The sequence below is a fragment of the Streptomyces sp. NPDC104581 genome, from assembly GCF_055583685.1.
On sequence record NZ_JBVJNN010000029.1, the window covers coordinates 1 to 92,150 of the forward strand.

Consider the following 92,150-nt stretch of genomic DNA (forward strand, 5'->3'; position numbering starts at 1 on the left):
CCGCCTCTCGCCCCACCCCCCCCTCCCCCTCCCCTCCCCCCCCCCCCCCCCCCCTCCCCCCCCCCCCCCCCCCCCCCCCCCCCCCCCCACACCCGGCACGCCAACGATCCGACGGGGGAGCCCCGCATGCCCGCAGCGCCCGGTACGTCCAGCGCACTCGATCTGCTGTCCGACGCCCGGCTCTACCTCTGCACGGACGCCCGGAAGCGGCAGGGGGACCTCCCCGAGTTCCTGGACGCCGTCCTCACCTCCGGTGTGGACATCGTGCAGCTTCGTGACAAGGGCATGGAGGCGGCCGAGGAGCTGGACCACCTCCAGGTCTTCGCCGACGCCTGCCGGCGCCACGGCAAGCTCCTGGCCGTGAACGACCGGGCGGACGTGGCGCACGCGATCGGGTCCGACGTGCTGCACCTGGGCCAGGGGGACCTGCCCGTCTCCGCCGCCCGCGCCATCCTCGGTACGGAGCTGCTCATCGGCCGCTCCACCCACTCCGAGGCCGAGGCGATGGCGGCGGCCGGCGAGCCCGGCGTGGACTACTTCTGCGCGGGGCCGTGCTGGCCCACGCCCACCAAGCCCGGCCGGCCCGCCCCCGGGCTCGACCTCGTGCGGTACGCGGCGTCGCTGGCCACCCGGCGCCCGTGGTTCGCGATCGGCGGGATCGACTCGGGCAACCTCGAAGAGGTGCTGGACGCCGGCGCCCGCCGGGTCGTGGTCGTACGGGCCCTCACCGAGGCGGACGACCCGGCCATGGCAGCCGCGGGCATCGCCAAGCGCGTCCGGGACAGGGTCGCCTGAGACCGGCCGCCGTGCCCCGCGCGTCCGCCCGACGGCGACGGACCCCCGGCTTCCGGCGCGGGGTCGCTGTCCGAGGGGTGGACAGGCATGGTGTGAAATGGACAAAAGGGCCTGCTCTGGTTGGGTGATCGCCGCGCCCTCGATAACCTTCCGGTATGGCCCTTGGTACAGCTTCGACCAGGACGGATCACGCTCGTACGGTGCGTGACCTACTTGCGACGGGCAAGTTGTCGTACTCGTTCGAATTCTGGGCGCCCAAGACGGAGAAGGGCGAACGGAACCTCTGGAACGCGCTGCGCCGGGTCGAGGCCGTCGCCCCGAACTTCGTCTCGGTCACCTACGGCGCCGGCGGTTCCACCCGCGCGGGCACGGTCAAGGCGACCCAGCAGATCGCCTCCGACACCACCCTCACCCCGGTCGCCCACCTCACCGCGGTGAACCACTCGGTCGCCGAGCTGCGGAACATGATCGGCCAGTACGCCGACGCCGGTATCAGGAACATCCTCGCCGTGCGCGGAGACCCGCCCGGCGACCCGATGGGCGAATGGGTCAAGCACCCCGAGGGCGTGACGTACGCGGCCGACCTGGTCCGTCTGATCAAGGAGTCCGGCGACTTCTGCGTGGGCGTCGCCGCCTTCCCCGAGATGCATCCGCGCTCGCCCGACTGGGAGAGCGACATCCGGCATTTCGTGGCCAAGTGCCGCGCGGGCGCCGACTACGCGATCACCCAGATGTTCTTCGACCCCGAGGACTATCTGCGGCTGCGGGACAAAGTGGCGGCGGCCGGCTGCGACACCCCGATCATCCCGGAGATCATGCCGGTCACCAACGTCCGGCAGATCGAGCGCTTCTCGCAGCTCAGCAACGCGTCGCTGCCCCCGGCACTGAAAGAGCGGATCCTCTCCGCCGCGGAGGATCCCGCCGCTGTACGCTCCATCGGTATCGAGTACGCGACCGAGTTCTGCGCGACGCTGCGTGCGGAGGGTGTCCCCGGACTCCACTTCATTACACTCAACAACTCCACGGCGACGCTCGAAATCTACGAGAATCTCGGACTGCACGAGCAGTCGTGACCGGTCGTACCCGTCCCGACCCGGGGCGGTGACCGCAGGAGAGGGGCGGGCATGGGCTGGACGGTCCTCTACATCGCGTTCGGCATCGTCGCGCTGTGGCTGCTGGGCGAGGTACTGCTCCAGTACAAGGCGCGGCTCCGTTGGCGACTTCTCGCCTTCACGGGTTTCGTCGGAGTGGTGCTGGGCGTCCTGCTCGCCTCCGTCCCGGTCATCGCCGTCGGCGCGATCGCGTTCGCGGTCGGCCAGACCTATGTGACGCTGTCGTTCCGCCGCGGCTTCTCCACCGGCTGGGCGATCGGCGGCAGCCCCGGCGCGAGCCGGCGCCGCAGGGCCGGCGGCGGTGAGGCCGGGACACGCGAACCGAGCCTGGAAGTCTCGGACTTGGAGTACCAGCCCGTCGCGGCCGACACCATGGGCGCCGGCCCCGCACCCAGCGAGCCCCCGGCCGCCGCGTCCGTCTACGAGCCGGAGCCGATGCCCGACGAGACCGGGCAGTACGGCGTCTACAGCGACGCCGCCTACCAGGCCACCCAGTACGGCAACTACGACCCGTACAGCGGCTACGACGCGCCCACCGGCCAGGACACCTACGCCGGACACGACACCTACGCCGGACACGACACCTATGCCGGACACGACGCCTACGCGGGCCAGGACGCCTACTCCGGCCGCGCCCACGACCCGTACGGCGCGACCGACACCTACGGCGCCGGTGACCCCTACGCGAGCCAGGGCCATGACGTGTACGGCGGTCAGCAGGACCCGTACGCGGGGCACAACGGGCAGAGCGGTCAGTACGACTACGACACGGGGCAGCAGCAGTACGCCGCCCACACCGACCCGTACGGCGCCACGAACAGCGGCGGCGACTCCTACGGCGCGTACGACAGTTACGGCGGCCAGCAGCAGTACGCGGCCCCCTACGGAGACCGGAACGGGCAGGGCGGCCAAGGCGCTTCGCCCGAGTACGGCACGGACACACCGCCCGGCGGGGTCTGGGTCCCGCAGCAGCGCGAGGGCGACGAGGTCCCCCCGATGCCGCGGCAGGCGCCCGACCAGTACGGCTACGACCCCCACCACGAAGAGCAGCGCTACCGCTACTGACACGCCCCCAACTCCCGCGACGTGTTCGCGAGTTGGGTCCGTGTCAGCCGTCCCCGTACGGCCGGTGCGGGGAGTTCAGCGCGATCCCCGGAAGTCCGCGCCCTCGACGATCAGCCCGGCGACCAGCGTCCCGGACATGCCCGCGTGCGCCAGCCCGCCACCGGGGTGCGCCTCGCCGCCCACGAGATACAGACCGGGCAGCCGCGTGCTGTTCGACGGACGCAGCAGCCGGCCGTCCGCGCCCGCCAGCGAGGGCGCGGGCACCGAACCGCCCCGTGCCCCGGTCCCGGCCGCCGTGTCCGCGGGCGTACGGATCTCCCGCCAGCACAGCCGCTCCCGCAGTCCGGGTACGGCGGCCCCGGCCGCCTCCACCAGCAGATCGGCGTACCGCTCGCGCAGCGCGGCGTCGTGCCAGTCCACCGGTCCCTGCGGTGCGACGGTGGCCGTGAGGGTGAGTGCCTCGTGCGCGTCGTCCGGACGCGTCGTCGGATCGTCGGGCCGCAGCACCGTGACCGTCGGCCGCTCCGCCGTCCGGCCGGAGAACACCGCGCCGGCCTCGGCCCCGCCGTCGGGGGAGTGCACCACCGTCCGGTGCGCCGTGCCGTCCGGTCTGCCGCCGCGCAGGGCCAGCAGCACCGTGAACCTGCCCGGGACCACCGGCGCACCGCCCCCGCCGTCGCCACGGGGCCGTACGTCGCCGTCCCGCCACAACTCCCGTTCCACGAGGGCCGCGGGGGCCGTCCCCGCCACCACGTGGTCCGCCTCCACGACCGTGGGGGCGGACGCCGCAGGCCCCGGAGCCAGCTCCACCCCGGCCGCGCGGCCGTCCTTCTCCACGATCCGGATCACGTCGGCCTGGAAGACGAACTCCACCCTGCGCTCCAGGCAGCGTTCGTACACCGCGTGCGCCAGCGCCCGCATGCCGCCCCGCACGTACCAGGTGCCGAACGTCTGCTCCATGTACGGCAGCACGGCGGCGCTCGCGGGCGTGCGCCGCGGATCGAGCCCGTACGACAGGACGTACCCCTCGAACAGCGCGGCGAGCCGGGGATCGGCCAGCTCACCCGTCCCCACCTCGGCGACGGTGCCCGCCAGCCGGGGCCCCCGCAGCAGCCTGCGCTGCCGGACGGCCGGGTACGGGTCGCGCCCCAGCACCTGCCAGTCGCCGCGCAACGGCTCCTCCAACAGAGGCCGCCGCGAACGGTCCCAGGCGTCCCGCGCCCGGCCGAGGAAGTCCCCCCACCGTGTCCCCGCTCCCGCGCCGAGCGCGGAGTCCAGGGCCGAGACGACCCCGGCGCGCGACGAGTCCGGCAGGGAGACGTCGGAGCCGTCCGGGAAGAGATGTCTGCTCGCCGGGTCGACCTGGGTCATCCGTACGCACTCTTCGAGCGGCTTCCTGCCGGTCTTGAGGAACAGATCCCGGTAGACGGCGGGCAGATGAAGCAGCGTGGGTCCCGTGTCGTACGCGAACCCGTCGCGTTCGAACCGGCCCAGGGCGCCGCCGTACGTCGCCGAGCGCTCGTACACCGTCACCCGGTGCCCCGCCACTGCCAGCCGGGCAGCCGCCGCCATCGCGCCCATCCCGGCGCCGATCACCGCAATCCGTGCCATGGAAGTGGACCTTAGCGGCCTGTTTTCCCGGCGCCGAAGCCGGGATGCCGGGCCGGGGAGCACGGGGTGGGGGCGGACGGGACGAGGAAGCACGCGAGGGCGCGCGGGGTCAGGGCGGCCATGACGCGGCGAGGCGCCGTTCCTCGCGTCTCTGGGCCCTGCGCTGCCGGAACCGGCGGATCCTCGACGCCAGGAAGAGGATGGTCACGATGCCGAGCAGCAGGAGGCCGCCCGCGACGACCGCCGCGGCGACCGGATTGAAGATCGCGAACGTGATGATCCCGGCGACGCCGAGATCCTCCAGGGTGCTGACGGCGATGTTGCTGAAGGGTTCCGGCGAGGTGTTCACGGCCATCCTCGCGCCGGCCTTCACCAGATGACTCACCAGGGCCGTCGATCCGCCGACGGCGCCCGCCGCGATCTCCGGGAGCGAACCGCTCTCCCCGGCGAGCAGCGCCGCGACCACCGCCCCCGACAGCGGCCTGACCACGGTGTGCACGGAGTCCCAGACCGAGTCGACGTACGGGATCTTGTCCGCCACCGCCTCACAGACGAAGAGCACACCCACGACGACCAGCACATCGGTGCGCTGGAGCGACTCGGGGACCTCGTCGGTCAGCCCGGTCGCGCCGAAGATCCCGAGCAGCAGAACCACCGCGTACGCGTTGATACCGCTGGCCCAGCCGCTGGTGAAGACAAGAGGGAGTACGGACACGCACGAGATCGTAGCCAGCGTGTGGGCCGGACGGGTGAGGATTCGAACGGGGTGGTGAGTATCCGTACCTAGTAGGCGAGATGAGTAGAGACGCGGATAGGCCCCCACCTGCGAAGACGGAAGAGTGGAGGCCACGGGAGGGGCGCGATGCCGAGACCGCCGGCACGGGGCGGCGGAGCGGTGTGGCACCCCGACCGCCACGGGGTGAGGCGACGCGCCGTTCCGGCCGGGAGTGAGGTCCCGATCGGAGCGGCGCGTTTCCGCGTTCGTCCGGCTCTCAGTGAGGCGAGGGTTCGCCCGCGCCGATCCTCCCGTGCAGGAGCAGCGAGAGCGCCGAGTGCACGTCCTCCACCGACCGCTCGGGCTGGAACGCCTGCCAGTCCAGGGCCGTCACCAGCACCATCCCCACCAGCGCGGCGGCCGTCAGCGGGACATCGACGTCCCGGCTCAGCTCACCGCCGTCGACCCCCTCCTGGAGCACCTTCTCCACGACGCCCATGGCCTGCTGACGCACCACCAGAAGCGTGGACTGCCACGCCCGGTTGGTGCGCCAGAGCTCGGCGACATAGAGGCGGGTGAACGCCGGATGGCGGTCTATGAAGGCGAGCCCCGCCCTGATCATGGCGTCCAGCGCCTCCACGCTGGTGCCGTCGCGCTCCGCCGTCTCGTCGGCGGCGGTCCGTAAGGAGGCGGTGAGCCGGCCGACGCCGTCCCGCAGAAGCTCCTCGAAAAGCTCGGTCTTCCCATTGAAGTTGTAGTAGACGGTGCCCTTGGCGACTCCGGCCCGGTCGGCGATCTCGTCAACGGTCGTCGCGGAGAAGCCCTGTTCGGCGATGAGCGTCACCGCGGCTTCGTGAAGTTTCTGTCGGGTGGCCCGTCGGCGGGTGCTGCTGCTGTCCATGCGCCCGATTCTCACAGGCGTCACGCACGTGTCCGACGGGCAGCCGCGATGCGGGACGGGGGTGGACGGGGAGCGCCGGCGAATCCGCGCCGACCGGCCGGCGCGGAAACCGCCCTGAGCCTCACGACGGGGCAAAAGTGCAGGTCAGGGCGGATTGTCAGTGGTGTGCTCCAAGATGGACACATACGGCCACAGAGCCGTCACAGAGACGACCAGGAGGTTCGTCATGGCCAGTTCCTACGCCGCAGCCGCACGCCGGCGAAGCACAGGCGGCCCTGCCCCCTCGCTGACCGGCCCCGCGACCGACGTCCACCCCGTGCAGAGGCGCGCGACCGCGCCGCCCGCCGCCCTCGACCTGCTCGCCCAGGCCCGTACGGGGCTGGACGAGGCCGCCACTCTCGACACCCCCAACGAACGCTATGCGACGGCCCATCTGGCCGCCCTGCGCACCGCCGCGGCGGTCCTCGCCGCCCGTGGCCGGCCCGAGCCCGCGGCGGGGCCGCGCCGCAGGCGCATAAGGAGCGCCTGGGAGGTGCTGCCCGAGATCGCGCCCGAGCTGACCGAATGGAGCGCCCTGTTCGCGTCCGGAGCCACCCGCCGGGCGCGGGCCGAGGCCGGGATACGGGGCGCGGCGAGCAACCGCGACGCCGACGACCTGCTCCGCGACGTGGCGATGTTCCTGCGCCTCGTGGAGCGGCTGCTCGTGCTCGAACCGGTGCTGCCCCAGCCCCGGGCCGAACAGCCGGAGAAGGGCGGCGCCGCCGGGTGACGGGGACGGCCGACCGAGGCAATAGGCTGTGCGGTGCCTGCACCTTTCCTGCCCCGCGACCTGGGGCGGTACCGCGCCGAGGAGTCAACTGCCGTGTCGGACCCTTCCCCTGCCTTCGGTGGAGAGACGCCGTCGCGCCCTCGTAGCTCCCTGCGTACCGCCGTCGTGTGGGAGGTGCTCGAACGCGCCCTGCGCCGCCGCGCCGCAGCGGTGGGGGACGGGGCGGTCCTGGACGTCCTCGACACGGGAGGCGGCACGGGCAACTTCGCCGTGCCCGTCGCCCGCCTCGGGCACCGGGTGACCGTCGTCGACCCGAGCCCCAACGCGCTGTTCGCGCTGGAGCGCCGGGCGGCCGAGGCGGGGGTCGCCGACCGCGTCAACGGCGTCCAGGGCGACATCCTGGGCCTGTTCGACGTCGTGGAGCGGGGCGGGTACGACGCGGTGCTCTGCCACGGCGTCCTGGAGTACGCCGACGACCCGGCCGAGGGCCTGCGCAACGCGGTGGAGGCGCTGCGGCCGGGCGGTGCGCTGAGTCTGCTCGCCGCGGGCGTCGGCGGCGCCGTACTGGCCAGGGCGCTCGCCGGGCACTTCACCGAGGCCCGGCAGGCACTCGCGGATCCCGCGGGCCGCTGGGGCGAGGGCGATCCGGTGCCCCGGCGCTTCACCGTCGAGCTGCTGACCGAACTGGTCGAGAAGGCCGGTGCCGAGGTGGGCGCCGTACACGGTGTCCGGGTCTTCTCCGACCTGGTCCCGGGCGTTCTGGTGGACACTCAGCCGGGCGCTCTGGAGGCCCTTCTGAAGCTGGAGGCGGCGGCCGCCGAGCAGCCCTCGTTCCACTCCGTCGCGGGCCAGCTCCACGTGCTGGGCGAGAAGCGGGCCTGACGGAGAACGCCCGCGAGCACTGATCGCCGGGCTGATCAGCAACGAAGCTGCGCATGGAGTGCGCCACAGGCCCCCCGGCAGAGCGTTCGGCGCCGTATGATCGGGGTACGCCTTCCGGCATGACGGGTCGACGGTTGGGGAATCAACGCCTCAACGGCCGAGTCGGCATGGCGGCCCGGATTGGCGAAATGGCGTAGAGGGCGGGTTTCACGGGGGCGAATCCCTGCCTATCCTGAAGGGGCCGCATACCGGTCGCCCCCCGCGACCGACGACTAGGAGGACTCCGTGCCGCTCTCGGAGCACGAGCAGCGAATGCTCGAGCAAATGGAGCGAGCGCTGTACGCCGAAGATCCCAAGTTCGCGACAGCGCTTGAGGGAAGCGGGCTGCGTACGTACACCCGGCGACGGGTCTACCAGGCGATCGCTGGCTTTCTGGTGGGTATCGCGCTCCTCATGACCGGTATGGTCGCCAAGCAGATCTGGATCGGCGTGGTGGGTTTCCTCGTCATGCTGGGCTGCGCGGTTCTCGCGGTCACCGGCTGGCGCAAGGCCCCGAAACCGGGTGAGCAACAGCCGTCCGGCGAGGCCACCGCCGACCGCAGGCAGCAGCCTCGGCAGCGCCGTTCGTTCATGAACCGGATCGAGCAGCGGTGGCAGCGTCGCCGTGACGAGCAGGGTCAGTAGAACGACTCCGGGATTCCCGGGCTTGCAGTAGTGGTGCGACTGCCGTGAGAAACGGCGGATACGGGTGAGGGGGGGGGGGGGGGGGGGAGGGGGGGGCGCCCCCCCCCCCCCCCCCCCCCCCCCCCCCCCCCCCCCCCCCCCCCCCCCCCCCCCCGGGCCCCTGCCCCGGCCCGCGACCCCGGCGTGCGGCGCGGCACACGCCGCCTCGGCCCGGAGGAGCACCGGGGCCCGGAGAGACGGCAGGGGCGGGGTCACGGGGCCCGTAAGCCGCCCCGTGACCCCGCCCCATCGCCGTTCCCCGGCCCCCGGTGCCCCGCTTCCGCTCAGCCCCGCTGACGGGACGGCCTGCGGAACAGCGCCGCCCACCGGCGGCCCAGCTCCGCACGGCGCGCTCCCCAGCGATCGGTGACGGCCGACCAGCGCTCGGCGAGCCCCCACATCACCCGAACGGACGAGCGCGGCAGGAAAAGCGCCCGCTGTCTGGTCCAGCGGCCCGCCGCCCGGCCCAGTCCCGCGCGGACCCGCTGGGCGTCCTCGGCCAGACCCGTCACGGGCCGCGGTTCCGGTGCGTACAGGACCATCTCCACCGCACGCGCGACCCGGTGCACGGCGTCGGCCGCGTCACCCTCCAACTGCCCCAGGCTCACGATCCGGGCCGCCGTCTTCCGCGGTGTCCGCGATTCGTCGGGACGGATGCCGTGGTCCCAGGCGGTGTCGATGATCTCCCGCCAGGCGCCCAGCACGCGGGCCGTGGCATCGGCGGGCGTACGGCCCCCGGAACCGAGCCGCCGGGCCCGGATCCGGGTGCGCCACAGCAGTGGCAGCAGTGGCAGCAGCAGGACCGCGAGAACGCCCAGCGTGATGGCGGCCACCGTCCCCGCCGGTGTCCCCGAGTCGGTCGGTGGCAGCGCCCCGGCCGGCGCGGTCGTACCGCACTCGCCGATCCTGGCGTCCTGGGGCGGGCAGCTGTCCGAGGCGGACGGCCGGGAGGCCGGCGCGGACGTCTCGCTGGTCTCGGGCTCGGCCGGGTCGCTCGCGTCGCCCGAGGGGGCCTCGGGGATCGTGTAGTCCGGGGCGCTGCCCCGGCTCGGCGTCGGCTCGAAGCGGGTCCAGCCGACACCTTCGAAGTACAGCTCGGGCCAGGCGTGCGCGTCACGGAGCCCGACGGACATCGTGCCGTCCGACTGCGGTGTGCCCGGTGTGAAGCCCACCGCCACCCGGGCGGGGATGCCCAGCGTGCGGGCCATCGCCGCCATCGAGAAGGAGAAGTGGACGCAGAAGCCCTCCTTCTCCCTCAGGAAGCGGGTGATCGCCGAGACGCCCGTGCCGGAGGCGACCTGTGTGTCGTAGGTGAAGCCGCCGTCCACGGCGAACCAGTCCTGGAGCCTGACGGCCCTCTCGTAGTCGTTCGCCGCGCCCTCGGTCACCTGGCGCGCGGTGGCCTCCACCTCCTCCGGGAGGACCTCCGGCACCTTGGTGTACTCCCGCACCAGGGAGGCCGGGGGCCGCGGAGCCGCCGCGAGCTGCTCCCGGGTGGGCTCCACCAGCAGACTGGTGACCTGGTACTGGGCGCCGCGTGTGGTCTCGCCCCGGTCGCCGACCAGGGTCCGGCCGGTCGGTTCGAAGCGCCAGCGCCCCTCGATGTCCACCTCCGAGGCCGGATAGGGCATCGGAAGGTAGTTCTGCCGGTACCAGCCGGCGGCGGAGATGCTCGTCTTGATCTCGGTGGTGCGTACGTCCCCGCTCAGACCGGGCGGTCCGGGGAGCCTGCTCGGCACGTCCTCGACACTGCGCTGGGAGAACCGCCAGGACGTGCCGTCGAAGTCGTCCAGCGCCATGATCCGCAGATACAGGTTCTGGGTGTTCTCCGCGTTCGTCCGGTACCGCAACGCCTCCCGGTCCTCGGGCTGGTTGAGGTTGTCCTGGAGCGACACCAGAGGGTTGACGGCGGAGATCGTGCCGCCGCCCAGGCCCGAACCCGACCCGGCCCCCGTACCGTTGAGCAGTCCGCCGTTCAGCGACGGCAGCGCGGCGGGCACCACGAGCGCGATGCCCAGGGCCATCACACCGATCCGGCGGCCCGTGCGGACCGGGGCCGCGGCCCCGCCCCCGCCGTCCATCCCGCCGGCCGTACGGCCCGGGGCGCGCGGAGCGCCGCCGAAGACCCGGCCCCACTGGGAGAGCCGGTCCCGGCCCTCGGCCAGCAGCAACAGCAGATAGCCACTGGCCGCCAGCAGGAACCACAGCCAGGAGGCGTCACCGCCGGAGAGACCGGCGGCGACCGAGTACAGCGCGAGCAGCGGCAGTCCGGCGGGCGCGGCGCTGCGGAACGTCACGGCGAGCGCGTCCACGGCGAGACCGATGACCAGCACGCCACCGACCAGCATCAGCCTGATGCCGTCGGTCGACGGCGCCGGGACCGAGTACCGGGCGACCTCCTGACCACCCTGGTTCAGCAGGTCGCCGAAGCGCAGGAAGACGTCCGGGCCGGGCAGCAGACCGAACAGGGCCTGCTCCGAGGCGAAGACCACCGTGAGCATCAGCAGCCCGGCTGCCGCCTGGAGCGCCACGGTCAGCGTTCTGGCCAGCGGCACCCGCCGGCCGAGCGCGCCCACCCCCGCCACGACCGCCACCATGAAGGCCGCCTGGAGGAACCAGGTGACCGGATCGACCAGCGGCAGCAGAGCGCCCGCCGCCATCATCGTGGCGGCGAAGGCGCACAGCGCCAGCCTCGCGCGACCGCTCATGACCATCCTCCGGAGAAGCCTGCCGAGCCCTGTGCCGCGCTCGACTCGGTGCGCTGGTGTGCCGCCTGCTGCCACAGATCGGGGAGCGAGGCCCCGGCCGGCACCGCGAGGCCGTTCCAGCCGGACTCGCGCAACTGCCGGAGGCGGTCCTGCACCCGCGCGGGCGGTTCACCCTCGTCCGGGACCCAGCCGGAGCTGTCCAGGACGAAGGCCAATGCGGCGCCGCTGCGGTGGCGCATCCGGCAGGCCACCGCGGTCTGCTCCTCGTCGAGATCACCGAGGAAGGCGATCAGCAGTCCCTCGGTCCCGCCGCGCAGCACGTCGTACGCGCGGGAGAGCCCGGCCCCGTCGGAGTGGTCGACGACGGCGAGCGTGTCCATCATCAGTCCGGCCGCGTCGGCTGACTCCTGGGACGAACCGGCGAACCCCTCGGCGCCCTGGTTGGGCACCGAACTCCCCGTGTCCGTCAACAGCCGCACGGACAGGCCCCGTTCCAGCATGTGCACCAGCGCGGACGCGGCGCCCGACACCGCCCATTCGAAGGCCGAGTCGGGGCCCGCGCCCTGGTAGGCGAGCCTGCGGGTGTCGAGCAGCACCGTGCACCTGGCACGCTGCGGCTGCTCCTCGCGACGCACCATCAGCTCGCCGTAGCGCGCCGTGGAGCGCCAGTGCACCCGGCGCAGGTCGTCGCCGTGCCGGTAGCCGCGCGGGATGACGTCGTCCTCGCCGGCCAGCGACAGCGAGCGCTGCCGCCCGTCGCCGTACCCCGCCGTCGCGCCCGCCAGCCGGACCGGTGGCAGCGGCTCGGTCCGCGGTATGACGGTCAGGGTGTCGTGGGCGCTGAAGGAGCGCGTCAGCTCGCACATCCCGAACGGGTCGCTCAGCCGCAGTTGCAGCGGCCCGAGCGGGTAGCGCCCGCGCAGGTCGGAACGGACCCGGTAGGACACCTCGCGGCGCCCGCCCGCCTCCACCCGGTCCAGGACGAACCGGGGGCGCGGGCCCAGCACGTACGGCACATGGTCCTGGAGCATCAGCAGACCGGTGGGCAGCCGCGACACGTTGTCCATCCGCAGATGGACACGGGCCTCGGACCCCGCAGGCACACGCGACGGCGAGAGCCGCCTGCTGCCCGCGACCCGGTAGCGCGTGCGGTACAGCACGCCCACGCAGACCAGCGGCAGGACGGCCAGGAGCATCCCCACCCGGAGCAGATCCGCCTGGCCGAGGACATACGCGCAGACCGCCGCCGCGATACCCGCGGCGAAGAACGACCGGCCGCGGGTGGTGAGACCGCCCAGCGCCGCCCGCAGCCCGCCTCTGTCCTCGCTGCCCGAGGCGGTGGCGCCGGGCTCCATCACAGCCGCCGGACGCCCGGCTGCTGCCGGTCGTAGAGCGGCGCGGCGCCCACGGGGGCCTGCCGGCCGCCGTCGGCCGTCGGCACCGGAACGCGCTGGAGGATCTCCAGCACGACCTGCTCGGCGGTCCGGCGGTTGAGCTGTGCCTGCGCGGTCGGCAGCAGCCGGTGCGCCAGCACCGCCGCCGCCAGCGCCTGCACGTCGTCCGGCAGCGCGTACTCCCGGCCGCTCAGCGCGGCGGACGCCTTCGCCGCGCGCAGCAGATGCAGCGTCGCGCGCGGTGAGGCGCCCAGTCTGAGATCCGGGTGGTTACGGGTCGCCGCGACCAGCTCCACCGCGTACCGCCGTACGGAGTCGGCCACATGGACCTTCCGCACGGCGTCGATGAGCTTCACGATGTCGTGCGCGTGGGCCACCGGCTGGAGATCGTCCAGCGGCGAGATCCCGCCGTGCACGTCCAGCATCTCCAACTCGGCCTCCGCGCTCGGATAACCGATGGAGACCCTGGCCATGAAGCGGTCGCGCTGCGCCTCGGGCAGCGGATAGGTGCCCTCCATCTCGACCGGGTTCTGCGTCGCCACCACCATGAAGGGGCTGGGCAGTTCGTAGGTCTGTCCGTCGATGGTGACCTGGCGCTCCTCCATCGACTCCAGCAGCGCCGACTGCGTCTTGGGCGAGGCGCGGTTGATCTCGTCGCCGATCACGATCTGCGCGAAGATCGCACCGGGCTTGAACTCGAAGTCCCGGCGCTGCTGGTCGTAGATGGAGACCCCGGTGATGTCCGAGGGCAGCAGGTCGGGCGTGAACTGGATACGCCGGACCGAACAGTCGATGGAACGCGCCAGCGCCTTGGCCAGCATTGTCTTGCCGACGCCGGGGACATCCTCGATGAGCAGATGTCCCTCGGCGAGCAGCACTGTCAGCGAAAGCCGTACGACCTCAGGCTTGCCCTCGATCACACCCTCCACCGATGCGCGGACACGCTCCGCTGTGGTGGTCAGATCTGTGAGGCTCGCTCGATCGTCATAGGTCGTCACCCGGCCCTCCTCGGCCCGTTCATACGGGCCGGGGCTCTTCTCACGGCCCGGCCCACCCCGAAATACGGACGCCGCGCCCGGAAGGTTCCGGAGCACCGCTGTCACTCACGCATTCTTCTAGCCGTTACCGCTTCGTGTCACTCGCCTGTGGATAAGTGGGTGTGAATTGCCGGAGTTGCCGTGATTCTGGCGCGGGCGACGCGGTCAGCCCGCCGAGTCGATCTCCCGCAGGAGGCCGGTCGACACGTCGAAGACGAAACCGCGCACGTCGTCGGTGTGCGGGAGGAACGGTGAGGTCCGCACCCGCTGCATCGACTGCCTCACGTCCTGGTCCACGTCCCTGAACGACTCCACGGCCCAGGCCGGACGCTGTCCGACCTCCATTTCCAGTTCGTGCCTGAAGTCCTCGGTGAGGGCCTCCAGACCGCAGCCCGTGTGATGGATCAGTACGACGCTGCGGGTCTTGAGCGCCCGCTGGCTGATGGTCAGTGAGCGGATGACGTCGTCGGTGACGACGCCGCCCGCGTTGCGGATCGTATGACAGTCGCCGAGCTCCAGGCCCAGGGCGGCGTGCAGGTCGAGGCGGGCGTCCATGCAGGCGACCACGGCGACGCGGAGCACGGGACGGGCGTCCATGCCCGGGTCGCCGAACTCCTTCGCGTAGTGGCGGTTGGCGTCCACGAGCCGATCGGTGACCGTACCGTCGGCTCGGGCCGAACCGGCGGACGCGCGGTCGGACTCGGCAGGGAGGTGCGCGGATGTCGACATACCTGTAGACGGTAATGCTCAGCCGCGTCCTGAGCCCGCTGTGCGACCGGACAAACATCGTCAACGAGGCCCGGTGTGAGGTAAGCCACACAGGTGAATTCCGGTGGGGCGCGCGGGTGGCCGGTGCTGATTTTTCTTGCGCGCGGTCATGTCGCCACCCCGTCGGAACCCCACTCGATCTTCACTCGATCTTCGCCCGATCGGCGCCGCCGGTCCCCGTGCGGCGGGCCGGGCGACGCGCTGACCGGTTGATTGACCGAGGGGGCCTGTGGACTAAAGTGGCGCGAAGTTCACGGACATCCCGAACACTCCCCGAATTCCCCCGCGTGTGCGGCGTACGTGCGGCTCGGCCTCCTCACGCTCGGCGGTACGTCCGTCCACGCCGGACCTGAGAGGGCGCATGAGCGAGCGCAGCCAGCGAACCAGGCCCCGCGAGGCCCGCGAATGACCGGCACCCGGCACGTCCCGGTGATGCTCGACCGGTGCCTCGACCTGCTCGCCCCCGCCCTCACCGAACCGGGCGCCGTCGTCGTCGACTGCACCCTCGGCCTCGGCGGCCACAGCGAGGCACTGCTCACCACCTTCCCCGCCGCGCGGCTCGTCGCGCTCGACCGGGACAAGGAGGCGCTGCGGCTCTCCGGCGAGCGCCTCGCCCCGTACGGCGACCGCGCCACCCTCGTGCACGCCGTCTACGACGAACTGCCCGACGTGCTCGACCGGCTGGGCATCCCCCGGGTCCAGGGCGTGCTCTTCGACCTGGGCGTCTCGTCCATGCAACTCGACGAGGCGGAGCGGGGGTTCGCCTACGCCCAGGACGCCCCCCTCGACATGCGCATGGACCAGTCGGCCGGAATGAGCGCGGCCGAGGTCCTCAACACCTACCCGCCGGGCGAACTGGTGCGGATCCTGCGCGCGTACGGCGAGGAGAAGCAGGCCAGGCGCATCGTCTCCGCGATCGTCAGGGAACGCGCCGTCGAGCCCTTCACCGGCAGCGCCCGCCTGGTCGAACTCATCCGGGACGCCCTGCCGCAGGCCGCCAAACGCACCGGCGGCAACCCCGCCAAGCGCACCTTCCAGGCCCTGCGCATCGAGGTCAACGCCGAGCTGTCCGCCGTGGAGGCCGCCGTCCCGGCCGCCGTCGCGTCCCTCGCGGTCGGTGGCCGTATCGCCGTACTCGCCTACCACTCCCTCGAAGACCGGCTGGTCAAGCAGGTCTTCGCGGCCGGCGCCGCCAACACGGCGCCCCCCGGCCTGCCCGTCGTGCCCGAGCGCTACCAGCCGAGGCTCAGACTCCTGACGCGCGGCGCCGAACTGCCCACGGAGGAAGAGGTCGCCGAGAACCGCAGGGCCGCCCCCGCCCGGCTGCGCGGCGCCGAGCGGATCCGGGAGGACGTGCGGTGAGGGGACCGGCCAGGCAGCTCAGGGGACGTGCCGCGCGGCTCGCCCGGCTGATGCCGACGACCGGGCCGAGCACCGCGGCGCGCACACCCTTCGTCCTGCTGGTCGTTCTCCTCCTCGGCGGCGGGCTGATCACCCTGCTCCTGCTGAACTCCTCGCTCAACGTCGGGTCGTTCCAGCTCAGCGAGCTCAAGAAGCGGACCACCGACCTGACCGACGAGCAGCAGGCGCTCCAGCGGGACGTGGACGACCTCTCCGCGCCCGACGCGCTGGAGCGCCGGGCGCGCGAGCTCGGCATGGTGCCCGGCGGCAGCCCCGCCTTCCTCGGCCCGGACGGCAAGGTCAGCGGAGTCCCCTCCGAGGCCGGCGCGATCCCGTACGCCGCGCCCTCCGCCATGGACGCCGTCCCGCCCGCCGCGCCGAGCCTGCCCGCCTCGCTCGCCCCCTCCGTGACCCCGTCGCCGTCGCCCACGGGCAGCCCGGCGTCCCCCTCCCCGGGGGAGTCCACCGACCCGGCCGCCACCCCCGCCACCCCCTCCACCGGCCCGCCCGCCCCCTCCGCCTCGACGGGCTCCCGCGGCGCGCCCGCCACCCCTCCCACGCCCGGACCCACGTCCGGCACCCCCACCCCGACGACCTCCGGCAGGTGATCCAGTGCCCCCCGAGCAACCACCGCGCCGCCGGGTCCCCGGCCCCGCGCGCCCCGGGAGCGGCGGTCGCCCCCGGCCCGAATCACGCGCGTCGCGGCGGCCCGCCCGCCAGGCCGGGCGCCCGGCGCGCCCCGCGAAGGGCCGTGCGAGGCCCGGTGCCCGCGCCCCGCGCCGTATCCGGCTCGGCAGCCACCGCCCCCGGCTGCGGCTGGTCAGCCTCGGACTGACCGTCGTCATGCTGGTCTTCGTCGTCCGGCTGCTCCAGGTCCAGGCGGTCGACGCCAGCGCGTACACGGCCAAGGCCGAGAAGAACCGCTTCACGAGCATCACCCTGGCCGCCGAGCGCGGCGAGATCACCGACCGCGCCGGTGTCGCCCTGGCCAGCAGCGTCGACGCGCACGACATCACGGCAGACCCCAAGATGTTCACCCCCGAGGACAGCAAGGTCGACAACGCCCCCGCGCAGGCCGCCGCGCTCCTCGCGCCGATCCTCGACAAGGAGCCCGAGACGCTGGAGAAGCAGCTCTCGGTCCCCAAGTCCCGCTTCACGGTGCTCGCCCACCGCCAGACCCCCCAGGTCTGGAACCAGATCAGCGACCTCAAGTCCGTCCTCGCGGAGAAGGCCGAGAAGGCCCGCACCGCCAAGGGCGCCGACGCACCGGCCAGCGTCCTCGCCGGAGTCTTCCAGGAGCCCAGCAGCAAGCGCGTGTACCCCAACGGGGAACTCGCCGCCGGGATACTGGGATACGTCAAGTCCGACGGCCACGGAGGCGGCGGCGTGGAGTCCATGCTCGACAAGCAGCTCTCCGGCCGGGACGGCGAGATCACCTACGCCCACTCCGGCGGCCGGCGCGTCCCCACGGCGGACTCACGGGAGAACCCCGCGGTGCCGGGCACGGACATCGAGCTGACCATCGACCGGGACATCCAGTGGGCCGCCCAGCGGGCCATCTCCGAACAGGTCACGAAGTCCAAGGCCGACCGCGGCTACGTGATAGTGCAGAACACCCGGACCGGCGAGGTGCTGGCCATGGCCAACGCCCCCGGCTTCGACCCCAACGACCTGTCACAGGCCGACGGCGCCGCCATGGGCAACGCCGCGCTCCAGGACGCCTTCGAACCCGGCTCCACCAGCAAGGTCATGTCCATGGCCGCCGTCCTGGAGGAGAAGGCCGCCGTCCCCGGCACCCACGTCACCGTGCCCAACCGGCTCCACCGCGGCGACCGCCTCTTCAAGGACGACATCGACCACCCCACGTGGTACCTCACGCTCAACGGGGTCCTCGCCAAGTCCAGCAACATCGGCACCATCCTGGCGACCGGCCAGCTCGGCAAGACCCAGTCCGAGGCCAACCAGGTGCTCCACTCCTACCTGCGCAAATTCGGCATCGGCAGCCCCACCGGCCTCGGCTACCCCGGCGAGACCCCGGGCATCCTCGCGGAACCGAAGGACTGGTCGACCTCCCAGCAGTTCACGATCCCCTTCGGCCAGGGACTGTCGATCAACGCCATGCAGGCGGCGTCGGTCTACTCGACCATCGCCAACGGAGGCGTACGGATCGAGCCCACCCTGGTCCGCGGCACACAGGGCCCCGACGGCCGCTTCACCCCCGCGACCGCTCCCGGGAAGACCCGCGTCGTCAGCGAGAAGACCGCCAGGACGCTGGCCACCATGCTCGAATCCGTCGTCGGCGACGAGGCGGGCACCGGCACCAAGGCCCGGATCCCCGGCTACCGCGTCGCAGGCAAGACGGGCACGGCCAACCGCGTCGATCCCGTGTCCGGGCGCTACAAGGGCTACACCGCGTCCTTCGCGGGCTTCGCCCCCGCCGACGACCCGCAGATCACCGTCTACTGCGCCATCCAGAACCCCACCGAGGGCAGTTACTTCGGCGGCCAGATCTGCGGCCCCATCTACAAGGAGGTCATGGAGTTCGCTCTCAAGAGCCTCCAGGTCCCACCGACCGGCAAGAAGGCAGCCCCCCTGCCGGTCGAGTTCAAACCCGGCGAGTGACCCAGGGAACCACCCAGTGACAACGATCACCCCCGACTCGGGGAACCACGACGACTCGTCCGTCCCCCCGTCGGACGGCCCCGGCACCCGGCGCCCCTCACGTGGCCCGCGGCCCGGTGGGCCCGGTACGCTCACCGCCGTGCCCCACGCAGATCAGTACCGAACCACCACAAAGGACGCGCCCGTGAACCACCCCGGAGCGCCCCGCCCCGCTCATGTCCGGCCGATCCCGCTCGTGGACCTGGCCGCCCGGCTGGGAGCCGAGCCCCCGGCGGACGGAGCGGCGACCGGCATCACCCACGACTCGCGAGCGGTACGCGACGGGGACGTGTACGCGGCCCTGCCCGGCGCCCGCTTCCACGGCGCCGACTTCGCCGCCCAGGCGGCCGACCTCGGCGCGGCGGTGATCCTCACCGACCCGGCGGGCGCCGAGCGCGCCGCCGCCACCGGACTGCCGCTGCTGGTCACACCCGACCCCCGGGGCAGCATGGGTGAACTGGCCGCCGAGATCTACGGCCACCCCGGCGCCGACCTCCTCCAGATCGGCATCACCGGCACCTCCGGCAAGACCACCACCGCCTATCTCGTCGAGGGCGGACTGCGCGGCGCCGGACACCACACCGGACTCATCGGCACCGTCGAGATGCGCATCGGCGACGAGCGCGTCAAATCCGAGCGCACCACCCCCGAGGCCACCGACCTCCAGGCGCTGCTCGCGGTCATGCGCGAGCGCGGCGCGGACTCCGTCGCGATGGAGGTCTCCAGCCACGCGCTGGTCCTCGGCCGGGTCGACGGCTGTGTCTTCGACATCGCCGTCTTCAACAACCTCAGCCCGGAACACATGGAGTTCCACTCCGGCATGGAGGACTACTTCCAGGCCAAGGCGCGGCTGTTCACCCCCGAGCGCAGCCGTCTCGGCGTCGTGAACTTCGACGACGAGTACGGCCGCCGGCTCGTCCACGAGGCGGGCGTCCCCATCACGACGTTCTCCGCCGAGGGCCACCCCGACGCCGACTGGCGCGCCGAGGACGTCGAGGTCGGCCGGCTCGGCAGCGCCTTCACCGTCGTCAGCCCCAAGGGCGAGCGGATCCGCGCCGAGGCCCCGCTGCCCGGCCCGTTCAACGTCGCCAACACCCTCGCCGCCGTCGTCACCCTCGCCGTGGCCGGAATCGACCCCCAGATCGCCGCCGACGGCATCGCGGCCGTCCCCGGCGTCCCCGGCCGGCTGGAGCGGGTCGACGCGGGCCAGCCGTATCTCGCCGTCGTCGACTACGCCCACAAGACGGACGCCGTCGAATCGGTGCTGCGCTCCCTGCGCAAGGTCACCAAGGGCAAGGTGCACATCGTCCTGGGCTGCGGCGGCGACCGCGACCGGTCCAAGCGCCCCTCGATGGGCGCGGCGGCGGCGCGGCTCGCCGACACCGCCGTACTGACCTCGGACAACCCGCGCTCCGAGGACCCGCTCGCGATCCTCGCCGCGATGCTCGCGGGCGCGGCCGAGGTGCCGATCCACGAGCGCGGCGACGTCCTGGTCGACGCCGACCGCGCGGCGGCCATCGCGTCCGTGGTGTCGAGGGCCGGCGAGGGCGACACCGTCCTCATCGCCGGCAAGGGCCACGAACAGGGCCAGGACATCGCCGGGGTGGTACGCGCCTTCGACGACCGTCAGGTGCTGCGCGAGGCCATCGAACGCTCCCGGCGCCTCCCGGCCGAGAGCACCGGCCGGGAATGAGGGGACCGTCCGGCGGCCGGACGACGGCGCCGGGCACCCGGCGCCGTCGTCCGCTCGCCGCGGTGACGGCCTCCCCGCGGACCGTCGTCCCGTCGTGCCCCCTCACCCCGCCGTCCGCCGCCCGCGCCCCACGCGGACCGGCCGGCCGCCCGTCCCCTCCCCGACCGCCCGCGCGCACCCCCACCGCGTACGCGTCCCCATCCCTCACCCGCCCTCCATTCGCCGGACGGTCCACGTGATCACCCTCTCCCTCGCCGAGATCGCCACCATCGTCGGCGGGCAGCCGCACGACATACCGGATCCGGACGCCCGGGTCACCGGCCCCGTCGTCATCGACTCCCGCCAGGTCGCGGACGGCAGCCTCTTCGCCGCCTTCGCCGGCGAGAACGTCGACGGCCACGACTACGCCCGCCGCGCCGTCGAGGCGGGCGCCACCGCCGTGCTGGCCGTCCGGCCCGTCGGGGTCCCCGCCATCGTCGTCGAGGACGTCGTACAGGCCCTCGGCGCCCTCGCACGCGCCGTCGTGGAGCGCACCGGCGCCACGACCGTCGCGCTCACCGGATCATCGGGCAAGACCAGCACCAAGGACCTCATCGCCCAACTCCTGCGGCGCGCGGCCCCCACCGTCTGGCCGGAAGGAAACCTCAACAACGAGATCGGACTGCCGCTCACCGCCCTGCGCGCCGCCGAGGACACCCGCTTCCTCGTCCTGGAGATGGGGGCGCGGTACATCGGTGACATCCGCTACCTCACCGGCCTCGTCCCGCCGCGGATCGGCCTCGTGCTGAACGTCGGCACCGCCCACATCGGCGAGTTCGGCGGACGCGAGCAGATCGCCCAGGCCAAGGGCGAGATGGTCGAGTCCCTGCCGTCCGCCGAGGACGGCGGCGTCGCCGTCCTCAACGCCGACGACCCCCTCGTACGCGCCATGGCGGCACGCACCAAGGCCCGCGTCGTGCTGTTCGGAGAGTCCGACGAAGCAGACGTACGGGCAGAGAACGTGCACATCGACGGACTCGGCAGACCCTCCTTCCGCCTTCGAACACCCACCGGGTGCAGCGACCTGACGCTGCGGCTGTACGGTGAGCACCACGTGTCGAACGCGCTCGCCGCGACCGCCGTCGCCCATGAGTTGGGCATGTCCGCCGATGAGATCGCCCTGGCGCTCTCCGAGGCGGAGACCCTCTCCCGCTGGCGTATGGAGGTCACCGAGCGCGCGGACGGCGTGACGATCGTCAACGACGCCTACAACGCGAACCCCGACTCCATGAGGGCAGCGCTCCGCGCGCTGGTCGCCATGGGCGGTGCCGCCAGGGAAACCGGCGGACGCACGTGGGCGGTGCTCGGCCCGATGGCCGAACTCGGTGACGACGCGCTCGCCGAGCACGACGCGGTCGGACGGCTCGCCGTCCGGCTCAACGTCAGCAAGCTCGTCGCGGTCGGGGGCAGGGAAGCGTCCTGGCTGCAACTGGGCGCCTACAACGAGGGTTCGTGGGGTGAGGAGTCGGTGCACGTGTCCGACGCGCAGTCGGCGGTCGATCTGTTGCGCAGTGAACTGCGCCCGGGAGACGTCGTGCTGGTGAAGGCTTCGAGGTCGGCCGGACTCGAGCGGGTCGCCCAGGCACTGCTCGAGAACGCAGTCGAGGGCGAGGTCTCCGGCCGATGAGGCAGATCCTCTTCGCGGGAGCCATCGGGCTCTTCCTGACCCTGATCGGCACGCCGCTGCTGATCAAGCTGCTGGCCCGCAAGGGTTACGGCCAGTTCATCAGGGACGACGGCCCGCGCAGTCACGGCAGCAAAAAGGGCACGCCCACCATGGGTGGCATCGCCTTCATCCTCGCCACGCTGATCGCCTACGCCCTGGCGAAGGTGATCACCGGCGAGGACCCGACGTTCTCCGGTGTGCTGGTCCTCTTCCTGATGGCGGGAATGGGCCTGGTCGGCTTCCTGGACGACTACATCAAGATCGTCAAGCAGCGCTCGCTGGGCCTGCGGGCCAAGGCGAAGATGGCCGGGCAGCTGATCGTCGGCATCGCCTTCGCGGTGCTCTCGCTCCAGTTCGCCGACATCCGCGGCAACACCCCCGCCTCCACCAAGCTGTCGTTCGTCACGGACTTCGGCTGGTCCATCGGACCGGTGCTGTTCGTGGTCTGGGCGCTGTTCATGATTCTCGCGATGTCCAACGGCGTGAATCTGACGGACGGTCTGGACGGCCTGGCCACCGGCGCGTCGGTCATGGTCTTCGGCGCCTACACCTTCATCGGTCTCTGGCAGTTCCAGGAGTCCTGCGCCAACGCGCTGACCCTCACCAACCCCGAGGCGTGCTTCGAGGTACGAGATCCGCTCGACCTCGCCGTCGTCGCCTCCGCGCTCATGGGCTCCTGCTTCGGCTTCCTGTGGTGGAACACCTCACCCGCCAAGATCTTCATGGGCGACACCGGTTCACTCGCGCTCGGCGGCGCGCTCGCGGGTCTCGCCATCTGCTCCCGTACCGAACTCCTGATCGCCCTGCTCGGCGGCCTCTTCGCCCTCATCACCATGTCCGTGGTGATCCAGGTCGGTTCGTTCCGGCTCACCGGCAAGCGCGTCTTCAGGATGGCCCCGCTCCAGCACCACTTCGAACTCAAGGGGTGGTCCGAAGTCCTTGTCGTGGTCCGCTTCTGGATCATCCAGGGCATGTGCGTGATCGTCGGACTCGGACTCTTCTACGCGGGCTGGGCGGCCGACAAGTGACCGGCCGTCAGCCGGCCGACGCGGCGGCCGGGCTCCGCGCCCGGTGGCAGGGCAAGCGTGTCACCGTCGCCGGTCTCGGGGTCTCCGGGATCCCGGCGGCCCGCACCCTGCGGGACCTCGGCGCCGACGTCACGGTCGTCAACGACGGCGACGACGAGCGCGCCCGCGCCCAGGCCGCGGAGCTGGCCGGGACGGGCGTCACCGTACGGCTCGGCGACGGCGCCACCCTCCCCGAGGGGACCGAACTCGTCGTCACCGCGCCCGGCTGGCAGCCCGGCAAACCCCTCTTCCGGGCGGCCGCCGAAGCCGGCGTACCGATCTGGGGGGACGTCGAACTCGCCTGGCAGCTCAGGGGCCCCGGCGCCGCGCCCTGGCTCGCCGTCACCGGCACCAACGGCAAGACCACGACCGTCCGCATGCTCGCCGCCATCCTCCGGGCGGCGGGCCTGCGCACCGAGGCCGTCGGCAACATCGGCGTCTCGCTGCTCGACGCCGTCCTGCCCGACGCCGACGGCCGTGAGAAGTACGACGTCCTCGCCGTCGAACTCTCCAGCTACCAGCTGCACTGGGCACCGAGCCTGCGCGCCCACTCCGGCGCCGTCCTCAACATCGCGCCCGACCACCTCGACTGGCACGGCTCCATGGAGGAGTACACCGCCGCCAAGGGCCGGATCTACGAGGGCAACACCGTCGCCTGCGTCTACAACGCCGCCGACAAGGTGGCCGAGGACCTCGTGCGCGAGGCCGACGTGGAAGAGGGCTGCCGGGCGATCGGCTTCACCCTCGGCACGCCGGGCCCCTCCCAACTCGGCGTCGTGGACGGCCTCCTGGTCGACCGCGCCTTCGTCGAGAACCGGAGCGAGCAGGCGCAGGAACTCGCCGAGGTCACGGACGTCCATCCGCCGGCCCCGCACAACATCGCCAACGCCCTCGCCGCGGCGGCCCTCGCCCGCGCGTACGGTGTCGCACCCGCCGCCGTACGCGACGGACTGCGCGCCTTCCGGCCCGACCCGCACCGCATCGAGCACGTCGCGGACGTCGCGGGCGTCAGCTACATCGACGACTCCAAGGCCACCAACACCCATGCCGCGGAGGCGTCCCTGGCCGCCTACGACCCGATCATCTGGATCGCCGGCGGTCTCGCCAAGGGCGCCTCCTTCGACGAACTGGTCGAGAAGTCCGCGAAGCGGCTGCGCGGCGTGGTCCTCATCGGCCGCGACCGGGCGCTGATCCGCGAAGCCCTCGCGCGACACGCCCCCGAAGTCCCGGTCGTGGACCTCGAACAGACGGACACTGGTGCGATGTCCGCGGCGGTCCGTGCGGCGGCGCGCCTGGCGGAGTCCGGGGACACCGTCCTGATGGCCCCGGCCTGTGCCTCGATGGACATGTTCGTCAACTACAACAAGCGGGGCGAGGCGTTCGCGGACGCCGTCCGCGCACTCGCCGCAGAGCACGCCTGACCGATCGGCCGACAGCCCCGCGAGCGCGGGCCGCGACAGCCCCACCGGCCGGTCGCGCGCGCACGACTGGAGGGGAGAGCGAAGATGCCGGCCGACGACACCGCGGGCAGTGCCCCGCGCCCGGCGCGTCCTTCGGCGGGCGGACGGCCGCGCGCCGCCGCTCCGTCGTTCACCGCACCGTCCTTCGCCCCGCCGCGCCTCGCCCTGCCGGGAGGGGCGGCGGGCGCCGCCACGGGCCCCGCGCGGTCGCCGTGGCCGCCCGGTCTCGCCCTGCGCGGCCGGGCCCCCGGAGCGGCCGTACGGCGCCCTCCCGCCGCCCGCGGCGGCTCCGGCGCCGGGCTGCCCCGCCCACCGCGCGGCAACCGGGTACGGCGGATGTACGAGCGGGCCCGCCGTGCCTGGGACCGCCCCCTCACCGCGTACTACCTGATCTTCGGCGCCGGACTGCTGCTCACCGCGCTCGGTCTGGTGATGGTCTACAGCGCCTCGATGATCAAGGCGCTGGAGCTCTCGCTGCCCGGCTCGTATTTCTTCCGCAAACAGTTCCTGGCCGCGCTCATCGGTGCCGGACTCATGCTCATCGCCTCCCGGATGCCCGGCAAACTGCACCGCGCGCTCTCCTACCCGCTGCTCGTCGGCGCCGTCTTCCTGATGGTCCTCGTGCAGGTCCCGGGGATAGGGCACTCGGTCAACGGCAATCAGAACTGGATCTACCTCGGCGGCCCCTTCCAGCTCCAGCCCAGCGAGTTCGGCAAGCTGGCGCTCATCCTGTGGGGCGCCGATCTGCTCGCCCGCAAACAGGACAAGCGGCTGCTGACCCAGTGGAAACACCTGCTGGTGCCGCTCGTCCCGGTCGCCTTCATGCTGCTCGGACTGATCATGCTCGGCGGCGACATGGGCACCGCGATCATCCTCGCCGCGATCCTCTTCGGACTGCTGTGGCTGGCGGGGGCGCCCACCCGCCTCTTCGGCGGTGTGCTCGCCGTCACCCTCGCCCTCGGCTTCGTCCTCATCAGGACCAGCCCCAACCGGATGTCCCGGCTCGCCTGCATCGGCGCCACGGACCCCGGCCCCGGCGACCAGTGCTGGCAGGCCGTGCACGGCATCTACGCGCTGGCCTCCGGCGGATGGTTCGGTTCCGGACTCGGCGCGAGTGTGGAAAAATGGGGCCAACTCCCGGAACCGCACACCGACTTCATCTTCGCCATCACCGGGGAGGAACTGGGGCTGGCGGGGACGCTGTCGGTACTCGCCCTGTTCGCGGCTCTAGGCTATGCGGGTATCCGCGTGGCCGGACGCACGGAGGACCCCTTCGTGAGGTACGCGGCGGGAGGCGTGACCACGTGGATCACGGCGCAGGCCGTGGTCAACGTCGGCGCGGTGCTCGGTCTGCTGCCGATCGCCGGAGTCCCGCTCCCGCTGTTCTCCTACGGAGGCTCAGCCCTGCTGCCGACCATGTTCGCCGTCGGGCTGCTGATCGCGTTCGCGCGAGAGGATCCCGCCGCGAAAGCGGCCCTGGCCATGCGAAGGCCCGGCGTGAGATGGAAGACGATGAGACGGCGCGTCAAGAAGCGTCCGTCCGGAGAGCGGTGAATTTCGGTGCATGTCGTACTCGCCGGTGGGGGGACCGCCGGCCACATCGAGCCCGCGCTCGCCCTCGCGGACGCCCTGCGGAGGCAGGACCCCACCGTGGGGATCACGGCCCTGGGCACGGAGCGCGGACTCGAGACCAGGCTGGTGCCCGAGCGGGGGTACGAGCTGGCGCTCATCCCCGCCGTGCCCCTGCCGCGCAAACCCACCCCTGAACTGATCACCGTCCCCGGCCGGCTGCGCGGCACCATCAAGGCCGCCGAGCAGATCCTGGAGCGTACGAAGGCGGACTGCGTCGTCGGCTTCGGCGGCTACGTCGCGCTGCCCGGCTATCTCGCCGCCAAGCGGCTCGGCGTGCCGATCGTCGTCCACGAGGCCAACGCCCGCCCCGGTCTGGCCAACAAGATCGGTTCGCGGTACGCGGCCGCCGTCGCCGTCTCCACCCCGGACAGCAAGCTGCGCGGCGCCCGCTACATCGGCATCCCGCTGCGCCGCACCATCGCCACCCTCGACCGCGCACGGGTGCGCCCCGAGGCGCGCGCCGCCTTCGGGCTCGACCCCAACCTGCCGACCCTGCTGGTCTCCGGCGGCTCACAGGGCGCCCGCAGGCTCAACGAGGTGGTCCAGCAGGCCGCACCGCTGCTCCAGCGCTCCGGTATCCAGATCCTGCACGCGGTCGGACCGAAGAACGAAATGCCGCGTGTGGACAACATGCCGGGAATGCCGCCCTATATCCCGGTACCGTATGTGGACCGGATGGATTTCGCCTACGCCGCGGCGGACATGATGCTCTGCCGCGCGGGCGCGATGACCGTCGCCGAACTCTCCGCCGTCGGGCTCCCGGCCGCCTACGTACCGCTGCCGATCGGCAACGGTGAACAGCGGCTCAACGCCCAGCCGGTGGTCAAGGCCGGCGGCGGACTGCTGGTCGACGACGCCGAACTGACGCCCGAATGGGTCCAGGGTCATGTGCTGCCGGTGCTGTCCGATCCGCACCGGCTGTACGAGATGTCCCGCGCGGCCACCGAGTTCGGCCGCAGGGACGCGGACGAGCTGCTCGTCGGCATGGTGTACGAGGCGGTCGCAGCGCGCCGTCAGGCATAGGAAGGCAGGGGTCAGTGGCCGGACCGACGACCGCCGAGCGGGGCGCGGCAAGTGCCGAGTCGGAATCCGGCCGCGCCCGTCCGGGCCGGCCCCCGGCCCGCCGCTTCCGCCTTCCCGGACGCCGTTTTCTGCTTCTTCTCACTTCGTCGATCGCGCTCGGAGCCGGCGGAATCTGGCTGCTTTACGGCTCTCCCTGGCTGCGGGTCGAGCAGGTGCGGACTTCGGGCACTCGGGTGCTGAAGCCCGCCGAGGTGGAAGCCGTGGCCGAAGTCCCGATCTCCGGTCCGCTGATTTCCGTCGACACGGATGCGATTGAGCGCCGACTTCGACAGAAGCTGCCGCGTATCGACTCGGTGGATGTCGAACGGTCATGGCCGAACGGCATCGGTCTGAAAGTGACGGAGCGAAAGCCCGCGCTGCTAATCGAAAAGGGCGCAAACTTCATCGAAGTGGACGCGAAGGGCGTGCGTTTCGCCACCGTCGAGAAGGCCCCGAAGGGCGTACCCCTGCTGGAATTGACGGCGGATCAGTCCCCGAGTGTGCGACGCTTCACAGCCGCCCGTCTGATGTCCGAAGCGGTACGCGTCCGGGACGAACTCCCGGCCGAAGTCGCCGAGGACACCAAGGTCGTGAAGGTCCGTTCGTACGACTCCGTCGTGCTGGAGCTGAACGGCGGACGCACGGTGATGTGGGGGAGCGGCGAGGACGGCGCCGCGAAGGCGCGGGCTCTCACCGCTCTCATGAAAGCAGTTCCGAAGGCGGCGCACTTCGATGTGAGTGCGCCCACCGCCCCTTCGGTATCAGGGAGTTGACGCGTATATGTGCTGACCAGGACCCTGGTTGGTCAGTCCCGTGCGTGATCACATAGGGTGAAAAGAAAAACGGGAGGTTCGGCGTGTTCGTTGAACGTGCGCCACGTGTCGACTTAGTGTCCTGTTCGGAAGAGTCCAAGAAGCAGACACTCTGGTAACCCTAAACTTCAAGGTTAGGGTTCGGGTCGGCGTCCGGACCGTCCCATCGGCATCAGTCGTCGCCTCGCGACAACAGCGAAGCGGCGACACGTAACTCGAGGCGAGAGGCCTTCGACGTGGCAGCACCGCAGAACTACCTCGCAGTCATCAAGGTCATCGGTGTCGGCGGCGGTGGTGTCAATGCCATCAACCGAATGATCGAGGTCGGCCTCAAGGGCGTCGAGTTCATCGCGATCAACACCGACGCACAAGCCCTGTTGATGAGCGACGCCGACGTCAAACTCGACGTCGGCCGTGAACTCACCCGCGGCCTCGGCGCCGGGGCGAACCCGGCAGTCGGCCGCAAGGCGGCGGAGGACCACCGCGAGGAGATCGAGGAGGTCCTCAAGGGGGCCGACATGGTCTTCGTCACCGCCGGCGAAGGCGGTGGGACCGGCACCGGCGGCGCACCCGTCGTCGCCAACATCGCCCGCTCGCTCGGCGCCCTCACCATCGGCGTCGTCACCCGCCCCTTCACCTTCGAGGGCCGCCGGCGCGCGAACCAGGCGGAGGACGGCATCGCCGAACTCCGCGAAGAGGTCGACACCCTCATCGTCATCCCCAACGACCGCCTGCTCTCCATCTCGGACCGTCAGGTCAGCGTCCTGGACGCGTTCAAGTCCGCGGACCAGGTCCTGCTCTCGGGCGTCCAGGGCATCACCGACCTCATCACCACGCCGGGCCTGATCAACCTCGACTTCGCCGACGTCAAGTCCGTGATGTCCGAGGCCGGATCGGCCCTCATGGGAATCGGCTCGGCGCGCGGCGACGACCGCGCGGTGGCCGCCGCGGAGATGGCGATCTCCTCGCCGCTCCTCGAAGCGTCCATCGACGGCGCGCGCGGCGTACTGCTCTCCATCTCCGGCGGCTCCGACCTCGGCCTCTTCGAGATCAACGAGGCCGCGCAACTGGTGAGCGAGGCCGCGCACCCCGAGGCCAACATCATCTTCGGTGCCGTCATCGACGACGCCCTCGGCGACGAGGTCCGGGTCACCGTGATCGCGGCCGGCTTCGACGGCGGACAGCCGCCGACCCGCCGTGAGACCGGACTGACCTCGGCCAAGCGGGACGACCAGCCGTCGTACCGCGCCTCGGCACCCGAGTCCGACTCGGGCCGTCCCTCCGGCGGACTCGGTACGGTCCCCTCGCGCGAGGAGACGCCCGCCCCCGAGCCGGCGCCCGTGGCCAACGAGGCACACGTGCAGCCGGTTTCGCCGCCGCACGTCCCGCCGGCCCGTCCCTACCAGGACCCCCAGGCCGAAGAGCTGGACGTTCCGGACTTCTTGAAGTGATAGGACAGCACGACGCGTTGACCTCCGCGAGCGGCGCCCATTTCGCCTTCACCGACAGGTGGGGCGGAGTGAGCGCCGCTCCGTACGAGCAGCTCAACCTCGGCGGCGCGGTCGGCGACGACCCCGCCGCCGTACGCGCGAACCGGGCCGCCGCCGCCGCGTCCCTCGGGCTCGACGCGGCGCGGGTGGTCTGGATGAACCAGGTGCACGGCCGTGACGTCGCGGTCGTCGAAGGACCCTGGGCGTCGGGCGGTTCGGACGAGATCCCGGCGGTCGACGCCGTGGTCACCACCCGCCGCGGACTCGCGCTCGCCGTGCTCACCGCCGACTGCGTCCCGGTCCTGCTGGCCGATCCGGTCGCGGGAGTCGTCGCCGCCGCGCACGCCGGGCGCCCCGGACTGGTCGCCGGAGTCGTCCCGGCCGTCGTCGGGGCGATGGCCGAACGGGGCGCCGAGCCCGCGCGGATCACCGCCAGGACCGGACCCGCCGTCTGCGGACGCTGCTACGAGGTCCCCGAGGCCATGCGGGCCGAAGTCGCCGGAGCCGTACCGGAGTCCTGGGCCGAGACGAGTTGGGGCACCCCCTCCGTCGACGTCGCCGCCGGGGTGCACGCGCAGCTCGCCGCACTCGGGGTCGGCGACCGGCACCGCTCGGGGATCTGCACCGTCGAGTCCGCCGACCACTTCTCGTACCGCCGCGACCGCACCACCGGTCGACTCGCCGGATATGTCTGGCTGGGAGCGTCATGACGGACCGCGCGAGTGAACTCGCCGAGAATCTTCACAAGGTGGAGTCCCGTATCGCGTCCGCCTGCGCGTCCGCCGGCCGGGACCGCGACGAGGTCACCCTGATCGTGGTCACCAAGACCTACCCCGCGAGCGACGTCCGCCTGCTGAGTGAACTCGGGGTGCGGCACGTCGCGGAGAACCGCGACCAGGACGCGGCGCCCAAGGCCGCCGCGTGCGCGGATCTGTCGCTGACGTGGCACTTCGTGGGTCAGTTGCAGACCAACAAAGTCCGTTCCGTGGTCGGTTACGCCGATGTCGTGCAGTCCGTCGACCGCCACCGGCTGGTATCGGCACTGTCCTCGGCGGCGGTGCGCGCCGAGCGCGAGGTCGGCGCCCTGATCCAGGTCGCGCTCGACGCGGATTCGGGCGCGCGCGGTGAGCGCGGCGGCATCTCCCCCGACGGAGTCGAGGAGTTGGCGAACGCGGTGGCCGGGGCGCCGGGGCTGCGGCTGGACGGTCTGATGACCGTCGCTCCTCTCGCCGGGCCGTACGCGAATCGCGAACAGGCCGCGTTCGAGCGGCTGCTGGAATTGTCATCCCTGCTGCGCGCGGACCATCCGGCTGCGAACATGGTGTCAGCAGGGATGAGTGCGGACCTCGAAGCCGCCGTGGCGGCCGGAGCGACACATGTGCGCGTCGGTACGGCGGTACTCGGAGTCCGCCCCCGGCTCGGGTAACGTCGCGAAGCAAGTCGGACCACAGCAGAAAATATGGTCATTTCCACCGAAAAGTGGATGGACCGAGTGGATCGAGGGCACTTGGTGACGAGGCCGATCCACCACAGAGCGGAGGACTCAGAGCATGGCCGGCGCGATGCGCAAGATGGCGGTCTACCTCGGCCTCGTGGAGGACGATGGCTACGACGGCCGGGGCTTCGACCCCGATGACGACTTCGAACCCGAGCCCGAACCCGAGCGTGAACACCGGCGCCACCAGCCGGTGCACCAGGCAGAACGGGACGAACCGGTGCGAGCGGTGCAGCCGCCCCCGCAGCGTGAACGCGAACGTCAACCGGTGCCGGTAGCGGCCGAAAGTGGACGTCCCGCCCGAATCGCCCCCGTGGCATCCATCACACCTGAACGCCCCAGCCTGGAGAAGAACGCACCAGTGATCATGCCCAAGGTCGTGTCCGAGCGGGAGCCCTACCGCATCACCACATTGCACCCGCGGACCTACAACGAGGCCCGTACCATCGGGGAACACTTCCGTGAGGGCACCCCGGTGATCATGAATCTGACGGAGATGGACGACACCGATGCGAAGCGACTTGTCGACTTTGCCGCGGGACTTGTCTTCGGTCTCCATGGCAGCATTGAGCGAGTGACGCAGAAGGTGTTCCTGTTGTCGCCTGCTAACGTCGACGTCACGGCGGAGGACAAGGCCCGTATCGCAGAGGGCGGGTTCTTCAACCAGAGCTGAGACACGACACCGGGAACGACCCGGCCGAGAGGCCGGAACCAGAGAAACCAGGGGAGAGGGAAGCGCGGGATGAGCGTTGCGCTGCAGGTCGTCTACATCGCGCTGGTGTGCTTCCTCATCGTGCTGATCTTCCGGCTGGTCATGGATTATGTCTTCCAATTCGCCCGCTCATGGCAGCCCGGCAAGGCGATGGTGGTCATTCTGGAGGCCACCTACACTGTCACCGATCCACCGCTCAAGCTTCTGCGGCGGTTCATTCCGCCGCTGCGTCTCGGGGGCGTGGCACTCGACCTGTCCTTCTTCGTTCTGATGATCATCGTGTACATCCTCATCTCGGTCGTCAGTGGCCTAGCGAGGGCAATGTGAACGATACGGTCCTGCCGACTGCCGACGACTACGTAGAGGTGAAGAAGAGATGCCGTTGACCCCCGAGGACGTGCGGAACAAGCAGTTCACGACCGTCCGCCTCCGAGAAGGCTACGACGAGGACGAGGTCGATGCCTTCCTAGACGAGGTCGAGGCCGAACTGACGCGCCTCCTTCGTGAGAACGAGGACCTGCGCGCCAAGCTGGCCGCCGCGACGCGTGCCGCCGCGCAGAACCAGCAGCAGCAACAGCAGCAAGGGATGCGGAAGCCTCCCGAGCAGCAGGAGCGGCCGGGTGCCCCTGTCCCCGCCGCCATATCAGGACCTCCGGTCCAGCAGCAGCCCCCGCAGATGGGCCAGCCCCAGCTGCCCGGTGGGCCTCCGCAGCTTCCCGCCGGCCCCGGCGGACACGGCCCCGGCCCGGGTGGACACCCCGGTCACGGCCCCGGCCCGCAGGGCCAGCACGGTCCCGGCCCCATGCAGGGCGGCCCCATGCAGGGGCAGATGCAGGGTGGTCCGATGCAGGGCCAGATGCAGGGACAGATGCAGGGCGGCCCCATGGGCGGACCGATGGGCGGTCCCATGGGACACGGCCCGCAGCCCGGTCAGGGCGGACCCGGCGGCGACAGCGCCGCGCGTGTGCTCTCGCTCGCCCAGCAGACCGCCGACCAGGCGATCGCGGAGGCCCGTTCCGAGGCCAACAAGATCGTCGGCGAGGCGCGCAGCCGCGCCGAGGGTCTGGAGCGTGACGCCCGTGCGAAGGCGGACGCCCTGGAGCGGGACGCGCAGGAGAAGCACCGCGTCGCGATGGGCTCCCTGGAGTCCGCTCGCGCGACGCTGGAGCGCAAGGTCGAGGACCTGCGCGGCTTCGAGCGCGAGTACCGGACGCGGCTGAAGTCCTACCTGGAGAGCCAGCTGCGCCAGCTGGAGACCCAGGCCGACGACTCGCTGGCCCCGCCGCGTACGCCGGCCGCGGCCTCACTGCCGCCGTCGCCGTCCATGGCGCCGGCCGGCGCGGGCGCGATGGGGCACAGCATGGGCGGCAACCCGTCCATGGCGCCGGCCGGCGCGGGCGCGATGGGGCACAGCATGGGCGGCAACCCGTCCATGGGCGGCGGGCACGGTCCGTCGTCGGGCGGACCGTCGTACGGGAACCAGCAGCAGATGTCCCCGGCGATGACCCAGCCGATGGCACCGGTCCGGCCGCAGGCGCCGCAGCCCATGCAGCCGATGCAGCAGGCTCCGTCGCCGATGCGGGGGTTCCTGATCGACGAGGACGACAACTGACGGGTGCTGGGCGCGGGAGTCGCGCGCAGCCGTCGGCAGGCTGAAAGGGCCGGGCCCGGGGAAATCCCCGGGCCCGGCCCTTTTTTGCCCCTCCCCGCCCCCCGCCGTCAGACCTTGCGCAGGTGGAACGTCAGCGACAGCGACTCGTCCTGGAACGCCGGGCCGAACGTCGCGTCCGGGGTGCCCGGTTCGAAGGTCTGGGCCAGGACCTCGTCCGAGATCAGCGGCGTGTGGGTCGTCAGCGCCGCGTGCGTCTCGTCCGCCGTGGCCGTCCAGCGGACGGCGATACGGTCCGCGACGTCCAGGCCGCTGTTCTTGCGGGCCTCCTGGATCAGGCGGATCGCGTCACGTGCCAGCCCCGCCAGCCGCAGCTCCGGAGTGATCTCCAGGTCCAGCGCCACCGTCGCGCCCGAGTCCGACGCGACCGACCAGCCCTCGCGGGGCGTCTCCGTGATGATCACCTCGTCCGGTGCCAGCGAGACCGGTTCGCCGTCGACCGTGACCGACGCCGTCCCCTCCCGCAGCGCCGCCGACAGCGCCGCCGCGTCCGCGTCGGCGACCGCCTTCGCCACCGCCTGGACGCCCTTGCCGAACCGCTTGCCCAGCGCCCGGAAGTTCGCCTTGGCCGTCGTGTCGACGAGCGATCCGCCGACCTCCGAGAGCGACGCCAGTGACGAGACGTTCAACTCCTCCGTGATCTGCGCCCGCAGCTCCGGCGACAGCGTCTCGAAGCCCGACGCCGCGACCAGCGCCCGCGACAGCGGCTGGCGCGTCTTCACACCCGACTCGGCCCGTGTGGCGCGGCCCAGCTCCACCAGCCGCCGTACCAGCGTCATCTGCCGGGACAGCGTCGGGTCGATCGCCGACAGGTCCGCCTCGGGCCACGTCGAGAGGTGCACCGACTCCGGCGCCTCCGGGGTGACCGGGACGATCATGTCCTGCCAGACCCGCTCCGTGATGAACGGGGTGAGGGGCGCCATCAGACGGGTCACCGTCTCGACGACCTCGTGCAGCGTACGGAGGGCCGCCTTGTCGCCCTGCCAGAAGCGGCGGCGCGAGCGGCGTACGTACCAGTTCGACAGGTCGTCGACGAACGCCGACAGCAGCTTGCCGACGCGCTGGGTGTCGTACGCCTCCATCGCGCGCGTGCTCTGGTCGACCAGCGCGTGCAGCTCGCTCAGCAGCCAGCGGTCGAGCACGGGCCGCTCGGCCGGCGCCGGATCGGCCGCGGACGGGGCCCAGCCGGACGTGCGCGCGTACAGGGCCTGGAAGGCGACCGTGTTCCAGTACGTCAGCAGCGTCTTGCGGACGACCTCCTGGATCGTCGTGTCACCGACCCGCCGCGCCGCCCAGGGGGAGCCGCCCGCCGCCATGAACCAGCGCACCGCGTCCGCGCCGTGCTTGTCCATCAGCGGGATCGGCTGAAGGATGTTGCCCAGGTGCTTGGACATCTTCCGGCCGTCCTCGGCGAGGATGTGCCCGAGGCAGACCACGTTCTCGTAGCTCGACCTGTCGAAGACGAGCGTGCCGACGGCCATCAGCGTGTAGAACCAGCCGCGCGTCTGGTCGATGGCCTCCGAGATGAACTGCGCGGGGTAGCGCTTCTCGAAGAGGTCCTTGTTCTTGTACGGGTATCCCCACTGCGCGAACGGCATCGAACCGGAGTCGTACCAGGCGTCGATGACCTCGGGGACGCGCGTCGCCGTCTCACCGCAGGTCGGGCAGGGGAAGGTGACCGCGTCGATGAACGGGCGGTGCGGGTCGAGCGACGACTGGTCCTCGCCGCTCAGCTCGGTCAGTTCGGCGCGCGAGCCCACGCAGGTGAGGTGACCGTCCTCGCAGTGCCAGACGGGCAGCGGCGTGCCCCAGTAGCGGTTGCGGGACAGGGACCAGTCGACGTTGTTGTTCAGCCAGTCCCCGTACCGGCCGTGCTTGACCGAGTCGGGGAACCAGTTGGTCTTCTCGTTCTCCTGGAGGAGGCGGTCCTTGACGGCGGTCGTGCGGATGTACCAGGACGGCTGCGCGTAGTACAGCAGCGCCGTGTGGCACCGCCAGCAGTGCGGATAGCTGTGCTCGTACGGCACGTGCCGGAACAGCAGCCCGCGGGCGTCCAGATCGGCGGTGAGCGCCTCGTCGGCCTTCTTGAAGAAGACGCCGCCGACGAGCGGCACGTCCTGTTCGAACGTGCCGTCGGGACGGACCGGGTTCACCACCGGGAGGCCGTACGCCCGGCAGACCACGAGGTCGTCCGCGCCGAACGCGGGGGACTGGTGGACCAGACCCGTACCGTCCTCCGTCGTCACGTACTCGGCGTTGACGACGTAGTGCGCCGGTGAGTCCTCGGGGAACGGGATGAGGGAGAACGGCCGGTCGTAGGTCCAGCGCTCCATCTCGCGGCCGGTGAACCGCTCACCCGTCAGCTCCCAGCCGTCCTCGCCGAGCGCCTTCTCCACCAGCGGCTCGGCGACGACGAGCTTCTCCGTGCCGTTCGTCGCGACGACGTACGCGACGTCGGGGTGGGCGGCGACCGCGGTGTTGGACACCAGGGTCCAGGGTGTCGTCGTCCAGACGAGGAGGGCGGCGTCGCCCGCCAGCGGGCCGGAGGTCAGCGGGAAGCGGACGAAGACCGACGGGTCGACGATCGTCTCGTAGCCCTGCGCCAGCTCGTGGTCCGACAGGCTCGTCTGGTCACGCGGGCACCACGGGGCGACCCGGTGGTCCTGGACGAGCAGGCCCTTGTTGAAGATCTCCTTCAGCGACCACCAGACGGATTCGATGTACTCGGGGTTCATCGTCTGGTACGCGTCGTCCAGATCGACCCAGTAACCCATGCGGGTCGTCAGCTCGGAGAAGGCGCCGGTGTGCCGGGTCACCGACTCGCGGCACTTCTCGTTGAACTCCGCGATGCCGTACTTCTCGATGTCCTGCTTGCCGGTGAAGCCCAGCTCCTTCTCGACGGCGATCTCCACCGGCAGGCCGTGACAGTCCCAGCCGGCCTTGCGGGCGACGTGGTAGCCGCGCATCGTACGGAAGCGCGGGAAGACGTCCTTGAAGACGCGGGCCTCGATGTGGTGGGCGCCGGGCATGCCGTTGGCGGTGGGCGGGCCCTCGTAGAAGACCCACTCCGGGCGGCCCTCGGACTGCGCCAGTGTCTTGTCGAAGACCTTGTTCTCACGCCAGAAGTCGAGCACGGCGTGCTCCAGGGCGGGCAGGTCTACCTGGGCGGGCACCTGGCTGTACAGCGGTGTCGTCATGGACGAAACTCCTCCAACGGATCTGCGGTGTCTCCGTCGGAGGGACGAGAGCCTCCGGCTCCCGCGGTACCACCCTCCTTGGCCCCGGGCGTCGCCGCCCTCGGCCCCCTCATTGGGGTCGCGCTGCCGGGTCTACGGCCCCGCCTACGGCCAGGGCTTTCTTCCGGCGGCTCCGGGGTGATGCTTCACTCCGCGCCGTGCCCCCGGGCTCGCACCGTCCCCGGGTCGCTCATGGCCGCTCTCGGAGCTACTCGTCCCCATCCACGCCTCTCGCTGGGGCCAGTGTACGGGGCCGTGACAGGGGCGGCCGACCGCTTTTCCGGGGCCCGCGAGGGGTCCGGAAACGTCTCACGGGGCGGGAGGGCGGCCGGCCCCGCCGCTGACCCGAATGGGCCCGGCGGGGCCCGCGGACTTCCCGGAGCCGCCCGTGGGGCGGATTACCCGGCGGGGAGCTGGGCACAACGGATGGAGGCTCGCCTTGTCACCGGCGGAGGCGGGTCCCAACGGCGGCGTGCCCCGTTGCCGCGTGGCTGGTGTCGATTTATCGTCCCAGCACGACTCGCGTGCAAGATCACAAAATGTGAAGGGGCCGCGGCATGGTGGCGAAGAAGACCGCCGCGAAGAAGACAGCGGCCAGGAAAACGGCTGTGAAGAAGGCGACGGCCAAGAAGACATCGGCGAAGAAGACAGCCGCCGGGGAGCCGGCTGCGAAGAAGGCGTCGGCGACGAAGGCACCGGAGCGACAGACACCGGCCACGCACGCACCGGCCGCGGAGGAGATCGCCGCGGCCGAGCCGGAGCATCAGGCACCTGCCAGGAAGACCGCGGCCAGGAAGACGGCGCCTCCCAAGAAGGCCGCCGCCAAGAAGGCCGCGAAAAGGGCCGCGTCCGCGGCCGAGGGGGCGGCCGAGGCCGCGGAACAGACGGGAGCCAAGACGGTGGCAGCGAAGAAGACAGCGAGCAAGGGGCCGGCGGCGGCCACGGGCGGCACGGCGACCGCGGTGCCCCCGGCGCGTGGCACCACACCCCCCGGAGAGCTCGCGGTGAGGCCCGGCGAGGATCCCTGGACGGAGGAGGAGGTCGCCGAGGCGCGGGCCGGCCTGGAGAGCGAGGCGGCCCGGCTGAACGCCGAGATCTCGTCATCGGAGCAGGCGCTCGCCGGGCTGATGCGGGACTCCGGCGACGGCGCGGGCGACGACGACGCCGACACCGGCACCAAGAACATCACGCGGGAGCACGAGATGTCCCTCGCGGCGAACGCGCGCGAGATGGTCGAGCAGACGGAACGGGCGCTGCTGCGCCTGGACGCCGGTACGTACGGCCTCTGCGAGGTCTGCGGCAAGCCCATCGGCAAGGCCAGAATGCAGGCGTTCCCGCGGGCCACGCTGTGTGTCGAGGACAAGCAGAAGCAGGAAAGGCGAGGCTGAGACCGTACGCGTGTGCCGTACCCTCGACGCTAGTCGGGATCTAACTTGAGGGACTCACGTGGCAGAGGCGGAGCGCGTCATCGGAGCGCCGGATGTGGACGACGAGGGCGCGGCTCCCGCCGAGCCGGTCCGGGGAAGGCGCAAGATCGTCGCGCTCTTCTCCGTGGCACTGGTGGCCTACCTGCTCGACCTCGGCAGCAAGATGCTCGTGGTGGCGAAGCTGGAGCACCACGAGCCCATCGAGGTCATCGGTGATCTGCTGAAGTTCGAGGCGGTGCGCAACGCGGGCGCCGCCTTCGGTATCGGCGAGGCGTACACGGTCTTCTTCACCTTCGTCGCGGCGACCGTGATCGTGGTGATCGCGCGACTGGCCCGCAAGCTCTACAGCGGGCCGTGGGCGTTCGCGCTCGGTCTGCTGCTCGGTGGGGCGCTCGGCAATCTCACCGACCGCGTCTTCCGCGAGCCGGGGGTGTTCAAGGGCGCCGTGGTGGACTTCATCGCGCCGGCGAACTTCGCGGTGTTCAATCTCGCCGACTCGGCGATCGTCTGCGGCGGTTTCCTGATCGTGATCCTGTCCTTCCGCGGTCTCGACCCCGACGGGACGGTCCACCGCGACTGAACGGCGTCGGGGCGCCGTCCGGCCGCCGCCCCGGGGCCCGTGCGCGCTGTCCGTGGGCGGTCAAGCCCCGCCGGCAAGGCATACTCGACGGGTGAGCACCGTTCCCGATATCCGCACCCTGCCCGTTCCCGATGGCCTTGAGGGCGAGCGCGTCGACGCCGCCATCGCCCGCATGTTCGGGTTCTCCCGTACGAAGGCGGCCGAGCTGGCCGCCGCGGGGAAGGTGCAGGTCGACGGGGCCGTGGTCGCCAAGTCCGAGCGGGTGCGCGGCGGCGCCTGGCTGGAAGTGGAGATGCCCGAGCCCGCCACCCCGGTGCGGGTCGTGGCCGAGCCGGTCGAGGGCATGGAGATCGTGTACGACGACGACGACATCGTCGTGGTCGTCAAGCCGGTCGGCGTGGCCGCGCACCCGAGCCCCGGCTGGACGGGTACGACCGTCATCGGCGGTCTGGCCGCCGCCGGCTACCGCGTCTCGACCTCCGGCGCGGCCGAGCGCCAGGGCGTCGTGCACCGGCTGGACGTCGGTACGTCCGGTCTGATGGCCGTGGCGAAGTCGGAGCGCGCGTACACCTCTCTCAAGGCGCAGTTCAAGGAGCGGGTCGTCGACAAGCGCTACCACGCGCTGGTCCAGGGGCATCCGGACCCGATGAGCGGCACGATCGACGCTCCCATCGGGCGCCACCCGAACCACGACTACAAGTTCGCGGTGACCGCCGAGGGCAAGCCGTCGGTCACGCACTACGACCTGATCGAGGCATTCCGCTCCGCCTCGCTGCTGGACATCAAGCTGGAGACGGGCCGCACCCACCAGATCCGGGTGCACATGGCCGCGCACCGCCACCCGTGCGCCGGGGACCTGACGTACGGCGCCGACCCGACCCTGGCCAAGCGGCTGGGGCTGACCCGCCAGTGGCTGCACGCGATGAAGCTGGGGTTCGAGCACCCGTCGGACGGCCGGTGGGTGGAGTTCGAGAGCACGTACCCGGCCGATCTCCAGAGCGCGCTGGACAAGGTCCGGGCCGAGAGCAACGCGTGAGCGCGGGGGAGACCGGCGCCGGCTCCCGGCTCCGGGGGGCCGGCGACCGGCCGGCGTACGAGATCCGCTCCGCCGCGGGCGCGGCCGACCGTGAGGCGTGTTTCACGGTGCGCCGGCGGGTCTTCGTGGTGGAGCAACGGGTGCCCGAGGAGCTGGAGTTCGACTCCCACGACGCCCTGGACGCGGCGGCGGCCCATGTGCTCGCGGTGCGCGGTGACGGGCTGCCGCTCGGTACGGCCAGGCTGCTGCACGGTCCGGAGGCGGCCGACCGGACCGGTGGTGACCCGGCGGTCGGCGCGCTCGGCCGGCTCGCGGTGACCGGCGAGGCGCGCGGTCTCGGGATCGGCGCCGCGCTGGTGCGGGCCGTGGAGGAGCGGGCGCGCGAGCGGGGGCTGCTGGTGGTGGACCTGCACGCGCAGACGCGGGCGCTGGCGTTCTACGAGCGGCTGGGCTACGAGGCGTACGGCGCGGAGTACGAGTCGGTGGGGATCGCGCACCGGGGGATGCGGCGGGTGCTGTAGCGGGCCGTGGGGCCCGGCACGGCGGTGGCGCGGGGGAGTCCAGGGGCGACCGGGTGATCCGGCGAGGTCCTCGCGGAGCAATCGTTAGGAAACTTTCCCAACACTCTTGACGGTGATTGGGAACAACCTTAACTTTCACTCACTGTCATGCCACTGACAGTCGACCTCCCGTACCGGACCCCACCCGAAGGGAGCACCACCCCCATGCCCCAGCACGCCACCCCCCACTCGCCCCGCGCACCGCGCACACGAGGCCGGCGCGGCCGCAAGGCGCTCCTCGCCGTCTCCGCGCTCGGAGTCGTCACCGCCATGCTGTCCCCGGTGCGAGCGGGCGCCGCCACCGCCCCCGCCGACACGGCTGCCCCCGCCGGCGTCGCCTCCCCCATCAGCGAGAACGGCCGGCTCGAGGTCTGCGGCACCAGCCTCTGCAACAGCCAGGGCCAGGCAGTCCAGCTGCGCGGAATGAGCACGCACGGCACCCAGTGGTACTCCCAGTGCGTCACCGACGGCTCCCTCGACGTCCTCGCGAACGAGTGGCAGGCCGACGTCCTGCGCGTCTCCACGTACGTCCAGGAGGGCGGCTACGAGACCGACCCGCAGCGCTTCACCGCCCTCGCCCAGAAGTTCGTGGACGGCGCGCACCAGCGCGGCATGTACGCGGTGATCGACTGGCACATGCTCAGCCCCGGTGACCCCAACTTCAACCTCGAACGCGCGAAGACCTTCTTCACCGACATGGCGAGGAAGTACAAGGACAGCCCCGGTGTCCTCTACGAGATCGCCAACGAGCCCTCCGACGTGAGCTGGGCGGCCGTCAAGTCGTACGCCGAGCAGATCATCCCCGTCATCCGCGCCGAGGACCCGGACGCCGTCGTCCTCGTCGGCACCCGCGCCTGGTCCTCCTTCGGCGTCTCCGAGGGCGCCGACGAGCAGGAGGTCGTGAACAACCCCGTCAACGCCTCCAACATCATGTACACGTTCCACTTCTACGCGGCGTCCCACCGCGACGAGTACCTGGGCGCGCTCGACCGGGCGTCCGACCGACTCCCCGTCTTCGTCACCGAGTTCGGCACCCAGAACTACGCGGGCGAGGGCGCCAACGACTTCGGCCAGTCGCAGCGCTTCCTCGACCTGATGAAGCGGAAGAACATCTCCTGGACCAACTGGAACTACTCCGACGACCAGCGCTCCGGAGCGGTCTTCAAGGAGGGTTCCTGCAACGCCGGCAACTGGTCCGGCACCGGCGTCCTCAAGGAGTCCGGAGTCTGGATCCGGGACCGGATCCGCGAGTAACCGTCACCGGCGGCGCACTGCCGAAACGTCTCCTCGCGGTCCGGAAGCGGGCCGCGAGGAGCAGCGCCTCGACGGGTTTCACCGGTCGGCGTGGCAGGGTTGAGAAGGCCCTGAACGTCAGGGCTGTCGACTCCCGGAGGGCGCACCGTGGCCCAGCTGGCGCTGCTGCTCGTGCTGTTGCTGGGCGCCGTGGTGACGGTGCCACTGGGGGAGCGGCTCAATCTGCCCTCGCCGGTGCTGATGACCCTCCTGGGGATCGTCCTGGCGCTCCTGCCCTTCGTGCCGAACGTCGACGTACCACCGGACCTCATCCTGCCGCTGGTGCTGCCGCCCCTGCTGTACGCGGCCGTACAGCGCACCTCCTGGCGGCAGTTCACCGCCAATGTGCGGCCGATCCTGCTGCTCGCCGTGGCGCTGGTCTTCGTCACGATGGCGGCCGTGGCGACCGTGGCCAACTCCGTGGTCCCGGGGCTGCCGCTCGCCGCCGCGTTCGTACTCGGCGCGCTCGTCGCACCGCCCGACCCGGTCGCCGCGACCGCCGTCGCCGGATCCCTGGGACTGCCCAGGCGGCTCGTCTCCATCCTGGAGGGCGAGGGCCTGTTCAACGACGTCACGGCGATCGTCCTCTACCACGTGGCCATCGCCGCGGTCGTCAGCGGCACCTTCTCCTGGCCGAGCGCGGCGGGCACGCTGGTGCTCTCCGCCGTGGTCGCGGTCGTCGTGGGCGTCGTGCTCGGCTGGCTCTCCAACAAGCTCATGGCCCTGCTCGGCGACGCGCCCCTCCAGGTCGGACTGACCCTGCTGGTGCCGTTCGTCAGCTACGTACTCGCCGAGGAGCTGCACGGCTCCGGCGTCCTCGCCGTACTGACCACCGCACTCTTCCTGGCCGAGCACTCCGCGGACGCGGACGACGTGATGGGACGGCTGGCCGGGAACACCTTCTGGGAGGTCGTCGACTTCCTCGTCACGGGCATCGCCTTCGGCCTCATCGGGCTCGAACTCCACAACGCCTTCGGCACCGCGGACGGCCATCTCGGCGAGACGCTCGGCTGGTCGGCCGCCGTCGTCGGGGTCGTCGTCGGCGTACGGCTCCTGTGGCTGCTCCCCGCGGTCTGGGTCACCAAACGGCTGCACAAGATCCGGGACTACGACGAGGAGATCCCGGTCAGCTGGCGCGAGACCGTCATCATGTGGTGGGCCGGGATGCGCGGGGTCGCCTCGGTCGCGCTGGCGCTGGCCATCCCGCTGGAGACCGAGGACGGGACGCCCTTCCCCGGCCGTGAGGAGATCATCTTCATCGCCTTCGCCGTCATCATGACGACGCTCGTCTTCCAGGGGCTCACCCTGCCGTGGCTGGTGAAACGCCTCGGGGTGAGCGCCGACATCGAGGCCGAGCGCGGTTTCGAGCACGCCCTGGCCGTACGCGCCGCCAGGGCCGCCAAGCGCAGGCTCAAGGAGATCGAGGAGGTCGAGGAACTGCCCGAGGAGCTCAGCGAACGACTGGCGCGCGGGGCGTTCGACATCGGCGCCAGGATCAGCCCGGACGTGGTGGACGACGAGCGGCGCGACTGGTTCGCCAAGCGCAGCCAACGCGTCAAGACCCTCCAGCGGATCCAGCGCGAGATGATGTCGGCGGCCCGGCACGAGGTCCTCTCGGCGCGCAGCGAACCGAACGCGAACCCGGAAGTGGTGGACCGGGTGCTCAGATATCTGGACGTGCACAGCATGCGCTGAGGCCCGCCCCCGGGGCGGCGTCCCGGAGGCGGGCACACGGTGGGACCGACCGCGGCCGGTGCGGAGCCGGCGGTCTCAGCCGCGGCCGGTGCGCGGGTCGCCGTCCGCGTTCTCCGTCACCGCCGGGTCGGGCTCGTGGTGCGCTCCCGCGCCCCTCAGAGCGCCGTTCCTCCGCTGGGTGGGGAGCACCGCGGCCTCGGTGGTCGCGACGCGCGGCAGCGCGTACGGGTGCTCGTCCGCGAGCCAACCGATCAGCTGCTCCCGCACGGTGCAGCGCGCCGTCCAGATGTCGTCCGCGTCCTTCGCCGTGACGACGGCCCGCACCTCGATCGTGTTCGGCGTGGTGTCGGTGACGGCCAGACTCCAGTCCCGGCCGTCCCAGGCCGCGCACTCCTGGAGGATCTCGTGCAGCTTCTCGCGCATCAGCCTGACCGGTGCCGAGTGGTCGAGCTGGAGGAAGACCGTGCCGGTCATCTGGACACCGCCGCGCGACCAGTTCTCGAACGGCTTGCTCGTGAAGTACGAGACCGGCATGGTGATCCGGCGCTCGTCCCATGTCCGCACGGCCAGGAACGTGAGCGTCACCTCCTCCACCACACCCCACTCGCCGTCCACCACGACCGTGTCGCCGATCCGCACCATGTCGCCGAAGGCGATCTGGAAACCGGCGAAGAGATTGCCGAGGGTGGACTGCGCGGCGACACCGGCGACGATGCCGATGATGCCCGCCGAGGCCAGCATGGACGTACCGATCGTCCGCATGCTGGGGAACGTGAGCAGGATCGCCGCGACCGCCACCACCACGACCACGGCGGTCACGATGCGCATGATCAGCGTCACCTGTGTCCGGACCCGGCGGACCTTCGCCCGGTCGCGGGCCGATGTCGCGTAGCGCGCGTACGTCGACTCCACGACGGCCGACGCGATGTGGATCACCAGCCAGGCGCCGGCGGCGATCAGGATCAGCGTCAGCAGCCGGCCGATGCCGGACTGGTGGTCGACGACGATCCACCAGCCCGTCTCGCGGAACGTGGCACGCAGCAGAGCGGTCAGAAGGACGACCTGGAGCGGCAGGCGGCAGCGGCGCAGCAGTCCCCACAGCGGGGTCTCCGGGTGCCGGGCGTCCGCGCGGCGCAGGGCCAGGTCGACGATCCAGCCGAGCAGCAGGGTGAGGACGACCGCGCCACCCAGCACGGTCAGGGGTCGCAGTACGTTCTCCATGGCTCCGATCCGGACGAGGGGGCCCACCTGGCAGGATGGGCGGATGGACGTCGTTCTCTTTCACTCGGTCTACGGGCTCCGCCCGGCGGTGCACGCGGGGGCCGAGCGGCTCCGCGCTGCCGGACACCACGTGCACGTGCCCGACCTCTTCGAGGGCCAAACCGCCGGGACCGCCGAGGAGGGCAGGGCGCTCAAGGACAAGATCGGCTCCGACGAACTGCTCAGGCGCGCCGTGCTCGCCGTGGCACCCTACTCGGAGCGCGGTCTGGTGTACGCCGGATTCTCCTTCGGGGGATCGGTCGCGCAGACACTGGCCCTGGGCGATGCCAGGGCCCGCGGGCTGCTGCTGATGCACGGCACGTCGGACATCGCGGCGAACGCGTCGGTGGACGACCTGCCCGTACAGCTCCATGTCGCCGATCCCGACGTGTCCGAGCCGCACGACTGGCTGACCGCCTGGTACCTGCGGATGCGGGAGATCGGGGCGGACGTGGAGATCTACCGCTATCAGGGCCCCGGGCACCTCTACACCGACCCGGACCTCCCGGACTACGACGAGCGGGCCGCCGAACAGACCTGGCGCACCGGGCTGGCCTTCATCGAGTCGCTGGAGGACCGGGCGCCGCTGGACGACCGGACTTAGTCGCCGGGATCCCCGGACGTCCGGTGCCCCGGTCGCGGCGGTGGGTCAGTCGCGGGTGCAGCTGCCCTTCGTGCCGCCGCCGGGCGCCGGGCCGCACAGATACCGCCGGTCGGCCGCCTCGTCGCTGATGTAGCGGCCGACACAGGCGCTGTTCGAGTCGAGGCCCCGGGTGCGGCACCAGGCGACGGCGTGCGCGCCGCTGCCGAAGCCGGAGACGTAGAACATCCAGTACCCGGGCTTCAGCGAGGCGTGGTCGTCGCTGTCCAGGTAGCGGGCGTTGGTGATGCCCTTGGCGCGAAGGGCGTTCGCCTGCTTCTCGCGGGCGGCGGGTCCCGCGGACTTCTCCGTGGAGGCGAGCTGCGCGACCCAGTTGCCCGTCAGGTCGCCGCTCGACGGGGCGTCGCCGCTGTCGCCGGTGCCGGTGCCGTCCGTACCGGCACCGGTGGGGTCGGCGTCCGGCTCCGTGCCGGTGTCCGCCGCCGGCGAGGGCGACTTCCCCTCGGGGCGCGGGGACGGCGCGGTACCCGCGGAGGACGAGCCGTCCGTCCCGCCCGCCTTCCCCGCCGACGGTGAGCCGGGACCGTCCCGCAGGGCGAGGACCAGCGCCGTCGCCGCCACCAGCGCGACGGCAACGGACACGGCGGTGACGACGACCGGCGTACGGCCGCCCCGGCGTCCGGGAGTGTCCGACCGTGCGGTCGAGCGCGCCGGCCCCGGGGGCGGGGCCGAGATCGTGGCCGGGGCCGGTGACGGGGGCGGTGTGTCCTCCTCCGTGACGGTCACCCACGCCCACTCCGGCGCCGTGCCCGACTCGACCTGGGCCAGCAGCAGATCCAGCCGGGCGGCGTCCGGCCGCGCCGCCGGGTCGCGCACCAGCAGCGCGTTCAGTACGGAGGCGAGCGGCCCGGACCGTACGGGCGGGGGGACAGGCTCGTCCAGTACGGCGGCGAGCGTCGCCAGGGTCGTGGCGCGGCGCAGCGGGCTGACGCCCTCCACACAGACGTACAGCATCACGCCCAGCGACCACAGGTCGGACGCCGGGTCGTCGTCGTGGCCCCGGATGCGCTCGGGGGCGAAGTACTCGGGGGAGCCGACCAGTTCGCCGGTCGCCGTGAGCGAGGTGGAGCCCTGGAGGGCCGCGATCCCGAAGTCCGTGAGGACCGCGCCACCGTCCGGGCGCAGGATGACGTTGGACGGTTTCACGTCGCGGTGCTGGATGCCGACGGCGTGGGCGGCCCGCAGCGCGGACAGCACCTGGCGGCCGATCCCGGCCGCCTGCACGGGTGTCAGGGCGCCCCGCGCGAGTCTGTCCTGGAGCGTGTCTCCCGGCAGCAGCTCCATGACGATCCACGGATGCGGCCCGTCGTCGACGATGTGATGGATCGTCACCACATGCGGATGGCTGATCCTCGCCAGCGCCCGTGCCTCGCGCAGGACCCGCTCGCGCAGCACATGTCCGGTGCGCGGCGTGGCGGCGGCCGTCGCGGCGTCCGGGGACCGGACCTCCTTCAGCGCCACCTCCCGGTGGAGCACGGTGTCGCGTGCCCGCCACACCGTCCCCATGCCGCCGCTGCCGAGCCGCTCCAGCAGTTCGAAGCGGCCGTCGACGATCCTGTTCTCCGTGCCCCCGGTCATACGGGTCAGCGTACGGGCCGACGCGGGCCGGCCCGCACGCTGTTACCTCCCGGTTGCCCGGCGGTGACCCCGTGGCGTCAGCCCGCGAGCGCCTTGGCGATCGCCGCGTCGTACTCGGGGACGGTCTGCGGGGCGTTGTCACTGCCTTCCGCCGTGACCGGCTTCCCGTCCATCCGCAGCGTCGGGGTGCCCTGCACGCTGCTGTTGTCGAACGTGGCCGACATCTTCATCGCCCAGGCGTCGAACGTGCCGTCCTCGACGTTCTTCCTGAACTCGGCGTTCCCCTTGAGCGCGTCCACCGAGTCCGCGATCTTGAGCAGGGCGCCGTCGTCGGCGAACTTGTCGTCGCTCTCGCTCGGGTGGTTCCGCGCCGAGTAGAGCGCGGCCTTGTACGCCGTGAAGGCCTCGGGACTCACGTCGAGCGCGGCGCCCAGCGCGGACAGCGCGTTCTTCGAGCCCTCGCCGTTGTCCGTGTTGTCGATGAACGTGGCGCCGATGTATTTGATCTTGTACTTGCCCGCGTCGACGTCCTGCTGGATCGTGGCGCCGACCTTCTGCTCGAAGGTCGCGCAGATCGGGCAGCGGGAGTCCTCGTACAGCTCCAGCGTCTTCTTCGCCTCGGGCTTGCCGATGACGACGGTCGTGCCGTTCGTGCCCGAGGTGTGCTTCGGGGCGGTGACGGCCTTCACGTCCTTGGCCGCCTCCCAGTGCGAGGGCTTGTTCGCCTGGACGACGGCGAAGCCGACACCGCCGGCGATCGCGAGGATCGCGACGGTGGATCCGGCGACGACGACCTGGCGGCGGGCGCGGTCCTTCCTCGCCTGCCGCTCGCGCTCCTGGCGCAGCCGCTCGCGGGCGGCCGCCTTGTTGGCGTTGCTGTTGCGTGCGCTCATGGTGGGTCACTCCGTGTGGGGTCGAACGAGACGCGCGGGCGCGGATGGGAGCGCGCCGCCGCGCGGGGGACCGACGGCGGCCGGAAGCGGCTGCCGACGTCGTGCTCAGGCCGGGAGAAGGGCCGGGCGCGGTGGTCCCCGTCGTCCGACGGAGTGGGTGAACAGGCGCGTACGGGAGGCGCGCGGGAGGCCGGTGGGGCGCGGGAAGCGCCGGACCGTACGGCGGACCGTGCCGGCCACGGCGACCGCGATCAGCAGCGGCCGGAAGGCGAAACCGGCGATTGCCCGCACCACGCCCGCCAGCGCGGCCTCGCCCCGCCGCAGCCAGAGCGCGGCGAGCAGGCCGATCGCGACGTGTGTGGCGAGAAGCAGCCACGGGAGCGCGGGGTCGGCGGAACCGAGCAGGGTGGCCGCGGCGCCCTCGGGCGAGGCGACCGACGAGACACCGGGCAGTGGCGAGCCGAGGCTGCCGCCGCACAGGACGTCGAGGCCGACGGAGCGCAGCGAGCCCGCGACGGGACCGCCCGCGGGTCCGTAACAGACCGTCTGGCCGGTGGTGAAGATCGTGTCCGCGGCCAGTTCGAGCGGGACGAGCAGGGCCGCGATGCGCCAGAAGCCCCGCTCGCGGCCCGCGAGGGCGTAGGCGACCGGGAACACCACGGCACACAGGACGGCGACGACGGACATCGGCAGCGGGGCCCGCGACAGGAGCACATGGGAGCCGGCGGACAGCGTCACGACCAGTGCCGTGAACAGTGCCGCCCGCAGCGCCCGGAGCCGTGCCGCTGATATGTCCATCGTCGCCGAGTGTGCCACGGGAGCCCGTAAGGGGCCCTTAAGGTCCCGTGGCAGGGCCCCGGATCAGACGGGACAGGCCGGGGCCGGATCAGGCCGTCCGGGCGCCGAGCTGTCCGTTGCGGAAGAGGTCCACGAAGATCTGGTGGTCCGCGCGGGCCCGTGCCCCGTAGCTGTGGGCGAAGTCCACCAGCAGCTCGGCGAAGCCCTCCTCGTCGGCGGCGATCGCCGCGTCGATGGCCCGCTCCGTGGAGAAGGGCACCAGCGAGTGGCCGCTCTCGTAGTCCGCCGCGCCGTGCATCGTGGCCGTCGCCCGGCCGAGGTCCGCGACGACCGCGGAGATCTCGTCCGGATCGTCGAGGTCCGACCAGTCGAGATCGACCGCGTACGGCGAGACCTCGGCGACCAGCTGGCCCGCGCCGTCCAGCTCGGTCCAGCCCAGCCACGGGTCGGCGTGCGCCTGGAGCGCGCGCTGCGAGATGACCGTGCGGTGGCCCTCGTGCTGGAAGTAGTCGCGCACCCGCTCGTCGGTGATGTGCCGGGAGACGGCGGGGGTCTGCGCCTGCTTGACGTAGATCACGACGTCGTTCTCCAGGGCGTCGCTGTTGCCCTCCAGAAGGATGTTGTACGAGGGCAGGCCGGCCGACCCGATGCCGATGCCGCGCCGCCCCACCACGTCCTTCACCCGGTAGGAGTCGGGCCGGGTCAGGCTGGACTCGGGCAGCGTCTCCAGATAGCCGTCGAAGGCCGCCAGCACCTTGTAGCGGGTGGCCGCGTCCAGCTCGACGGAACCGCCGCCGGGGGCGAAGCGCCGCTCGAAGTCGCGGATCTCGGTCATCGAGTCGAGCAGCGCGAAGCGCGTCAGCGAGCGGGCGTCGCGCAGCGCGTCCAGGAGCGGACCGCCGGCCGTGTCCAGTGTGAACGGCGGTACCTCGTCGTTCTTGGCACCGGTGGCCAGCGCGTGGATCCGCTCGCGGTAGGCGGCGGCGTAGATCCGGACCAGCTCGCTGATCTGCTCGTCGCTGAGGGCCTTCGTGTAGCCGATCAGCGCCAGCGAGGCGACGAAGCGCTTGAGGTCCCAGGTGAACGGTCCTACGTAGGCCTCGTCGAAGTCGTTGACGTTGAAGATCAGCCGGCCGTTGGCGTCCATGTACGTGCCGAAGTTCTCCGCGTGCAGATCGCCGTGGATCCAGACCCGGCCGGTGCGCTCGTCCAGATACGGTCCGCCGTGCTGCTCCCGTTCCAGGTCGCTGTAGAACAGGCACGCCGTGCCCCGGTAGAAGGCGAAGGCGGAGGCGGCCATCTTGCGGAATTTGACCCGGAAGGCCGCCGGGTCGGCGGCGAGCAGCTCGCCGAAGGCGGCGTCGAACACGCCGAGGATCTCCTCCCCTCGCTGCTGGTCAGTGGCTTCGACCGGGCGCGGGACCGACATCGGTGGTGCCTCCTGGGGCATGACGGAAATGGGCGGACGGACTGACACACCACCCGCCTGGGGCCGACGGCGCCGTCAGTACTCGCAACGCACGAACGTACCGGTGCGTGCCCGGTCCGCGCTCACCGACCGGGACTTCGGGCACCCCGGTCCGGTGTGTCCGGGACATCGCCGGACCTCGCTCGGATTGTCGGTGGGCGGTCGTAGACTTCGACGCTGTCCCCCCCCAGGGCACCCCTCGCTCGTCCGCTCGTTTCGCTGGAGGCCTCAGCCGTGACCAAGCCGCCGTTCACGCACTTGCACGTCCACACCCAGTACTCGCTGCTGGACGGCGCGGCGCGGTTGGGGGACATGTTCAAGGCGTGCAACGAGATGGGGATGTCCCACATCGCGATGACGGACCACGGGAATCTGCACGGTGCGTACGACTTCTTCCACCAGGCGAAGAAGGCGGACGTGACGCCGATCATCGGTATCGAGGCGTACGTGGCACCGGAGTCGCGGCGCAACAAGCGGAAGGTGCAGTGGGGGCAGCCGCACCAGAAGCGTGACGACGTCTCGGGTTCCGGTGGTTACACGCACAAGACGATCTGGGCGGCGAACAAGACGGGTCTGCACAATCTGTTCCGCCTGTCGTCGGACGCGTACGCGGAGGGGTGGCTGACGAAGTGGCCCCGGATGGACCGGGAGACGATCGCGAAGTGGTCCGAGGGCCTGATCGCGTCGACGGGGTGTCCGTCGGGCGAGTTGCAGACGCGGCTGAGGCTGGGGCAGTTCGACGAGGCGATGCAGGCGGCCTCCGACTACCAGGACATCTTCGGCAAGGACCGGTACTTCCTGGAGTTGATGGATCACGGCATCGAGATCGAGCGGCGGGTGCGGGACGGTCTGCTGGAGGTGGGGAAGAAGCTGGGGATTCCGCCGCTGGTGACGAACGACTCGCATTACACGTACGCGAACGAGGCGACGGCGCACGACGCGCTGCTGTGCATTCAGACGGGTAAGAACCTCTCGGATCCGGACCGGTTCCGCTTCGACGGCACGGGTTATTACCTGAAGTCGACGGACGAGATGTACGCGGTCGATTCGTCGGACGCGTGGCAGCAGGGGTGCGCGAACACCCTCCTGGTGGCGGAGCAGATCGACACGGAGGGCTGGTTCCAGGAGCGGAACCTGATGCCGAGGTTCGACATCCCCGAGGGCTTCACCGAGGTCACCTGGTTCCGCGAGGAGACCATGCGGGGGATGGCTCGGCGCTTCCCGAACGGCATCCCGGACGACCGGCTCAAGCAGGTCGAGTACGAGATGAGCATCATCATCGACATGGGGTTCCCGGGATACTTCCTGGTCGTCGCGGACTTCATCATGTGGGCGAAGAACAACGGCATCGCGGTCGGTCCCGGCCGGGGCTCCGCGGCCGGCTCGATCGTGTCGTACGCGATGGGCATCACCGACCTCGACCCGATCGAACACGGCCTGATCTTCGAGCGGTTCCTCAACCCCGAGCGCATCTCCATGCCGGATGTCGACATCGACTTCGACGAGCGCAGGCGCGGTGAGGTCATCCGGTACGTGACCGAGAAGTACGGCGCCGACAAGGTCGCCATGATCGGGACGTACGGAAAGATCAAGGCGAAGAACGCCATCAAGGACTCGGCGCGTGTGCTGGGTTACCCGTACGCGATGGGCGACCGGCTCACGAAGGCCATGCCGGCCGATGTCCTCGGCAAGGGCATCGACCTCAACGGGATCACCGACCCCAAGCACCCGCGCTACAGCGAGGCGGGCGAGATCCGGGGGATGTACGAGAACGAACCGGATGTGAAGAAGGTCATCGACACCGCGAAGGGTGTCGAGGGCCTGGTGCGGCAGATGGGTGTGCACGCGGCCGGTGTGATCATGTCCAGCGAGACGATCACCGACCATGTGCCGGTCTGGGTCAGGCACACCGACGGCGTCACCATCACGCAGTGGGACTACCCGCAGTGCGAATCGCTCGGCCTGCTGAAGATGGACTTCCTCGGGCTGCGGAATCTGACCATCATGGACGACGCCGTCAAGATGGTGAAGGCCAACAAGGGCGTCGAACTCGACCTGCTGTCCCTTCCGCTGGACGACCCCAAGACGTACGAACTGCTCTGCCGGGGCGACACGCTCGGCGTCTTCCAGTTCGACGGCGGTCCGATGCGCTCACTGCTGCGGCTGATGAAGCCCGACAACTTCGAGGACATCTCCGCCGTGTCGGCCCTGTACCGGCCGGGCCCGATGGGCATGAACTCGCACACGAACTACGCGCTGCGCAAGAACGGGCAGCAGGAGATCACCCCGATCCACCCGGAGCTGGAGGAGCCCCTCAAGGAGGTCCTGGGGCTCACCCACGGTCTGATCGTGTACCAGGAGCAGGTGCAGAAGGCCGCGCAGATCATCGCCGGCTACTCACTCGGCGAGGCCGACATCCTCCGCCGGGTCATGGGCAAGAAGAAGCCCGAGGAACTGGCCAAGAATTTCGTCCTGTTCCAGGCCGGTGCCAAGAAGAACAACTTCTCGGACGAGGCCATCAAGGCGCTCTGGGACGTGCTGGTCCCGTTCGCGGGGTACGCCTTCAACAAGGCGCACTCCTCCGCGTACGGACTGGTCACCTACTGGACCGCCTACCTCAAGGCGAATTACCCCGCCGAGTACATGGCGGCCCTGCTGACCTCGGTGAAGGACGACAAGGACAAGTCCGCCGTCTATCTCAACGAGTGCCGTCGTATGGGCATCAAGGTGCTGCCGCCGAACGTGAACGAGTCCGTGGCGAACTTCGCGGCGCAGGGCGACGACGTGATCCTGTTCGGGCTGACGGCGGTGCGGAACGTCGGTAACAACGTGGTGGATTCGATCATCCGCTCGCGCAAGGCGAAGGGGAAGTACGCGACGTTCCCCGACTTCCTCGACAAGGTCGAGGCGGTCGTCTGCAACAAGCGCACCGTCGAATCACTCATCAAGGCGGGCGCCTTCGACGAGATGGGACACACCCGCAAGGGGCTCGTCGCCCACCACGAGCCGATGATCGACAACGTGGTGCAGGTCAAGCGCAAGGAGGCGGAGGGGCAGTTCGACCTCTTCGGCGGCATGGGCGACGGTGACGACGCCTCCTCCGAGCCGGGCTTCGGGCTGGACGTGGAGTTCTCCGACATCGAGTGGGACAAGTCGTATCTGCTCGCGCAGGAGCGGGAGATGCTCGGCCTGTACGTCTCCGACCACCCGCTCTTCGGTATCGAGCACGTGCTGTCGGACAAGTCCGACGCGGCGATCTCCCAGCTCACCGGTGGTGAGCACGCCGACGGCGCGGTGGTGACCATCGGCGGCATCATCTCCGGGCTCCAGCGGAAGATGACCAAGCAGGGCAACGCGTGGGCGATCGCCACCGTGGAGGACCTGGCGGGCTCGATCGAGTGCATGTTCTTCCCCGCGACGTACCAGCTGGTCTCCACCCAACTGGTCGAGGACACCGTCGTCTTCGTCAAGGGCCGGCTCGACAAGCGCGAGGACATCCCGCGCCTCGTCGCGATGGAGCTCCAGGTGCCCGACCTGTCGTCCGCCGGGACGAACGCGCCGGTCGTCATCACCATCCCGACCGTGAAGCTCACCCCGCCCATGGTCAGCAGGCTCGGTGAGATCCTCAGCCACCACCGGGGCAACTCCGAGGTACGGATCAAACTCCAGGGCGCGCGCAAGACCACCGTCCTGCGGCTCGACCGGCACCGGGTCCAGCCCGACCCGGCGCTGTTCGGCGACTTGAAGGTGCTGCTCGGGCCGTCCTGCCTGGCGGGCTGACCGACAGGCGCGCGGAACCCGCGGCCCGCGGCGGATCCACGCCGCGCGCACAGACCGGAGGGGCGCGCCCGGGAAACCGGGCGTGCCCCTCTCGCCATGTGCGGCCGGCCGCGTCAGTTGTGGCCGAAACGCTTCTGGCGGCCCTTGTGGGCGACCTCGGACGGCGTGACCTGCTGCTGTATCCGCTCGGCCCTGGCCTCGGACGAGGAGGACGAGGACTGCTCGGAACCACGCTCCGTGGTCGAACGGTCCTGGTGCTTGCCGCGGTCACGGTTCTTGTTCTTGGCCATGGTGCTGCCTCCTGAAGGTTGTTGGGGCCAGGGCCGCGACCAGATTCACATATGCCGTGACTCACCGCATTTTGGATCATCGCTGTCTGTAACGGGCCTTGGTTGCCCCCTTCCTGGGGGTGGCACCGGGGGCTGCGCCACGCCGATGATCCAGTTCCGGCCGTTAAGCCTGTTGCGGTCGGGCAGACTCCAAGGAAACCCGTCATGACTTCCGATCCCGACGTTCCCGAAAGAGGGTGGAACACGTGGACCGCTGCGTCGTCCTGGTGGACGCCGGTTATCTGCTGGGCGCCGCCGCGAGCCTCCTCGCCGGGGAGCCGGCCCGCTCACGCATCACCGTCGACCACGCCGCCCTCATCCAGGGTCTGCGGGAACGCGCCGAGGCCGATACGGAGCAGCCGCTGCTCCGTATCTACTGGTTCGACGGCGCCCCCGACCGGGTGCCCCAGCCCGAGCACCGGCGGCTGCGCGTCATGTCACGTGTCACCGTCCGGCTCGGCGCTCTGACCCGAAGCGACGGTCGCTGGGCGCAGAAGGGCGTCGACGCGGCGATGCACGCCGAACTCACCGAGCTGGCCAGGAATCGCGCCTGCTCGGACGTGGTCCTGGTGACCGGGGACGGAGATCTGCTGCCCGGCCTGATGTCCGCCAAGGAACACGGCGTCGCCGTGCATCTGTGGGCCGTGCAGGCGGCGGACGGCGACTACAACCAGTCCGAGGACCTGGTGGCCGAGGCCGACGAACGCCGGGTGCTCGACCGGGCCTGGATCACCAAGGCCGTACGCGCCAAGGACTTCGGCGGGGTCTGCGCGCCGCCGCCGGTGCCCCGCACCGAGATCGCGGCCATCCTCTCGGCGCCGCTGCCCGAATCGGCGCTCGCCGCGTCCGCCGAACGGGCTGCCGAAGCACAGGCGACCTCCGCGCGCAACGGGACGGCGCCGCCCGCCACGGAGCACGCGCCGGCGCACGAACACGGCCCCGAGACCGCGCATCCCGCGCCCTCCGGCTCCAAGGGCGTCCCCACCCCCAAGGATCTGGCCGCCCTGCGCGCGCCAGGACCGCAGGCGTCGCCGCCCCCGCCGGCGAACGCGACGCTGCGCTGGTCGTCCGACCGCGGCTGGGTCGAGCGCGCGGGCGGCGGGGGCCAGCTCGGCGAGTCGCCGGAGACGGCGTCGCTGCCCACGCTCGCGCAGCTCACCAGCGCCGAGCAGCGCTGGGCCGACCGCGAGGAGGACATCACGACCGTGGGCGGCGACCCGTTCGAGGTCGGCCAGGTCTTCGCCAGGCGCTGGATGGAACGGCTCCCCGAGGCGGGTCATGTGCAGAGGCTGTCGACGATGTACCCGCGGATCCCGCACCGGATCGACGGCGAGGTGCTGAGGTACGCGGCCCGCTTCGGACTGCTGGCGCACAAGGACGACCAGATCGACGAGCACGACCGGTACGCGATCAGGGCGGGGTTCTGGCGCGAGATCGATGTGCGGGCTGCGGCGGACCGCCCGTCCACGGCGGATTAGACCCCGGGCCGCCGGACGGCGTCGCCGGCTCCGTGCCCCGGCCGCGCCGCGTCCGTGGCGCGGTCATGCCCTCGTGCGTGCCCTCGTCCGCGGCTCCGGTGCCGTTCGAGGCCCCCGAAGGGGTTGGGGCGGGCCGACCCCGTAGGCTCGTTGTTTGTGAGTACGGTCTGCGCGGTGCGGGAACTGGTCAAGACGTACCCGGCCGCGCGCGGCAGACGCGGGGCCCCGGCCACCCCCGAGGTGCGGGCCAACGACGGCATCTCCCTGGACGTGCGGCGCGGTGAGATCTTCGGCCTGCTCGGGCCCAACGGCGCGGGCAAGTCCACCCTCGTACGCCAGCTCACCGGACTGATGCGGCCCGACTCCGGCAGCGTCGACGTCCTCGGACACGATCTGGTCGGGCACCCCGAGCGGGCCTCCCGACTCATCGGCTATCTGGGCCAGGAGTCCACCGCGCTCGACGAGTTGACGGTCGGCCTCGCCGCCGAGACCACGGGCCGGCTGCGCGGGCTCGGCCTGCGCGAGGCGCGCGCGGAGCGTGACGCCGTCCTCGACGAACTCGGTCTCGGCGAACTCGCCGGCCGCCCCCTGAAGAAGCTCTCCGGAGGCCAGCGGCGGATGGCCTGCTTCGCTGCCACGCTGGTGGGGGAGCGGCCCGTACTCGTCCTGGACGAGCCCACGACCGGCATGGACCCGGTCGCCAGGCGCGCCGTCTGGGCGGCGGTGGACCGGCGCAGGGCGGAACGCGGCGCGACCGTACTGCTCGTGACGCACAACGTCATCGAGGCCGAGACGGTCCTCGACCGGGTCGCGGTACTCGACCGGGGCAAGGTCATCGCCTGCGACACCCCGTCCGGGCTCAAGGAGCGGGTCGCCGGTGAGGTCCGGCTGGAACTGGTCTGGCGCGAGCGTGCCCCGCTCGACGTCCCGGAGGTCGCCGCGCTGCGCGTATCCGCGCAGGAGTCGGGCCGCCGGTGGGTGCTGCGGCTGGCGCCCGACGAGGCACGCGCGGCCGTCGCGGCGGTGACGGGCGGCGCGGCCTTCGCGGCGCTGGACGACTTCACGCTGGCCACGCCCAGCCTGGAGGACGTCTATCTGGCGCTCGGCGGCCAGGTGCAGGGCCTGGTGAAGGCATGACCCTGCGAGCCACGGACCTTTTCCGGTGTACGGCTCCGAGGCCCACCCCGCCACCCACCGGGGGTCGCGCCGTCCCCCCGGCGCCGCCGTCCCACCCGACCGGCGTCACCCCCGCGGCTCGCGCGGCTCGCCCCGCACCTGTCGCCGCCCGGGCGCGCGCCGCCGGCGTCCGCGCCGGTGGGGGCCCCGCGCGCACGGGGAGTTCGGCGCGTTCGGGGTGTATGACACGCTGGTCCCGGTTGGCGTCGGGGCCCGCGCGCCCCGACCGTGTCCGTCCGTACGCACCGAACAGGAGCAGCGTCAGGTGAGCATCGTGCCCGCGGAGGCCGTCTCCGGGAAGAGCCGGACCGTTCCGGCCGCCCGTGCCGCGACGGACCGAGTCGACGGGGCGCCGGCGGCGCTGGCGATCCGGGCGAGGCTGTTGCCCTCGCTCGGTGCCGTGTACCGCGCGCAGTTGTCGCGGGCGCGGGTCGCCCGGATCCCGCTGCTGTTCGTCGCGACCTTCCAGTCCGTCGGCATCATGATCCTGATGCGCGGTGTCGTGGACGGCGGCGCCGAGGCGCGGGCCGTGGTGGCCGGGTCGAGCGTGCTCGTCGTGGCCTTCGTCGCGCTCAATCTGCTCGCGCAGTACTTCGGCCAGCTCCGGGCCACCGGCGGCCTCGACCACTACGCGACGCTGCCCGTACCGCCCGCCGCCGTGGTGCTGGGCGCGGCCGGCGCGTACGCCTCGTTCACCGTGCCCGGCACCGCCGTGACCGCCGTGACCGGCAGTCTGCTGTTCGATCTGCCGATGACCCACCTCTGGGTGCTGGTCGCCGTGATCCCGCTCTCCGGCGCGGCTCTCGCCGGTCTCGGCGCGGCGCTGGGGCTGCTCGCCCCGCGCCAGGAACTGGCCACGCTGCTGGGGCAGCTGGGCATGTCCGCCGCGCTGCTGCTGGGTGTGCTGCCGGCCGACCGGCTGCCGGGGCCGATCGTGTACGCCCGGGACCTGCTGCCGTCCACGTACGGCGTGGAGGCCCTGGCCCGCAGCTTCGACAGGCACCCCGACTGGCCGACCGTCGCGCTCGACCTCGCGGTCTGCGCGGCCGTCGGTGTCGTCTCGCTGGCCGTCGCGACGTGGGCGTACCGGCGTGCGGCGGTCCGATGAGGCACGGCCCCGCCCGGCCTGGCACGATGGCGGGGTGACAGCACCCCTGACGCCGCCCCACCAGCCGCCGAACGACGACCCCTGGCAGACCCCGCAGGGCGCGGGAGCGACCGCGGCCCACGTCGCCCACGGGGACGGGACCGACACCAGGGCCGAGGTGAGGCAGGCGGCCGTCGTGACGGTCGCGGTGGCCCTCTCCGGTGTCCTGCTCGGACTGCTCTGGCTCTGGCTGTCGCCCCGGGTGCCGCTCGTCGCCGGTGACTCGGCCGTGTTCCTCAAGGACACGGAGGGCGAGGAGGCGATCGGCGCCGACGGTACGTTCGTCCTGCTGGCCCTCGGCTTCGGCGCCGTCAGCGCCGCCCTGGTCTTCTGGTTCCGCCGGCGCGGCGGCGTCCCCCTGGTCGTGGGCCTGGCGCTGGGCGGACTGCTCGCGTCCGGGCTGGCCTGGCTGGTCGGCTGGGGGCTGGGCCCGGACGACGTGGTGGCGCAGGCGCGCGCGGTGGGGGAGGGCGCGACGTTCGACGCCCCGCTGGAGCTGAACGCGCGCGGCGCGCTGCTGGCGTGGCCGGTGGCGGCGATGCTCGTGCACCTGGCGCTCACGGCCCTGTTCGCGCCGCGTGACCCCGAGCCGGAGTGGGTGCCGTTCGGGGCGCCGTACCTCCCCGCCGACCGGCAGGACGGGCCCGGCGAGGGGCACTGACACGGTGAGCGGGCGGCCTTCGGGCGTCCGCTGTCAGCCCCGCGCGATCGGGGCCAGCGTCGCCGATGTCAGCGCGGCCAGGTCCGACGGGGACAGCTCCACCTCCAGGCCGCGGCGGCCCGCCGAGACACAGACCGTCGGGTGTGCGCCCGCCGAGGCGTCGAGCACCGTACGGAGCCGTCTGCGCTGACCCAGCGGCGAGATGCCGCCCCGTACGTAGCCCGTGGTGCGCTCCGCCGCGGCGGGGTCCGCCATCGTCGCCCGCTTGCCGCCCACGGCGGCGGCCAGCGCCTTCAGGTCCAGCGAACCGGAGACCGGGACGACCGCCACGGTCAGTTCGCCGTCGACGTCCGCGACCAGTGTCTTGAACACCCGGTCCGCCGGCACCCCCAGCGCCTGTGCCGCCTCCTCGCCGTAGGAGGGCGCCGCCGGGTCGTGCTCGTACGCGTGCAGGGTGAACTCGGCCTTCGCCGCGGTCAGCGCGACCGTGGCCGGTGTGCCGCCCGCGGTCTTCCTCGCCTGCTTCTTCGCCAAGGGACGTGTTCCTCGTGTCGTCGTCGAGCAGCCGCGAAACGGATTCAGTTGGGGCTGGTGGGCTTGAGCGTGAGGTCCACGGCCGGCAGCGACGGCAGATGCCGGATCACCGCCGTCTCGGCCCGCAGGAGCTTCAGCTCCTCCCGCAGCCGCGTCACGGTGTCCGGCGCCTCCAGCAGCCGCTGCTTCGCGGAGATGTCCAGGACGGCCGCCGCGGCCACCAGGTACGAGACCACGGACGGTTCGTCGGGCAGGTTGTCGCTGGTCGACAGCGACCGCTCACGCGCGCCCGCCAGCCGTTTCTGGTAGCCCCGGAAGGCCCGCAGGACGACCTCGGCGAGTGCGCCCGCACCCTCGCCCGCGTCGTCCGCCAGGTCCTCGACCTCGGCGGTCAGATAGGGCCCGCCGGTGTCGACGGAGAGCAGCCGGACCCTGCTGGTGCCGGTGGCCAGTACCTCGAAGCTGCCGTCCGGGCGTTCGCGGACGGTGGTCGCGTCGGCGACGCAGCCCACCGGGTGGAACGCCTTGAGCGGCTCGGAGCCGAAGCCGGCCGACGGGCCGCGTTCCCGCGGGGCCGTGGGGTCGGGCATGCCGGAGGCGGTCGGCGCGACTTCGTGCCCGTCGCGGATGGCGACCACGACGAAGCGCCGCGGTTCGGACTCGTCGGCCTTGAGCAGCTCGCGCATCATGGCGCGATACCGCTCCTCGAAGATGTTCAGGGGCATCACGAGGCCCGGGAACAGCACCGCGTTCAGCGGGAAGAGAGGGAGATGTGCGGTGGTCACAACGCTCAAGCGTAATGGCCGCGCGGTCGCCGTCCGTCTGTCCGGTTCCACAAGGGCATCCCGGAGGCCACCTGGAGGCGTACGCCGTCGCGTGTCTCCAGGAACTGGCCCAGCGGATCGTCGGTGAAGGACGTCCACGGGAACGACGTCGCGTACGGCCCGATGAGCCGGAACTGTTCCAGCGCCTCGTGCCACCGAAGCCGTCCCACCAGCACGTACGCCAGCAGGTTGCGTACCTCCGCCGGCCACGGGTCGCCCACCGCGTACAGGGCGGAGAGCCCGATGGCCTCGTCGCACGCCGCGTCGATCCGGTCCGCCGTCACGGAGGTGAGGCCGCCGCCCGGCATCCGGCTGAAGGCGGCCCGCATCGGAAGTGCTTTCACGAGGGAGCCCGGCAGCGCGTCCTCGGCGGCCCGCTCGGCGAAGTCGAAGCACTCCTGGTGCGAGCCGTGCCACTGGGCCGAGAGGTACTGGAGGGCCGCGACATGACAGCCGTAGTGGTGCGAGGAGCGGCGCACCGCCTCGCCCCACAGCGTCTCGAAGTCCTGGTGGCCCGCGTGCGTGCCGCGCGCGTGGTCGAGGGCTATCCGCCACGGCACCGGGTCGCGCGGGTCTCCCTCGGCCGCCGCGCGGATCAGCGGGCCCAGCTCACGGAGCAGCTCGACGCGGGCGGGGGACTCCCAGGCCCTGCGCACCCCCAGCTCGGCCTTGACGACCAGCGCGTCCGGGTCGTTCGGGGACGCGGCGAGCCAGCGGCCGAGCCATGCGTCGCGGTGGTGGGCGAAGGCGGCGAGCCGCATCACGTACCGGTCGCGGTTCTCCCATTCGGCTGATTCGCGTGTGGTCGCCAGCAGCTTCGCCGCGTGCCCGTACTCGCCGAGCGCGGCGGTGACGAGCGCGGGGGCGAGCCGGTCGTCGGGGGCGTCGAGCAGCACCGCATCGTCCGGCGGGAGCCCGTCGGCGAGCCGCGGGGTGTGCCGGATCATGCGCGCGGTGCTGATCAGGGCGCGAATCAATGACATGGTGCGGCCCATTGAAAACCGCAGGTCGCAGGGGCGCCAGAGGGCATATGTGAAGTTTTCGTGGTGGGTGAAAGGTTGTCTCCGAGTGGGTCAAGGGACGGTAAAGAAAGCGGGTCGGACGTGGTGTCAGCCGCGACGCAGGAGGCGTGAGGCGCCTGCTGCGACAGTTGTGGCGAGAATCCAGCCGAGCACCACGATCGAGGCGGCCAGCCACTGCCAGCCGCCCTCCGTCCGCCAGTGCCCGTCCTGGCCGAGATTGATCACCGGCACCAGCAGATCCAGCACGTACAGCGCCGGATTCCACGCCGGGTGCTCCTCGCCCTTCAGCGGCTCCGGCGCGTTCCGCGCGAAGGCGAACGTGCCCCCCGCCCACAGCATGGCCATCCACAGCGCGGCCCGGCCCGGCCGGTAGCCGTACGCCACCGTCCAGTCCTGGATGTAGCCCCAGGTCTTGGCCGCCAGCGGAAGCGTCTCGCGCCGCCTGCGCTGCTTGGCCAGCAGTACCTCGCGGGCATCCGCGTCCTCGCCGCTGTTGCGCATCACCTGCGCCAGGCGTTCGTACGGCTCCGGCGAGTACTCCGGCGTCGCCGAGTCCAGCCACTCCAGCCGCCGGCTGAGCGGGAAATGGCCGGACGGCACCACGTTCTCGTAGGAGAAGCCGCCCATGGCCAGACCGCCGGGGCCCGGCCAGCTCGTGGACAGGTCCATCAGCGTGGTGATCTTCGCGCCGTTCAGCACGACCCGGCCCTCCAGGGGCTTCTCGCACTGGAAGCGCAGCTCCGTCGCCGTGATCCGGCGCAGCGACACCTCCTCGCCCGCCGCCATCAGGAAACGCGCCTGGTGGAGGTCGACCGTGTCACCGAACCGCCCGTCGTCCAGACGGACCCCGCCGTAGCACTCGAAGCGCCGGATCTCGGTGCCCGGCGGCAGCCGCGTCGTGTTGCCCGTGTAGACCGTGCCGTACGGCGGTGTGGAGTTGGCGATGCCCGTCGCGATGCTCACCACGGCGCCCGTCATGTAGAGGGAGCGCTCCACCGTGAGCTGCGGCGCGTTCAGCGCGCGGCGCTCGCCCGCCGCGCGCAGCCGGCTGCCGCGCAGCATCAGCGAGCCGCCGACCTTCGCGCCGCGCAGACTGAACTCCCCGTGCGTCTCTATCTGTTCGGCCTGGAGATCCTGCCCCACCGACATCCCGTCGGCGGCGATCGACCGGCTGTTGCTGTCGGGCCGCACGGATATCTGGCTGATCAGCAGGTCCGTGCCGATCTGCGCGTCGGTCAGCCGGATGCCGCGGGCCACCTGACAGCGCGGCAGATGCAGATCGCCCTCCGTGCGCAGCCGGGCGCCCTCCAGGCGCGGGAGCACACAGCCCACCAGCCGCAGCGTGGTGAAGTGGCACTCCGGCAGCACCAGCTCCCGCTCGAACCGGCAGTAGGTCAGCTCCACGTACGGATCGACGTTGCCGCCCGCCAGGTCCAGCGACCCGCTTATGTAGGCCCCGCGCAGCTTCAGGGCGGCCACCCGCCCCGGCCGCGCCGAGGGCCCGCTCAGCAGCAGCAGCGCGATCACCCGGGCGCGCACACTGCGGTGCTCGCCCCAGGGACCGGCCGCCGCCGGATCGTTGAGCAGTGGACTCGGCACGCTCAGGTCGTAGGTGCTGCCGTTCCGGAAGGCCTGCCACATGCCGAGTTCTGTGGCCGAGAGCCAGTCCGGAGCCTCGTCGTCGTGCGGCTCGGACACTGCCGCGCCTCGCTTCCCCGTTGCCGTGCCGTGCTGCGCGCCGTACCTCGATGGGCGCGGTGCCGCGCGCTCTGTCGCCGTCCCGTCCCCATGTGTGACTCCCGAGCAGCCGTCGCCGGACGGGACTGCTGATGTGGGGCCGTACGAATGTTCTTCCCTCTGAGTGACCGAATGAACGCCAAAAGTCAACGATAGTAGCCGTGAGTGACAATCAGGGCTCATATCAGCCAGTGATACGGGCGACCGGCGGTCTGATGAGGTCTGCGAGAATTGACCGCGTGATCTCACGAATCGATCTGCGCGGCGACGCCCTCCCCGAGGGCGGCGCGCTGCGCGGCCTGCTGCCCCGTGCCGAGTTCGACGTGGAAGCCGCCCTCGCGAAGGTGCGGCCCATCTGCGAGGACGTACGCCATCGGGGCACCGCGGCACTGATCGACTACGCCCGCGAGTTCGACGGCGTGACGCTGGACCGGGTACGGGTGCCCGCCGAGGCCCTCACCCGCGCCCTGGAGGCCCTGGATCCCGCCGTACGGGCCGCGCTCGACGAGTCGGCCGCGCGGGCCCGCACCGTCCACCGCGCCCAGCGGCGCACCGAGCACACCACACAGGTCGTGCCCGGCGGCAGGGTGACGGAGAAGTGGGTGCCCGTCGGCCGCGTCGGGCTGTACGCGCCCGGTGGACGCTCCGTGTACCCGTCCTCCGTGATCATGAACGTGGTCCCCGCGCAGGAGGCCGGCGTCGGCTCGATCGCCCTCGCCTCGCCTCCCCAGGAGGAGTTCGGCGGACTGCCGCACCCGACGATCCTCGCCGCCTGCGCGCTGCTCGGCGTCGACGAGGTGTACGCGGTCGGCGGCGCCCAGGCCGTCGCGATGTTCGCCTACGGCACGACCGGGCCCGACGGCTGCCCGCCCGCCGACATGGTCACCGGCCCCGGCAACATCTGGGTCGCCGCGGCCAAGCGCTACTTCGCCGGCCGAATCGGCATCGACACCGAGGCCGGCCCCACCGAGATCGCCGTACTCGCCGACGCCACCGCCGACCCGGCGCACGTCGCCGCCGACCTGATCAGCCAGGCCGAGCACGACCCGCTCGCCGCCGCCGTCCTCGTCACCGACTCCACCGACCTCGCCGACGCCGTCGAGAAGGAACTCGTCCCGCAGACCGCCGCCACCAAGCACCTGGCGGACCGTGTCGCGCCCGCCCTCGCGGGCAAGCAGTCCGCGATCGTGCTGGTCGACGGCGTCGAGGAGGGCCTGCGGGTCGTCGACGCGTACGGGGCGGAGCACCTGGAGATCCAGACCGCCGACGCCGCCGCCGTCGCCGCCAGGGTCCGCAACGCCGGCGCGATCTTCGTGGGGCCCTACGCCCCGGTCTCGCTCGGCGACTACTGCGCCGGCTCCAACCACGTCCTGCCGACCGGCGGTTGCGCCTGCCACTCCTCGGGGCTCTCCGTCCAGTCCTTCCTGCGCGGCATCCACATCGTCGACTACACGCGCGACGCCCTCGCCGACGTCGCCCACCACGTCGTCACCCTCGCCGAGGCCGAGGACCTGCCCGCGCACGGCGCCGCGGTCAAGGCGCGTTTCGGCTGGAAACTGCCGTCCGTACCGGCGTCCCCGGGGGAGGTGACCGGCGCATGACGAGCATCGACGACCTGCCCGTTCGCGACGAGCTCCGCGGCAAGTCCCCCTACGGGGCGCCCCAACTGGACGTCCCCGTCCACCTCAACACCAACGAGAACCCGTACCCGCTGCCCGAACCGCTGGTCGAGCGGATCACCGAACGGGTCCGGGAGGCCGCGCGCGGGCTCAACCGCTACCCCGACCGGGACGCGGTCGAACTGCGCACCGCGCTCGCCGCCTATCTGCGCCGCACCGCCGGGGACCTCCCGCTGACCGCCGCCCACGTCTGGGCGGCCAACGGCTCCAACGAGGTCATCCAGCAACTGCTCCAGACCTTCGGCGGCCCCGGCCGCACCGCGATCGGCTTCGAGCCCTCGTACTCCATGCACCACCTCATCGCCCGCGGCACCAGCACCGGCTGGGTCTCCGGACCCCGCAACGAGGACTTCACCATCGACGTGGCCGCCGCCGAGCGCGCCGTCGCCGAGCACCGCCCCGACGTCGTCTTCGTCACCACCCCCAACAACCCCACCGGCAGCGCGGTCGACGCGACGACCGTCCTGCGGCTGTACGACGCGGCGCAGGCCGCGCGTCCCTCCCTGGTCGTCGTGGACGAGGCGTACGTCGAGTTCAGCCACCACCCCTCGCTGCTGCCGCTGCTCGCGGGCCGGCCGAACCTCGTCGTGTCCCGCACGATGTCCAAGGCATTCGGCGCCGCCGGACTGCGCCTGGGCTATCTCGCCGCCGACCCCGCCGTGGTCGACGCCGTACAGCTGGTGCGACTGCCGTACCACCTCTCCGCCATCACCCAGGCCACCGCGCTCGCGGCGCTGGAGCACACCGATACGCTGCTCGGATACGTCGAACAGCTGAAGAAGGAGCGGGACCGGCTGGTCACCGAGCTGCGGGCGATGGGCTTCGACGTCACCGACTCGGACGCCAACTTCGTCCAGTTCGGCCGCTTCGAGGACGCGCACCGGGCCTGGCGGACGATCCTCGACCAGGGCGTGCTGGTGCGCGACAACGGCGTCCCCGGCCGGCTGCGGGTCACGGCGGGCACCCCGTCCGAGAACGACGCGTTCCTCGACGCGGTACGTAAATTGACGAAGGAGCAGAGCGCATGAGCCGTATCGGCCGCGTGGAACGAACGACCAAGGAGACCTCGGTCGTTGTCGAGCTCGACCTCGACGGCACGGGCAAGGTGGAGGTGTCGACGGGCGTCGGCTTCTACGACCACATGCTCGACCAGCTCGGCAGGCACGGCCTCTTCGACCTCACGGTCAAGACCGAGGGCGATCTGCACATCGACTCGCACCACACCATCGAGGACACCGCCCTCGCCCTCGGCGCCGCCTTCAAGCAGGCGCTCGGCGACAAGGTCGGCATCTACCGCTTCGGCAACTGCACCGTCCCGCTCGACGAATCGCTCGCCCAGGTCACCGTGGACCTCTCCGGCCGCCCCTACCTGGTGCACACCGAGCCGGAGTCCATGGCTCCGATGATCGGCAGCTACGACACGACGATGACCCGGCACATCCTGGAGTCGTTCGTCGCCCAGGCGCAGATCGCGCTGCACGTGCACGTGCCGTACGGGCGCAACGCGCACCACATCGTGGAGTGCCAGTTCAAGGCCCTCGCCCGCGCCCTGCGGTACGCGAGCGAGCGCGACCCGCGCGCCGTCGGCATCCTCCCGTCCACGAAGGGCGCCCTGTAAGCCCATGACCGGCCTCAACACCATCCTCATCGTCCTCGGCCTGTTCCTGGCCGGCGGCGTCTACTCCTTCGCCAAGCAGAAGCAGCCCACGGGCGTCGTCGTCCTGCTCGCCATATGCTCCGCGCTCTGCCTGCTCGCCGGCATCCTCCGTATCCAGGGGCTCTGGGAATGACCAAGAACGTCGTCGTCCTCGACTACGGCTTCGGCAACGTCCGTTCGGCCGAGCGCGCCGTCGCCCGCGCGGGGGCCGAGGTCGAGATCACCCGCGACTTCGACAAGGCGATGAACGCGGACGGGCTCGTCGTGCCCGGCGTCGGCGCCTTCTCCGCCTGCATGGAAGGGCTCCGCGCGGCTCGCGGCGACTGGATCGTCGGCCGCCGGCTGGCCGGCGGACGTCCCGTACTCGGTATCTGCGTCGGCATGCAGATCCTCTTCGAGCGCGGCATCGAGCACGGTGTGGAGACCGAAGGGCTCGACGAATGGCCGGGCACGGTCGGCCCGCTCACCGCGCCGACCGTCCCCCACATGGGATGGAACACCGTCGACGCGCCCGCGGACAGCCTGCTCTTCGCCGGACTCGACCCCGCCGAGCGCTACTACTTCGTCCACTCCTACGCCGTCCACGACTGGACCCTCGAAGTCACCAACGCCAGGATCCGCGCCCCGAAGGTCAGCTGGTCCCGGCACGGCGAGCCGTTCGTGGCCGCCGTGGAGAACGGTGCACTGTGGGCCACGCAGTTCCACCCCGAGAAGTCCGGCGACGCCGGAGCCCAGCTGCTGTCCAACTGGATCGGAACCTTCTGATGTCCCCCGCACCCACCCCGTCCTCCGTACGGAGGCTCGAACTCCTCCCCGCCGTCGACGTGCGCGACGGCCAGGCCGTACGGCTCGTCCACGGCGAGTCGGGCTCCGAGACCCGTTACGGCTCACCGCTCGAAGCCGCGCTCGCCTGGCAGCGCTCGGGCGCCGAGTGGCTGCATCTCGTGGACCTCGACGCGGCGTTCGGCACCGGGGACAACAGGGACCTGGTCGCCGGGATCACCGAGGCCATGGACATCCGCGTGGAGCTGTCCGGCGGTATCCGCGACGACGCCTCGCTCACCGCTGCCCTCGCCACCGGCTGCGCCCGCGTCAACCTCGGTACGGCGGCGCTGGAGACCCCCGAGTGGGCGGCCGAGGCCATCGCCGCGTACGGCGACCGGATCGCGATCGGCCTCGACGTACGCGGCACGACGCTGCGCGGGCGCGGCTGGACCAGCGAGGGGGGCGACCTCTTCAAGACGCTGGAGCGCTTCGACGCGGCCGGCTGCGCCCGGTACGTCGTCACCGACATCGCCAAGGACGGCACCCTCCAGGGGCCCAACCTGGACCTCCTGAAGCGCGTGTGCGCGGCCACCGACCGGCCGGTGGTCGCCTCGGGCGGGGTCTCCTCGCTCGCCGACCTGCGCGCCATCGCCTCGCTGGTGCCCGAGGGCGTCGAGGGAGCGATCATCGGCAAGGCCCTGTACGCGAAGGCGTTCACCCTGGAAGAGGCCCTCGCGGAGGTGTCCCGATGAGCGAGAGCCCGCCCCTCCCGAGCACCCCGGGCACGGGCACGCCCGGTACGGACGCCTCCGACGGTGTGCGCCGGGTCTCCTCGGACGGTCCCTGGGAGGACGTCTTCGGCTACTCCCGGGCGGTCGGCCTGCCCGGCGGTCTCGTCCTCGTCTCCGGCTGCACCTCCGTGGTCGACGGGCGGATCGCGGAGGGCGGACCGTACGAACAGGCCGTCACCGCCTTCGGCGTCGGACTCAGGGCGCTGGGCGAACTCGGCCTCGGCGCCGAGCACGTGGTGCGCACCCGGATGTATCTCACGCACGCCGGGGACGCGGACGACGTGGGGCGCGCCCACAAGGAGCTGTTCGGCGCCGTACGCCCGGCCGCCTCGATGATCGTCGTCGCCGGTTTCATCGACCCGAGCCTGGTGGTCGAGGTCGAACTCGAAGCCTTCCGCGCACCGTCCGGAGGTCCGGCATGAGCCTCGCCGTACGCGTCATCCCCTGCCTCGACGTGGACAACGGCCGGGTCGTCAAGGGCGTCAACTTCCAGAATCTGCGCGACGCCGGTGACCCCGTCGAGATGGCCAGGCTGTACGACGCCGAGGGCGCCGACGAGCTGACCTTCCTCGACATCACCGCCTCGTCGGGCGACCGCGAGACGACCTACGACGTGGTGCGCCGCACCGCCGAGCAGGTCTTCATCCCGCTCACGGTCGGCGGCGGGGTCCGCACCACCGAGGACGTCGACAAGCTGCTGCGGGCTGGCGCGGACAAGGTCGGCGTCAACACGGCCGCCATCGCGCGCCCCGACCTCATCCGGGAGATCGCCGAGCGCTTCGGCCGCCAGGTGCTCGTCCTGTCGGTCGACGCGCGGCGCACACCCGAGGGCACCTTCGAGGTCACGACGCACGGCGGGCGCCGGGGCACGGGTATCGACGCCGTGGAGTGGGCGCACCGCGCGGCCGATCTCGGCGCCGGTGAGATCCTGCTCAACTCGATGGACGCGGACGGCACGAAGGACGGCTACGACACGGAGATGATCGCGGCCGTACGGGCGCACGTCACCGTTCCCGTCATCGCCTCCGGCGGCGCGGGCGGCCTCGCGGACTTCCCGCCGGCGGTCGACGCGGGCGCGGACGCCGTACTCGCCGCCTCCGTCTTCCACTTCGGTGATCTGCGGATCTCCGAAGTCAAGAAGGCGCTGCGGGACGCGGGGCACGCGGTGCGCTGACGCCCTGGACCGACGCACGTCCCACCGCCCCGGAACGGTCCGTTCCGGGGCGGTTCGCGTCAACACCGGCGAAGTAGCCGATGCGCGAAGGGTGTCGGCGACGGGATCGTGGTCCCCGTCAGCCAGTACGGCGGCCGCCGTCCGGCGGAGCCCGTGGCCCTGGGACGACGGGGCCCGGTCCTCCCGCGAGGGCGCCGCCCCCACCGAGAGGACCCCCCTCGTGCAGCAACTCTCCACCGGCGACAGCCCGGCGGGCCGCAGCCGCGACCGTCTCCCGTCCCCCGTGCGTCACGCGTCCCGCTCCCGCTCACGCGTCTGGAGCCTCGCGCTGACCGCCGGCGCCGCGACCGCCGCCCTCTTCGGCGGGCTCGTCCCCGGCGCCCAGGCGGCCGGCGGCGCCCCCGAGGCCGCCGCCGCCAACCCGTACGAGCGCGGCCCCGACCCGACCGTGTCCAGCATCGAGGCGGCACGCGGCTCCTACGCCGTCTCGCAGACCAGCGTCTCCTCGCTCGTCGTCAGCGGCTTCGGCGGCGGCACCGTCTACTACCCGACGTCCACGGCGGACGGCACCTTCGGCGCGGTGGCGATCGCGCCCGGCTTCACGGCCACGCAGTCCAGCATGGCGTGGCTCGGCCCGAGACTCGCCTCGCAGGGCTTCGTCGTCTTCACCATCGACACGAACACCACCCTCGACCAGCCGGACAGCCGGGGCCGCCAACTCCTCGCCGCGCTCGACTACCTGACGCAGCGCAGCACGGTCCGCGGCCGGATCGACGCGGCCCGGCTCGGCGTCATGGGCCACTCGATGGGCGGCGGCGGCACACTGGAGGCCGCCAAGAGCCGTACCTCGCTGAAGGCGGCGATACCGCTGACCGGCTGGAACACCGACAAGTCCTGGCCCGAGCTGCGGACGCCGACCCTGGTCGTCGGTGCGGACGGCGACACGGTCGCCCCCGTCGCCACGCACTCGGAACCGTTCTACGAGTCGCTGCCCGGCTCGCTCGACAAGGCGTATCTGGAACTCAACGGCGCCAGCCACTTCACGCCCAACTCGTCCAACACGACGATCGCGAAGTACAGCGTCTCCTGGCTGAAGCGGTTCATCGACGACGACACCCGCTACGAGCAGTTCCTCTGCCCGCTGCCCCGGCCCAGCCTCACCATCGAGGAGTGGCGGGGGAGCTGCCCGCTCGGCTGACCCCACCCCGAGACCCCCGCCCCACGGCGGGCCCCCGCACTGTGCCCGTGCACAGCGCGGGGCCCCGCCCGCTGGGTCGCCGCCCAGCCCCGGCCGCCGGTGACAAGGCCCCTGGACGCGAGCCTTCCGGCCTTGTTTACGCGGCAGTAACGTGCCGGACGTGACCCCATCGACGACCGTTCGCAGTCCGCTCCGGCTGTACGGCCGCAGCGGTGAACTCGCCATCCTGGACACGCTGCTGACCCGGCTGAGGGCCGGGCGCGGCGCCACCCTCGTCCTGACCGGGGCGCCGGGCACCGGCCGCACCGCGCTCCTGCGCCACGCGCTGGACGCGTACGGCCCGGAGGGACCCGCCCCCGGCGGCGGCCGCGGCCCGGTGCTGCTGCACGCGACCGCCGCCCCCGCCGAACGCCTGCTGCCCTACAGCGGGTTGCACACCCTCCTGTGCTCGGCGCCCGGACCGCTGCCGCCGCCCGCCACCCTCATCCCACACCCCGGCACCGCGCCCACCGCGCTGCTCGACCTCCTGACGACCCTCGGCGCGCTCCACCCCCTGCTGGTCTGTGTGGACGACGCGCACGCCTGGGACGCCGGGTCGAGAGCCGCGCTCGTCTTCGCGATCCGCAGGCTGACCCCCGCCCGCGGGGTCGCCGTACTGCTCACCGCCACCGAACAGCACGCCGGGGAACGGGACTTCGCCGCGCTGCCCACGCTGCGCCTCGGCCCGCTCCACCGCTCCGCGTCCCGCGCGCTGCTCGACCGGCTGACCGGCGGCCGGGCCGATCCCGGCGTACGCGAGGAGCTGCTGCGCGAGGCGGCGGGCAACCCCCGGCTGCTCACCGCCCTCGCCGCCCGCCTGACCGAGGACCAGCTGGCCGGCCGCGGCAGCCTCCCGCAGCCGCTGAGCGGCGGGGAGAGCCTGCTCGACGCCTACGCCGCGTACGTCGACGGGCTGCCCGACGACACCCGTCTCCTGCTGCTGTTCGCGGCGGCGGCCGAGGAGCACGAGCCCGAGGGGACCGGCGCGGACACCGCCGTCCTGCTGCGCGCCGGCCGGCTCGCCGGGGTCGACCCCGCGCTGCTGGGCCCGGCCGAGACACTGGGCGCGGTGCGGATCGACGGCGGGCGCGTCCACTTCACCGAGCCGCTGCTGCGCCGTGCCCTCCTGCGCCGTGCCCCGCTCGCCCGCCGCCGCGCCGTGCACCGCCTCCTGGCCACCGTGCTCGACGGACCGCACCGGACCCTGCCGAGGCTGGTCCAGCGCGCGTGCGCGGCCGACGGCCACGATCCGGCGCTCGCCGAGGCCCTGGCACGCGCCGCCGGGCCGCCCCGCCCGCACGCCGACCGCGCGGCGGCCCTCGGCCGGGCCGCCGCGCTCTCCACCGACGAGGCCCTGCGCGGCGAGCGGTTCGCCGCGGCCGCCGAACACGCCTGGCTGGCCGGCGACCCGGGGCGCGCCCGCGCGCTGCTGACCCGGGTGCGCTCCGTCCCCGCGCCCGGCCGCGCCCACTACGTACGGGGGCTGATCGCCCTGCGCGACGGACCGGTGGCCGACGCGGGGGAGGCCCTGCTCACCGCCGCCGAACTGCTCGCCCCGCACGACGGGGGCCGCGCCGTCGGCGCCCTGCTCGGCGCGGCGGAGGCGGCCTGGCTCACCGGCGACGTGCCCGGTTATCTGCGTGCCATGAGCCGGATCGGGTGGCGCGACCGGGCAACCGGCCGCAGCAACGATCCGGCGTCCGATCCGGCGCTCGACCGCTTCCGCGCGGGCATGTGCGCCGTGCTCGACGGCCGTACGGACGACGGGCGGGCCCTGCTGCGCGGCTGCCTCGACACCGGCGACCGCACGGGTGACCCGGCCGCACTGCTGCGCTCGGGCATCGCGGCCCTCGTCCTCGGCGAGGTCGACGCCGCCTGCCGCGCCGGGGCACGGGCACTGGCCGCCGTACGCGCCCACGGCCCCGAGGCGCTGCTGCCGCAGGCCCTGGAGCACCTCGCCTACGGCGAGCTGCGGGCGGGCCGCCACGCGCGCGCCCGCGTCCACGCGTGCGAGGGGCTGCGCGCCGCCGACCGGCTCGGGCAGCGCAACGCCGCAGCCGCGCTGCACGCCGTACTCGCCATGGCCGCCTCCGTGGAAGGCGACGGCGCCGCGTGCGCGGAGCACGCCGCGTCGGCGGCGGCCGACGCCGGGCCCCACGGCCTCGGGCAGGCCGCCACCCTCGCCACCTGGGCGGTGGCCCGCGCGGACCTGGCGGCGGGCCGGCACACCCGGGCGGCGGCACGGCTCGCCCCGCTGGTGCTCGACGGCCCCCGGCGGGGCCACTTCGCGGCGCTGATGCTCGCCGTGCCGTGCTTCGTGGAGGCGGCGGTCCTGGCGGGCCGGGGCGAGGAGGCGCGCGCCGTGGTCGGGGAGTTCACGGTGTGGACGGCGTGGACGGCCGACCCGGTGGCGCCGGCGCAACTGGCCCGCTGCCACGCGCTGCTGGCCCCGGCGGGGGAGGCCGCCGCCCGGTACGAGGAGGCGCTCGCCCACCACGCCCGGTCGGGCGGCGATTTCGAACGCGCCCGTACGGAGCTGCTGTACGGCCAGTGGCTGCGGCGGCGCCGCCGGACCCGCGAGGCGCGTGACCCGCTGCGGGACGCGCTCGTCGCGTTCGAGCGGTGCGGCGCGCGGGTCTGGGCCGAGCGCGCCGCCGGTGAACTGCGGGCCGCGGGGGAGTCGGTGGCCGGTTCGGGCCCGGTGGACCTGCTGACCGCCCAGCAGCGGCGCGTCGCCCGGTGCGTGGCCGAGGGCGCGACCAACCGGGAGGTGGCGGTGCGGCTCTCGGTGAGCCCGCGAACGGTCGACCACCACCTGCGCAATGTCTTCGCCGCGCTGGGGGTCCGTTCACGGACGGAGTTGGCGCGATTGTTGGACCGTGACGAGGAGAATGCGGCAAACCCCTAGGTACCGACCGGGCGGTATGTCATTCTGCGGGCGTCAGGAAGATCCGGCGCGGGCCCGGGGCCGCACCCCGCCGCGCCGGAGCGAGCCGACTCCCGGTGGAGGCCGCCATGCCGCATGTCATCCGCTCGCGGGTCAGGGCGCCGCACGCGTCGCCCGTCACGTCCCCGGTCGCCTCGTCCGCCAGGGCCGCCGCCGGGGCCCGGCCCGCCCGCTCCCTGGTGGACGCCGAGGCCGTCGCCGTACTGCACCGCGCCGCGCAGGCGCTGCTGGACGACCTCGCCGGACTGACCCATCGGCTGGTCGCCGCGCTCCGCGAGAAGGAGCCCGCCTACCGCGCGGCGATCGAGGCCGACGCCGCCGGGATCTGGCAGGAGGCGAACCGCTCGCTGCGCCTGAGCGTCGGCTCCCTGATCCGGCCACGGGAATCACGCGAGGCCGCCTGCCGCATGTCGAGGCGGATCGGCGAGTGCCGGGCCGAACAGGGCCTGCCGCTCGACGCGTTGCTGCACGCCTTCCGGCTCGGTGGGGCGATGGTGTGGCAGGGCCTCGTGGACGAGACCACCCGGCGCCGGCCCGAGGACATCCGGCTGCTGGTCCATGTCGCCTCCGACGTCTGGAGCTTCGTCGACGAACACTGCGGTCTCGTCGCCGACGCCTACCGGGCCACCGGGCGCCGGCTCGCCTGGCGCCGCGAGAACCAGCAGCGGCTGACCGTGGCGGCGCTCCTCGACGGCACCGCGCGCATCGCCGACATCCCGGACGCCGCGGCCATGCTGGAACTCCCCGAGGACGGGCGTTACGCCGTGGTGGCCGCCTCCGGTGCCGCTGTCGCGGGCGCCGCGGGTCCCGTGGTGGGCCTGCCGCCCGGTACGCACGCGCTGCGCCACCTGTCGCCCGGCTCCGAACAGGTCGTCGTCCTGCTGGCCGGCCGCGCCCCGGAGCCGGTGAACGAGCCGCCGTACGCGGGTGGCTGCCGCGGTGACGGTGAACTGGCCGCGCTCGCGGCCGGGTTGACCGTGGCTCCGGGCACGCGCGTCGGCATCGGCTCGGCCGTCACGGGGCTCGCCGCCCTCGGTGAGGCGCGCGGGCTGGCCGCGACCGCGCTGCGCGCCTGCCCGCGTGGCGGCGGCGTCGTCCTGCTGGACGACCACCTGCCGGCCGCGCTGGTCGTCTCCTCGTCCCGGCTGGGCGCGGCCCTCGCGGAGCGGGTGCTCGGCCCGCTGGACCGGCTCGACCCGGCCGACCGGGATCTCCTGGTCGACACGGTCCGGACCTGGCTGGAGGCGGACGGCTCGGCACAGCGCGCCGGCACCCGGCTCTACTGCCACCGCAACACCGTCCTCAACCGGCTGCGCCGCTTCGAGCAGTTGACCGGCCGTTCGCTGGCCCGGCCCGCCGACGTGGTCGAGATCTCCCTCGCGCTCGCGGCCAGGCGGCTGCTCGACATGTGACGGCGGCCGGCCCCGACGGCTGCCGCCCCGCCACGGTCCCCGTCCTCGCCGCTGTCCCCGTCCCCCCGCGTCCCGCGCCCCCGACTCCACAGGATTTATTGCGCAACTTATATTGCGCAACTTTTCTTTTGTATCTACGGTGCGGAGTATGACCGCCCATCACCCCCGCAGAGTCGACGACCTGGACACCCTCAAGGCGTTCGGTCACCCCCTGCGGATGAAGCTCTACCGCGCGCTGTACATCTCCCGTACGGCCACCGCGTCGCAGCTCGCGGAGCAGCTCGACGAGGCCGTCTCGCTCGTCAGCTACCACCTGCGCAAACTCGCCGATCACGGGCTGATCGAGGAGGCGCCGGCACAGGGCAGCGACGGGCGTGAACGCTGGTGGCAGACGGCGTCCGAGGGCCTCTCCTTCCATGACGAGGACTTCCGTGACGCGCCCGAGAAGGCCGCCACGCACGCCGCCATCGGCCGGATGTCGTTCGAGCAGCGCGGGGAGCTGTACCGCGCCCATCTGGACAGCCGGTCCGCCTGGTCGCCGCAGTGGCGCGGCGCCGCCTTCAGCAGCGAGTTCCTCGGCCCGTTCACACCCGGCGAACTGGCCGTGCTGAGCGAGGAGATGCACGAGCTGATCAAGCGGCACACCGACGCGGCGCGGGCCGCACAGGACGCCGGGGACGCCGCGGACCGTGAGAACGTCGCGCTGCACATCTACGGATTCCCCTTCCGGCAGCAGTGAGACCGCGCGCCCCGCACGCGGCCGGCCTCCGTCACCGCCCGCCCGCACGTGTCGCGCATACCGCCCCACGGAAGGCCCGTGCCCCCATGAGTGAGACGGCCGTACCCCGGACCACCCGATCCGCGCCCACGCCCTGCCCGGCACCGGAGCCCGGGCGGCCCGCCCACCGTGACGCGAACGTCCTGCGCTGGCTCGCCGCCTACACGCTGTCGGCGGCCGGCGACAGCGTGTACTACATGGCGCTCGCCTGGGCCGCCGCCCGCTCCGGCAGCCCCACCCAGGCCGGTCTCGTGCTGGCCGTGGGCGCGGTGCCCCGCGCCGTCCTGATGCTCGGCGGGGGAGTGCTCGCCGACCGGTGCGGCCCGCGCCGTGTCGTCATCGGCAGCGACGCCGCCCGCTGCGTCGTGATCCTCGCCGTCGCCGCGCTCCTGCTCGTCACCGCCCCCGGCCTCTGGCTGCTGGTCGCCGTCGCCCTGGTCTTCGGCGTCGTCGACGCCCTGTTCCTGCCCGCCGTCGGCGCCCTGCCGCCCCGGATCACCGCCCCCGGACAGCTCGCCCGGGTGCAGGGGCTGCGCGGCCTGGGCGCGCGCGTGGCCAACGTGACCGGGGGACCGCTCGGCGGGCTCCTCGTCGCGTTCGGCGGCCCCGCGGCGGCGTTCGCCATGGCGGGCGGTCTCTTCGCCGTGTCGCTGGTCCTGCTCGTCTCCGTACGGATGACGCCCCCGCCCGCTCGCGGCACGACACGGACCCACGGCGGACCCGCGTCCGCCACGGCGACCCCCTGGCGTGAACTCACCGACGGACTGCGGCACATCCGGCGCCACCGCGTCCTGGGACCGCTGATGCTCGTCATCGCCCTGAGCGAGCTGGGCTTCGTCGGCCCGCTCAACCTCGGGCTCGTCCTGCTCGCCCGGGAACGCGGCTGGGGCGCCGGCGGCATGGGCTGGATCGTCGCCGCGTTCGGTGTCGGCGCCGGAGCCGCCTCCCTGCTCCTGGCAGTGCGCGGACGCCTCCCGCGCGCGGGCCTCGTCCTGTGCCTCTCGATCGTCGCCGGCTCCCTCGCCGTCGCCGCCCTCGCCTCCGTGCCCACCGTCGGCCTCGCCGTCCCGGCCGGCCTCGTCGTCGGTCTGTCGGCCGGCCTCGGCGGCGGGCTCTGCGGGGCGCTGATCCAGACCGTCACCGAGCCCGGGTACCTCGGTCGGGTGACATCGGTGGCCACCCTCTTCACCCTCGGCATCGCGCCGCTCGGCCACCCGGTCACCGGCGCCGCCACCGGACTCTGGGGCACCGGCCCGGTCTTCGTCGTCAGCGCCGCCGTCTGCGCGGCGGGCGGCCTGCTGGGCCTGGCCTTCACCACGCTGCGGCGCGCGGAACTGCCCGGCCCCCGGCCGTGAGCGGGCCGGCCCGGGCGGCTACATCCCGAGCTTCGCCCGCCGCACCCTGTCGACGGCCTCCTTGTCGCCGTCGACCTCGACGCGCGCCGCCTCCTGCCGCCCGAAGACGTACAGCAGCAGCTCACCCGGCTCGCCGGTGACCGTCACCACCGGCGAACCCCGGTGCGCCACCGCCGTCTGGCCGTCCGGACGGCGCAGCACCAGCCCCACCGGCGACCTGCGGCCCATCATCCGGGCGCCCTTCTCCAGCCGCGCCCACAGGGCGTTCGAGAAGACCTTGTCCAGCTCACGGGGCGTCCACTCCGGCTGTGCCCGCCGTACGTCCTCGGCGTGCACATAGAACTCGACGGTGTTCGCCGCCTCGTCGAGCTGCTTGATCCCGAACGGCGACATCCTGGGCGGCCCCGTGCGGATGAGCTGGATCAGCTCCTCGTACGGCTTCGCCAGATACTCCCCTCGCACCCGTTCCAGCCGGTTCCTGAGCGGGCCGATGAGCTGTCCTCCCGCCGCGTCCGGGCGTCGCTCGCGCACCACCACGTGCACGGCGAGATCACGGGCGTTCCAGCCCTCGCACAGAGTCGGGGCCTCGGGTCCCGCCGCCTCCAACAGATCGGCGAGCAGAAGCCGTTCACGCTTCGCATGGGTCGACATGTCGCAAGCGTACGACCGACGCGCGCGGTCCGCCCAGTGGACGTCCCCGCCGGCCGACGGCACGGGCGCGGCACAATGGCCCCATGACCAGCGCGACCCCGGGCCCCGTCCCCGCCAGCGGCCTCGACCCCGCCATCGCCGCCCGGCTCAAACGCGGCGCCGACGGGCTGATCCCGGCCGTCGCCCAGCAGTACGACACCGGAGAGGTGCTGATGCTGGGCTGGATGGACGACGAGGCCCTGCACCGCACCCTCACCACCGGACGCGGCACCTACTGGTCCCGCAGCCGCCGCGAGTACTGGGTCAAGGGCGACACATCCGGCCACGTCCAGCACGTCAGGTCCGTCGCGCTCGACTGCGACGCCGACACGATCCTCCTCAAGGTCGACCAGGTGGGCGCCGCCTGCCACACGGGCGACCGGACCTGCTTCGACGCGGACGTCATCCTGCCGACGACGACGGCCACCGGCCCCGCGGGCCACTAAGCTCACCGGCCATGGATCTCGACACCTTCCGCAAGCTGGCGGTCGACCGCCGTGTCATCCCGGTCGGCCGCCGGCTCCTCGCGGACGGCGACACCCCGGTCGGTCTCTACCGCAAGCTCGCCGCCGAACGCCCGGGGACCTTCCTCCTCGAATCCGCCGAGAACGGCCGCTCCTGGTCGCGCTACTCCTTCATCGGCGTACGGTCCGCCGCCACCCTCACCGAACGCGACGGACGCACCCACTGGCTCGGCACCCCGCCCGTCGGCGTACCCGTCGACGGCGACCCGCTGGCCGCCCTGCGCGCCACCGTGGAGACACTCCACACGCCGCGCACCCTCCACGACGACGAGGCCGACCTGCCACCCTTCACCGGCGGCATGGTCGGCTACCTCGGCTTCGACGTCGTCCGCCGGCTGGAGAAGAAGATCGGCGACCACGCGCGCGACGATCTCCACCTGCCCGAGCTGACGATGCTGCTCACCTCCGACCTCGCCGTCCTGGATCACCGCTCGGGCACCGTGCTGCTCATCGCCAACGCGATCAACCACAACGACCTCGACACGGGCGTCGACGAGGCGTACGCGGACGCCGTCGGCCGTCTCGACGCCATGGAGCGCGACCTGTCACGCCCCGCGGACAGCGTTCCCACGGTGCTGCCGCCGTCCGAGCTGCCGCCGTACACCGCGCTCTGGGGCGGCGTCGCCTTTCAGGAGGCCGTCGAGGACATCAAGGAGCGCATCAGGGCCGGTGAGGCGTTCCAGGTCGTCCCCTCGCAGCGGTTCGAGACTCCCTGCGCGGCGAGCGCGCTCGACGTCTACCGGGTGCTGCGGGCCACCAACCCGAGCCCGTACATGTACCTCTTCCGCTTCGACGGCTTCGACGTCGTCGGCTCCAGCCCCGAGGCGCTCGTCAAGGTCGAGGACGGGCACGCGATGGTCCACCCCATCGCCGGCACCCGCCCGCGCGGCGAGACGCCGCAGCACGACCAGGCCCTCGCCGACGAACTGCTCGCCGACCCCAAGGAGCGGGCCGAGCACCTGATGCTGGTGGACCTGGGCCGCAACGACCTCGGGCGGGTCTGCGAGCCGGGCAGCGTCGAGGTCGTCGACTTCATGTCCGTCGAGCGCTACTCGCACGTCATGCACATCGTCTCGACCGTCACCGGCCGGGTCGCCGAAGGCCGTACCGCCTTCGACGTCCTCACCGCCTGCTTCCCCGCGGGCACCCTCTCCGGCGCCCCCAAGCCCCGCGCCCTCCAGATCATCGACGAACTGGAACCCTCACGGCGCGGTCTGTACGGAGGCTGCGTCGGCTACCTCGACTTCGCCGGGGACTCCGACACCGCCATCGCCATCCGCACGGCGCTGCTCCGGGAGGGCACCGCGTACGTGCAGGCGGGCGCCGGTGTCGTCGCCGACTCCGATCCCGTCGCCGAGGACACCGAGTGCCGCAACAAGGCCGCCGCCGTCCTGCGCGCCGTCCACACCGCGAACCGGCTGGGAGGCCCGGCCGAACCGGCCGGCACCGGTAGGGGATAGTGGGACGGGTGACTGCCGTACCCATCCCCCAGCCCCGCGCCGCGACCCCGGCCGACGCCACGAGAAGGCGCTCCGGCCGGAGTCTCGGCATCGCGCTCCTCCTGGGCGCCGCCGGCGCCGCGGTGGTGCTGATCGCCTCCGGCCAGACCTGGGCCGAGGGCGCCGCCACCGTCGCGGGCGGCACCGTGTCGCTCGACGCCGGGGGCCGTGACGTCACCGGCGTCCCGGCCGCGCTCGCCGTCGTCGGCCTGGCCGCCCTCGTCGCCGTCTTCGCCGTCCGTACGGCGGGCCGGCTGCTGGTCTCCGTGCTCCTCACCCTCAGCGGCGCGGGCGCGACCGCCGCCGCGCTCGTCGGCGCGACCGACAGCGCCGCGCTCGACGACAAGGCCGCGCGCACGACCGGAGACACCGCCGCGACCGTCGCCGCCCTCACCCACACCGCCTGGCCGTACGTGACGGCGGCCGGCGGCGTGCTGATCCTGCTCGCCGGGCTCCTGGCGCTGAGGTACGGATCACACTGGCCCACCATGTCGGGCCGCTACGAACGCGACGGCACCCCGCGCGCCGCCCGTGTCCGCGGACCCGCCGCCAGCGGTACCAAGGCCACCGGGCCCGCCACGGACCCCGACCGGCCCGAGGACATCTGGAAGGCACTGGACCGGGGCGAGGACCCGACCGGCTAGCACGGGCCGCGCATCCCGACCCCCTCGACGGGGAACGCCGACGGGTACGGGACAATGAACCGTGAGCGTTCGGCTCACCCAGCGCGCGACCACCGCGGCACATCAGCAACGAGGAGCGAATTCATGGCGGGCAGCAGCCACGGACACACCCCGGCCGCCTGGACCGGTGTCACCATCTCTGTCATCGGCTTCTGCATCGCAGGCGTCTTCATGGTGGCGGCCGATCCCATCGGGTTCGTCGGCGGACTCGCGGTCGTCCTCCTCGGCGGCATCGTCGGCCTCGCCATGCGCGCCGCCGGCCTCGGCGCCGCCAAGGAGTCCGAAGCCGCCAAGCAGGCCCGGGTCGAGGCCGCACGCGCGTCCCTGGACCGCGCGGAGCGCGAGGCCGTCGAGCGTGGCGAGGGCCACGCGACCGGTCAGCCGCACGCCCAGGCGAAGGCCGAGCCGGCGCAGCAGACCGCGTAACGCCGTCCTCGCGCTCGTACTTCCGCACCGCGACAGCAAGGCGCGGCCCGCATCCCGGGCCGCGCCTTCGCACGTCGGGGCGATCCGGCCCCGTGCGTCCCACGCGCCCCGGCGGGCGCGTGAGCGACGCGCGCGCCCGAGGGCGGGCTGCGCTTTCACGCCCCGACGGGGGACAATCACCGGGTGGACGCCATGCCTGCACCCGCCGCGCCGCCCCCGGCCCCCGCTCCGGCGACCCGCGCCCGGCGGCTCCTCGCGCCGCTCGGCACGCTCGCCGGCGTCGTCGCCGCCTTCACCTACGTCGGCCTGGTCGATCCCAACGAGAGCGGCCACTACCCCGTCTGCCCGCTGCTCAGCATGACCGGGCTCTACTGCCCCGGCTGCGGCGGCCTGCGCAGTGCCCACGCCGTCGCGCACGGCGACATCGCCGCCGCCCTCGGCGCCAACGCGCTCGCGGTCGCCGGCTACGCGGTCTTCGCCGTGGTGTGGCTGGTGTGGCTGATTCACGTCGCTCGCGGAACCCGGTTGCGTGTTTCGGTGCCACCCTTCCTGGGATGGGCCGCCGGAGCGGTGATCCTGGTCTTCACAGTGGTACGGAACCTGCCTTTCGGCTCGTCGTTCGCCCCGTGAAGTCCCAGGTGGTGGGATGCTCGACCAGCGGATGCGGGCCCCCGGCCCTCCTCCGGATACCATCGGCATGGCTGATCCTCATCCATGCCCAATCCGACACCGTTCCCGGAAGGGGGCCGCTCGCGTGAGTGTGCTCGACGAGATCATCGAAGGCGTACGCGCCGACCTCGCGGAGCGGCAGGCGCGCGTCGGCCTCGACGAACTCAAGGAGCGCGCGGCCAAGGCCCGGCCCGCCAAGGACGGCGTCGCCGCACTGCGCGGCGAGGGCGTCACGGTGATCTGCGAGGTCAAGCGCTCCAGCCCCTCCAAGGGCGCGCTCGCCGCGATCGCCGACCCCGCGGGGCTGGCCGCCGACTACGAGGCGGGCGGCGCGTCCGTCATCTCCGTACTGACCGAGCAGCGGCGCTTCGGCGGCTCACTGGCCGACCTCGAAGCCGTCCGCGCCAAGGTCGACATCCCCGTCCTGCGCAAGGACTTCATCGTCACGGCGTACCAGCTGTGGGAGGCCCGCGCGCACGGCGCCGACCTCGTCCTGCTGATCGTCGCCGCCCTGGAGCAGCCCGCGCTCGTCTCGCTCATCGAGCGCGCCGAGTCCATCGGACTCACCCCCATCGTCGAGGTGCACGACGAGGACGAGGTGGAGCGGGCCGTCGACGCCGGGGCGAAGATCATCGGCGTCAACGCGCGCGACCTGAAGACGCTGAAGGTCGACCGCGGCACGTTCGAGCGGCTCGCCCCCGAGATCCCCGAAGGCATCGTCAGGATCGCCGAATCCGGTGTGCGCGGACCGCACGACCTCATCGCGTACGCCAACGCGGGCGCCGACTCGGTGCTCGTCGGCGAGTCCCTGGTCACCGGGCGCGACCCGAAGGGGGCCGTGGCCGACCTCGTCGCGGCCGGCGCCCACCCCGCCCTGCGGCACGGACGGGGCTGACCCCCGATGCCCCTGCCCGCCTCCGGACGCCCCGCCGCCGTGCGCGCGCCGCACGCGCCGCTGGCGCGCGGGTGCCGGCCGCGCGGCTGCCGGGCCCCGGCCCGGCGCGTGCACGGGCGGCGGGTGCGGTACGTGATCGGTGACGAGCCCGGCCAGGTCAACGGCATGCGATGGCGCCGGGCCGCGCCCCGGCGAGGCCCTTCCGACAGCGACCAGCGCGCGACCGCGTAGCCGCACGCCCCCCGGGGCGGCGGCGCCACGCGGTGTCGCCGCGCCCGCGCGTGCCGGCGGTGCCGGTCCACCGGACCATCGCCCTCCCGGCCCATGCGCCGGTGCGGGGCCGGTTCGCCCGTGGCGCACACGGTGCACCCACCCGTCGCCTCACGAGGAGATCCATCCGTGACTGCCGAGTTCTTCATCCCCGATCCCACGGGCCTGAGCCCGAACGCCGAGGGCTACTTCGGCGCCTACGGCGGCAAGTTCATCCCCGAGGCGCTCGTCGCCGCCGTGGACGAGGTCGCCGTCGAGTACGAGAAGGCCAAGGGCGACCCCGCCTTCGCCGCCGAGCTGAACGACCTCCTCGTCAACTACACCGGCCGCCCCAGCGCACTCACCGAGGTCCCCCGGTTCGCCGAGGAGGCCGGCGGCGCCACGGTGTACCTCAAGCGCGAGGACCTGAACCACACCGGGTCCCACAAGATCAACAACGTGCTGGGCCAGGCGCTGCTCACCAAGCGCATGGGCAAGACCCGCGTCATCGCCGAGACCGGGGCCGGACAGCACGGCGTCGCCACCGCGACCGCCTGCGCGCTGTTCGGACTCGAATGCACCATCTACATGGGCGAGATCGACACCGAGCGCCAGGCGCTCAACGTCGCCCGGATGCGGATGCTCGGCGCCGAGGTCGTACCGGTCAGGTCCGGCAGCCGCACCCTGAAGGACGCCATCAACGAGGCGTTCCGCGACTGGGTCGCCAACGTGGACCGTACGCACTACCTCTTCGGCACCGTCGCCGGACCGCACCCCTTCCCCGCGATGGTGCGCGACTTCCACCGCGTCATCGGCGTCGAGGCCAGGTGGCAGCTCCTGGAGAGGGCGGGCCGGCTGCCCGACGCGGCCGTCGCCTGTGTAGGAGGCGGCTCCAACGCGATCGGCCTCTTCCACGCCTTCCTCGCCGACGAGGCCGTACGGCTGGTGGGCTGCGAGCCCGCGGGCCACGGCATCGGCACCGGCGAGCACGCGGCGACGCTGAGCGCTGGCGAGCCCGGCATCCTGCACGGCTCACGGTCCTACGTCCTCCAGGACGACGAGGGCCAGATCACCGAGCCGTACTCGATCTCCGCCGGACTCGACTACCCGGGCATCGGCCCCGAGCACGCCTACCTCAAGGACAGCGGGCGCGGTGAGTACCGGGCCGTGACCGACGACGCGGCCATGAAGGCGCTGCTGCTGCTGTCCCGTACCGAGGGTGTCATTCCGGCCATCGAGAGCGCGCACGCCCTCGCCGGGGCGCTGGAGATCGGCCGTGAGCTGGGGAAGGACGGTCTGATCGTCGTCAACCTCTCCGGGCGCGGCGACAAGGACATGGACACCGCTGCCCGCTACTTCGGGCTGTACGACGGGGAGAGCGCCAAGTGAGCGGCAACATCCAGCTGTTGAGCGACACCCTGGCCGGCGCGAGGAGCGAGGGGCGCGCCGCGCTCATCGCCTATCTGCCGGCCGGATTCCCCACGGTGGACGGTGGCATCGACGCCGTGAAGGCCGTCTTCGACGGCGGCGCCGACGTGGTCGAGGTCGGGCTGCCGCACAGCGACCCGGTGCTCGACGGCCCCGTCATCCAGACCGCCGACGACATCGCCCTCAAGGGCGGCGTGCGGATCGCGGACGTGATGCGCACGGTCCGCGAGGCGTACCAGGCCACCGGGAAGCCGGTGCTGGTCATGACCTACTGGAACCCGGTCGACCGGTACGGCGTCGAGCGCTTCACCACGGAGCTGGCAGAGGCGGGCGGCGCCGGGTGCATCCTGCCCGACCTGCCCGTACAGGAGTCCGACGTGTGGCGGGAGCACGCCGACAAGCACGGTCTCGCCACCGTCTTCGTCGTCGCGCCGAGCAGCAGGGACGACCGCCTCGCGAAGATCACGGCCGTGGGCTCCGGGTTCGTCTACGCCGCCTCCCTCATGGGCGTCACCGGCACCCGCCAGTCGGTCGGCGCGCAGGCCCAGGACCTGGTGCGGCGCACCCGCGCCCGCACGGACCTGCCGGTCTGCGTCGGGCTCGGGGTGTCAGACGCGGCGCAGGCCGCCGAGGTCGCCGGGTTCGCCGACGGGGTCATCGTCGGCTCTGCCTTCGTCAAACTGATGCTCGACGCCCCCGACCGCGAGGCCGGGCTGACGGCGGTCCGCGGCCTCGCGGGCGAGCTGGCCGAAGGCGTTCGCAAGCGCTGACGGACGGAGGGCCCCCGAGGTCCCTCGTACGGGTGGACCTGGGACCGGGGAGGTGCGTACGCGCCTCCCCGGTTCGTTGCTGAGGCGTGAGCGAGAAGAACCGTGAGGCAAAGAGGAGCGCCCGAGAGCGGCTCCAGGTGCAGCGTGAGCAGGAGAAGAGGCGCGAGCGGCGCAAGCGCACCCTGGTCGTCTCGGCGGCGGTGGTGGGCGTGCTGGGCGCGGCGGCGGCGATCGGAGTCGTCGCCACCAACGCCAACAAGGACAAGGGCGGCAGCGGCGCCGCCGGCCCCGTGCTGGCCCCGTCGGGAGCGCAGGGCAAGGACGAGCTGTCGATCCCCGTGGGCATGAGCGACGCGCCGTCGACCCTCACCGTGTGGGAGGACTTCCGCTGCCCCGCCTGCGGTCAGTTCGAGAACGCGTTCAGGGACACGATCAAGGAGCTGGAGACCGCGGGGCAGCTCAAGGTCGACTACCACCTCGCCACGATCATCGACGGCAACATGGGCGGCAGCGGCTCGCTGCGAGCGGCCAACGCGGCGGCGTGCGCCCAGGACGTCGGCAAGTTCGCGCCGTACCACGACACCCTGTTCCAGAACCAGCCGCCGGAGCCGGACGACGCCTACGCCGACAACGAGCGGCTGCTGGAGCTGGCGGGCAAGGTCGACGGCCTGGAATCGGCCCCCGGCTTCCGCCAGTGCGTGGAGGACGGCAAGCACGACAAATGGGTGATGAACTCGAACGCCGCGTTCCAGAACGGCGGCTTCAGCGGCACGCCGACCGTCCTGCTCAACGGTGAGTCCGTCTTCCCCAAGAAGGGCGCCGAGAACATCACCCCGGCCAACTTCAAGAGGTGGGTCACGGAGGCCAACAAGGGCAAGCAGCCGGGCACCGCACCGGCCACACCTCCCGACACGGGCGCCTCGCCCTCCTGAGCACCGGGGCCGCGCGGGGGCCCTCTCCGCGCGGGCTCGTTATGCAGACGTTGCCGGGCGGGTTGCCGAAGGCACCGCCCGGCACTGTAGCGTCGGAACCGCCATGGACATTGCCTACATCCCCAGTCCGTCGAGCGGAGTGATCCATCTCGGACCACTCCCGCTGCGCGGCTATGCGTTCTGCATCATTCTCGGTGTCTTCGCCGCCGTCTGGTACGGCAACAAGCGCTGGATCGCCCGCGGCGGCAAGGCCGGCACCGTGGCCGACATCTCCGTCTGGGCCGTGCCCTTCGGACTCGTCGGCGGCCGGCTCTACCACGTGATCACCGACTACCAGCTGTACTTCAGCGACGGTAAGAACTGGGTCGACGCCTTCAAGATCTGGGAGGGCGGCCTCGGGATCTGGGGCGCGATCGCCTTCGGCGCCGTCGGCGCGTGGATCGGCTGCCGCCGCCGCGGGATCCCGCTCCCGGCCTACGCGGACGCCATCGCACCCGGGATCGTGCTCGCCCAGGCCATCGGCCGCTGGGGCAACTGGTTCAACCAGGAGCTGTACGGCAAGGCCACCGATGTGCCGTGGGCGCTGGAGATCAGCGACGGCGCCAACCGCGACAGCGGCCTCTACCACCCGACGTTCCTCTACGAGTCGCTGTGGTGCGTCGGTGTGGCGTTGCTCGTCGTCTGGGCCGACCGCCGCTTCAGGCTCGGCCACGGACGCGCCTTCGCGCTCTACGTCGCCGCCTACTGTGCGGGACGCGCCTGGATCGAGTACATGCGTGTCGACGAGGCGCACGAAGTGCTGGGGCTGCGCCTCAACGTATGGACCGCGATCATCGTCTTCGCGCTGGCCGTGGCCTACATCGTCGTCTCGGCGCGGATCAGGCCGGGACGCGAGGAGATCGTCGTGCCGGACCGCGAGCTCCTCGGCAAGGACGTCAAGGCGGACAAGGGCGACAAGGCCGAGGACGGCGACGCGACGGGTGCCGGGGCCACGGAGGACGCCGTTCCCGACACGGCTGCGGGCGCCGACGCCGAGGGCAGCACGGACGCCGCGTCGGCCAAGAACGTCTGACGGGTCGCGCGCGGCGCCCGAGCCGCGCTCGTCGCCGAAGCACCGAAGCACCGGAGGGGCCGCGACCGCGGCCCCTCCGGTGCTTCGGTGAGACCTCGTGCTACCCCCGCGCCGCCAGGAAGAGCGTGCGGCGGGCCGCCGCCACGATCGCCGCGTCCACGAAACGCCCGTCCGGCAGTGCCTGCGCCCCCGCGTTCTCCGCGGCGGCCTCGACGATCTCCGCCGCCGAAGCGACCTCCCGCGCCGTCGGAAGATACGCGCGCTCGATCACCGGCAGCTGGCGCGGATGGATCGCGGAGCGGCCGAAGAAGCCGAGCGAGCGGCCGTGCGCGCAGGACGCGGCCAGCCCGTCCAGGTCCCGTACGTCGGGATGGACGGACTGGACGGGCGCCGGCAGACCCGCGGCCCGCGCCGCCACCACGACACGGCCGCGCGGCCAATCGAGCCCGGCGTCGTTGCCCGTCCCCAGCTCCGCGCGGAGATCGGCCTCGCCGAGCGCGACACCGCGCACGGCGGGATGCGCCGTGGCGATGGCGTGGGCGTTCTCGACGCCCAGGGCGGATTCGAGCAGCACGTACAGATGGGTGTCCGGGGCGACGGCGGCGATCCGGTGGACGTCGGCGGCGCGCGTGACCTTCGGCAGCCGCAGTCCGGCCAGCCCGGGGAGCCCGACCAGCGACGCGATGTCGTTCTCACCGGCGATCCGGACATGGACCGGGGTGGGCTGCGGCGAGGCCAGCAGTTCGGCCGTCGCGCAGCGCGCGTACTCCCTCCGGTCGGCGGCCACCGCGTCCTCCAGGTCGACGATCACCGCGTCGGCGCCGGACGCGAGCGCCTTCTGCACGACATCGGGCCGGTCGCCGGGCGCGTACAGCCAGGTGAGCGGGGGATGCGCCGGGTGGCCCGGCCGGCCGGTCACAGCGTTCCCTCCGCACGGAGGGCCGCGATCTCGGACGCCGACAGACCCAGCTCGGTGAGGACCGCTTCCGTGTCGGCGCCGTGCGGCCGGCCCGCCCAGCGGATGGAGCCGGGGGTCTCGGAGAGCCTGAAGAGGACGTTCTGCATACGGATCGGGCCCAGCTCGGGATCCGGGACCTCGGTGACGGTACCCAGCGCCCGGTACTGCGGGTCGCTCATGACGTCGCTGATGTCGTGGACCGGCGCGATCGCCGCCTCCGCCTTCTCGAACGCGGCGATCGCGTCGTCGCGCGAGTGCCGGGCGATCCAGCCGCCGACCGCCTCGTCCAGCACATCGGCGTGCCCGGCCCGGCCGCCGCCGGTCCCGAACCACGGCTCCTCGATCAGCTCCTCCCTGCCCACCAGCCGCATCACGCGCTCCGCGACCGACTGGGCGGAGGTGGAGACCGCCAGCCAGGAGCCGTCGGCGGTGCGGTAGGTGTTGCGGGGCGCGTTGTTGCGGGAGCGGTTGCCGGTACGGGGCTGTACGTAGCCGAGCTGGTCGTACCAGAGGGGCTGCGGCCCCAGCACCGTCAGGATCGGTTCGATGATCGCCAGGTCGACCACCTGGCCCCGCCCCGTCGCCGTCCGGCCGTTGAGCGCGGTCAGCACGGCGTACGCGGTGGCCAGCGCGGCGATCGAGTCGGCCAGCCCGAACGGGGGCAGGGTCGGCGGCCCGTCGGGCTCCCCGGTCATGGCGGCGAACCCGCTCATCGCCTCCGCGAGCGTGCCGAACCCGGGCCGGTGCGAGTACGGGCCGAACTGCCCGAAGCCGGTCACCCGGGCCAGCACCAGCCGGGGGTTGACGTGGGAGAGTTCGGCCCAGCCCAGTCCCCATCGCTCCAGCGTGCCGGGGCGGAAGTTCTCCACGATCACGTCCGCGTCGGCGGCGAGCCGCAGCAGGACGTCCCGGCCGGCCGGGGTCGAGAGATCGAGCGTGACGGTGCGCTTGTTGCGGCCGAGGATCTTCCACCAGAGGCCGACACCGTCCTTCGCCGGGCCGTGCCCGCGCGACGGGTCGGGGCGGCTGGGGTGCTCGACCTTGACGACCTCGGCGCCGAAGTCGCCGAGCATCGTCGCGGCGAGGGGACCGGCGAAGAGCGTGGCGAGATCGAGGACGCGCAGACCGAGCAGCGGGGGAGTGGCGGGGGCCGGCGGAACGTCCGGCCGGGTGGCGGTGCTCATGAGGCGGCCTCGTCGATCTCGGAGCGGTACGGCATGGACGTGGAGGCCCCGTGGCGCCGCACGCACAGCGCGGCGGCGGCCGACGCCCAGCGCGCCGCCCCGGCCATCGGACGGCCCTCGCCGATCGCCACCGCGAGCGCGCCGACGAACGTGTCACCGGCGGCCGTCGTGTCCACGGCGGTGACCTTCGGCGCGGGGACGGTGACGGGCACGGCGCCGCGCGCCGCGTACAGGCACCCCGCCGCGCCCAGGGTGATCACGACCTCGGGGACCTGCCGGAGCAGTGTCTCGGCCGCGCCGTACGGATCGGCGACGCCCGCCAGCGCGGCGGCCTCGTGTTCGTTGGGGACCAACAGGTCGGTGGCGGCGAGGAGTTCGGGCGGCAGGGGCTGGACCGGGGCGGGGGTGAGGATCGTCCGCACCCCGTGCCGCCGAGCGGCCCTCGCGCCGGCGAGCACGGCGCTCAGCGGCAGTTCGAGCTGGAGCAGCAGGGAGCCTGCCCCGGCGATGACGGTCTCCTCGCCGGGGCCGAGGCCGGTGACGGTGCCGTTCGCTCCGGGGATGACGACGATCGCGTTGCCGCCCTCGTCGTCCACGACGATGTGCGCGGTACCGGAGGGGCCTTCGGCGGTGTGCAGCAGATCGGTGTCCACGCCGGACGAGGTGAGCGTGTGCCGGAGCAGCACGCCGAACTCGTCGGTGCCCACCGCGCCGATCATCGACACGTCGCCGCCGGCGCGGGCGGCGGCGACGGCCTGGTTGGCGCCCTTGCCCCCGGGGACCGTACGGAATTCACGACCCGTGACGGTCTCCCCGTGCTTCGGGGCCCGTGCGACGTACGCGACGAGATCCATGTTGGTGCTGCCGAGCACCACGATGCCGGTCATGGGCGGAGTGCCTCCTGAGTGAGTCGGGCGAGTTCGTCGAAACCGATGCCGTCGAAACCGATGCCGTCGAATCCGGCGACGGAGGTGGCGAGGCGGTTCTTGAGCGGCGCCGTCCACCGCTCGGGCAGCCGGTCCGGATGCCCGGCGAGCAGACCGGCGACGGAGCCGGCCGTCGCTCCGTTGGAGTCGGTGTCCCAACCGCCGGACACCGCACGGCAGATGGAGCCGGTGAAGTCCCCGTCGGCGTGGGTGAGGGCGGCGGCGAGGAGCGCGGCGTTGGGGACGGCGTGGACCCAGTGGTAGTGGCCGTGGTCCGCGTGCAGCCGGTCCACGACGGTGTCGAAATCGGCGTGGGCGCGGGCGAGGTGGATCGCCCCGCGGACGGCCCGCGCCAGGCGCGAGCGCGGAGGGACGACGGAGAGCCCGGCGCGCAGGCAGGCGTGCACGTCGGCGCCGCCGCGCGTGCCGCCCGGTGCGGGGCTGCCCGGGGGCCCGCAGGCGGCGGCGATCGTGGCCGCGACGAACATCGCGCCGTACACACCGTTGGCGGTGTGCGTCAGCGTCGCGTCCCGGTACGCCTGCGCGGCGGCCGACGCGGGGTCACCGGGGTGCGCCCAGCCGTGCACGTCCGCGCGGATCGCCGCGCCGATCCACTCGCGGAACGGGTTGTGGTGCCGGGCGGTGTCGGGCGGCTCGATCCCGCGGAGCAGATTGCGGTACGCGACGCGCTCGGCGGTGAACGTACGCCCGGCGGGCAACTGGTCCAGCCACAGGAGAGCGACGTCGGAGGTGCGGAAGTCACGGCCGTACCGCTTGAGCAACAGCAGGTTGAGAAGGGGGTAGTTGAGGTCGTCGTCCTCGGGCATGCCGTCGATGTTCTCGGCGAGCGAGTTGACGGCGGCGCGCCGGTTCCAGGGGTGGGCGTCGATGAGGTGCGGGGGGACGCCCCGGGCGGTGAACCAGGTGTTCAGGGGCCAGTTGCCGGTGGCGCGGGCGAGGGCGCGGATGGCGGGGAGGGGGAGCTTCTCGACGGGCCTGCCGAGGACGCAGCCGGCGGCGCGGCCGAGCCAGGCGGCGTGCGTCTGCTGTGCGCTGAGCGGTGTCCGTCCCCCCGCCCCGCCCCTTCCCGAAACCGGGGGCGGGCCCCCGGACCCCCACGAGCCGTCGCCTCCACCATCCCGCGCCCCGCTTCGCGACGCGGTGGTGGTCCGGCGGGACCCCGGCGGTGCCGGCACCGACTGGGGCGCGCTGAGGGGCGGCCCGCCGGTGGGGCCCGGTGGTTGCGTGGCCGGTTCCCGGCTGTCGTCGGGCGGCGTGGGGGTGGGGCGTCGACCGCTCGGCGGGTGCGGGGCGTTCGGCCAGTCGTCGCCGCAAGCTCGGGTGATGTCCCGTAGCGAGGCCGGTTCCTCGTCCGTCAACCGCCCCGGCAGCTCCGCCAGTTCGTCCAGCAGTGTCAGCGCCAGCGCGCGCAGTGCCGGGGGTGCCGGTGGGGTCGATGCGCCCGCGCGGGGTGGGGACGGTCGCCCGCCCGACGCGCGCCAGGTCGCGGCCTGCGCCGTCGCGTCACGGCCGTCCTCGGACGCCTGGCGCAGCTCGTGGCCGAGCAGATCCTCCGGCTGGACCCAGGTCACCCGCAGCCGGTCCGTCATCGCGGGCCCGTCAGCGCGGCGAAGGCCGACTCGTGGGCGCGGCGCCGTGCCGTGTCACGGGCGAAGACCTCGTACGCGACCTCCGTCAGCGTCCGCGCCGGACAATCCAGGTCGAGCCGGCTCGCCTCCGCGACCCGTTTCGACCAGTCCGCGGGGATCGCCGCCCCGCCGGACAGCGCACCGGCCACCGCCCCGCTCATCGTGGCGATCGAGTCGCAGTCGCGGCCGTAATTGACCGACCCGAGCACCGTACGGCGGTAGTCACCGCCACCGATCAGCAGCATGCCGAGGGCGATCGGCAGCTCCTCGATGGAGTGCAGCCGCGAGGGGCGGCGGGCGCCGAGGGACGGGGCCCGGTAGTCGGGGCCCACCGTGTCGTACGGGGCGACGGCCTCCCGCAGCGGGCGCAGCGCGGGCTCGAAGTCCTGGTGTGCGGCGGCCACTTCGCACACCGCCTCGATCGCCGCCCGCGTCCCGTCCTTGGCGAGCGCGAGGCACGCCTCGACGACACTCGTCGGCGTCGCGCCGGGCACGCACGCCGCCGCGACCGCCGCCGCGAGTACCCCGGCCGCCTCCCTGCCGTACGAGGACTGGTGCGCGCCTGCGACGTCGACGGCCTCCGCGTACGCCGCCGCCGGATTCGCCGCGTTGACGAGGCCCACCGGCGCCATGTACATCGCCGCACCGCAGTTGACGATGTTCCCGGCGCCCGCCTCGCGCGGGTCCACATGCCCGTAGTGGAGACGGGCGACGAGCCACTTCTCCGCCAGGAAGATCCGCTGGAGGGGCAGCGCCTCGGCCTCCAGCTCCGGGATCCAGCGGGGCGTGGAGATCAGGTCCGGGACGAGATGGTCGGCGACGGCGTAGGCGTCGAGGTGATCGCGCACCGTGCCGTACACGCGGACGAGCGCGTGCGTCAGCAAGGTGTCGTCGGTGACGTGGCCGTCGCCCTTGTGGTACGGCGCGATGGGGCGCGCCGTACGCCAGTTGTCGTTCCACGGGCCGACGACGCCGGTCACCCGGCCGCCGTGCCGGTCCACGATCTGTTCGGGGGTGTAGCCCTCGACGGGGCCGCCGAGCGCGTCGCCGACGGCCGCGCCGACGAGAGCGCCGGTGATCCGGTCTTCGAGCGCGGGGTGCTCCGCGCGGGTGGGCGTCGCGGGTGCTCTGAGCGTCGTCATGCCGGAATTGTCCACCCGGGCGGGTCCGGTGGGGGTGAACCTCGCCGCGCTGGGCGGTGTCTGACGAATGGCGCCGTCCGCCCGTAGGGCGGGGCTCGCGGCGGCTGGTGCGGTGCGTCGCGAGGCGGAGGATCGGACTCGTACCGG

General features: G+C 72.4%; 81 protein-coding genes and 1 pseudogene. 58 read left to right on the plus strand and 24 right to left on the minus strand.

The genetic code is table 11. The features are described 5' to 3' along the window. Window positions 1–126 precede the first annotated feature (126 nt). The 3 genes from thiE (at window position 127) to ACZ61E_RS22430 (ending at window position 2,972) form a co-directional block, all read left to right on the plus strand. The gene (gene thiE / locus ACZ61E_RS22420; protein WP_469701609.1) at window positions 127–795 is read left to right on the plus strand and encodes a thiamine phosphate synthase; all 669 of its coding nucleotides are present in this window, start codon (window positions 127–129) and stop codon (window positions 793–795) included. 155 nt (window positions 796–950) lie between these two features. Beyond that, entirely contained in the window at window positions 951–1,868 is a 918-nt protein-coding gene (metF, locus tag ACZ61E_RS22425) for a methylenetetrahydrofolate reductase [NAD(P)H] (RefSeq protein ID WP_147872492.1), read from the plus strand. A gap of 51 nt (window positions 1,869–1,919) precedes the next feature. After that, entirely contained in the window at window positions 1,920–2,972 is a 1,053-nt protein-coding gene (locus tag ACZ61E_RS22430) for a hypothetical protein (RefSeq protein WP_469701610.1), read from the plus strand. Between the two features lie 75 nt (window positions 2,973–3,047). Here the strand turns inward: ACZ61E_RS22430 and ACZ61E_RS22435 are convergent, their stop codons facing one another. The 3 genes from ACZ61E_RS22435 to ACZ61E_RS22445 form a co-directional block, all read right to left on the minus strand. Further along, complete coding sequence (locus ACZ61E_RS22435) at window positions 3,048–4,583, minus strand: phytoene desaturase family protein (RefSeq protein WP_469701611.1); 1,536 nt, start codon at window positions 4,581–4,583, stop codon at window positions 3,048–3,050. 109 nt (window positions 4,584–4,692) lie between these two features. Next, complete coding sequence (locus ACZ61E_RS22440) at window positions 4,693–5,298, minus strand: DUF4126 domain-containing protein (protein ID WP_469701612.1); 606 nt, start codon at window positions 5,296–5,298, stop codon at window positions 4,693–4,695. A gap of 277 nt (window positions 5,299–5,575) precedes the next feature. Beyond that, the gene (locus ACZ61E_RS22445; protein ID WP_469701613.1) at window positions 5,576–6,199 is read right to left on the minus strand and encodes a TetR/AcrR family transcriptional regulator; all 624 of its coding nucleotides are present in this window, start codon (window positions 6,197–6,199) and stop codon (window positions 5,576–5,578) included. A gap of 226 nt (window positions 6,200–6,425) precedes the next feature. Here ACZ61E_RS22445 and ACZ61E_RS22450 point away from each other — a divergent pair, with 226 nt between their 5' ends. The 3 genes from ACZ61E_RS22450 (at window position 6,426) to ACZ61E_RS22460 (ending at window position 8,534) form a co-directional block, all read left to right on the plus strand. Further along, window positions 6,426–6,968, plus strand: coding sequence for an SAV_6107 family HEPN domain-containing protein (locus ACZ61E_RS22450; RefSeq protein ID WP_469701614.1), 543 nt, complete (start codon window positions 6,426–6,428; stop codon window positions 6,966–6,968). A gap of 93 nt (window positions 6,969–7,061) precedes the next feature. Further along, a complete protein-coding gene (locus ACZ61E_RS22455; protein WP_469701615.1) occupies window positions 7,062–7,850 on the plus strand; it encodes a methyltransferase in 789 nt (262 codons plus the stop codon). Window positions 7,851–8,135: 285 nt separating this feature from the next. Further along, window positions 8,136–8,534 carry a DUF3040 domain-containing protein gene (locus tag ACZ61E_RS22460; RefSeq protein ID WP_078077777.1) on the plus strand — a complete coding sequence of 133 codons (399 nt, stop codon included), beginning with the start codon at window positions 8,136–8,138 and terminating at the stop codon, window positions 8,532–8,534. 323 nt (window positions 8,535–8,857) lie between these two features. Here ACZ61E_RS22460 and ACZ61E_RS22465 read toward each other — a convergent pair whose 3' ends face one another. From ACZ61E_RS22465 to ACZ61E_RS22480, 4 genes are all read right to left on the minus strand, one after another. Continuing rightward, complete coding sequence (locus ACZ61E_RS22465) at window positions 8,858–11,281, minus strand: transglutaminaseTgpA domain-containing protein (protein WP_469701616.1); 2,424 nt, start codon at window positions 11,279–11,281, stop codon at window positions 8,858–8,860. Further along, on the minus strand, window positions 11,278–12,636 hold the full coding sequence (locus ACZ61E_RS22470; protein ID WP_469701617.1) for a DUF58 domain-containing protein: 1,359 nt from the start codon (window positions 12,634–12,636) through the stop codon (window positions 11,278–11,280). The genes ACZ61E_RS22465 and ACZ61E_RS22470 overlap by 4 nt, the downstream gene beginning before the upstream one ends. Then, the gene (locus ACZ61E_RS22475; protein ID WP_469701618.1) at window positions 12,636–13,673 is read right to left on the minus strand and encodes an AAA family ATPase; all 1,038 of its coding nucleotides are present in this window, start codon (window positions 13,671–13,673) and stop codon (window positions 12,636–12,638) included. Before ACZ61E_RS22475 ends, ACZ61E_RS22470 begins: the two co-directional genes overlap by 1 nt. Before the next feature lie 204 nt (window positions 13,674–13,877). Next, window positions 13,878–14,441 (minus strand): beta-class carbonic anhydrase, encoded by a 564-nt coding sequence (locus ACZ61E_RS22480; RefSeq protein ID WP_469701619.1) that lies wholly within the window; start codon window positions 14,439–14,441, stop codon window positions 13,878–13,880. Between the two features lie 444 nt (window positions 14,442–14,885). On the opposite strand from ACZ61E_RS22480, the gene rsmH reads away from it, so the two are divergent. From rsmH to ACZ61E_RS22560, 16 genes are all read left to right on the plus strand, one after another. After that, window positions 14,886–15,842 (plus strand): 16S rRNA (cytosine(1402)-N(4))-methyltransferase RsmH, encoded by a 957-nt coding sequence (rsmH, locus tag ACZ61E_RS22485; RefSeq protein WP_469701620.1) that lies wholly within the window; start codon window positions 14,886–14,888, stop codon window positions 15,840–15,842. Next, window positions 15,839–16,489 carry a cell division protein FtsL gene (gene ftsL / locus ACZ61E_RS22490; RefSeq protein ID WP_469701621.1) on the plus strand — a complete coding sequence of 217 codons (651 nt, stop codon included), beginning with the start codon at window positions 15,839–15,841 and terminating at the stop codon, window positions 16,487–16,489. The genes rsmH and ftsL overlap by 4 nt, the downstream gene beginning before the upstream one ends. 4 nt (window positions 16,490–16,493) lie before the next feature. After that, window positions 16,494–18,503 (plus strand): peptidoglycan D,D-transpeptidase FtsI family protein, encoded by a 2,010-nt coding sequence (locus tag ACZ61E_RS22495; RefSeq protein ID WP_469701622.1) that lies wholly within the window; start codon window positions 16,494–16,496, stop codon window positions 18,501–18,503. Between the two features lie 16 nt (window positions 18,504–18,519). Beyond that, the gene (locus tag ACZ61E_RS22500) at window positions 18,520–20,235 is read left to right on the plus strand and encodes a UDP-N-acetylmuramoyl-L-alanyl-D-glutamate--2,6-diaminopimelate ligase (protein WP_469701623.1); all 1,716 of its coding nucleotides are present in this window, start codon (window positions 18,520–18,522) and stop codon (window positions 20,233–20,235) included. A gap of 235 nt (window positions 20,236–20,470) precedes the next feature. After that, entirely contained in the window at window positions 20,471–21,901 is a 1,431-nt protein-coding gene (locus ACZ61E_RS22505) for a UDP-N-acetylmuramoyl-tripeptide--D-alanyl-D-alanine ligase (protein WP_469701624.1), read from the plus strand. Further along, window positions 21,898–22,968 carry a phospho-N-acetylmuramoyl-pentapeptide-transferase gene (gene mraY, locus ACZ61E_RS22510; RefSeq protein WP_363244945.1) on the plus strand — a complete coding sequence of 357 codons (1,071 nt, stop codon included), beginning with the start codon at window positions 21,898–21,900 and terminating at the stop codon, window positions 22,966–22,968. The genes ACZ61E_RS22505 and mraY overlap by 4 nt, the downstream gene beginning before the upstream one ends. Beyond that, the gene (gene murD, locus ACZ61E_RS22515) at window positions 22,965–24,428 is read left to right on the plus strand and encodes a UDP-N-acetylmuramoyl-L-alanine--D-glutamate ligase (RefSeq protein WP_469701625.1); all 1,464 of its coding nucleotides are present in this window, start codon (window positions 22,965–22,967) and stop codon (window positions 24,426–24,428) included. Before mraY ends, murD begins: the two co-directional genes overlap by 4 nt. 84 nt (window positions 24,429–24,512) lie before the next feature. Beyond that, window positions 24,513–26,021 carry a putative lipid II flippase FtsW gene (gene ftsW / locus ACZ61E_RS22520; RefSeq protein ID WP_469701626.1) on the plus strand — a complete coding sequence of 503 codons (1,509 nt, stop codon included), beginning with the start codon at window positions 24,513–24,515 and terminating at the stop codon, window positions 26,019–26,021. A 6-nt stretch (window positions 26,022–26,027) separates the two neighbouring features. Beyond that, entirely contained in the window at window positions 26,028–27,122 is a 1,095-nt protein-coding gene (murG, locus tag ACZ61E_RS22525) for an undecaprenyldiphospho-muramoylpentapeptide beta-N-acetylglucosaminyltransferase (protein WP_469701627.1), read from the plus strand. 14 nt (window positions 27,123–27,136) lie between these two features. Beyond that, window positions 27,137–27,934: a cell division protein FtsQ/DivIB gene (locus tag ACZ61E_RS22530; RefSeq protein ID WP_469701628.1), complete on the plus strand. Its 798-nt coding sequence runs from the start codon at window positions 27,137–27,139 to the stop codon at window positions 27,932–27,934. A gap of 275 nt (window positions 27,935–28,209) precedes the next feature. Then, window positions 28,210–29,424 (plus strand): cell division protein FtsZ, encoded by a 1,215-nt coding sequence (gene ftsZ, locus ACZ61E_RS22535; protein ID WP_469701629.1) that lies wholly within the window; start codon window positions 28,210–28,212, stop codon window positions 29,422–29,424. Next, window positions 29,421–30,173, plus strand: coding sequence for a peptidoglycan editing factor PgeF (gene pgeF, locus ACZ61E_RS22540; RefSeq protein ID WP_469701630.1), 753 nt, complete (start codon window positions 29,421–29,423; stop codon window positions 30,171–30,173). The genes ftsZ and pgeF overlap by 4 nt, the downstream gene beginning before the upstream one ends. Beyond that, window positions 30,170–30,889: a YggS family pyridoxal phosphate-dependent enzyme gene (locus ACZ61E_RS22545; protein WP_469701631.1), complete on the plus strand. Its 720-nt coding sequence runs from the start codon at window positions 30,170–30,172 to the stop codon at window positions 30,887–30,889. The genes pgeF and ACZ61E_RS22545 overlap by 4 nt, the downstream gene beginning before the upstream one ends. 124 nt (window positions 30,890–31,013) lie before the next feature. Then, window positions 31,014–31,631 carry a cell division protein SepF gene (locus tag ACZ61E_RS22550; RefSeq protein WP_469701632.1) on the plus strand — a complete coding sequence of 206 codons (618 nt, stop codon included), beginning with the start codon at window positions 31,014–31,016 and terminating at the stop codon, window positions 31,629–31,631. A gap of 69 nt (window positions 31,632–31,700) precedes the next feature. After that, window positions 31,701–31,997, plus strand: a complete 297-nt coding sequence (locus ACZ61E_RS22555; RefSeq protein WP_469701633.1) for a YggT family protein — start codon at window positions 31,701–31,703, stop codon at window positions 31,995–31,997. 49 nt (window positions 31,998–32,046) lie between these two features. After that, on the plus strand, window positions 32,047–33,282 hold the full coding sequence (locus tag ACZ61E_RS22560) for a DivIVA domain-containing protein (RefSeq protein WP_469701634.1): 1,236 nt from the start codon (window positions 32,047–32,049) through the stop codon (window positions 33,280–33,282). Between the two features lie 107 nt (window positions 33,283–33,389). Here the strand turns inward: ACZ61E_RS22560 and ileS are convergent, their stop codons facing one another. Further along, the gene (ileS, locus tag ACZ61E_RS22565) at window positions 33,390–36,536 is read right to left on the minus strand and encodes an isoleucine--tRNA ligase (protein ID WP_469701635.1); all 3,147 of its coding nucleotides are present in this window, start codon (window positions 36,534–36,536) and stop codon (window positions 33,390–33,392) included. A 596-nt stretch (window positions 36,537–37,132) separates the two neighbouring features. Between ileS and ACZ61E_RS22570 the strand changes: the two genes are divergently transcribed. The 6 genes from ACZ61E_RS22570 (at window position 37,133) to ACZ61E_RS22595 (ending at window position 43,166) form a co-directional block, all read left to right on the plus strand. After that, complete coding sequence (locus tag ACZ61E_RS22570) at window positions 37,133–37,963, plus strand: TraR/DksA family transcriptional regulator (RefSeq protein WP_469701636.1); 831 nt, start codon at window positions 37,133–37,135, stop codon at window positions 37,961–37,963. A gap of 58 nt (window positions 37,964–38,021) precedes the next feature. Continuing rightward, on the plus strand, window positions 38,022–38,582 hold the full coding sequence (lspA, locus tag ACZ61E_RS22575) for a signal peptidase II (protein WP_469701637.1): 561 nt from the start codon (window positions 38,022–38,024) through the stop codon (window positions 38,580–38,582). Window positions 38,583–38,673: 91 nt separating this feature from the next. Further along, entirely contained in the window at window positions 38,674–39,618 is a 945-nt protein-coding gene (locus ACZ61E_RS22580; protein ID WP_469701638.1) for an RluA family pseudouridine synthase, read from the plus strand. A gap of 62 nt (window positions 39,619–39,680) precedes the next feature. After that, a complete protein-coding gene (locus ACZ61E_RS22585) occupies window positions 39,681–40,139 on the plus strand; it encodes a GNAT family N-acetyltransferase (protein WP_469701683.1) in 459 nt (152 codons plus the stop codon). A 204-nt stretch (window positions 40,140–40,343) separates the two neighbouring features. Continuing rightward, entirely contained in the window at window positions 40,344–41,432 is a 1,089-nt protein-coding gene (locus tag ACZ61E_RS22590) for a glycoside hydrolase family 5 protein (RefSeq protein WP_469701639.1), read from the plus strand. A gap of 147 nt (window positions 41,433–41,579) precedes the next feature. Further along, complete coding sequence (locus ACZ61E_RS22595; protein ID WP_469701640.1) at window positions 41,580–43,166, plus strand: Na+/H+ antiporter; 1,587 nt, start codon at window positions 41,580–41,582, stop codon at window positions 43,164–43,166. Between the two features lie 75 nt (window positions 43,167–43,241). On the opposite strand, the gene ACZ61E_RS22600 is transcribed toward ACZ61E_RS22595, so the two are convergent. After that, window positions 43,242–44,387, minus strand: a complete 1,146-nt coding sequence (locus ACZ61E_RS22600; RefSeq protein WP_469701641.1) for a mechanosensitive ion channel family protein — start codon at window positions 44,385–44,387, stop codon at window positions 43,242–43,244. Between ACZ61E_RS22600 and ACZ61E_RS22605 the strand changes: the two genes are divergently transcribed. Then, on the plus strand, window positions 44,386–45,030 hold the full coding sequence (locus tag ACZ61E_RS22605; protein ID WP_469701642.1) for a dienelactone hydrolase family protein: 645 nt from the start codon (window positions 44,386–44,388) through the stop codon (window positions 45,028–45,030). The genes ACZ61E_RS22600 and ACZ61E_RS22605 overlap by 2 nt on opposite strands. A 45-nt stretch (window positions 45,031–45,075) precedes the next feature. Here ACZ61E_RS22605 and ACZ61E_RS22610 read toward each other — a convergent pair whose 3' ends face one another. The 4 genes from ACZ61E_RS22610 to ACZ61E_RS22625 form a co-directional block, all read right to left on the minus strand. Next, window positions 45,076–46,665, minus strand: coding sequence for a serine/threonine-protein kinase (locus ACZ61E_RS22610; RefSeq protein ID WP_469701643.1), 1,590 nt, complete (start codon window positions 46,663–46,665; stop codon window positions 45,076–45,078). 77 nt (window positions 46,666–46,742) lie between these two features. After that, window positions 46,743–47,558: a DsbA family protein gene (locus tag ACZ61E_RS22615; protein WP_469701644.1), complete on the minus strand. Its 816-nt coding sequence runs from the start codon at window positions 47,556–47,558 to the stop codon at window positions 46,743–46,745. Window positions 47,559–47,663: 105 nt separating this feature from the next. After that, window positions 47,664–48,356 (minus strand): hypothetical protein, encoded by a 693-nt coding sequence (locus ACZ61E_RS22620; protein WP_469701645.1) that lies wholly within the window; start codon window positions 48,354–48,356, stop codon window positions 47,664–47,666. Window positions 48,357–48,444: 88 nt separating this feature from the next. Further along, a complete protein-coding gene (locus ACZ61E_RS22625) occupies window positions 48,445–49,785 on the minus strand; it encodes a DUF2252 domain-containing protein (protein ID WP_469701646.1) in 1,341 nt (446 codons plus the stop codon). 273 nt (window positions 49,786–50,058) lie between these two features. On the opposite strand from ACZ61E_RS22625, the gene dnaE reads away from it, so the two are divergent. Beyond that, window positions 50,059–53,604 (plus strand): DNA polymerase III subunit alpha, encoded by a 3,546-nt coding sequence (gene dnaE, locus ACZ61E_RS22630; RefSeq protein WP_469701647.1) that lies wholly within the window; start codon window positions 50,059–50,061, stop codon window positions 53,602–53,604. A 113-nt stretch (window positions 53,605–53,717) separates the two neighbouring features. On the opposite strand, the gene ACZ61E_RS22635 is transcribed toward dnaE, so the two are convergent. Continuing rightward, on the minus strand, window positions 53,718–53,894 hold the full coding sequence (locus ACZ61E_RS22635; RefSeq protein ID WP_469701648.1) for a hypothetical protein: 177 nt from the start codon (window positions 53,892–53,894) through the stop codon (window positions 53,718–53,720). A 236-nt stretch (window positions 53,895–54,130) separates the two neighbouring features. Between ACZ61E_RS22635 and ACZ61E_RS22640 the strand changes: the two genes are divergently transcribed. From ACZ61E_RS22640 to ACZ61E_RS22655, 4 genes are all read left to right on the plus strand, one after another. Beyond that, entirely contained in the window at window positions 54,131–55,411 is a 1,281-nt protein-coding gene (locus ACZ61E_RS22640) for an NYN domain-containing protein (RefSeq protein WP_469701649.1), read from the plus strand. A gap of 156 nt (window positions 55,412–55,567) precedes the next feature. Next, on the plus strand, window positions 55,568–56,548 hold the full coding sequence (locus ACZ61E_RS22645) for an ABC transporter ATP-binding protein (RefSeq protein WP_469701650.1): 981 nt from the start codon (window positions 55,568–55,570) through the stop codon (window positions 56,546–56,548). A 304-nt stretch (window positions 56,549–56,852) separates the two neighbouring features. Then, entirely contained in the window at window positions 56,853–57,695 is an 843-nt protein-coding gene (locus ACZ61E_RS22650; RefSeq protein WP_469701651.1) for an ABC transporter permease, read from the plus strand. Between the two features lie 34 nt (window positions 57,696–57,729). Further along, entirely contained in the window at window positions 57,730–58,395 is a 666-nt protein-coding gene (locus tag ACZ61E_RS22655; RefSeq protein WP_469701652.1) for an ABC transporter permease, read from the plus strand. 33 nt (window positions 58,396–58,428) lie between these two features. Here the strand turns inward: ACZ61E_RS22655 and ybaK are convergent, their stop codons facing one another. The 4 genes from ybaK to ACZ61E_RS22675 form a co-directional block, all read right to left on the minus strand. Then, the gene (ybaK, locus tag ACZ61E_RS22660; protein ID WP_469701653.1) at window positions 58,429–58,929 is read right to left on the minus strand and encodes a Cys-tRNA(Pro) deacylase; all 501 of its coding nucleotides are present in this window, start codon (window positions 58,927–58,929) and stop codon (window positions 58,429–58,431) included. Window positions 58,930–58,973: 44 nt separating this feature from the next. Continuing rightward, window positions 58,974–59,714, minus strand: a complete 741-nt coding sequence (locus tag ACZ61E_RS22665) for an LON peptidase substrate-binding domain-containing protein (protein WP_469701654.1) — start codon at window positions 59,712–59,714, stop codon at window positions 58,974–58,976. A gap of 5 nt (window positions 59,715–59,719) precedes the next feature. Then, window positions 59,720–60,748: a hypothetical protein gene (locus ACZ61E_RS22670; RefSeq protein ID WP_469701655.1), complete on the minus strand. Its 1,029-nt coding sequence runs from the start codon at window positions 60,746–60,748 to the stop codon at window positions 59,720–59,722. A gap of 114 nt (window positions 60,749–60,862) precedes the next feature. Beyond that, the gene (locus ACZ61E_RS22675; RefSeq protein ID WP_469701656.1) at window positions 60,863–62,473 is read right to left on the minus strand and encodes an oxidoreductase; all 1,611 of its coding nucleotides are present in this window, start codon (window positions 62,471–62,473) and stop codon (window positions 60,863–60,865) included. A gap of 278 nt (window positions 62,474–62,751) precedes the next feature. On the opposite strand from ACZ61E_RS22675, the gene hisD reads away from it, so the two are divergent. The 13 genes from hisD to ACZ61E_RS22740 all read left to right on the plus strand — a co-directional run bounded on the left by hisD (window position 62,752) and on the right by ACZ61E_RS22740 (window position 76,307). Continuing rightward, window positions 62,752–64,113 carry a histidinol dehydrogenase gene (gene hisD / locus ACZ61E_RS22680; RefSeq protein WP_469701657.1) on the plus strand — a complete coding sequence of 454 codons (1,362 nt, stop codon included), beginning with the start codon at window positions 62,752–62,754 and terminating at the stop codon, window positions 64,111–64,113. Beyond that, window positions 64,110–65,219: a histidinol-phosphate transaminase gene (locus ACZ61E_RS22685; protein WP_469701658.1), complete on the plus strand. Its 1,110-nt coding sequence runs from the start codon at window positions 64,110–64,112 to the stop codon at window positions 65,217–65,219. The genes hisD and ACZ61E_RS22685 overlap by 4 nt, the downstream gene beginning before the upstream one ends. Beyond that, window positions 65,216–65,809 carry an imidazoleglycerol-phosphate dehydratase HisB gene (hisB, locus tag ACZ61E_RS22690; RefSeq protein WP_078077820.1) on the plus strand — a complete coding sequence of 198 codons (594 nt, stop codon included), beginning with the start codon at window positions 65,216–65,218 and terminating at the stop codon, window positions 65,807–65,809. Before ACZ61E_RS22685 ends, hisB begins: the two co-directional genes overlap by 4 nt. A gap of 4 nt (window positions 65,810–65,813) precedes the next feature. Continuing rightward, a complete protein-coding gene (locus ACZ61E_RS22695; protein WP_469701659.1) occupies window positions 65,814–65,981 on the plus strand; it encodes a hypothetical protein in 168 nt (55 codons plus the stop codon). After that, window positions 65,924–66,613 (plus strand): imidazole glycerol phosphate synthase subunit HisH, encoded by a 690-nt coding sequence (hisH, locus tag ACZ61E_RS22700; RefSeq protein ID WP_469701660.1) that lies wholly within the window; start codon window positions 65,924–65,926, stop codon window positions 66,611–66,613. Before ACZ61E_RS22695 ends, hisH begins: the two co-directional genes overlap by 58 nt. After that, window positions 66,613–67,365, plus strand: a complete 753-nt coding sequence (gene priA, locus ACZ61E_RS22705; RefSeq protein ID WP_469701661.1) for a bifunctional 1-(5-phosphoribosyl)-5-((5-phosphoribosylamino)methylideneamino)imidazole-4-carboxamide isomerase/phosphoribosylanthranilate isomerase PriA — start codon at window positions 66,613–66,615, stop codon at window positions 67,363–67,365. The genes hisH and priA overlap by 1 nt, the downstream gene beginning before the upstream one ends. After that, window positions 67,362–67,826, plus strand: coding sequence for a RidA family protein (locus ACZ61E_RS22710; RefSeq protein WP_469701662.1), 465 nt, complete (start codon window positions 67,362–67,364; stop codon window positions 67,824–67,826). The genes priA and ACZ61E_RS22710 overlap by 4 nt, the downstream gene beginning before the upstream one ends. Then, window positions 67,823–68,578, plus strand: a complete 756-nt coding sequence (gene hisF, locus ACZ61E_RS22715) for an imidazole glycerol phosphate synthase subunit HisF (protein ID WP_469701663.1) — start codon at window positions 67,823–67,825, stop codon at window positions 68,576–68,578. The genes ACZ61E_RS22710 and hisF overlap by 4 nt, the downstream gene beginning before the upstream one ends. A gap of 283 nt (window positions 68,579–68,861) precedes the next feature. Continuing rightward, complete coding sequence (gene bdeA, locus ACZ61E_RS22720) at window positions 68,862–69,776, plus strand: bis(hydroxyethyl) terephthalate hydrolase (protein WP_469701684.1); 915 nt, start codon at window positions 68,862–68,864, stop codon at window positions 69,774–69,776. A gap of 160 nt (window positions 69,777–69,936) precedes the next feature. Next, window positions 69,937–72,723 (plus strand): helix-turn-helix transcriptional regulator, encoded by a 2,787-nt coding sequence (locus ACZ61E_RS22725; protein ID WP_469701664.1) that lies wholly within the window; start codon window positions 69,937–69,939, stop codon window positions 72,721–72,723. A gap of 107 nt (window positions 72,724–72,830) precedes the next feature. Then, complete coding sequence (locus ACZ61E_RS22730) at window positions 72,831–74,174, plus strand: PucR family transcriptional regulator (protein ID WP_469701665.1); 1,344 nt, start codon at window positions 72,831–72,833, stop codon at window positions 74,172–74,174. A gap of 148 nt (window positions 74,175–74,322) precedes the next feature. Continuing rightward, window positions 74,323–74,913, plus strand: a complete 591-nt coding sequence (locus ACZ61E_RS22735) for an ArsR/SmtB family transcription factor (RefSeq protein ID WP_469701666.1) — start codon at window positions 74,323–74,325, stop codon at window positions 74,911–74,913. An 86-nt stretch (window positions 74,914–74,999) separates the two neighbouring features. Further along, window positions 75,000–76,307, plus strand: a complete 1,308-nt coding sequence (locus ACZ61E_RS22740; protein WP_469701667.1) for an MFS transporter — start codon at window positions 75,000–75,002, stop codon at window positions 76,305–76,307. A gap of 18 nt (window positions 76,308–76,325) precedes the next feature. Here the strand turns inward: ACZ61E_RS22740 and ACZ61E_RS22745 are convergent, their stop codons facing one another. Beyond that, on the minus strand, window positions 76,326–76,958 hold the full coding sequence (locus tag ACZ61E_RS22745; protein ID WP_469701668.1) for a TIGR03085 family metal-binding protein: 633 nt from the start codon (window positions 76,956–76,958) through the stop codon (window positions 76,326–76,328). 83 nt (window positions 76,959–77,041) lie between these two features. Here ACZ61E_RS22745 and hisI point away from each other — a divergent pair, with 83 nt between their 5' ends. The 11 genes and pseudogenes from hisI (at window position 77,042) to lgt (ending at window position 86,144) form a co-directional block, all read left to right on the plus strand. After that, a complete protein-coding gene (gene hisI, locus ACZ61E_RS22750) occupies window positions 77,042–77,443 on the plus strand; it encodes a phosphoribosyl-AMP cyclohydrolase (protein ID WP_469701669.1) in 402 nt (133 codons plus the stop codon). Between the two features lie 11 nt (window positions 77,444–77,454). Next, the gene (locus ACZ61E_RS22755) at window positions 77,455–78,981 is read left to right on the plus strand and encodes an anthranilate synthase component I (protein WP_469701670.1); all 1,527 of its coding nucleotides are present in this window, start codon (window positions 77,455–77,457) and stop codon (window positions 78,979–78,981) included. Then, window positions 78,981–79,664, plus strand: a complete 684-nt coding sequence (locus ACZ61E_RS22760) for a TIGR02234 family membrane protein (protein WP_469701671.1) — start codon at window positions 78,981–78,983, stop codon at window positions 79,662–79,664. The genes ACZ61E_RS22755 and ACZ61E_RS22760 overlap by 1 nt, the downstream gene beginning before the upstream one ends. A gap of 123 nt (window positions 79,665–79,787) precedes the next feature. After that, window positions 79,788–80,027 (plus strand): annotated as a pseudogene (locus ACZ61E_RS22765) (HGxxPAAW family protein); the annotation flags it as partial. 294 nt (window positions 80,028–80,321) lie between these two features. Further along, window positions 80,322–80,759 carry a DUF2752 domain-containing protein gene (locus tag ACZ61E_RS22770; RefSeq protein WP_469701685.1) on the plus strand — a complete coding sequence of 146 codons (438 nt, stop codon included), beginning with the start codon at window positions 80,322–80,324 and terminating at the stop codon, window positions 80,757–80,759. Window positions 80,760–80,883: 124 nt separating this feature from the next. Next, window positions 80,884–81,693: an indole-3-glycerol phosphate synthase TrpC gene (gene trpC / locus ACZ61E_RS22775; RefSeq protein WP_469701672.1), complete on the plus strand. Its 810-nt coding sequence runs from the start codon at window positions 80,884–80,886 to the stop codon at window positions 81,691–81,693. Window positions 81,694–81,699: 6 nt separating this feature from the next. Continuing rightward, entirely contained in the window at window positions 81,700–81,924 is a 225-nt protein-coding gene (gene trpM / locus ACZ61E_RS22780) for a tryptophan biosynthesis modulator TrpM (RefSeq protein ID WP_469701673.1), read from the plus strand. Between the two features lie 168 nt (window positions 81,925–82,092). Further along, on the plus strand, window positions 82,093–83,331 hold the full coding sequence (gene trpB, locus ACZ61E_RS22785) for a tryptophan synthase subunit beta (protein WP_469701674.1): 1,239 nt from the start codon (window positions 82,093–82,095) through the stop codon (window positions 83,329–83,331). Beyond that, window positions 83,328–84,140, plus strand: a complete 813-nt coding sequence (gene trpA, locus ACZ61E_RS22790; protein ID WP_469701675.1) for a tryptophan synthase subunit alpha — start codon at window positions 83,328–83,330, stop codon at window positions 84,138–84,140. The genes trpB and trpA overlap by 4 nt, the downstream gene beginning before the upstream one ends. Window positions 84,141–84,226: 86 nt before the next feature. Continuing rightward, the gene (locus tag ACZ61E_RS22795; RefSeq protein ID WP_469701676.1) at window positions 84,227–85,072 is read left to right on the plus strand and encodes a DsbA family protein; all 846 of its coding nucleotides are present in this window, start codon (window positions 84,227–84,229) and stop codon (window positions 85,070–85,072) included. Window positions 85,073–85,175: 103 nt separating this feature from the next. Continuing rightward, window positions 85,176–86,144, plus strand: a complete 969-nt coding sequence (gene lgt / locus ACZ61E_RS22800; RefSeq protein WP_469701677.1) for a prolipoprotein diacylglyceryl transferase — start codon at window positions 85,176–85,178, stop codon at window positions 86,142–86,144. A 100-nt stretch (window positions 86,145–86,244) separates the two neighbouring features. Here the strand turns inward: lgt and ACZ61E_RS22805 are convergent, their stop codons facing one another. Genes ACZ61E_RS22805 through ACZ61E_RS22825 form a run of 5 tightly spaced genes read right to left on the minus strand, consistent with a single transcriptional unit; the run spans window position 86,245 to window position 92,003 of the window. Beyond that, entirely contained in the window at window positions 86,245–87,063 is an 819-nt protein-coding gene (locus ACZ61E_RS22805; protein WP_469701678.1) for an HpcH/HpaI aldolase/citrate lyase family protein, read from the minus strand. Beyond that, window positions 87,060–88,286 carry a CaiB/BaiF CoA transferase family protein gene (locus ACZ61E_RS22810; protein WP_469701679.1) on the minus strand — a complete coding sequence of 409 codons (1,227 nt, stop codon included), beginning with the start codon at window positions 88,284–88,286 and terminating at the stop codon, window positions 87,060–87,062. Before ACZ61E_RS22810 ends, ACZ61E_RS22805 begins: the two co-directional genes overlap by 4 nt. Continuing rightward, on the minus strand, window positions 88,283–89,173 hold the full coding sequence (gene rbsK, locus ACZ61E_RS22815) for a ribokinase (protein WP_469701680.1): 891 nt from the start codon (window positions 89,171–89,173) through the stop codon (window positions 88,283–88,285). Before rbsK ends, ACZ61E_RS22810 begins: the two co-directional genes overlap by 4 nt. Then, window positions 89,170–90,822, minus strand: coding sequence for an ADP-ribosylglycohydrolase family protein (locus ACZ61E_RS22820; protein WP_469701681.1), 1,653 nt, complete (start codon window positions 90,820–90,822; stop codon window positions 89,170–89,172). Before ACZ61E_RS22820 ends, rbsK begins: the two co-directional genes overlap by 4 nt. Next, the gene (locus tag ACZ61E_RS22825) at window positions 90,819–92,003 is read right to left on the minus strand and encodes an ADP-ribosylglycohydrolase family protein (protein WP_469701682.1); all 1,185 of its coding nucleotides are present in this window, start codon (window positions 92,001–92,003) and stop codon (window positions 90,819–90,821) included. The genes ACZ61E_RS22820 and ACZ61E_RS22825 overlap by 4 nt, the downstream gene beginning before the upstream one ends. Window positions 92,004–92,150 lie beyond the last annotated feature (147 nt).

Excerpts from the sequence above, each read along its gene's own strand:
- ACZ61E_RS22610 (WP_469701643.1), bottom strand. The coding sequence starts at position 46,665 with ATGACCGGGGGCACGGAGAACAGGATCGTCGACGGCCGCTTCGAACTG.
- ACZ61E_RS22740 (WP_469701667.1), top strand. The coding sequence starts at position 75,000 with ATGAGTGAGACGGCCGTACCCCGGACCACCCGATCCGCGCCCACGCCC.
- ACZ61E_RS22430 (WP_469701610.1), top strand. The coding sequence starts at position 1,920 with ATGGGCTGGACGGTCCTCTACATCGCGTTCGGCATCGTCGCGCTGTGG.
- hisH (WP_469701660.1), top strand. The coding sequence starts at position 65,924 with ATGCTCCGCGCTCTGCCTGCTCGCCGGCATCCTCCGTATCCAGGGGCT.
- ACZ61E_RS22820 (WP_469701681.1), bottom strand. The coding sequence starts at position 90,822 with ATGACGGACCGGCTGCGGGTGACCTGGGTCCAGCCGGAGGATCTGCTC.
- lgt (WP_469701677.1), top strand. The coding sequence starts at position 85,176 with ATGGACATTGCCTACATCCCCAGTCCGTCGAGCGGAGTGATCCATCTC.
- mraY (WP_363244945.1), top strand. The coding sequence starts at position 21,898 with ATGAGGCAGATCCTCTTCGCGGGAGCCATCGGGCTCTTCCTGACCCTG.
- ACZ61E_RS22745 (WP_469701668.1), bottom strand. The coding sequence starts at position 76,958 with ATGTCGACCCATGCGAAGCGTGAACGGCTTCTGCTCGCCGATCTGTTG.
- ACZ61E_RS22555 (WP_469701633.1), top strand. The coding sequence starts at position 31,701 with ATGAGCGTTGCGCTGCAGGTCGTCTACATCGCGCTGGTGTGCTTCCTC.
- ACZ61E_RS22550 (WP_469701632.1), top strand. The coding sequence starts at position 31,014 with ATGGCCGGCGCGATGCGCAAGATGGCGGTCTACCTCGGCCTCGTGGAG.
- ACZ61E_RS22825 (WP_469701682.1), bottom strand. The coding sequence starts at position 92,003 with ATGACGACGCTCAGAGCACCCGCGACGCCCACCCGCGCGGAGCACCCC.
- metF (WP_147872492.1), top strand. The coding sequence starts at position 951 with ATGGCCCTTGGTACAGCTTCGACCAGGACGGATCACGCTCGTACGGTG.
- ACZ61E_RS22545 (WP_469701631.1), top strand. The coding sequence starts at position 30,170 with ATGACGGACCGCGCGAGTGAACTCGCCGAGAATCTTCACAAGGTGGAG.
- thiE (WP_469701609.1), top strand. The coding sequence starts at position 127 with ATGCCCGCAGCGCCCGGTACGTCCAGCGCACTCGATCTGCTGTCCGAC.
- ileS (WP_469701635.1), bottom strand. The coding sequence starts at position 36,536 with ATGACGACACCGCTGTACAGCCAGGTGCCCGCCCAGGTAGACCTGCCC.
- ACZ61E_RS22450 (WP_469701614.1), top strand. The coding sequence starts at position 6,426 with ATGGCCAGTTCCTACGCCGCAGCCGCACGCCGGCGAAGCACAGGCGGC.
- ACZ61E_RS22730 (WP_469701665.1), top strand. The coding sequence starts at position 72,831 with ATGCCGCATGTCATCCGCTCGCGGGTCAGGGCGCCGCACGCGTCGCCC.
- ACZ61E_RS22695 (WP_469701659.1), top strand. The coding sequence starts at position 65,814 with ATGACCGGCCTCAACACCATCCTCATCGTCCTCGGCCTGTTCCTGGCC.
- rbsK (WP_469701680.1), bottom strand. The coding sequence starts at position 89,173 with ATGACCGGCATCGTGGTGCTCGGCAGCACCAACATGGATCTCGTCGCG.
- ACZ61E_RS22570 (WP_469701636.1), top strand. The coding sequence starts at position 37,133 with ATGGTGGCGAAGAAGACCGCCGCGAAGAAGACAGCGGCCAGGAAAACG.
- ACZ61E_RS22445 (WP_469701613.1), bottom strand. The coding sequence starts at position 6,199 with ATGGACAGCAGCAGCACCCGCCGACGGGCCACCCGACAGAAACTTCAC.
- ACZ61E_RS22560 (WP_469701634.1), top strand. The coding sequence starts at position 32,047 with ATGCCGTTGACCCCCGAGGACGTGCGGAACAAGCAGTTCACGACCGTC.
- ACZ61E_RS22625 (WP_469701646.1), bottom strand. The coding sequence starts at position 49,785 with ATGTCGGTCCCGCGCCCGGTCGAAGCCACTGACCAGCAGCGAGGGGAG.
- ftsW (WP_469701626.1), top strand. The coding sequence starts at position 24,513 with ATGCCGGCCGACGACACCGCGGGCAGTGCCCCGCGCCCGGCGCGTCCT.
- ACZ61E_RS22615 (WP_469701644.1), bottom strand. The coding sequence starts at position 47,558 with ATGAGCGCACGCAACAGCAACGCCAACAAGGCGGCCGCCCGCGAGCGG.
- ACZ61E_RS22620 (WP_469701645.1), bottom strand. The coding sequence starts at position 48,356 with ATGGACATATCAGCGGCACGGCTCCGGGCGCTGCGGGCGGCACTGTTC.
- trpM (WP_469701673.1), top strand. The coding sequence starts at position 81,700 with ATGCCCCTGCCCGCCTCCGGACGCCCCGCCGCCGTGCGCGCGCCGCAC.
- ACZ61E_RS22635 (WP_469701648.1), bottom strand. The coding sequence starts at position 53,894 with ATGGCCAAGAACAAGAACCGTGACCGCGGCAAGCACCAGGACCGTTCG.
- rsmH (WP_469701620.1), top strand. The coding sequence starts at position 14,886 with ATGACCGGCACCCGGCACGTCCCGGTGATGCTCGACCGGTGCCTCGAC.
- ACZ61E_RS22470 (WP_469701617.1), bottom strand. The coding sequence starts at position 12,636 with ATGGAGCCCGGCGCCACCGCCTCGGGCAGCGAGGACAGAGGCGGGCTG.
- ACZ61E_RS22735 (WP_469701666.1), top strand. The coding sequence starts at position 74,323 with ATGACCGCCCATCACCCCCGCAGAGTCGACGACCTGGACACCCTCAAG.
- ACZ61E_RS22435 (WP_469701611.1), bottom strand. The coding sequence starts at position 4,583 with ATGGCACGGATTGCGGTGATCGGCGCCGGGATGGGCGCGATGGCGGCG.
- ACZ61E_RS22710 (WP_469701662.1), top strand. The coding sequence starts at position 67,362 with ATGAGCGAGAGCCCGCCCCTCCCGAGCACCCCGGGCACGGGCACGCCC.
- ACZ61E_RS22590 (WP_469701639.1), top strand. The coding sequence starts at position 40,344 with ATGCCCCAGCACGCCACCCCCCACTCGCCCCGCGCACCGCGCACACGA.
- priA (WP_469701661.1), top strand. The coding sequence starts at position 66,613 with ATGTCCCCCGCACCCACCCCGTCCTCCGTACGGAGGCTCGAACTCCTC.
- ACZ61E_RS22770 (WP_469701685.1), top strand. The coding sequence starts at position 80,322 with ATGCCTGCACCCGCCGCGCCGCCCCCGGCCCCCGCTCCGGCGACCCGC.
- ACZ61E_RS22480 (WP_469701619.1), bottom strand. The coding sequence starts at position 14,441 with ATGTCGACATCCGCGCACCTCCCTGCCGAGTCCGACCGCGCGTCCGCC.
- ACZ61E_RS22755 (WP_469701670.1), top strand. The coding sequence starts at position 77,455 with ATGGATCTCGACACCTTCCGCAAGCTGGCGGTCGACCGCCGTGTCATC.
- hisI (WP_469701669.1), top strand. The coding sequence starts at position 77,042 with ATGACCAGCGCGACCCCGGGCCCCGTCCCCGCCAGCGGCCTCGACCCC.
- ACZ61E_RS22685 (WP_469701658.1), top strand. The coding sequence starts at position 64,110 with ATGACGAGCATCGACGACCTGCCCGTTCGCGACGAGCTCCGCGGCAAG.
- hisF (WP_469701663.1), top strand. The coding sequence starts at position 67,823 with ATGAGCCTCGCCGTACGCGTCATCCCCTGCCTCGACGTGGACAACGGC.
- hisB (WP_078077820.1), top strand. The coding sequence starts at position 65,216 with ATGAGCCGTATCGGCCGCGTGGAACGAACGACCAAGGAGACCTCGGTC.
- ACZ61E_RS22810 (WP_469701679.1), bottom strand. The coding sequence starts at position 88,286 with ATGAGCACCGCCACCCGGCCGGACGTTCCGCCGGCCCCCGCCACTCCC.
- ACZ61E_RS22605 (WP_469701642.1), top strand. The coding sequence starts at position 44,386 with ATGGCTCCGATCCGGACGAGGGGGCCCACCTGGCAGGATGGGCGGATG.
- ACZ61E_RS22600 (WP_469701641.1), bottom strand. The coding sequence starts at position 44,387 with ATGGAGAACGTACTGCGACCCCTGACCGTGCTGGGTGGCGCGGTCGTC.
- ACZ61E_RS22670 (WP_469701655.1), bottom strand. The coding sequence starts at position 60,748 with ATGGGCCGCACCATGTCATTGATTCGCGCCCTGATCAGCACCGCGCGC.
- ACZ61E_RS22465 (WP_469701616.1), bottom strand. The coding sequence starts at position 11,281 with ATGAGCGGTCGCGCGAGGCTGGCGCTGTGCGCCTTCGCCGCCACGATG.